At 62.6% G+C, this 115,343-nt stretch carries 109 protein-coding genes (1 of these 109 running past the window's edge); 38 read left to right on the top strand and 71 right to left on the bottom strand.

What is annotated here, in order from left to right:
• The 8 genes from EII26_RS02160 to EII26_RS02125 form a co-directional block, all read right to left on the bottom strand.
• Positions 1–622 carry the beginning of a RelA/SpoT family protein gene (locus tag EII26_RS02160; RefSeq protein WP_233572551.1) on the bottom strand. It extends 1,760 nt beyond the left edge of the window, so the window shows 622 of its 2,382 coding nt (coding positions 1–622); its start codon is at positions 620–622; its stop codon lies beyond the left edge, outside the window.
• Positions 623–730: 108 nt separating this feature from the next.
• Positions 731–2,362 carry a DHH family phosphoesterase gene (locus EII26_RS02155; protein WP_124887495.1) on the bottom strand — a complete coding sequence of 544 codons (1,632 nt, stop codon included), beginning with the start codon at positions 2,360–2,362 and terminating at the stop codon, positions 731–733.
• Positions 2,363–2,551: 189 nt separating this feature from the next.
• Entirely contained in the window at positions 2,552–3,025 is a 474-nt protein-coding gene (gene tadA / locus EII26_RS02150; RefSeq protein WP_233572550.1) for a tRNA adenosine(34) deaminase TadA, read from the bottom strand.
• Complete coding sequence (locus tag EII26_RS02145; RefSeq protein ID WP_124887494.1) at positions 3,025–3,477, bottom strand: YhcH/YjgK/YiaL family protein; 453 nt, start codon at positions 3,475–3,477, stop codon at positions 3,025–3,027. Before EII26_RS02145 ends, tadA begins: the two co-directional genes overlap by 1 nt.
• On the bottom strand, positions 3,474–4,463 hold the full coding sequence (locus tag EII26_RS02140; protein WP_124887493.1) for an ArsA family ATPase: 990 nt from the start codon (positions 4,461–4,463) through the stop codon (positions 3,474–3,476). The genes EII26_RS02145 and EII26_RS02140 overlap by 4 nt, the downstream gene beginning before the upstream one ends.
• 14 nt (positions 4,464–4,477) lie before the next feature.
• Positions 4,478–4,801: a hypothetical protein gene (locus EII26_RS02135; RefSeq protein ID WP_233572549.1), complete on the bottom strand. Its 324-nt coding sequence runs from the start codon at positions 4,799–4,801 to the stop codon at positions 4,478–4,480.
• The gene (locus EII26_RS02130) at positions 4,782–5,609 is read right to left on the bottom strand and encodes an endonuclease III domain-containing protein (RefSeq protein ID WP_124887492.1); all 828 of its coding nucleotides are present in this window, start codon (positions 5,607–5,609) and stop codon (positions 4,782–4,784) included. The genes EII26_RS02135 and EII26_RS02130 overlap by 20 nt, the downstream gene beginning before the upstream one ends.
• Positions 5,606–8,086 carry a Lon protease family protein gene (locus EII26_RS02125; RefSeq protein WP_124887491.1) on the bottom strand — a complete coding sequence of 827 codons (2,481 nt, stop codon included), beginning with the start codon at positions 8,084–8,086 and terminating at the stop codon, positions 5,606–5,608. Before EII26_RS02125 ends, EII26_RS02130 begins: the two co-directional genes overlap by 4 nt.
• Before the next feature lie 423 nt (positions 8,087–8,509).
• Between EII26_RS02125 and EII26_RS02120 the strand changes: the two genes are divergently transcribed.
• Both EII26_RS02120 and EII26_RS02115 read left to right on the top strand, forming a co-directional pair.
• Positions 8,510–9,622 carry a DUF362 domain-containing protein gene (locus tag EII26_RS02120; protein ID WP_124887490.1) on the top strand — a complete coding sequence of 371 codons (1,113 nt, stop codon included), beginning with the start codon at positions 8,510–8,512 and terminating at the stop codon, positions 9,620–9,622.
• Between the two features lie 2 nt (positions 9,623–9,624).
• A complete protein-coding gene (locus EII26_RS02115) occupies positions 9,625–10,056 on the top strand; it encodes a hypothetical protein (RefSeq protein WP_124887489.1) in 432 nt (143 codons plus the stop codon).
• 142 nt (positions 10,057–10,198) lie between these two features.
• Here EII26_RS02115 and EII26_RS02110 read toward each other — a convergent pair whose 3' ends face one another.
• From EII26_RS02110 to EII26_RS02100, 3 genes are all read right to left on the bottom strand, one after another.
• The gene (locus EII26_RS02110; protein ID WP_124887488.1) at positions 10,199–12,064 is read right to left on the bottom strand and encodes a hypothetical protein; all 1,866 of its coding nucleotides are present in this window, start codon (positions 12,062–12,064) and stop codon (positions 10,199–10,201) included.
• 91 nt (positions 12,065–12,155) lie between these two features.
• Positions 12,156–12,350 carry a flagellar biosynthesis protein FliR gene (locus EII26_RS02105; RefSeq protein ID WP_124887487.1) on the bottom strand — a complete coding sequence of 65 codons (195 nt, stop codon included), beginning with the start codon at positions 12,348–12,350 and terminating at the stop codon, positions 12,156–12,158.
• 4 nt (positions 12,351–12,354) lie between these two features.
• Positions 12,355–12,834: a pyridoxamine 5'-phosphate oxidase family protein gene (locus tag EII26_RS02100; protein WP_124887486.1), complete on the bottom strand. Its 480-nt coding sequence runs from the start codon at positions 12,832–12,834 to the stop codon at positions 12,355–12,357.
• A gap of 189 nt (positions 12,835–13,023) precedes the next feature.
• On the opposite strand from EII26_RS02100, the gene EII26_RS02095 reads away from it, so the two are divergent.
• Genes EII26_RS02095 through EII26_RS02085 form a run of 3 tightly spaced genes read left to right on the top strand, consistent with a single transcriptional unit; the run spans position 13,024 to position 15,719 of the window.
• The gene (locus tag EII26_RS02095; protein WP_124887485.1) at positions 13,024–13,422 is read left to right on the top strand and encodes a translation initiation factor; all 399 of its coding nucleotides are present in this window, start codon (positions 13,024–13,026) and stop codon (positions 13,420–13,422) included.
• 24 nt (positions 13,423–13,446) lie between these two features.
• Entirely contained in the window at positions 13,447–14,451 is a 1,005-nt protein-coding gene (locus tag EII26_RS02090; RefSeq protein WP_124887484.1) for an HAD family hydrolase, read from the top strand.
• A complete protein-coding gene (locus tag EII26_RS02085) occupies positions 14,448–15,719 on the top strand; it encodes a replication-associated recombination protein A (RefSeq protein ID WP_124887483.1) in 1,272 nt (423 codons plus the stop codon). The genes EII26_RS02090 and EII26_RS02085 overlap by 4 nt, the downstream gene beginning before the upstream one ends.
• Positions 15,720–15,729: 10 nt before the next feature.
• On the opposite strand, the gene EII26_RS02080 is transcribed toward EII26_RS02085, so the two are convergent.
• From EII26_RS02080 to EII26_RS02010, 15 genes are all read right to left on the bottom strand, one after another.
• A complete protein-coding gene (locus EII26_RS02080) occupies positions 15,730–16,728 on the bottom strand; it encodes an NADH-quinone oxidoreductase subunit H (RefSeq protein ID WP_158612103.1) in 999 nt (332 codons plus the stop codon).
• Positions 16,729–16,753: 25 nt separating this feature from the next.
• Positions 16,754–17,827: an NADH-quinone oxidoreductase subunit D-related protein gene (locus EII26_RS02075; RefSeq protein ID WP_124887481.1), complete on the bottom strand. Its 1,074-nt coding sequence runs from the start codon at positions 17,825–17,827 to the stop codon at positions 16,754–16,756.
• A gap of 3 nt (positions 17,828–17,830) precedes the next feature.
• Positions 17,831–18,289, bottom strand: a complete 459-nt coding sequence (locus tag EII26_RS02070; protein WP_124887480.1) for an NADH-quinone oxidoreductase subunit C — start codon at positions 18,287–18,289, stop codon at positions 17,831–17,833.
• Positions 18,286–18,540, bottom strand: a complete 255-nt coding sequence (locus tag EII26_RS02065) for a hypothetical protein (RefSeq protein WP_124887479.1) — start codon at positions 18,538–18,540, stop codon at positions 18,286–18,288. The genes EII26_RS02070 and EII26_RS02065 overlap by 4 nt, the downstream gene beginning before the upstream one ends.
• A 131-nt stretch (positions 18,541–18,671) precedes the next feature.
• Positions 18,672–20,528: a proton-conducting transporter transmembrane domain-containing protein gene (locus tag EII26_RS02060; RefSeq protein ID WP_124887478.1), complete on the bottom strand. Its 1,857-nt coding sequence runs from the start codon at positions 20,526–20,528 to the stop codon at positions 18,672–18,674.
• A complete protein-coding gene (locus tag EII26_RS02055; RefSeq protein WP_124887477.1) occupies positions 20,525–20,881 on the bottom strand; it encodes an NADH-quinone oxidoreductase subunit K in 357 nt (118 codons plus the stop codon). Before EII26_RS02055 ends, EII26_RS02060 begins: the two co-directional genes overlap by 4 nt.
• Positions 20,853–21,305, bottom strand: coding sequence for a hypothetical protein (locus EII26_RS02050; protein ID WP_124887476.1), 453 nt, complete (start codon positions 21,303–21,305; stop codon positions 20,853–20,855). The genes EII26_RS02055 and EII26_RS02050 overlap by 29 nt, the downstream gene beginning before the upstream one ends.
• Entirely contained in the window at positions 21,302–21,577 is a 276-nt protein-coding gene (locus EII26_RS02045) for a hypothetical protein (RefSeq protein WP_124887475.1), read from the bottom strand. The genes EII26_RS02050 and EII26_RS02045 overlap by 4 nt, the downstream gene beginning before the upstream one ends.
• Positions 21,574–21,831 (bottom strand): Na(+)/H(+) antiporter subunit B, encoded by a 258-nt coding sequence (locus EII26_RS02040; RefSeq protein ID WP_124887474.1) that lies wholly within the window; start codon positions 21,829–21,831, stop codon positions 21,574–21,576. Before EII26_RS02040 ends, EII26_RS02045 begins: the two co-directional genes overlap by 4 nt.
• Complete coding sequence (locus tag EII26_RS02035) at positions 21,828–22,181, bottom strand: monovalent cation/H(+) antiporter subunit G (protein WP_124887473.1); 354 nt, start codon at positions 22,179–22,181, stop codon at positions 21,828–21,830. Before EII26_RS02035 ends, EII26_RS02040 begins: the two co-directional genes overlap by 4 nt.
• A gap of 1 nt (position 22,182) precedes the next feature.
• Positions 22,183–22,449: a monovalent cation/H+ antiporter complex subunit F gene (locus tag EII26_RS02030; RefSeq protein ID WP_124887472.1), complete on the bottom strand. Its 267-nt coding sequence runs from the start codon at positions 22,447–22,449 to the stop codon at positions 22,183–22,185.
• Positions 22,446–22,925 (bottom strand): Na+/H+ antiporter subunit E, encoded by a 480-nt coding sequence (locus tag EII26_RS02025; protein ID WP_124887471.1) that lies wholly within the window; start codon positions 22,923–22,925, stop codon positions 22,446–22,448. Before EII26_RS02025 ends, EII26_RS02030 begins: the two co-directional genes overlap by 4 nt.
• A gap of 37 nt (positions 22,926–22,962) precedes the next feature.
• A complete protein-coding gene (gene rsmA, locus EII26_RS02020) occupies positions 22,963–23,790 on the bottom strand; it encodes a 16S rRNA (adenine(1518)-N(6)/adenine(1519)-N(6))-dimethyltransferase RsmA (protein ID WP_233572548.1) in 828 nt (275 codons plus the stop codon).
• Complete coding sequence (locus EII26_RS02015; RefSeq protein ID WP_124887470.1) at positions 23,787–24,290, bottom strand: YbaK/EbsC family protein; 504 nt, start codon at positions 24,288–24,290, stop codon at positions 23,787–23,789. The genes rsmA and EII26_RS02015 overlap by 4 nt, the downstream gene beginning before the upstream one ends.
• A 300-nt stretch (positions 24,291–24,590) precedes the next feature.
• Positions 24,591–26,594, bottom strand: coding sequence for a molybdopterin-dependent oxidoreductase (locus EII26_RS02010; RefSeq protein WP_124887469.1), 2,004 nt, complete (start codon positions 26,592–26,594; stop codon positions 24,591–24,593).
• Between the two features lie 361 nt (positions 26,595–26,955).
• Between EII26_RS02010 and rpsO the strand changes: the two genes are divergently transcribed.
• The 10 genes from rpsO (at position 26,956) to EII26_RS01960 (ending at position 34,703) form a co-directional block, all read left to right on the top strand.
• The gene (gene rpsO / locus EII26_RS02005) at positions 26,956–27,222 is read left to right on the top strand and encodes a 30S ribosomal protein S15 (protein ID WP_124887468.1); all 267 of its coding nucleotides are present in this window, start codon (positions 26,956–26,958) and stop codon (positions 27,220–27,222) included.
• 29 nt (positions 27,223–27,251) lie between these two features.
• Positions 27,252–27,479: a 50S ribosomal protein L31 gene (gene rpmE, locus EII26_RS02000; protein WP_124887467.1), complete on the top strand. Its 228-nt coding sequence runs from the start codon at positions 27,252–27,254 to the stop codon at positions 27,477–27,479.
• A 64-nt stretch (positions 27,480–27,543) separates the two neighbouring features.
• Positions 27,544–28,236: an FAD-dependent thymidylate synthase gene (thyX, locus tag EII26_RS01995; protein WP_124887466.1), complete on the top strand. Its 693-nt coding sequence runs from the start codon at positions 27,544–27,546 to the stop codon at positions 28,234–28,236.
• Positions 28,223–29,200 carry a DUF1385 domain-containing protein gene (locus tag EII26_RS01990; protein WP_233572547.1) on the top strand — a complete coding sequence of 326 codons (978 nt, stop codon included), beginning with the start codon at positions 28,223–28,225 and terminating at the stop codon, positions 29,198–29,200. Before thyX ends, EII26_RS01990 begins: the two co-directional genes overlap by 14 nt.
• On the top strand, positions 29,197–30,270 hold the full coding sequence (prfA, locus tag EII26_RS01985) for a peptide chain release factor 1 (protein ID WP_124887464.1): 1,074 nt from the start codon (positions 29,197–29,199) through the stop codon (positions 30,268–30,270). The genes EII26_RS01990 and prfA overlap by 4 nt, the downstream gene beginning before the upstream one ends.
• The gene (prmC, locus tag EII26_RS01980; protein ID WP_124887463.1) at positions 30,267–31,136 is read left to right on the top strand and encodes a peptide chain release factor N(5)-glutamine methyltransferase; all 870 of its coding nucleotides are present in this window, start codon (positions 30,267–30,269) and stop codon (positions 31,134–31,136) included. Before prfA ends, prmC begins: the two co-directional genes overlap by 4 nt.
• Positions 31,137–31,244: 108 nt before the next feature.
• A complete protein-coding gene (gene trxB, locus EII26_RS01975; RefSeq protein WP_124887462.1) occupies positions 31,245–32,435 on the top strand; it encodes a thioredoxin-disulfide reductase in 1,191 nt (396 codons plus the stop codon).
• Positions 32,436–32,568: 133 nt separating this feature from the next.
• Complete coding sequence (gene fliS, locus EII26_RS01970; RefSeq protein WP_158612102.1) at positions 32,569–33,099, top strand: flagellar export chaperone FliS; 531 nt, start codon at positions 32,569–32,571, stop codon at positions 33,097–33,099.
• Entirely contained in the window at positions 33,089–33,562 is a 474-nt protein-coding gene (gene flgN, locus EII26_RS01965) for a flagellar export chaperone FlgN (RefSeq protein ID WP_124887460.1), read from the top strand. Before fliS ends, flgN begins: the two co-directional genes overlap by 11 nt.
• Positions 33,552–34,703 carry a M48 family metalloprotease gene (locus tag EII26_RS01960; RefSeq protein WP_124887459.1) on the top strand — a complete coding sequence of 384 codons (1,152 nt, stop codon included), beginning with the start codon at positions 33,552–33,554 and terminating at the stop codon, positions 34,701–34,703. Before flgN ends, EII26_RS01960 begins: the two co-directional genes overlap by 11 nt.
• A gap of 70 nt (positions 34,704–34,773) precedes the next feature.
• Here EII26_RS01960 and ligA read toward each other — a convergent pair whose 3' ends face one another.
• The 4 genes from ligA to EII26_RS01940 all read right to left on the bottom strand — a co-directional run bounded on the left by ligA (position 34,774) and on the right by EII26_RS01940 (position 40,856).
• Positions 34,774–36,807 carry an NAD-dependent DNA ligase LigA gene (ligA, locus tag EII26_RS01955; RefSeq protein WP_124887458.1) on the bottom strand — a complete coding sequence of 678 codons (2,034 nt, stop codon included), beginning with the start codon at positions 36,805–36,807 and terminating at the stop codon, positions 34,774–34,776.
• A gap of 19 nt (positions 36,808–36,826) precedes the next feature.
• Complete coding sequence (gene lysS, locus EII26_RS01950) at positions 36,827–38,329, bottom strand: lysine--tRNA ligase (RefSeq protein ID WP_124887530.1); 1,503 nt, start codon at positions 38,327–38,329, stop codon at positions 36,827–36,829.
• 105 nt (positions 38,330–38,434) lie between these two features.
• Positions 38,435–39,511 (bottom strand): M24 family metallopeptidase, encoded by a 1,077-nt coding sequence (locus tag EII26_RS01945; protein ID WP_233572546.1) that lies wholly within the window; start codon positions 39,509–39,511, stop codon positions 38,435–38,437.
• A gap of 175 nt (positions 39,512–39,686) precedes the next feature.
• Positions 39,687–40,856, bottom strand: a complete 1,170-nt coding sequence (locus EII26_RS01940; protein WP_124887456.1) for an ABC transporter substrate-binding protein — start codon at positions 40,854–40,856, stop codon at positions 39,687–39,689.
• 257 nt (positions 40,857–41,113) lie between these two features.
• Here EII26_RS01940 and EII26_RS01935 point away from each other — a divergent pair, with 257 nt between their 5' ends.
• The 9 genes from EII26_RS01935 to lpdA all read left to right on the top strand — a co-directional run bounded on the left by EII26_RS01935 (position 41,114) and on the right by lpdA (position 50,942).
• Positions 41,114–41,599: a hypothetical protein gene (locus EII26_RS01935; RefSeq protein ID WP_124887455.1), complete on the top strand. Its 486-nt coding sequence runs from the start codon at positions 41,114–41,116 to the stop codon at positions 41,597–41,599.
• Between the two features lie 221 nt (positions 41,600–41,820).
• A complete protein-coding gene (locus EII26_RS01930; protein WP_124887454.1) occupies positions 41,821–42,909 on the top strand; it encodes a pyridoxal-phosphate-dependent aminotransferase family protein in 1,089 nt (362 codons plus the stop codon).
• Between the two features lie 20 nt (positions 42,910–42,929).
• A complete protein-coding gene (locus EII26_RS01925; RefSeq protein WP_124887453.1) occupies positions 42,930–44,306 on the top strand; it encodes a phosphomannomutase/phosphoglucomutase in 1,377 nt (458 codons plus the stop codon).
• Positions 44,294–45,262, top strand: a complete 969-nt coding sequence (gene trmB / locus EII26_RS01920; protein ID WP_124887452.1) for a tRNA (guanosine(46)-N7)-methyltransferase TrmB — start codon at positions 44,294–44,296, stop codon at positions 45,260–45,262. Before EII26_RS01925 ends, trmB begins: the two co-directional genes overlap by 13 nt.
• Entirely contained in the window at positions 45,259–45,786 is a 528-nt protein-coding gene (locus EII26_RS01915) for an RsmD family RNA methyltransferase (RefSeq protein WP_233572545.1), read from the top strand. Before trmB ends, EII26_RS01915 begins: the two co-directional genes overlap by 4 nt.
• Before the next feature lie 3 nt (positions 45,787–45,789).
• Complete coding sequence (coaD, locus tag EII26_RS01910; RefSeq protein WP_124887450.1) at positions 45,790–46,317, top strand: pantetheine-phosphate adenylyltransferase; 528 nt, start codon at positions 45,790–45,792, stop codon at positions 46,315–46,317.
• Positions 46,310–47,029, top strand: a complete 720-nt coding sequence (locus tag EII26_RS01905; RefSeq protein WP_124887449.1) for a DNA-3-methyladenine glycosylase — start codon at positions 46,310–46,312, stop codon at positions 47,027–47,029. The genes coaD and EII26_RS01905 overlap by 8 nt, the downstream gene beginning before the upstream one ends.
• 255 nt (positions 47,030–47,284) lie before the next feature.
• Complete coding sequence (locus EII26_RS01900; protein ID WP_233572544.1) at positions 47,285–49,450, top strand: transglycosylase domain-containing protein; 2,166 nt, start codon at positions 47,285–47,287, stop codon at positions 49,448–49,450.
• A 106-nt stretch (positions 49,451–49,556) separates the two neighbouring features.
• Positions 49,557–50,942 carry a dihydrolipoyl dehydrogenase gene (gene lpdA / locus EII26_RS01895; protein WP_124887447.1) on the top strand — a complete coding sequence of 462 codons (1,386 nt, stop codon included), beginning with the start codon at positions 49,557–49,559 and terminating at the stop codon, positions 50,940–50,942.
• A gap of 46 nt (positions 50,943–50,988) precedes the next feature.
• On the opposite strand, the gene EII26_RS01890 is transcribed toward lpdA, so the two are convergent.
• From EII26_RS01890 to clpB, 14 genes are all read right to left on the bottom strand, one after another.
• On the bottom strand, positions 50,989–52,248 hold the full coding sequence (locus tag EII26_RS01890) for a class II fructose-bisphosphate aldolase (RefSeq protein ID WP_124887529.1): 1,260 nt from the start codon (positions 52,246–52,248) through the stop codon (positions 50,989–50,991).
• Positions 52,249–52,256: 8 nt separating this feature from the next.
• Positions 52,257–52,631 carry a hypothetical protein gene (locus EII26_RS01885; protein WP_124887446.1) on the bottom strand — a complete coding sequence of 125 codons (375 nt, stop codon included), beginning with the start codon at positions 52,629–52,631 and terminating at the stop codon, positions 52,257–52,259.
• Positions 52,619–53,062: a GNAT family N-acetyltransferase gene (locus EII26_RS01880; RefSeq protein ID WP_158612101.1), complete on the bottom strand. Its 444-nt coding sequence runs from the start codon at positions 53,060–53,062 to the stop codon at positions 52,619–52,621. Before EII26_RS01880 ends, EII26_RS01885 begins: the two co-directional genes overlap by 13 nt.
• A gap of 69 nt (positions 53,063–53,131) precedes the next feature.
• Complete coding sequence (locus EII26_RS01875) at positions 53,132–54,421, bottom strand: adenylosuccinate synthase (protein ID WP_233572543.1); 1,290 nt, start codon at positions 54,419–54,421, stop codon at positions 53,132–53,134.
• Positions 54,422–54,506: 85 nt separating this feature from the next.
• Positions 54,507–55,742 (bottom strand): S41 family peptidase, encoded by a 1,236-nt coding sequence (locus EII26_RS01870; RefSeq protein WP_124887443.1) that lies wholly within the window; start codon positions 55,740–55,742, stop codon positions 54,507–54,509.
• A 68-nt stretch (positions 55,743–55,810) separates the two neighbouring features.
• Complete coding sequence (locus tag EII26_RS01865; protein ID WP_124887442.1) at positions 55,811–57,049, bottom strand: murein hydrolase activator EnvC family protein; 1,239 nt, start codon at positions 57,047–57,049, stop codon at positions 55,811–55,813.
• A gap of 93 nt (positions 57,050–57,142) precedes the next feature.
• Positions 57,143–58,273, bottom strand: coding sequence for a murein hydrolase activator EnvC family protein (locus EII26_RS01860; protein ID WP_124887441.1), 1,131 nt, complete (start codon positions 58,271–58,273; stop codon positions 57,143–57,145).
• A gap of 96 nt (positions 58,274–58,369) precedes the next feature.
• Positions 58,370–59,254, bottom strand: a complete 885-nt coding sequence (locus EII26_RS01855; RefSeq protein WP_233572542.1) for a cell division protein FtsX — start codon at positions 59,252–59,254, stop codon at positions 58,370–58,372.
• Positions 59,241–59,936 carry a cell division ATP-binding protein FtsE gene (locus EII26_RS01850; protein WP_124887440.1) on the bottom strand — a complete coding sequence of 232 codons (696 nt, stop codon included), beginning with the start codon at positions 59,934–59,936 and terminating at the stop codon, positions 59,241–59,243. The genes EII26_RS01855 and EII26_RS01850 overlap by 14 nt, the downstream gene beginning before the upstream one ends.
• A 54-nt stretch (positions 59,937–59,990) precedes the next feature.
• Positions 59,991–60,908: a transketolase family protein gene (locus EII26_RS01845; RefSeq protein WP_124887439.1), complete on the bottom strand. Its 918-nt coding sequence runs from the start codon at positions 60,906–60,908 to the stop codon at positions 59,991–59,993.
• Positions 60,905–61,708, bottom strand: coding sequence for a transketolase (locus EII26_RS01840; RefSeq protein ID WP_158612100.1), 804 nt, complete (start codon positions 61,706–61,708; stop codon positions 60,905–60,907). The genes EII26_RS01845 and EII26_RS01840 overlap by 4 nt, the downstream gene beginning before the upstream one ends.
• A 35-nt stretch (positions 61,709–61,743) precedes the next feature.
• The gene (locus EII26_RS01835) at positions 61,744–63,495 is read right to left on the bottom strand and encodes a PEP/pyruvate-binding domain-containing protein (RefSeq protein ID WP_124887437.1); all 1,752 of its coding nucleotides are present in this window, start codon (positions 63,493–63,495) and stop codon (positions 61,744–61,746) included.
• 170 nt (positions 63,496–63,665) lie between these two features.
• A complete protein-coding gene (locus tag EII26_RS01830) occupies positions 63,666–64,580 on the bottom strand; it encodes a hypothetical protein (RefSeq protein ID WP_124887436.1) in 915 nt (304 codons plus the stop codon).
• A 150-nt stretch (positions 64,581–64,730) separates the two neighbouring features.
• Positions 64,731–67,337, bottom strand: a complete 2,607-nt coding sequence (clpB, locus tag EII26_RS01825) for an ATP-dependent chaperone ClpB (RefSeq protein WP_124887435.1) — start codon at positions 67,335–67,337, stop codon at positions 64,731–64,733.
• A gap of 270 nt (positions 67,338–67,607) precedes the next feature.
• On the opposite strand from clpB, the gene EII26_RS01820 reads away from it, so the two are divergent.
• From EII26_RS01820 to EII26_RS01800, 5 genes are all read left to right on the top strand, one after another.
• On the top strand, positions 67,608–68,732 hold the full coding sequence (locus EII26_RS01820) for a DegT/DnrJ/EryC1/StrS family aminotransferase (RefSeq protein ID WP_124887434.1): 1,125 nt from the start codon (positions 67,608–67,610) through the stop codon (positions 68,730–68,732).
• Positions 68,726–69,316 (top strand): sugar transferase, encoded by a 591-nt coding sequence (locus tag EII26_RS01815; RefSeq protein WP_124887433.1) that lies wholly within the window; start codon positions 68,726–68,728, stop codon positions 69,314–69,316. The genes EII26_RS01820 and EII26_RS01815 overlap by 7 nt, the downstream gene beginning before the upstream one ends.
• Before the next feature lie 4 nt (positions 69,317–69,320).
• Positions 69,321–70,022, top strand: a complete 702-nt coding sequence (locus EII26_RS01810; protein ID WP_124887432.1) for an acetyltransferase — start codon at positions 69,321–69,323, stop codon at positions 70,020–70,022.
• Positions 70,007–71,164: a glycosyltransferase gene (locus EII26_RS01805; RefSeq protein ID WP_124887431.1), complete on the top strand. Its 1,158-nt coding sequence runs from the start codon at positions 70,007–70,009 to the stop codon at positions 71,162–71,164. The genes EII26_RS01810 and EII26_RS01805 overlap by 16 nt, the downstream gene beginning before the upstream one ends.
• A 97-nt stretch (positions 71,165–71,261) precedes the next feature.
• Entirely contained in the window at positions 71,262–71,771 is a 510-nt protein-coding gene (locus EII26_RS01800) for a rubrerythrin family protein (RefSeq protein WP_124887430.1), read from the top strand.
• 78 nt (positions 71,772–71,849) lie between these two features.
• Here EII26_RS01800 and EII26_RS01795 read toward each other — a convergent pair whose 3' ends face one another.
• Both EII26_RS01795 and EII26_RS01790 read right to left on the bottom strand, forming a co-directional pair.
• Positions 71,850–72,806: an exopolyphosphatase gene (locus EII26_RS01795; protein WP_124887429.1), complete on the bottom strand. Its 957-nt coding sequence runs from the start codon at positions 72,804–72,806 to the stop codon at positions 71,850–71,852.
• A 237-nt stretch (positions 72,807–73,043) separates the two neighbouring features.
• Complete coding sequence (locus EII26_RS01790; RefSeq protein ID WP_124887428.1) at positions 73,044–74,696, bottom strand: M20/M25/M40 family metallo-hydrolase; 1,653 nt, start codon at positions 74,694–74,696, stop codon at positions 73,044–73,046.
• 326 nt (positions 74,697–75,022) lie between these two features.
• Between EII26_RS01790 and EII26_RS01785 the strand changes: the two genes are divergently transcribed.
• Genes EII26_RS01785 through EII26_RS01770 form a run of 4 tightly spaced genes read left to right on the top strand, consistent with a single transcriptional unit; the run spans position 75,023 to position 82,598 of the window.
• Positions 75,023–76,924, top strand: coding sequence for a tetratricopeptide repeat protein (locus EII26_RS01785; protein ID WP_158612099.1), 1,902 nt, complete (start codon positions 75,023–75,025; stop codon positions 76,922–76,924).
• A 36-nt stretch (positions 76,925–76,960) separates the two neighbouring features.
• Entirely contained in the window at positions 76,961–77,728 is a 768-nt protein-coding gene (locus tag EII26_RS01780; RefSeq protein WP_158612098.1) for a ParA family protein, read from the top strand.
• Positions 77,721–78,143 (top strand): hypothetical protein, encoded by a 423-nt coding sequence (locus EII26_RS01775; RefSeq protein WP_124887425.1) that lies wholly within the window; start codon positions 77,721–77,723, stop codon positions 78,141–78,143. Before EII26_RS01780 ends, EII26_RS01775 begins: the two co-directional genes overlap by 8 nt.
• A gap of 39 nt (positions 78,144–78,182) precedes the next feature.
• Entirely contained in the window at positions 78,183–82,598 is a 4,416-nt protein-coding gene (locus EII26_RS01770) for a hypothetical protein (RefSeq protein ID WP_124887424.1), read from the top strand.
• 45 nt (positions 82,599–82,643) lie between these two features.
• On the opposite strand, the gene EII26_RS01765 is transcribed toward EII26_RS01770, so the two are convergent.
• The 16 genes from EII26_RS01765 to selA form a co-directional block, all read right to left on the bottom strand.
• Positions 82,644–84,404, bottom strand: a complete 1,761-nt coding sequence (locus EII26_RS01765) for an SH3 domain-containing protein (RefSeq protein WP_124887423.1) — start codon at positions 84,402–84,404, stop codon at positions 82,644–82,646.
• A gap of 158 nt (positions 84,405–84,562) precedes the next feature.
• The gene (locus EII26_RS01760) at positions 84,563–85,540 is read right to left on the bottom strand and encodes an L-threonylcarbamoyladenylate synthase (RefSeq protein WP_124887422.1); all 978 of its coding nucleotides are present in this window, start codon (positions 85,538–85,540) and stop codon (positions 84,563–84,565) included.
• Positions 85,537–86,655, bottom strand: a complete 1,119-nt coding sequence (gene tgt, locus EII26_RS01755; protein WP_124887421.1) for a tRNA guanosine(34) transglycosylase Tgt — start codon at positions 86,653–86,655, stop codon at positions 85,537–85,539. Before tgt ends, EII26_RS01760 begins: the two co-directional genes overlap by 4 nt.
• The gene (locus EII26_RS01750) at positions 86,648–87,442 is read right to left on the bottom strand and encodes a TatD family hydrolase (RefSeq protein ID WP_124887420.1); all 795 of its coding nucleotides are present in this window, start codon (positions 87,440–87,442) and stop codon (positions 86,648–86,650) included. The genes tgt and EII26_RS01750 overlap by 8 nt, the downstream gene beginning before the upstream one ends.
• Positions 87,436–88,440, bottom strand: coding sequence for a riboflavin biosynthesis protein RibF (gene ribF / locus EII26_RS01745; RefSeq protein WP_158612097.1), 1,005 nt, complete (start codon positions 88,438–88,440; stop codon positions 87,436–87,438). The genes EII26_RS01750 and ribF overlap by 7 nt, the downstream gene beginning before the upstream one ends.
• Positions 88,410–89,306 (bottom strand): tRNA pseudouridine(55) synthase TruB, encoded by an 897-nt coding sequence (gene truB / locus EII26_RS01740; RefSeq protein ID WP_158612096.1) that lies wholly within the window; start codon positions 89,304–89,306, stop codon positions 88,410–88,412. The genes ribF and truB overlap by 31 nt, the downstream gene beginning before the upstream one ends.
• Positions 89,307–89,319: 13 nt before the next feature.
• Entirely contained in the window at positions 89,320–90,330 is a 1,011-nt protein-coding gene (locus tag EII26_RS01735; protein WP_158612095.1) for a DHH family phosphoesterase, read from the bottom strand.
• Positions 90,323–90,724, bottom strand: a complete 402-nt coding sequence (gene rbfA, locus EII26_RS01730) for a 30S ribosome-binding factor RbfA (RefSeq protein ID WP_124887416.1) — start codon at positions 90,722–90,724, stop codon at positions 90,323–90,325. Before rbfA ends, EII26_RS01735 begins: the two co-directional genes overlap by 8 nt.
• A gap of 186 nt (positions 90,725–90,910) precedes the next feature.
• Positions 90,911–92,821, bottom strand: a complete 1,911-nt coding sequence (gene infB, locus EII26_RS01725; RefSeq protein ID WP_233572556.1) for a translation initiation factor IF-2 — start codon at positions 92,819–92,821, stop codon at positions 90,911–90,913.
• Positions 92,822–92,837: 16 nt separating this feature from the next.
• A complete protein-coding gene (rnpM, locus tag EII26_RS01720; protein ID WP_124887414.1) occupies positions 92,838–93,500 on the bottom strand; it encodes an RNase P modulator RnpM in 663 nt (220 codons plus the stop codon).
• A gap of 1 nt (position 93,501) precedes the next feature.
• Positions 93,502–94,596, bottom strand: a complete 1,095-nt coding sequence (gene nusA, locus EII26_RS01715) for a transcription termination factor NusA (RefSeq protein WP_124887413.1) — start codon at positions 94,594–94,596, stop codon at positions 93,502–93,504.
• Complete coding sequence (rimP, locus tag EII26_RS01710; RefSeq protein ID WP_124887412.1) at positions 94,597–95,157, bottom strand: ribosome maturation factor RimP; 561 nt, start codon at positions 95,155–95,157, stop codon at positions 94,597–94,599.
• Between the two features lie 302 nt (positions 95,158–95,459).
• The gene (locus EII26_RS01705) at positions 95,460–96,530 is read right to left on the bottom strand and encodes a nucleoside hydrolase (RefSeq protein ID WP_124887411.1); all 1,071 of its coding nucleotides are present in this window, start codon (positions 96,528–96,530) and stop codon (positions 95,460–95,462) included.
• 114 nt (positions 96,531–96,644) lie between these two features.
• Positions 96,645–97,385 (bottom strand): NAD(+) diphosphatase, encoded by a 741-nt coding sequence (nudC, locus tag EII26_RS01700; RefSeq protein WP_124887410.1) that lies wholly within the window; start codon positions 97,383–97,385, stop codon positions 96,645–96,647.
• Positions 97,386–99,308 carry a selenocysteine-specific translation elongation factor gene (gene selB, locus EII26_RS01695; protein WP_124887409.1) on the bottom strand — a complete coding sequence of 641 codons (1,923 nt, stop codon included), beginning with the start codon at positions 99,306–99,308 and terminating at the stop codon, positions 97,386–97,388.
• Positions 99,305–100,711: an L-seryl-tRNA(Sec) selenium transferase gene (selA, locus tag EII26_RS01690; protein ID WP_199735022.1), complete on the bottom strand. Its 1,407-nt coding sequence runs from the start codon at positions 100,709–100,711 to the stop codon at positions 99,305–99,307. Before selA ends, selB begins: the two co-directional genes overlap by 4 nt.
• Positions 100,712–100,859: 148 nt before the next feature.
• On the opposite strand from selA, the gene yedF reads away from it, so the two are divergent.
• A complete protein-coding gene (gene yedF, locus EII26_RS01685; RefSeq protein WP_124887407.1) occupies positions 100,860–101,477 on the top strand; it encodes a sulfurtransferase-like selenium metabolism protein YedF in 618 nt (205 codons plus the stop codon).
• Between the two features lie 118 nt (positions 101,478–101,595).
• Here yedF and groL read toward each other — a convergent pair whose 3' ends face one another.
• The 3 genes from groL to EII26_RS01670 form a co-directional block, all read right to left on the bottom strand.
• On the bottom strand, positions 101,596–103,233 hold the full coding sequence (gene groL / locus EII26_RS01680) for a chaperonin GroEL (protein WP_124887406.1): 1,638 nt from the start codon (positions 103,231–103,233) through the stop codon (positions 101,596–101,598).
• 32 nt (positions 103,234–103,265) lie between these two features.
• Positions 103,266–103,559, bottom strand: coding sequence for a co-chaperone GroES (gene groES, locus EII26_RS01675; RefSeq protein ID WP_124887405.1), 294 nt, complete (start codon positions 103,557–103,559; stop codon positions 103,266–103,268).
• Between the two features lie 203 nt (positions 103,560–103,762).
• Positions 103,763–104,104 carry a carboxymuconolactone decarboxylase family protein gene (locus EII26_RS01670; protein ID WP_233572540.1) on the bottom strand — a complete coding sequence of 114 codons (342 nt, stop codon included), beginning with the start codon at positions 104,102–104,104 and terminating at the stop codon, positions 103,763–103,765.
• 368 nt (positions 104,105–104,472) lie between these two features.
• Between EII26_RS01670 and EII26_RS01665 the strand changes: the two genes are divergently transcribed.
• Together EII26_RS01665 and EII26_RS01660 are read left to right on the top strand one after the other, a co-directional pair.
• Positions 104,473–104,922 carry a hypothetical protein gene (locus EII26_RS01665; protein ID WP_124887404.1) on the top strand — a complete coding sequence of 150 codons (450 nt, stop codon included), beginning with the start codon at positions 104,473–104,475 and terminating at the stop codon, positions 104,920–104,922.
• Positions 104,923–105,136: 214 nt separating this feature from the next.
• Positions 105,137–106,501 carry a sodium-dependent transporter gene (locus EII26_RS01660; protein WP_233572539.1) on the top strand — a complete coding sequence of 455 codons (1,365 nt, stop codon included), beginning with the start codon at positions 105,137–105,139 and terminating at the stop codon, positions 106,499–106,501.
• 64 nt (positions 106,502–106,565) lie between these two features.
• On the opposite strand, the gene EII26_RS01655 is transcribed toward EII26_RS01660, so the two are convergent.
• The 5 genes from EII26_RS01655 to EII26_RS01635 all read right to left on the bottom strand — a co-directional run bounded on the left by EII26_RS01655 (position 106,566) and on the right by EII26_RS01635 (position 112,460).
• Entirely contained in the window at positions 106,566–107,318 is a 753-nt protein-coding gene (locus EII26_RS01655) for a TIGR03915 family putative DNA repair protein (protein ID WP_124887403.1), read from the bottom strand.
• Positions 107,315–108,580, bottom strand: coding sequence for a putative DNA modification/repair radical SAM protein (locus EII26_RS01650; protein WP_124887402.1), 1,266 nt, complete (start codon positions 108,578–108,580; stop codon positions 107,315–107,317). Before EII26_RS01650 ends, EII26_RS01655 begins: the two co-directional genes overlap by 4 nt.
• A 110-nt stretch (positions 108,581–108,690) precedes the next feature.
• Complete coding sequence (locus EII26_RS01645) at positions 108,691–109,818, bottom strand: sodium ion-translocating decarboxylase subunit beta (RefSeq protein ID WP_124887401.1); 1,128 nt, start codon at positions 109,816–109,818, stop codon at positions 108,691–108,693.
• A 60-nt stretch (positions 109,819–109,878) separates the two neighbouring features.
• Positions 109,879–111,042, bottom strand: a complete 1,164-nt coding sequence (locus EII26_RS01640) for an iron-containing alcohol dehydrogenase (RefSeq protein WP_124887400.1) — start codon at positions 111,040–111,042, stop codon at positions 109,879–109,881.
• Positions 111,039–112,460 carry an MATE family efflux transporter gene (locus EII26_RS01635; protein WP_233572555.1) on the bottom strand — a complete coding sequence of 474 codons (1,422 nt, stop codon included), beginning with the start codon at positions 112,458–112,460 and terminating at the stop codon, positions 111,039–111,041. Before EII26_RS01635 ends, EII26_RS01640 begins: the two co-directional genes overlap by 4 nt.
• A 183-nt stretch (positions 112,461–112,643) precedes the next feature.
• Here EII26_RS01635 and EII26_RS01630 point away from each other — a divergent pair, with 183 nt between their 5' ends.
• Positions 112,644–113,858, top strand: coding sequence for a M20 metallopeptidase family protein (locus tag EII26_RS01630; RefSeq protein ID WP_124887398.1), 1,215 nt, complete (start codon positions 112,644–112,646; stop codon positions 113,856–113,858).
• A gap of 28 nt (positions 113,859–113,886) precedes the next feature.
• Complete coding sequence (locus tag EII26_RS01625; protein ID WP_124887397.1) at positions 113,887–114,624, top strand: 3'-5' exonuclease; 738 nt, start codon at positions 113,887–113,889, stop codon at positions 114,622–114,624.
• On the opposite strand, the gene EII26_RS01620 is transcribed toward EII26_RS01625, so the two are convergent.
• Positions 114,621–115,178, bottom strand: a complete 558-nt coding sequence (locus tag EII26_RS01620; RefSeq protein WP_124887396.1) for a nitroreductase family protein — start codon at positions 115,176–115,178, stop codon at positions 114,621–114,623. The genes EII26_RS01625 and EII26_RS01620 overlap by 4 nt on opposite strands.
• Between the last annotated feature and the right edge of the window lie 165 nt (positions 115,179–115,343).

The raw sequence follows: 115,343 nt of genomic DNA, 5'->3' as shown, positions 1-115,343 counted from the left end.
CCCGGATGTCCCGGGCCATCACGATGAACATCTTGCGCAGATTCTCCGCCTGATACCCCTCCACGGACATGAAGGGCAGCTTGCCCAGTTTCGTCACCCCGCCGACGAGGGTCAGCACATCCTCCCCAAAAGCGGCTCCCAGCTCCTCGGGGGGGGTGGGGGTGTCCTCCAGAACATCGTGGAGAAGGGCTGCGGTGAGGGTGGCCAAGTCCAACTGCATCTCGGCCAGGATCGAAGCCGTGCTCAGGGTGTGGAGAACATAGGGATCTCCCGCTATCCGTTTCTGGTCGGCATGTGCCCTGGCGGCGAAGACAAAGGCTTTGCCCAGGCGATGCATCTGCGAGGAGGAGAAAAAGGTCAGTGCCTTGGCCCAAAGCTCTCTCCAAGCCGTCCGGACGGACTCCGTCCTGCACTGTTCGGGGAGCTGCTCCAGGAAGGAATCTCGGAGCAGCGCCATCTCCCGATGCTCATCGTTCCCGGAGAGCTCCGGAACGCAGCTCAAAATGGCCTTCATCGCCTCGTTGTCGGAAAACAGCCCCTTCTCCGCAAAGGAGGGAACGGATTCGGCCGTGCCGGACTCCAAGTCCCTCTCCTCCCCCGATCTCAGCCGTTCGTCAGTCACGCGGATCCCCTCCTCCAGGCCCCATGTCCCAAGCTCGATACGGCCCCGAATAGACAGCCGCCATCTCCGAAGTCCCTACAAAAAAAGATTCGAGCGGCTCCAGAACGCTCAGCTCACGACGGCATAGTCGAGGATGAACTGCACCTGCTCCTCGTTTCGCCAATAATCGATGCGCGGGTGATAGATCCAGCCCGTAACGCCCGAGGCCTCCTGGAGGTCCGCTGCCGCGTTGAAAGCCAAAAGACGTACGTTGTCGACCCTCACGGCGCTGTGCCTGCCGTCCTTGCCCAAGGGCTCTATCCGATCGCTCGGACTGCTGGCCCTGTAGAAGCGCGGGCAGGGATTGTCATTTCCGAAAGGGCCGAGCTCCTTCACCGCCCTCCAGTCGTTCAGGGAGATGCTCGCGGGCGAGATGTTGATCGCGGAGACGGGTTCCTCCTGGATTCCGACCTCGGAGAGAAGTTTTTCCAGCTCGCCCTCCACCTCGTTCCAGTTCTGCGTCAGAACGGAAAAGCCGGCCGCATAGCGGTGCCCGCCCCAAGCGTCCAGAAGCTCCGAAATCTCGCTCAGGATGCCCACCGCGTTTCCTCCGACCGGAACGCGCAGGGTCCCGCGGATCTTGTCTCCGACCGGAGCCGCCAGGGCCACCGGCGTACGCCGCTGAGCACAGATCCGGCTTGCGACCCCGCTGAGCACGCCGACCGGCCAGGAGTCGTCGAACATCACGTGGCGATCCTCGCCGTCCGAGAGACGAATCTTCCCGGCGATGCGCTCCGAGATCATCTGCCGCCTCCGGTTCGCCCTTATGAGGTCGTTCACGCACTCATAAACGGCGTCCTCATGCCCCACGCCCAGCAGGGCTCGTACGGCGATGTCGGCACAGGCTATGCGCCCCGGGGCGTTCAGGCAGGGAATGACCCTCATCGAAAGCTGCTCCTCCGAGAGCAGGTGACGGGCTATCCCCAGTTTTTCGAAAAGGGCCCCCAAGCCCCGCCTCGGGTTGGACCTCATGAGGTGCAGTCCCCTCTGAACCAGGGAGCGGTTCAGGGCGTTCAGCGGCATACAGTCGGAGATCGTCGCCAGCGCCACGAGATCCAGGGCGTACTTCAGCCAGGATCGGGAAAGCACCTTCTCCTTCCAGGCCCAACTCCAGAGGACGGCGGTCGCACAGAGCTTTCGTGCGTTTTCTCCGCCGTCGGCGCAGGGGTTCACGATCCCCGGAAACGTAGGCGCCTCCGCCACCGTATGATGGTCGAAGACGAACACCTCTACGCCCCGCCCCGCGAGGTCGGCCAGCATCTCGGAGTCGTTCGTCCCGCAGTCCACGACGACCAGGGTGTTGCACCCCCCTCGAACCACCTGCTCCAGAACACGAAAATGCAGACCGTAGCCATGAACGTCGCGCCGCGGTATGAAGTATCGGACCTCCGAGGCCTTGTGCCTGAAGATCTCCATCGCCAGGACCGTCGCGGAAATCCCGTCCGTGTCGTAGTCCCCGTAGACGAGGACGTTCCCGAACGAGCTTCTGGACCGCCACCGCTCCGCGGCGACGGCACTGGCCGCCCCGAGGTTCAGGGTCTCCATCAGGTCCTCGAAACACGGGTTCATCCATCTGCGGACCCCGTCCGGATCCACGCCGTCGCCCCACTCCCGCATCTCGAGGACCATCGCAGCCAGCTCGGAACACTGAAGCCGACGGGCCAGATCCCGGGTGCTTTCGCCAATTTCGTAAAGCTTCAAGTTCGAATCCGTACAGATCGATAGCAAGGGATATATCCTCTCCGATTCTCTGAAAAGCCCGTTCCGTCGAACGCCGTACGGCCTTTCGGAACCGATGTTTTTTCCTGCTCGTTTTGTCGCAACTTCAACGCCCGATCACTGCCCTCGTCCCATCCCCGGAGGACAGAATTTATGATGTCCGTTCCTTATTCAAGAGACCTGGCGGCCCCTTCGGCGCAGAAAGTAATCGCGCAGCAGAGCGGCACACTCCTCGGCCAGAACTCCGTGCCGCACCCGGCATCGGTGGTTCAGCCTCGAGTCCCTGGGGATGTCGAACAGGGAGCCCGCCGCGCCGGCCCTGGGATCCCGCGCGCCGAACACGATCCTCCTCAGACGCGCGTTGACACAAGCCCCGGCACACATCGGACAGGGTTCCAAGGTGACGTAAAGGTCACAGTCCCCCAGGTTCCAATGCCCCAAGCGCTCCGCCGCCGACCGTATGGCCTGGAGCTCGGCATGCGCGGTCGGGTCGCACGTCTTACGGTTCGACCCCCTGCCCAGGACGACATCGCCGCGGACCACGACCGCCCCCACTGGCACATCCCCCCTGAGACGGGCCTCGCGGGCCTCCTCGAGGGCAAGTCGCATGAACGCCTCCTCGTCCGGGCGGGCGTTGACGCCCATCAGAGCCCGACCTTCAGAATCAGCTTCCTGACGAGCTCCGGCTCTCGAAAGGAGATGCAGGGCTTGTGGGCATCCTCCGGAAAGAACAGGACGAAGTGCCCCGTCGGGACCCGGAAATAGACCCCCTCCCCACTGAAGAATCGAACGTCGCGCTCGGCCGAGTAGGGCTCGATCTCCTTGAGCCCGTTCACAGGAGCGTAGCCGTACCATTCCTCGCCCCGGAGCGTGACGTGAATGTCGATGTAACGCTCGTGCGCCTCGAAGGACCGAGCTCCGTGCGGAACGGTGGTCACCTCGAGCACCTCCAGAAAAAGGTCGCAACCCTCTATCTGCCGACGCCCGAGGGGAAGAGCGCCGAGGTCCGGCTGTGAGGCAAGGTATTCGAGCCCCTTCCTCACGCCGATTCCCAACCCGCCGTAACGGGAGGGGTACTGCACCGTTCCCAGGATCATCCGTCGATCTCCCCCATCAAGTCCGCCATTTTACCAACCTGCGCCATTCCGAGGATATCCGTCCTGAGGAGAGGCAGGCGAACGATACTGCGCAAGCCACCAAACCGTTCCTCGATCTCCTGCAGGTAGCCCTTCTGCATCGCGAGGCGCTCGCGGAAAAAGTCGCCCGCATCCTCGGGGATCACGCGATTGACCACGACGCCCCCGATGTTGATCCCAAAACGAACGAGCATCTCCACGGCGCGCGCCGTCTCCAAAATGGGCATACGTTCCGCGTTGAGCACAAAATAGAACGCCGAGGCATCGGGGTCCGTAAGATAGCTCCGACACCGCTCGAAACGATCGCGGCGACGCACTAGGGTCTCGACGACGGGGTCGTTCTCCGCCCGCCTTCGCATCTCCGCGTCGAACCGCCCCCCCATGCGGAACAATTCCTGCGCCTGCTTCCGCTTGGCGATGAGGCTCTCGATCCAGCCTCCGAGAATCTCCGGCAACGAGAGCAGCCTCAGGGTGTGCCCGGTCGGAGCCGTGTCGAATACGATCGCGTCGTACGTCCTGCCCCGTTCGTCCATCAGTTCGACGAACTTGTCGAAGATCGCGGCCTCCTCGGCGCCGGGGGACGTGTAGGCGATCTCCATCTGCCTCTTGATCTCGTCCACGATCGCCGGGCTGACGATGGAGAGCATCTTCTCCTGAATCGAGGAGACGTACCGCTTGGCCTCGAGTGCGGGGTCCACCTCGAGCCCCCAAAGGTTCTCCGCCACGGGAACGGCGGACGCCCCCAGCTGCACGTCGACGACGTCCGAGGTGGAGTGGGCGGGATCCGTGGAGACGAGGAGCGTACGACATCCGCTTCGAGCCAGATGACAGGCGTAGGCCGCCGCGCAGGTGGTCTTGCCCGTCCCTCCCTTGCCTCCGAAGAAGGTGAAGGGCCTGCGAGCCCTCCTCGTGCCGGGCCCGTCCCGGTTCGTTTCAGATTCCCTCATGGCGGCCTCCGAATCTACGTGAAATCATACTGCGCCGCCTTCTCGGCGACGATCGATTGACGATTCATTATACGCCTTTGCCAGGGGAGCATCTCCTCGGCCAGGTAGGGGATCAGCTCCAGGGAGTAATAGGACATGGGGTTCGGCAGCCCCAGATAGTCCCCGAAGAGCAGGAGCATGACGTTGTCGTTCGTGTCCCAGGCCTCCTTGCGGATGGCGGCCACCCTCTTCTCCATAAACGTTCCGATGACGAACCACCAGGCCCATTCCCCGAGCGTACGACACGCGCTCTTCACCCTGGCCTTCAACCCCTCGCCCTCAGACCTTCCCTTCGCCATTCCCACTTCCTCCCTTCGAGGAGCGGCCCTTTTTACCCCGTGCCGCGCTCGCCTCCGCGGCCATCGCCTCCGCAATCCGGCCGCGTCCCGCGTCGCAGAGCGCGGTCAGCGGACAGGCCCCGCAAAGGGGCTTTCGGGCGGAGCAAACCGCCCTGCCATGCTCAATCATGTTGATATGTCCCCCCAGGTAGCGCGAAGGGGGAACCTCCCGCTCCAGCAGCGCGCAGATATCCTCCGGCGACGTTCTCTCCGGGACGAACCCCACCCGGCGACACACGCGGCTCACATGGGTATCGACGGGGAATGCGGGAAGCCCCATGTCGAACATCAGCACGCAGGCCGCCGTCTTCTCCCCCACGCCCGGCAGGGCCGTCAAGTAACTGCGGGCCCGGTCCCGTCCCTGCCCCGCGAGTTCCGCGATGGAATAGGAACCGAAGTCCCGGCGTACGATCTCGAGGATCTCCAGGATGCGCCGTGCCTTCGTGGGCGCCAGACCGGCGGGGCGCACCGCGTCCTCCAGGGCCTCGACGCCCCCGTCCACGACGGACTCCCAGGTCGGGAAACGCTCTTTCAGGCGACCGAACGCCATATCCCGGTTGCGGTCGTTCGTGTTCTGCGAGAGCACGGTCAGGACGAGCCCGTCCAGGGGTTCGCCATGGCTCAGGGAGGGCGGACTGGCCTCGTTGTGCCAGACCCCCTCCAGGAGATCGAGGACGGAGAGTATCCAGCCCCTCAACGCCCCAGCGGCATCGATCTTCTTCTCTCCGCCGGAAGGGCGTTTCGTCCCGGCCCCCTGCAGGCGGCTCATCGCCGGCGTCTCCCGGGCACCCTCTCCTCCTCCGGACGCCCCCTGCGTCCCCCATTCTCCTCGTCGTCGCCGCTCAGCTTCTTGCGCAGCTTGACGTTGTCGGAGAGCAGCTTCGAAAGCCGCGCCTTGACTCGGCCATGGACGGAGTCGGGAGCATAAGAGCCGTCCCTGCGCTCCCTGCCGGCGCGGACACCGGTGAGCAGCTCGATGCCCTCGTCGATGGTCCCTACCGCCCAGACGGAGAATTTTCCGTCCCTGACGGCCTGAAGAACCTCATGGTCCAGCATCAGGTGGCGAACGTTCGTCTTGGGGATGACGACCCCCTGGCTCCCCGTCAGCCCCGCTGTTTTGCAATAGTTGAAGAACCCTTCGATTTTCTCGTTGACGCCACCGATCGGCTGGATGTTGCCGAACTGGTCCACCGAGCCCGTGACGGCGATCCCCTGATTCAGCGGAAGCCCCGAGAGCGCCGAGAGAAGGCAGTAGAGCTCCGTGGAGGACGCGCTGTCTCCCTCGATCCCACCGTAGTTCTGCTCGAAAGTGATGCGCGCGGACAGGGTCAGGGGCATGTCCTGGGCATACTTTCTCCCCATGTAGCTCGAGAGGATCATCAGCCCCTTGTTGTGGATGGGCCCCGTCATGCGCACCTCCCGCTCGATGTTGACGACCCCCTCCTGCCCCATAAAGACGTTGGCCGTAATTCGGGAGGGATGCCCGAAGCGATAGTCCGTCAGATCGATGACGGAGAGGCCGTTGATCTGCCCCACCACCGCGCCATCCGTATCCACGCGGATGACCCCGTCCTCGAAGGCCCGGCTCAGCTTTTCCTGGTACATGCTCGAGCGGTACCGCTTATGCTCGATGGCCTTACGTACGTGCTCCCGGGTCACCCGCGCCCCCTTGGCGCCGGCGGCCCAGGCATGAGACTCCATCAAAAGCTCCCGAAGCCTGCCGAGCTCCACCGACAGCAGGTTCTGGTCCTCCGCGGCCCGGCTGGCCCACTCGATGACCTCGGAAAGCGCCTCCGCGTCGAAGGGCTTCAGTCCCTCACGCTTCAGGATATCCGCCACGCAAAGGCCCATGCGCTGTTCCGTCCCCCGCGTACGAGGCATGTCCGTGTCGAAGCTCGCCTTGATCTTGAAGAGCTTCTGAAACTCCGGATCGTAATACTGGAGCAGCTCGTAGATGTGGGGCATCCCGATCATCACGACCTTGAGGTTCATCCGAATCGGGCTGGGGCGCAGGGAGGACACGGGGATCGCGCCGTACTGCTCCCCGAGGTTCTCGATGGAGGCCTCCTGGGTACGGAGCAGCCGTTTGACCGCCTCCCACGACATAAAGTTCATGAGCACCTTCTCGGCGTCGAGGACCAGAAACCCCCCGTTGGCCCTGTGGAAGGCGCCCGCCACGATGCGGCGGAAGTCGGTGTAGAGATAACCCTGACGGCTCTCGTACTCGACCTTGCCCGCCAGATTGTAGTAGGTCGGGTTGGTCTCCCACACCACGGGCGCCCCGTCCTTGGGGTCGTTCGAGACGAAGAGATTGCCCATGTACCGGGTAAAGTCGACCTCGGCGGACTCGTCCCGGACCGAGGTGACGAACGCCCCGAAGTTTTCGATCACGTCCTCGGCCATCCGGTCGAACCACCTCGAAAGCGGCTCGTTGTCCGCATACTTCTCTCGAATGTCCGAGAGGCAGGGGGCGATCGCAGCCCGGCATATCTCCGCCTCGAGCTCGCCGATCCGCTCCTTGAGCTCCTTCTCCATGTCGCGGATGCGCCGGAGCCCCAGCAGGGTCCTCTGGGAGACCTCCTCGGACTGCGTTTGATAGCGCTTCTGTTCTTTCTCCTCCAGGGCCTCGAACTCCTCCTGCTGAATCTCCCGGACGACCGGCTTGCCCTCCTCATCCTCGGTCTCGATGAGCGGGATGTTGACAAATCCCTGGGGCGTACGTTTCAGGGAGAAGCGTCGCTCGGCGGCCCACGACTTGAGCTCGTCCATGATCGCCCCTGCCCTCTCCTGGAACTCCTTGACGAACTGCGTCTTGGCGTCCTCGTACTGGCTCTGCTCGAAGGCCTTGCTGATCGTGATCTTGAGATCGTTCAGAAGGCTGTCCAGCGCCGAACAGAGCTCCTTCCCTCGACCGGCGGGCACCGCCATCGCCAGGGGTTCCCCCGGTTCGTCGAAGTTGTAGAGATAGAGCCAGTCGTCCGGCGCCGGAAGTTCGGCGGCCCGTTCCCTCAGGCGCTCGAGCGCGTAGCTCGTACGCCCGCTGCCCGGCTGGCCGGTCACGAAGATGTTGTACCCCCGGCCCGGGACCATCAGGCCGAAGGATATCGATTCCACCGCCCGATCCTGGCCGATGAGCCCGACCCCTTTCCTGCCGGAGGACCATTCGTCGGTCCCCTCGATCTTCCAGCTTTTGGGATCCTTGAGCTTTCTCAGCTTCTCGGGCACCAGCTTCCATTTGTCCGTCACGTCATTCCCGCCTTCTATCTTCTATCCCGTGAGTTGTCCCTGCGATGTCCCAGCGCTCACTTCCACGCTCAATTGTATCAGGACCGCCCCCGTATTTTACGAAAAATCGTCCTCCACGGGGAAACGGGCGGATTCGCTTCGTCGAACCCTCTCCGCCGCATTCTCCCGCAACAAAGCCTTTCCGTTTTTGGATGCCCTATCCTACCACGAGCTCATCCCCGTGCCCTCGTCAGTTTCCTACAAAAGCCCGGCGCTCCGAACTCACCGTCTCAAAGCTCCGGTTCCCGAACGACGCGGGCGGGGCTTCCCGAGACATGCTGTTATAATCATGGAGTACACCGTTTCGCGAACCATTTGGGGATGTCGAGGGGGACGTTCTTCATGAAGCGGACAACGCCGAACAAGAGAGGAGGCCGGTAAGACATGCCCTCTAAGGTGTGGTTTTCATCCTTTCGAACCCGCAGCGCCGAGGACAACAAGATCAATCGCCTGAAACGGCTCATGAAGAGTATGGACATGACCCGTATCCTGAAGGAGGGGGACCTGACGGCCGTCAAGCTGCACTTCGGCGAACGCGGTAACGACAGCTATCTCAACCCCGTATTCGCCCGCCAGGTCGTGGATGCGATTCGCGACGCCGGAGCCAAGCCCTTCATCACGGACACGAACACGCTTTACCTGGGAAGCCGGAAAAACTCGGTGGACCATCTGGAGACGGCCCTGGAGCACGGCTACTCCTACGCCACGGTGCGTGCCCCCCTGATCATCGCGGACGGCCTGCGCAGCCACAGCTTCGTCGAGATTCCCATCGAGGGCTCCTTCTTCTCCCGCGTGAAGATAGCCCGGGACATCGTGGAGGCGGACAGCATGGTGGTCCTGACCCACTTCAAGGGGCACCAGATGGCCGGCTTCGGAGGGGCCGTCAAGAACCTGGCGATGGGCTGTGCGCCATCGAAGGGCAAGGAGGAGCAGCACGCCTACATCCATCCCAACATCTCCGGGCCCGACTGTGTCGGGTGCGGAACTTGCGCGGCCCATTGTCCCGAGAGCGCCATCACGGTACCCGACGGCAAGGCTCAGGTGGATGTCGCCCACTGCATCGGCTGCGGCGAGTGCGCCACCGTCTGTCCAACCTCCTGCATCAGGATGGGAGAGAATGCGGATACCGCGGATTTCCTGAGGAGGATGGCGGAATACGCCCACGGCGCCGCCCAGAGCAAGCGGGGTCGGGTGGCCTACATCAACTTCGTCATGAACTTCACCCCGGAGTGCGACTGCTGCGGTTGGAGCGATTCCTATCTGATTCCGGATGTCGGCATCCTGGCCTCCTTCGACCCCATCGCTCTGGACTGGGCATGTATCGACAAGGTCAACGCCCAGCGCGGCAACGAGTGCAGCATGCTGAACGGCAGAAACCTGCTTCCCGGGGAGGACAAGATCCGCGGCGTCTATGCCGACATGCCGTGGGAGGTCACGCTGGAACACGGCGAAGCCCTCGGCATGGGGTCCCGAGACTACACACTTCTGGAGGTATAGGTTTGTTCAGACAATTCGTTTCCCGCGCGCTCCTCTACCTGTGGCCCCCCCGGCTTCTCGCCGGACTTGGCAGGATCCTCTCGGAGTGGCAGGGAGCCGACGTTCGGGAGAAGGGAATTCTGCTCCTCGTCTTCGCCCCCATGCTGCTCTGCATCCTGGGGCTCCTGTTCAGCGTCACGTCCTTCGTTCTGTTCGTGCTGCCCTCGTTCGTTTTGAGGATTCTGGGTTGGGCCATGCTGACCGCATTGTTCGGCGGAGGCGGAATCTACTTCCACGACAAGTTGAAAAAACACACCTCGGGCCGTGGCGAGCAGGATTTCTACGACGTCACGGAGGAGCCCGAGCCCCGAGCTCCGCAGGGGGAGTCCGCCCCCAACGAGGAGGGGACTCCGGCGTGGTTCGAGAACGTCCGACGAATGCGCTGGAGGGAATAGACGCAGGGCAAGATCTGCGGCGCACCGTTCCCCTGCTCTCTTCGATTTTGGAGCGGCGTTTTGCCGTGTGACGAGAACGCCCCGCAGCCAGACGCTGCGGGGCGTTCCCATGAGCGTCGCGCGCTCTCCCTCCCTGGCCGGCCTACGGAAAGAGGAGGTCGGGCCAGAGAGGAATCCACCCCTTCATCTGCACCAATCCGATGTCCAGATACACGGCGAGCATGGAGCGGCTGGGGTATCCCGAGGAGGAGAGCTCCCTGGGCAGCGGAATCCGAATCCGGACCCGACTCCACGGCGGGGAAACCCTTGGAGGCTGGGCCAAGGAGAAGACCGTCGTCCCCCCCGTAAAGGCGCTGACACGAGTCAAAGCCAGCGAGGGGATCTCCCGGGCCCAGACGTCGAGACGCAGGCCGTTTTCCAGGCAAAAGCGCGCCAGATACAGCAGGTCCTCCGGAGACAGCGAAATCGAGGAATCCACAATCACGTTGGTCAGCGTCCCCCTGTGCAAAGACCATAGGGGGGGCAGGGCGATCCGGACATCCCGTCCTCCTTCCACTCGGGCCGACCGCAGGCTTGGGGTCGGAACGGAACCCGACTTCAGAGGACGGTGAAGCAGAAGTGCATCGAGCGGGGCGCGGGGCATCCAATGCATCGAGGAAGGAATGGCTCTGTCGTTCCATACGGAGTGGGCAACGGCGTGGGTGTTCCTGAAATAGGAGACGAACGGAAAACCCAGGGTCGCATCCACAAGAAAGCTCTCCTTGTCCTTATCGAGGGCCAGGACGGGGTTGAACAGCCCCAAAAATCCCTGTCCCGCATCCCGGGAGGGCAGCATGACCGCCTTGAAGAGTTTCGAAGCGGAGATGTCCAGGCCGTACAGATCTCCATGGGGAGAGTGAAAGAGAGACCAGACATCCTCCAGGCCCACCTCCAGGCGATCGAGGTTGCGTATCTCCCTGCGATCGAAGTCGATTCCGGCGCGAAAAATCTCCCCCTTCTCGGTCAGGACGAAAAGCTCGCCCAACGGAGACCAAAGCACGTCACGGGGCATATCGACCTTCACATAAAAGGACTCCCGGCGCCCGATGGTTTCCAGAAGATAAACCCTGCCGTTGCCCCTATCGGCGACGGCAAGCCAGTTGGCGTAACGGCTTATCCCCACGGGCTCGAAGAGCATCTCCCCTTCTTGGGGTGTCCAGGAAGCCAGGGATTGCAGGGTCTCCCGGTCGTAAAAATCGACAGCCCTCGCCACGGGATCGGCTACGGCGAACTCCCCCTCGGAGAGCCAGCTCGCGTCGACGACATGCGACGGGATGCGGCCTCTCAGATCCAGGGAGATGTTCTCCCCGGGCAAATCGAAAAAAGAAAACACGTCCCCGCTGCTCCCAAAGACGAAAAATGTTCCGTCTCCAAGCGGAAGCGTGACGGCGGGAGAATCGACGGGAACGGAGCGAAACCTCCCCTCCCCCCCGCTCAGATAAATTTTGTCCCCCAACGTATCCGAAAGGCACAGAGCGGAGTCCAACGCCTCGACCTTTCCCAGCCCGACGACGTTGAAGGGGCGAAAAAAACCGCACTCCCACTCCCGCTGAAGATCCGGACGGGAGAACTGCCAGCGGGAGGCCAGAGGCAAGGGACCCAGAATAGCCCTGAGCAACCGTTCTTGAGCCAGAATACAGTTGAGGATCCTTGGCGCCGTGCGGTCCAGAGTTCGAACCTCGAGATAGCTGGCCAAGGCCTTTCGTGCCCCATCGAAATCCCCGGTGCGCTCCACCGTCAGCCCCTTGAGCAAGTAGTAGTCGACCAGGTAGGTGTTCGCCTTAAGGGCGCGGTCCAAATAATCCAGGGTGCTCCAATAGTCCCGGTCCAAAAAGTAGGCGTAGGCCCGGGTAAAATGGCGCTCGGACTCGTCGAGCTGTGCGCGCGGGAGCTCGGCCCCCACGGAGGGAATGACCGTCCCCCGCCCCAAAAACAACACGGCCAATACGATCAGGATTGTGCGTTTCATCTTCGCTCCCTATCCATAACCAGATCCGTCACACCTCGAAGGGTGGAGACTTTCCCTCGGGAACAGCCCCGGAAACCGCCGTCAAAAAAGGTCAGGGGGAAAAAGACCGGTAGCCGTAGACGATGGCGGCCGCAAACAAAAAACCCAACAGAATCCTGAGATACAGGACCCAGAGGTCCCCGCCGGGAAGCTCGCCCCTCTGGATCCTCACCACCAGTCGGGCGACCCAAAGGGCGAGAACGAAGGAGAGAAGCCCCAAAAGAGCATAAACGCTGCTCTGTGGCATGGCCTTACTCGGGGAGGAGCCGCTGTTTGGCCGAGAACGACGTGGCCGCGACCTTGAACATCAAAACCCGACTCAGGGCTTCAGGGGGAATGGAAAAATCCGACCGCCCCGCCTGGTGCTCCATGATTTTCAGCAATGCCCGCAGTTTTTCCTCAGGCTCCTCGATGAAGAAGACCGATCCTTCCCCGATGACGCTCGAGTAGGCGAAGCCGTAACTGCAGGCGGCCTCGGCCTCGACAAGCCGGTGGCCGCAGTCCATCTCGAAGCAGACCTCGGGATTCCCCCTCAGGATATCGATCTTGCGGCCCTCCGGAGCACTGTGGCAATAGAACTCGAGCGCTCCGCCCCGAAGGTCGTAACCAAAATTCATCGGGACGACGTAGGGCCGCGTCCCATCGACCATAGCCAATCGAAAAACCTTGCAGGCCCCGATAATCCGTTCGATAGCCCCGAGATCCGCCACCTCACGGTCCTTCCGCCTCATACGATCTCATGCCTCCAGTCCTCTGGCCGTTTTTCATTTATTTTATCCCAGAATTATAGCAAAGCGGGGACACTTGGACATACCGTTGCCGACGGCACACTCAAGAACCCCTCGTACGCTATACTTTTAGGGAGGACGTTCCGAGATTCTTTTGCTCTCGGGGACACGAATTACAGAGAGGTTCAAAACTTGAGTCCGAAAAAAACGAAAAGCGAAAGCCCGAAACGCATCGACACCACGACGGAGAGCGGCCCCCTCGGCCTGTCCCTGGGGGAGCTCATGGGGCATCCCGTACCGCCTCCGGCCCCGGGGGGGAAACCCGAACCCTCCGCCGTCGCCCCGCCCCCCTCGTTTTCCCGCGTCGTCCTTCAGCGGACACGCGCCGGGCGGGGCGGCAAGTGGGTCACCCGGGTTCTGACGACCCCGGCACCGACGGCAACGCAGCTCGAGACCCTGGCCCGGGATCTGCGCAAAGCTCTGGGGACCGGTGCGCACGTCGAGGAGGGCGTGATCGTGGTTCAGGGGGATATTGCGGAACGCATCGAAACGTGGTTCCGCGAATGCGGCGTCACAAAGATCGTCCGCTGAACCAGCAGGAAAGGAGCCGAGCAAATGACCGAAGCGACGATCGCCCCTCCCTTCTGGCACCCCGCGTTGATGGACGCCTTCATCTTGGATTGGGACGGCGTCCTGGCCGACACCAGACTGGATTTCACCGCCCTGCGGCGAAAATATTTCGGGGGCAGGATCGTGCCTCTGATCGAAACTGCGGATGCCCTCCCGCCCCCTCTTCGCGAGGAGGTCAAGGCAGAGATCCGGCGCATCGAAATGGAGGGGGCGGAGAGGGCCGTCCCCGTCGACGGAGCGCGTGAATTCCTCGCGTGGCTGAGACGGTCCGGAAAGCCCTGGGCCGTCGTCTCCCGCAACTGCAGGGATTCCATTTTGCTGGCCGCCGAGCGGTGCGGGATCGCGTTGCCCCCCGTCCTGCTCAGCCGGGAGGACCCCGCCGTCAAGCCCGAGCCCGAGGCCCTGGCCCTGGCGTCGGAGCGACTGGGCATCGCCTTGGACAACTGCGTCATGGTGGGAGACTTCGTCTACGACATGCTCGGAGCCCGACGCGCGGCGGTCCGTTGCGTCCTGGTCGAGCGCGACCCCGAGGAGTGGGGGCATCTGGCCGATGCGGCCTACCCCCGGCTGCGGGACTTTCTTTCGGCCCTGGAGACTCCCTCCGCTCTCGTCCCGTGGGAATACCGTGCCCTCGCCGAGGAACGCGGCGAAGCCTACCTTCGTGCTCAGGGCCAATGTCTGTGGCACCTGCCGGAGCAGGGAGCCTATCGCCTGGCCGTCCAGCTGGCGCGGCGCGGCGCGGTCAGGCTGACCGTTCCCGAGGGAGCTCGGCTCCGGATGGAGGATTGGAAGAATTCGGAGCTCCCGCCCCGCCACATCGACCGTCCTCTCGCGGACGTGCTGCGGGAGGTGCTCAGCCAGCGCTGGCCCTCCATACAGATCCTCTCCGACCCCCCGCCCGGGCTTCGGTCCGTCGATGTCAGGGGAATTGCGGATGCCGATCTGGACGCTTTTCTACTAGACGTACTGTGCGGGGACAGTGCGTCATGAGGGAGTTCGAAACACCCCTTGCGGAGCGCATGAGGCCCCGAACACTGGACGAATACTGCGGGCAGGAGCATCTTATGGGCCCTGGGGGGCCTCTGCGCACGCTCATCGAGGCCGGACGGATTCCCAGCTGCATCCTCTACGGGCCTCCGGGCGTCGGCAAGACCACCCTGGTCCGCCTCATCGCCGGGCACACCGGGCGCAGCCTCCTGGAGATCAATGCCGTCACGGCCAAGGTCGCAGAGCTGAGGGATCTGGTGGAGGAGGCCAAACGCCTCAAGGCCATGGGGGGAGGCACCTCCGCCCTGGCCTTCGTCGACGAGCTCTACCACTTCAACCGATCTCAGCAGAACGTGCTTCTGCCCTCCGTGGAGAAGGGCGACCTGATCCTGATCGGAACGACGACGGAGAACCCCCGTTACGAGATCAACAAGACCCTGCTCTCGCGGATGATCGTGTTCGACCTTCATCCTTTGAAGGCGGACGACCTCATGCCCTTGCTGCGCCGGGCTCTGACGGATGAAGAACGTGGTCTGGGCGGTCTGGAGCTCGAGGCCTCGGACCCCGTTCTTCGGTCCCTCGCCCTCTCGTCGGGCGGCGACGTCCGCCAGGCCCTGACGCGGCTGGAGACGGCCGCCGCCTTTGCCGCGGCCTCCGGGGGCTCGACCCTGGCCGAAAGCCACGTCGAACGGGTTGCGGGAAGCGCCCACATCCGTTTCGACCGGGAGGGAGACGACCATTACGCCATAGCCTCCGCCATGATCAAGAGCATCCGCGGCTCGGACCCCGACGCGGCACTCTACTGGCTGTCCCGCCTCCTGGCCGGGGGAGAGGACATACGTTTCGTCTGCAGGCGCCTCCTGATCTCCGCCGCGGAGGACATCGGACTGGCGGACCCCGCAGCCCTGCAGGTCGCGTCCGCGGCTGCCTACGCCTCGGACATGACGGGACTTCCCGAGGCCCGCATCATCCTGTCCGAGGCCGTCCTTTACCTGGCCGCCGCCCCGAAGAGCAACAGCGCCTACCTCGCCGTCGACAAGGCCATGAGGGCCATAGAGGGCGGGGACCTCCAGCCCGTTCCCCAGCATCTCAAACCGGACGGCAGCGGTTATCTCTACCCTCACGACGACCCGCGCCACTGGCTCCCCCAGAGGTACATGGAAACCCCGAGGCGCTTCTATCATCCGGGGGATCTGGGCTATGAAGAACGGATCGCCTCTCGGCTGCGTCGCCTCTGGAGGCGCTTCTCCGAGCCGCCGGACGTCTCCTGAGCGGCTCCGCCTAAAGCAGAAGATCCACGGACAGCAACAGGGCCCCGACCAGCGACAGCCCCAGGGCTCCCCCCAGGCAGAACCGCACGGCCCCTCCGGGAGAGAGGCGGGTGAAGAGCACCCTGGATGCGCTTCCAATCGTTGTCCGGACGAGAAAGACCTTGGTCCAGAAGAGCGGGAATTCGAGGGTCGCAACGAAGAAGCCTCCTCGACCGAAAGGGCCCGAAGCCGAGATCGGCAAGAAGAACGAGACGAAGAGGGCGGATACGGCAAAGGCGCGAAGGGAACCTGCAATCTCGAGAAAAGCGAGGTCGATGCCGCTGTACTCGACGGACAGACCCGAGAGGATGTCCTCGGATTCGGATATCTGCATGGGACCCTCTCCCGAGACTGCGGGCAGGATGGCGGCAAGGGCAAACATCAGTGCGGTCAGGCCCAGCACCCCGGCCCCGCCGACCACCGACCATACGGACTTCGCCACGAACACCTCGATTCCCATCGGGACCCCGGGCATTCCCGTGCGCCAGGCCAGCCAGGCCAGCGCGCCGACGACGAGGGAAAAGGGGACGCCCCAGGCCATCATCAGGGCCGTCTCCCGTCCGGCCCCCAGGACGGCCAACGAATTTGCGCTTGCCGTTCCCCCCAGCACCCTGAAGGAACTGCTCGCGACAAGAAGGAAAAAGATCAGGATCACGTCGCCCTCGCCGCCCAGCACGGCAGGAAAACGTCCCGCGGGGATGTAGAGAAAGACCATCAGGACCAGGGCCAGAGAGAGCCAGGGAGCGGCTCGAAACAGGGGCCCGGCGGAGCCCCTCGGCTCGATGGACTCCTTGAAGGAGAGCTTGAGGACGTCATGGACCGGCTGCAGAGGGGACGGAGAGGGCTCTCCCAGAATGCGGGCGGCGAGCCCCCGCACGGCGCCATCCGAGATCAGGGCCCCCAAGGCCGCCAGGGGCAGAAGGACCGCAGCGGCGAACATTTTCAGAAACAGGGCAAAAAATACGCTCATGACGCGCCCCCCCCTTCGGCCCCCGTCAGAATACCGGGGCGACGCTGGCCAGGATCGGAGCGACATCGGCCAGTTCGTTCCCCACGAGCAGATCGGGCAGCGCGGTCAGATTGGACGCCCCGGGCGATCGGCGCTCCCACAGGGAGACGTTGCCCTCTCCATCCAAGCGCACGAATTGATTCTCGTCCCCCTGAGGCGCCCCGACGATGCCCCACCCCGTCGCTCCAAGAGGGGGAGCCAGGGGCTCGGTGGCGAGGGGCCCTTCGGGGAGCCCCTCAAAAATTTTTATAAGTATCCGCAACGACTGAGACAGCTCGCCCACACGAACGGCCAAACGGTCACGCACATCCCCGCGCCCCCCTCCGCCGGACTCCCCAGGAAGGACCGGCTCCACTTCGATATCCGAGTAGGCCTCCCCGGGGGCGCTCTTTCGAAGATCCATGCGAATCCCGCTGCCGCGGGCGACCGGCCCGGTCACTCCGCAGCGCAGGGCCTCCGCCCGCCCCAGTATGCCCACGGCCTCGATGCGCGGGCGGACCGGAACCCCCTTCAGCAGTCGTGAGGACAGGGATTCGAACTCGCCGGGAAGGGACACGGCCATCCTCCGAATCTCACGGTCGGCCTTGGGAGAGATGTCCTTCGAGACCCCCCCGACCTTCAGGAGCCCGCGGCCGAAAGGCGCCTCTAAAAGGGGGTCCGCAGCTTCCAGGACGGAATGTCCCAAGCGTAGCGCCCTGTGAAGGCCTGAAGCGAAGCCGATGGAGCGGCAGAGCCGTGCGATCCACAGGAGGTGCGAGGCCATCCGCTCCAGCTCGAGCATCGCGGTACGGACATACTGCCCCCTCGGGGGGACCTCCCAGCCCCCCGCGCGCTCTACGGCCTGAATATAGCAGAGACTGCGGGCAAAGGCGTCCGTCCCCGGAAGCCCTGCGACGATCTTCAGCCCCCGCTCCGGGGACACGGTACGCCAGGAGTTTTTTTCAGGGAACGGCAGGAGACGGGCCCCCAGGATGCGTTCCCCCTCCAGCTCCAAACGAAGCGGAACCGGAATGGAGCCGGAGCAGGTCGTACCCAACAGAAGGGTATAGGGCCTCGACATCGCTCATTCCTCCTCGAAGGGCGTCCCTCCGCCGGGGTGAAAGGAAACGCCCAGGATCTTTTCCAGCCTGCGTTCGCAGCCCTCCGCACTCGGGAGCAGGTCGACGAGGGACGGGATGGAAAGCTCTTCCCGATGCAGAGGAACCGTGGCCTGGATTCCCACCCGACTTCCCCTACGTCTTTGGAAGAGGGAGAAATGATAGTGCAACAGAACTCCTTCTTCGCCGCTCTCGCCGAAGAGGCCGTGAAAGACGGGCCCGTCGAATTCGAAGAGCGCCCGGACAAAACCGGCAAACGACGTCGGAGCGACGCGGAGGAGGAGATCCTGTCCCTGAACGGAACGGGCGTGCCCGCCCCTCCGTTCCAGGATCGCGACGATCTTCAGGGACTCCCCGAAACGGGCGTTCAGCCGCTCCGCCAGCTCCGGACAGGGCAACGCATTTTTTCTGAACCTGGCGTTCATGTTTTCGCCCTCCGCCCGCACAAGGCCTCCCGAATCCCTCGCCAGACGGCCTCCGGCGACGCATCGACGGAGATCGTCTCGGCCGGAAGCCCCCCAAGCGACCCCGAATCCGAAAGGACGCAGCGGTCCAGAACCAGGACGGCTGCCCTCGGCCTGGACATCTGAGAGTAAATAAGCCCGAGCGGGCCGGACAGATCCTCCCTGACCGCCCCCAGGATCAGCAGGACATCGGCGTGACGGGGGCTCGTCACGTACCGGAGCCCTGGCTGGATTCGAGTCAACTCGGACAGGAGGAACTCGGTCCGGAACCCCCCGTCGCCCTCCCCGTGAAAGGGAAGAATCCACGGGGATCGTATAAAAATCCCTTCCCTGAGCGGCGTGTTCATCGTGCCCCCCAAAGGAGCCAAAGTGCGAGAACGGTCAGGGTCGACAGAAGCCACCCCACGCTGTCCGCCACGCCTCCGTCGTGCAGAAGACCCGGAAGGTCCCAAAACGGGCGCCGTGTTCGGCCGAAGGAGCTCAAATCGAAGGAGGGGGCCCCGAGTTCCTCCCCTCGTTCGGCAAACGGACGGACCCCCTCCCGGCAGCTCCGCCCCCCCGACTCTGCGAGCCCGAAGGCCCGAAGCGCCAAAAGGCTTCCCCCCACAAAAAGGGAAAGAACGCAGCCGGCAAGCACATTCCAATACCCGAAATCGGATACCGGACCATTCCAGCCCAAGGGCACGCCAACGGCCCTTCGGGAGTCGAACACCGAGCGGGCCCCCGACTCGAGGAACCCGGCGGGGAACCAGTCGACCAACAAACCAACGGCCAGGAGCGACGACGCGAGAACTCCCATGCCTGCCTTCATCCCGTCGGGGACCTCGCCAACGGCGCTCGGAGACCTTCGGAAGGGGCCCAAAAAGGCGCCGCTCACCCCCCTCAGGATCCCTCCGGTTCCCCACAGGGAGGCGACGAGGGGCACGGCAGGGAAAAGCGGGCCCAGAAATATTCCGGCTCCACAAAGTTTCCATCTTGCCGTGAAACCGCTGAGGGGAGGGAGCCCAACGAGGAAGGCCCCGGCCATCAGGGTAAAGGAGAGCGTCCACGGCATGTTTTGGGCCAAGCCTCCCATTCTGTCGAGAAATCGGGTTCCCGCGGAATGGCAGAGGGACGCGGTGCACAGCAGAAGGAGCCCCCCGGCCAGAGCGGCAAGAATGCTCAGGAGGAGCCCGGCCTCGAGTGCCGCCCACCGCCCAGGATCCGCCTGCTTCAGCCGAAGCGCCAACCCCAAAGCCGAGACCGCAAAGCCCGATTGAGAGACGAGGATATGGGCCGCAAGACGGCGGAGATCCCTCTCCCTCAGGCTCATGAAGCCACCCGCCAGTCCCGACAGGCCCCCCAGGACAATCAAGCACCAGGACGCTGTCCCCGCAAGCTCTGCGAACGGCACGCCGCAGAGGCGCACCATCGCGCAAAAGGCGGCCTGGAGACGGGCAGCCACGAGGCAGGCGATGCCTCCGGGCACCTCACCCAGGGTGTCGACGGCTCCGACATGCAACGGAAAGAGTCCGCATCGAGAGGCAAGGACCACCAGAAAAACAGCCAGGACGAGGAGTTCCAGAGGGCCGGAGCGCATTCGTTCCGCCAGCAGAAAAATGTTCGATGTTCCGTATCTTCCGCAGAGGGCCCCAGCGGCCATCAGGAAAAAGATCGCCCCTACCCGATCGCTGACCAGGGATCGGAACCCCGCACCGAGGCTCTCCGGCCGGTCCCTCCAAAAGGCCGTCAAACCGGCGGCCGACAGGGAACACAGCTCCATGAACACAAAAAGACTGAAAAGATCTGCGGCCAGGCACATCCCGACGGTCCCCGACACCAGAAGAAGATGGAGGGACGCGTAACGTTTTTTTCCGGAAAAACGCTCCATGTCCCGGACCGAGAACAGCGCTCCGGAAAGGGACAGCAGGACCGTGCAGAGGACAAGCCCGGAGGAAAAGGGATCGATCGCGAGCAGAATCCGTACCGCGCCCCAGTCTCCAGGGAGCAGGCCCGTACCTCCTCCAAGAACGTAAAGGGAGGTGCCCTGCCCAAGGTGCCTCAAAAAAAGCAGCACGGCCGGCGGGACAAGCAGAAAGGGGACCAGACGGTAGAAGCGGTCCCGGGCCGTCTCGCCCAGGCGTCCGACGAAGGGCATCAGGAAGGCTCCCCCCACCGGCACGACAATCAGCAGAAACGGGAGGTGCATGCGCCAGCTCATTGTGTCCTTTCGCCTCCATTGGATCCGGCCGGCCCGTGATGCCTGCCGAGAAGGACGACCAAAGCCAGCATCAGGACGAAGGCCGAGAAGGAGAGCAGTATGGAGAGCAGCGCGAAGAAGCGGAAGGTCGGAAGCCCCCCCTGCGCAAGGGGACCGTCGGCGGCGGGAAGAGCATTGCCGTTCCGACAGCCCCACAGGAGCAGCAGCAGGCTTCCTGCCGAGGCCAGGACGTTGACGGCAACGCACAGCCGGATGCGGTCCCGGCGCATCAGGAGGCAGAGAAGGGACGCGAGGACCAAAAGAGCCGCGACCAGGTACGCGGCGTTATCGGGGCTCACGATCGAATCGGTCATGCCCGCGCTCCCCTCCCGCTCCCCTGCTGTTCCATGCGATGCTGTCGTACATGTGGACGAGAATGCGCGCGAAGCCCCCCAGGAAGGCCAGGGTCGAGGCGACGCTCATTCCCCGGAGGGACCGAGCATTCTCAGCTGAACGGAAGCCAGCCGCATCCCCTCCGAGGACCTCCCGGCAGACCAGAAAAAACATCGAAAGGAGTCCGACGAAAGTCATGAGGCCGAAGACTCCGTCCCGGAACCAGGAATAGAAACGCCCCTCCCCCCAGGACACCAGCAGAAGCACCGGAAGCAGGGCGAGGAGCGCTCCGGCACAGTGCGCCAACCCGCCCCCTTCGGAACCGACCAGGTAGAGGCCGAACACCGCCAAAAAACAGGCCAGAAACTTCGACGTCGTGACGACCACCGGCGACATCGGCCTCATCGCCCCCTGCCTCCGCCCTCGCGAAAGAGGGCACTGATGCCGCAGAATGCCGCGAAAAATGCCGCGGCCGCAATCAGGCTGTCCAATCCGCGGTCGTGCCCGACGAGCTCATAGACCCGTTCCGTCGATAGATTTCTTTTGAAATGCCGTCCCGGATAGCGGTCCGCCGAGAACGCTCCCCGTGAAAAATCCAAGGGGCGGACGACGGAGAAAGCCCCATAAAACAGCGCCGCCAAAAGCACGGCGGCGGCCGCAAAAAGGATTTTTTTCATCGGACGCCTCCTCCCTCTCCGTTGACGCGACAGGCCCGGATTGCGATCACGAGGACGATGGTCGAAAGGCCCGAACCGACCGCAAGCTGTATGAAGGCTACATCGGGAGCCCCCAAAACATAAAACGCCACCGCGAGAAGAAGGTGGAACACGGCGAAGGAGAACACCGCGCTCAAGGCTCCCGGAATCCACAAGGACGCGCATCCCGAAAACAGCAGGGCCGTAAGCAGCGGAACGTAAAGAACGGAGGTCATGACGCCCTCCTCTCCTCGGGAGCGGACGAGGAACCGGCCGACGGTCCCGATCGAAAAACGGCGCGGGCCAGGGCATGAACGCCGACGGTTTTTAGCACCGCCAGAAGAACTCCCGCAACCAGGATGTGCAGGAACAGCGGCAGAAAGTGCTCCTCCCCCTCGTCCGCGAGGAAGCTCACGAGGGCATGGAGCAGCAACGAGGCCGAGACGAAGATCCCTCCTGCGGTCAAACACTTGAATTCCCCCTGAATTCGCGTGTAAACGTCGGGAAAACGATACAGGGCGATCACCCCCAGAAGGCCGAAAAGGAATCCCGTCAGCAGCGGCAACGCGAGAAGAATCGCCGGCATCTCACACCCCCCTTTCCGAGGCTTGGACCAGACAGAGCCCGACAATGAAGGAGACCACGATGTAGACGATCGCGATGTCGACCATGACCAGGGATTCGCAGGCCGCCGCCGCCAGCAGGAGAGCCAGGGAGACCAGGGTGTTGAACGCGTCGAGCACCACCAGCCGATCCTCCCGGCCGGATGCGAAAAGGAGTCGGGGCAAAGCGGCCAGAGACAGCGTCAAAAACAAAACCGCCATCCCCATCAAAAGGCAGGGGACCCCACTCACTCCGCGATCCTCCTGACCCACCGCACAAGGGGCATGCACATCTTCTCCGCCTCGGCGGCCCCGCCTCGGGCATCGAGAAGATGAAGACAAAAGACGCCGTCTCCGCCGACGTCCAGCACCAGGATACCCGGGCGGAGATTCAGGAGCCCCGCCAACAGGGCCCGGGCGAGATCGCGCTTGAGATGGGGATCGAAACTGACGATCCCGGGGTGCATGTCCCCGGTTGTGAACCGACCGCCCACCTCGAGCGCCCCCCTTACAAGTCCTGAGAGGACCGGCCCGAAGAGGCAGCGCAGAACGAGCCACCAGCGTCTCGGATTGAGGCCCCTGCCGGGTCTTAAGTCGATGGGGATCCCCGGTGCCGCAAGCGTTACGATGGAGGCGGCCCCAAGGGCTTCGAAAAGAATCCCCCCTCCGGACTCCCCGGACCAGGCGAGCGTCAGATAGGCCAGAAAGGAAAGAACAAAAACGGTCATGATATCCCCCCTAACCACAAGGGAAGGGCCGATCGCGCTAACCGACGGACGTCCTCAGGGCCTCATGCAGGCGCAACCATTCCTCGCCCCGAAGGTCCTCGGCCCTGTTTCGCGGATCTAGGCCCGTTTTCCTCAGCAGTTCCTCCCAATCTTCGATCTTTCCGAAACCTTTGAGGTTGTTGAACAACGTCTTGCGCCTCTGGGCGAAGGCCCTGTGAAGCATGTCGCTCCACAGGGCGTCCTCCATCAAATGGAAATTCCTGGTCAGTACGATCTCCACCACGGCGGAATCCACACGCGGCCTGGGACGGAAGCAGGAGGGAGGAACCCGGCGTACCCGTTCGACCCCCCCCATCACCTCCAGGGTCACCCCCAGAGGATAGCGCTCCTTCGTATCCGCCTCCGCCGCAAGGCGATCCGCCGCCTCCTTCTGCACCATGTAAAGATGATACCGAAGTCCCCGCCCGGCGAAACGCAGAAGCGTCCATATCAAGGGGGTCGTGATGCTGTAGGGGATGTTCGCCACCACCTTGCGGGGAAAGGGATCGAGCGCTGCGTAATCCACGCGTAGGGCGTCGCTCCAGTGGAGGCAAAGCCGCGGTTCCCGCAATGCCAGCGACTCCAGCGTCTCCCTGAGGCGTTCGTCGAGCTCGACCGCATGGAGGCGGGAACACCCCCGTTCGAGCAGCGCCCGGGTCAACACGCCCTGCCCCGGACCAATCTCCAGGACGACGTCGTCCTCCCCTATCGAAGCACGGCGGACGATATCCTCCAGAACTCCCCGATCGACCAGAAAGTTCTGGCCAAAACGATGCAGGGCCCGAAACCCGTCCGGTGCGACGCCACCCCTCGGCGAACGGCTCACCGCTCCGCGGCTTCCTTTTTCAGGACCGCTCTCGTCCCGCCGACCATGTCGAGCAGGCGATCGGGGGCGATGGGAAAAAAGGCGTGATCCGTACCGGCAGCGGCCCAGACGATGGCATGAACGAACAGATCCTCGTCCAGGAGAGCGGGCAGACGCGAGGGATAGCCGACAGGCGGCACGCCGCCGACCTTGAAGCCAAAGTGCTCGAGGACGTATTCCGGCTGCGCCATCTTGGCCTTTCTGCCACCCAGAGCCCGGGCGACCGCCCGGGCGTCCACCCTGTTGATTCCGCTCATCAGGACCAAGCAGGGATTGCCGTCCACGAGAAAGACAAGGCTTTTGAGGATCTCCTCCGGCGGAGCGCCGACGGTCTTGGCGGCGTCCTGCACGGTAAAAATCGTTCCCTCGGCCCTTTTGATCGCGATATCCGCCGCCCCGGCCTCGTCCAGGGCGGACCGGACCCGTTCAACGGCGCTTTCGGCATCGTAGTTTTCCAGCATCGGCGAACTCTCCCCGCAAAATATCGATATTCCCCGGAATGATGCCCCGGAAACCGCCTTTATTTTACTCCATCGCAGCAACGCCCGGGAAGCCAGGCCCCCTGTTCCCGTGTTGGGGCACGGAAGAACCCCCACGGCCCACGGAGTGCCTGTCTATGGAGACCCCTCGCAACATGACCCCGCCTTTCTTTGCGGCGACCTCCCCGCACTCCGACGGCAGCGTCGGACTGCGGGGAATCGGCCCCAAACCGCCGAACGCATCGTCCGCGACTCCGGCTTTCTCCGGAGGTCCGGTCTCAATCACTCCGCGGCGCGCACATCGACGCAGACGTCGTAGAAGGTGCTCCCGCCCTCCTTGTCGGTGAGGCGCTGGGCGGTGAGAAGATTGACGTTGCCGTCCCTGGTGTGTTCCCTCCACCAGACGCCCTCCGTGACGACACGGCCGGGGGCGGTGCGCTCCGTGACCTTCAGGGTAAAACGGGCCTCGCCGCGGACATTGGAGGCGACGACCTCCTGCCCCTCGGCAAGCTCGAGTCTTGCGGCATCGAGCGGATTCATCATCAGCACCATGGTATTGCCTCTGATGAGATCTTCGCGCTCGTTGAAGGAGCTGTCCAGGATACGCGGATCCGGTGCGTTGACCATCTGGAAGGGGGCATCGTCGCCATGGGGCGGGAAGTAGTCCGGCAGTTCCGGATGGGCGCGGGGATTGCGGATCTCGATCCTGCCTGAAGGGGTGCCGAAGTTCATCTTGTAATTCTCGGGCAGCGGCAGATCCACAGGTTCGCAGCCGGCAAGACGATTCAGGTCCACAGGCAGCGGCCAGCGGGTCTTCGTGCTTTCGATAAGCCGTTCCACAAGGTCTCGCTCACTTTGCCGGAACATGGGATCCTGCAATCCCATGCCGTTTGCCAGGACGGAGAAGACCTGCCAATTGGACCGGCTTTCGCCCACGGGCGGAATGACGGCATCCGCCCTCTGAACGGTGTAGTGACCGTAGGCTCCGTAGATATCGCAGTGCTCCAGGGACGAGGTGGCCGGCAGCACGATGTCGGCATAGCGCGCCGTGTCGGTCAGGAAGCGTTCGTGGACCACGGTGAACAGGTCGTCCCGCATCAGGCCGCGGACGACGGCGTTCTGATCCGGGGCGGTGCAGGCCGGGTTGGAGGAGTAGACATAAAGGCTTTTGACAGCCGGAGAAAGCTCCGGGTCGTTGAGGGCCTTGCCTAGCTCGCACATGTTGATATGGCGAATGCCCCGCTTCTCCAGGCCGGGCCGACGGATGATTCCGTTGTCGAAGGCGCTGCTTCCGGATGCCGAGGTCAGCAGACCGCCGCCCTCATGCGCATAGGCGCCCACTGCCGCCGGCAGGCAGGTGATGAGCCGGGCGGTCATGGAGCCGTTGGTGTACCGGGACATGCCGCTGCCCAGGCGGATGAACGGAGCACGGGCACGACCGTAGGCGCGGGCAAAGGCCTCAAGGGCACCCATGGAGATCTCCGTGATGCGGGAGACCGCCTCCGGCGAATAGCGGGGCAGGACGCCTGCCTTGAGTTCCTCCCAGCCCTGCACGTACCGCCGCAGAAAATCCGTATCCACGAGACCGTCGCGTTCCAGGACGTGCAACATGCCGAGCGCAAGGGCGCCGTCCGTCCCCGGCTTCACGCGAAGGAAACGATCGGCGTATCGGGCGGTTGGGGTCTCGTAGGTATCGATGCACCAAACCTCGGCACCATTTCTGCGGGCAATCTCCAGGTCATGGCGGAAGTGGATGTCCGTGGCCAGCATGCTGATGCTCCAGAGCACGACGAGGTCGCTTTTCTGCGCCTCCTGGGGGGCTGTGGGCAGGGTGGCGCCCATGACGTCCCGGTACCCCCTGCTCTTGGCCGGCGCACAGATGGTTCGATCTAGGCTGCTGGCGCCCAGCAGGTGGAAGAAGGCGTGGCCGGCGCCGTACTGGACGATTCCCATGGTGCCGGCATACGAATAGGGCAGGATGGCCTCGGCGCCGTCCGCGCGGATAATCTCCTTCCAGCGGCCAGTGATTTCACGGACCGCTTCGTCCCAGCCGAAGGGCTCGAAGTCGCCCCTGCCCTTCGGCCCCTTGCGGCGCAGGGGCGTCAACAGACGGCGGGGCGAGTGGACCGTGCGCTCATAGCGGGTCATCTTGGGGCAAAGGGTGCCGCGAGTAAAGGCATGGGCGGGATCGCCCTCGACGCGTACGGCCCTCCCGTTCTCCACCTGGACCAACAGGCCGCAGCAGTCCGGACAGTCGTAAGGACAGACAGATTTCTTGATCTCCATGGGGCCTCCTCCAGCAGTTCAGATTTGAGGATTTACCGTTCTCAGTCTCTGGCGGCATTTCAGCGTATTTCCGCCCCGCTCGAGCCAGGGCCGGAGCATGTCCCTGATCTCCCTCAGCGACGTTTCGATTGCATCCATCCCATTCGGCCTTGGATAAGGATAACTTAAATTAATATAGCGTAAAATCTTCCTTGAGCAAAATGGACGGATCCTGCTTTTCTCCCGACGGCGAGACTCGAAAACGGCCTTGCGCGTAGTCTTCGGCGGTGGTAAGATACCTTGCGGCCCTGAACTCGGATCGGCGTTTCGGATCGACGCGTTCCTGGTTTTGCGGCAACTTTGGAGACAGAGGTGATTGAGAATGATCCAGAAGGAAAAGAAACAGGCCGTCATCACGGACTATCGGACCCACGAGACGGATACGGGCTCCCCGGAGGTTCAGGTTGCGGTCCTGACCGAGCGTGTGCGCGAGCTGACGGAGCATTTGAAGATTCATAAGAAGGATTTCCACTCCCGCAGAGGCCTTCTCAAGATGGTCGGGCGCCGCCGCAAGCTTCTGCGCTACCTCAAGGAGAAGGACTTCAACCGTTACCGTTCGCTGATCGAGCGTCTCGGGTTGCGTCACTGAGTTTCGCCTTTTTTGGAGGTGTGTCGATCATGAAAAAAGAGCTTCATCCCGTCTATCAGGAGTGCAAGGTGAGTTGCGCCTGCGGCAACTCCTTCACGACCAGTTCCACACAGAAGGAGATTCGGGTGGGCGTTTGCTCCCAGTGCCATCCCTTCTACTCGGGCAAGCGGGGCCGGGTTCTCTCGGAGGCCGGACGTCTCGAGAAGTTCCAGAAGAAGTACGCGGGGATCAACTACGGCCAGAAGACCGAGGTATAAAAAGGGGCGGGAAGCCCCTTTTTCCTTATTAAACATCTTTATTCGCCGACGAAGGACAGAAACGATGTTCTGCAAAGTAACCCTTCTGGCCTCGACTCCAAAGCCGGACGAACTTGTGGCCGCCGCCGCCAGGCTTTGTTACAGGGACGTCACGGCTGCGGACCTCCTCACCGGGGAGACGGAGCTCCTCTCGGAGGATCTGCTGGCGCACATCTGGAGGAGCGGCCATCACTCCCCCTTCGAACATGCCGTCTTCACCTTCGCCGTGGACGGTTTGAGCCGTGTGGCGTCGCACCAGCTGGTGAGGCACCGCATCGCCAGCTTCAGCCAGCAGAGCCAGCGCTACGTCCGGATGGACAAGCCTGACGTCGTCATGCCGCCCTCCGTAGCGGCATGCCCTGAGGCGGCCTCGCTCTTCACACGGCAAGTTCGCTCCGCTCACGAGGGCTATAAGGCGCTTCTTTCGATGGGCATTCCGGCGGAGGACGCCCGTTTCATTTTGCCCCATGGCTGGGAAACCCGTCTGGTATTGACCATGAACGCGCGGGAACTGCATCATTTTTTCCGTCTGCGGCTCTGCCGCAGAGCCCAGTGGGAGATACGGGAGATGGCCCGGCTCATGCTGGCGGAATGCCGAAACGCAGCTCCCGCCCTTTTCCGCACGGCCGGTCCCTCGTGCCTGTTCGGTCCTTGCGTCGAGGCGCGGCCCTGCGGAAGGCCTTACAAGGATATGGAGGATCTTCTTGCGAAAGATTGACATAAGACAACTTTTCTGCGTCGCATTCGGACTCTGGACGGAGGAAGCGCGGCGCATGCCCGTCGGAGGGCAGGCCGTCATCGAGGGCGTGCTCATGAAGGGCAGCGAGCTCTGGGGGCTGGCCGTCCGCAAGCCCGACGGCGAGATCTTCCGGGAGAGCTGGCGCAACAGCTCCCGAGTCGGGAATCGACCCTGGAGCCTGCCGATCCTCCGGGGCGTCGTCGTCATGTGCGAGATGATGGCCACGGGATTTCGCGCCCTTTCCCGTTCTGCGGAAATTGCCCTCGAAGAGACCCAGGAGACGCTCGGACTCAGGGACCTCGTGGTCGCGATAGGAACGGCCGTCCTCGCCGTGATGTTGCTCTTTGTGGCTCTGCCCCTCTGGGCAGCCGACTGGACGGCCAGGCTGTTCTCCCTTTCCCCCCTGGGAGCGAATATCCTCGAGGGAATCGTCCGGGCGGCGGTGTTCGTGGGCTATGTCGGCCTGATCGGACTTTGGTCGGACATCCGTCGGGTCTTTCGATACCACGGGGCCGAGCACAAGACCATCAACGCCTTCGAGGGGGGAATGGAGATGGCTCCCGCCAACATCGCGTGGTGCTCGAGGATCCATCCTCGGTGTGGAACCTCCTTTCTCCTGATTGCCGTCATCGTCAGCATCGCCGTTTTCTCCGCCATCGGCAGCGGGGGGTTCCTGTGGCGGGTCGGTACGCGCGTGCTGCTGATCCCCCTGGTGATCGGCGTCTCCTACGAGATCATCCGCCTCACCGCAAATGCGGGGCCGATCGGCCGTCTTCTGATGGCTCCCGTCCTCTCCCTGCAATACCTGACGACAAGGGAACCCGATCTCGACCAGATCGAGGTCGCTCTGACCTCCCTGAACGTCGCGCTGGGACGGGAGACGTCCGATTCCGCGGCGTCGGAAGCCATCCACAAAAGCGAAACGGAGCGTGACCCCGTATGAATATCGAGCCCAAACTCAAGGCCCTGGAGGAGGACTTTCTGGACATCGAGCGCAGGATGTCCGACCCCGCCGTGGCCTCCGACCCCAGGGAGCTTCAAACCCTGGGGAAGCGCCGGGCCCAGCTCGAGCCGGTGGTGGAAAAGTATCGCGAATACCGTGCCGTCCTTGCCGGCATCGAGGAGGCTCGAGAGCTGCTGAAGAGCGGCGATTCGGACATGGAAGCCCTCGCCCGGGACGAGCTGGAGGCCCTGGAGCCCAAGGTCGAGGGCTTTACCGACGAGCTGAAGCTGCTGTTGCTGCCTCAGGACCCGAACGACGAGAAGAGCGTTGCGGTCGAAATTCGGGCGGGTACCGGGGGGGAGGAGGCCGCCCTGTTCGCCGCCGACCTTTACAGAATGTACAGCCGTTTCTGCGAGCGCCAGCACTGGAGGATGGAGGTCATCGACAGCAACGAGACCGGTATCGGAGGATACAAGGAGATAGCCTTTCGGGTGGATGGCGACGGGGCCTACAGCAGGCTCAAATTCGAGAGCGGGGTCCATCGCGTCCAGCGCGTTCCCGTGACCGAGGCGAGCGGACGCATCCACACCTCCGCCGCTACGGTCGCCGTGCTCCCCGAGGCGGACGATGTCGAGATCGAAATCCGTACCGAGGACCTGAAGATCGACACCTACCGGTCCAGCGGAGCGGGCGGACAACACGTCAACATGACGGACTCCGCGGTCCGCATCACCCACATTCCGACGGGACTGGTCGTGACGTGCCAGGACGAACGGTCGCAGATCAAGAACCGCGCGAAGGCCATGACCTACCTCAAAACGAAGCTTTACGACATCGAGCTCCAGAAGCAGGCCTCCGAACAGGCCTCCGAGCGGCGGGGACAGATCGGATCGGGCGACCGCTCCGAGAGGATCCGGACCTACAATTTTCCGCAGAACCGCATCACGGACCACCGCATCAACCTGACCCTCTACAGGCTCGACGCCTATCTGGACGGCGACCTCTACGAGATGATGGACGCGATGACCCTGGCGGATCAGACGGAGAAGCTGCAGCACCTGGAGGAATGACGGAGGCCCTTCCCGCGCTCGGCCTTCGGGCGCTCCGCGCGGAGATCCGATCGCGGCTCTCTCGTTCCGGGATCGCCAACGCGGGGCAGGAGGCCGACTGGCTGCTCCGTCACGTCTTGAACTGCACCGCCGCCTCCCTCCTGGCCCGTCCGAACGACTCACTCCCCCAGGAGGACCGCAAACGGCTCGAGCTTCTGCTCCTGCGCCGTGAGGCCGGAGAGCCGCTCCAATACCTCTTGGGCAACGCTCCGTTTCGGGGCAGGGACCTCGAGGTGGGGCCCGGCGTGCTCATCCCGCGGCCGGAGACGGAGCTGCTCGTCGACCTGGCACTGGACGTGATGCCAAACGGCGAATTCCGTTTTCTGGACTGGGGGACGGGCAGCGGTTGCATCGCCGTCGCACTTTTGGCGGAGCGGCCGCAGTCCTATGGGTTTCTGGCCGAGAAAAACCCCCTCTCCCTGGCCTGTGCCTGGCGGAACCTCTCGCGATACGGTCTTCTGGAGCGAGCCCTTTTGCTGCACTCCCGGACCCCCGCGGACATCCCCGTCCGTGCGGAGTGCGATCTGGTCGTCAGCAACCCTCCCTACATTCCCACGGAGGCCATTGCAGGGCTCATGCGGGAGGTTCGGGATTTCGAGCCCCACATGGCCCTTGACGGAGGACCGGATGGAATGGATTTTTATCGCGCGCTCTTCGAGGCCGCCTCCGGATGGCTGAAACCGGGGGGGCTGTTGCTGTTCGAGATGGGCGACGCCCGACAGGCACAAGCCCTGCGCGAACCCCCTCAAGGGAAATTTCAATTTTTAAGTGAACTTCCGGATTTATCCGCAATTCCTCGTTGCATGGTCTGGAGATATCGAGGATAATAAAGGGGATTTTTGAGGATTTTTTTAGGGGCTATACCTCGTTTCCTCGGCGTCGAGGGGGCGGGAGTGGAATTCTATACGATTTTCGGTCGAAGGAGACGATGCGTTATGGAGAAGAGAGAGCTTGTCATCATCGGGGCCGGCCCTGCGGGGATGACCGCGGCGATCTACGGGCGCCGTTCGGGGCTGGACGTCCTCTTGCTCGAAAAGGCCGCCACGGGCGGTCAGATCAACATTACGGACGAGATCGAGAACTGGCCCGGCGTTCAGCATTCCACAGGCCCCGATCTGGGCAACATGTTCCGCGAGCACGCTCTTAAGTTCAATACGGAGATCCGCATCGCAGACGTCAAGAAGGTGGAGCTGCGCGACGGTAAGAAGATCGTCGTGACCGACAAGGGCGAGGTCGAGGCCGAAGCCGTGATCGTCGCGACGGGCGCTCATTTCCGCCGTCTGGGCTGCGAGGGCGAGGCCGAGCACATCGGGCAGGGCGTCAGCTTCTGTGCCGTCTGCGACGGGGCCTTCTACGAGGATGAGGAGGTCGCGGTCGTCGGAGGCGGAAACACCGCCGTCGAGGAGGGCGTCTATCTCACCAAATTCGCCTCCAAGGTCTACATCATCCACCGCCGAGACGAGTTCCGTGCCGACCGTGCGGCCATCGAACACGCCATGTCCAACCCCAAGATCGTCCCCGTCTGGAACAGCGTCGTCGAGCGCATCGAGGGCGACGGTGTCGTGGAGAACCTGGTCCTCAAAAACGTCAAGACCGGGGAGCTCTCCGACCTCAAGGTTGCGGGCGTCTTCATGTTCGTCGGCCAGACTCCGGACGACGACTGTGTGAGGGGCCTCGTCAAGGCCGAGAAGGGCGGATGGATCCTGGTCAACGAGCACATGGAGACCTCGGTCGAGGGCATTTTCGCCGCCGGCGACGTCTGCAGCAAACACCTGCGCCAGGTCATCACCGCGGCGTCCGATGGGGCCATCGCCGCGATGGGAGCGTCCGCCTACATCAACGAGCAGCTCCACCTGCGCACCACCCTGCTGGAGCCCGAGAGCGTGACGGCCTTCTTCTACTCCAGCATCGACGAAAAGCAGGTCAAGCTCTCCAGCACCGTGGAGGCCGCCGCCAAGGCAAAGGGCGTCAAGGTCCCCCTGATCGACGGCTACCGCAACGCGCGCATGACCGAAAAACTGGAACTGACGGCCAAGATGCCCGCCCTGGTCGAACTCCACAAGGGCGTAGTGGCAAAGGTCACGACCGTTGGCTCCGATGCCGACGTTCAGAAGGCCCTGGCTTAGCCGTCGCCTCATCCTTTAGAACACCGCGGCGTTTCCACCCCCTTGGGGCGGGGCCGCCGCTTTTTTTGACTTGGAATCGGCAAAGGTTTTCCCCCGAACGGCCGAAAATAGAGCATAGGAGGGGATGCTTTCCATGGAAAACAAAAACAACGCACAGTTCGCCTATCAGGCGACTCAGATATCGACGGCCACGAAGGAACAGTTGCTGCTGATCACCTACGACATCGGCATACGTTCCTGCCGCATGGCGGAGACGGCCCTCGAGGGGGAGGATCATCAGCAGGACCTCGACCTGGCCAACCGTGAAATCATCCGGGCGCAGGACGTGATCCGGGAGCTGATGGTCACCTTGAACACCCAGAAGGGCGGGGAGATGGCCCAAGGCCTCATGCGCCTCTACGATTATATGTACCAGCTGCTCGTGGAGGCGAACGTCAAGAAGCTTCCCGACAACATCCGTACGGTACGAACGCTTCTGGAGGAGCTCAAGGCAACCTGGGAGGAGGCTTTGATGAAGCTCCTCAAGGAGTATCAGGAAACCCATCCCGAGGACGAGGATTTTCGGAAGGCCCTTTCGGAGCTCAAGCAGGAACCGGCGCAGCCCCCCACGCCTCCCCCCTCCCCCAAACCCCAGAAATCCGGAGGATTGAACCTTGCGGGATGATCTCCCGGCCAGAATCAAGAACCTGCTCTCGACGGAGCTGGGCATCTACGCCACCCTCAGGACGATGGTCTCGAGAGAACTGGAGGCCATCGTCCTCAATGAGGACATGGAGGAGCTGCTCCAGATTCTTCAGGAAAAACAGGCACTGATCTCCCGCCTTCAGCTCCTGGCGGATTCCTGGGGCGAAGTGCTTGCCGAGGCGGGAGTTGAGGAGGTGCGCGGGATGGACGGCTTCTGGGACCAGCTGTCCTCCTGTCTGCCCGCCCCATACGCGGACGAGTTCGCCGCCATCCTGCAGGAGACCCGATCCATCTCGGAAGACCTCATGAAAGCCGAGGCACACGCCCAGGAAGCACTGGAAAAGCACGTCGATGAACTGCGTACCAAGCTGGCCTCCATGACCCGAGGACGAGACGCCTTCATCGGTTATACGAAGATGGGAGGGAGTACGTTTGAGCCCTGAAAAAAGGAGAACGAGACGGTGCAGTCTGGCCCTGCTTCTCGTCTTCAGCGCCAGCCTTTGCCTGAACGCCGCCGATCCCGGACTAGCCGCGGCCAAAAAGGCCCCGGCACGCCCCCCCGTATCCGCCGATCAAAAAGCCAAGGACACGGAGATGGCTGCCGATTTGGCCAAGGAACGTAAGATTGGGGAAAGGGCCGTGGCGGAGATCGAGAAAAATTGGCCCCTCTCCGCGGACCCGATCGTCCTTGCGCGCCTTCAGATGATCCTGAACCGTCTCGAACCCCATATGGAACGCCGGATTCCCTACGAACTCCGAGTCGTCAAGACCGAGGCGCTCAACGCCTTTTGCCTTCCGGGCGGCTTCATCTTCTTCACGTCAGGACTTCTCGACCTCCTCAGGACCGATTCCGAGATCGCAGCGGTCATGGCCCACGAGATGATCCACGCGGACCGGAAGCATGGTCTGAAGATGGCCGCCGAGGCCAACAAAATATCCCTCGCGGCCCTTGCCGTCATCTTGTTGAGCGGCGGGGCGACGGCCCCGATCGTCCTGGCCCAGGTGGCCCAAGTGACGATCACCAACGCCTACACGATGGAGTTCGAGAAGGAGGCGGACAGCAAAGGGCTCGACGCCCTCATCGCGTCGGGCTATTCCCCCAGCGGGATGATCACGCTGATGGAGCGATTCATGAACGAGGAGCTGAAGCAGCCGATACGGGACTACGGCATCTACATGGACCACCCCGAATCCGAGGAGCGCCTTCGGACTGCCCTCCAAAAGCTGAAGTCTCTGAACATCGAGGTCCAGCGAAAATATCCCCTGGCCGTACTGCGGACGGCCTTTCGGGAGACGGCCGACCGGCTGGAGCTGACCGTCGACGAGAGACCCGTCTGGGGAGGCAAAAGGAAGCTGGAGGTCCGCAAGGCTCTCGAGGAGACCCGCGCCGTCCTGGACAGCGATTTCCAGATGGAGCTGGCCCCCTACGACCTTCGCCTCGAGGGCGATGCCCTCTATATCGGCAACAGATTGCTGGCTCGAAAAAGGGCGGACATGGACGCCCCTTCCGTCCTTCGCGAACGGTTGCTCGCCGCCCTGGACAGGGCCAGGCGTCAGCACCCGATCGCCAAGTACTTCCAGTAGCCCGCGAAAGGAATCGCCCCTCGAAAAGGCGACGAGCCGTTCTCGTTCGACGGCTCGTCGCCTTTTCGATTCACTCCGCCTCCTCGAGCATATCCAGAAACGCCCGCTCGTCGATCACGGGCACTCCCAGTTCCCGGGCCTTTTTAAGCTTCGAACCGCCTTTGGCGCCAGCGACCACACATCCGGTTCTGGCGCTGACGCTTCCCGTCGCCGTCCCCCCCAAGGCCCGAACCCGCGCCTCGGCCTCGGATCGTTTCATGCTGGAAAGCTCCCCGGTGAAAACAAAACTTTTCCCTGAAAATGCCCCCTCGCCCTTTCGAGCCTCGCCTGCGAAGTTCAGTCCCTTCTCCCTCAATCGGCGCAGCAGATCTCGATTGGCCGGCTCCCTGAAAAAGGCCTCGACCGAGGATGCAATGACGGGCCCCACCCCTTCGATTCCCGCCAGTTCCTCCTCGGAGGCCTCGCCCAGGAGATCCATGTGATCGAAGTGGGCCGCCAGCAGCTCAGCAACACGAGCACCGACATAGCGGATGCCCAACGCAGCGATCAGGGAGGAAAGCGGACGACGTTTCGAGGCCTCCAGGCCCGTCATCAGGTTCTGGGCCGACTTTTCTCCCATCCGGTCCATGGAGGCCCACGCCGACTCCGAAAGCTCGTAGATGTCCGCCAGATCCCGGACCTTGCCCGTATCGACCAGCTGCTCCGCCAAACGCTCTCCAAGCCCACGAATATCCATGCCGGACCGGGAGGCGAAGTAGCGCAGCCCCTCCTTCAGCTGGGCCGGACAGGAGGAACGGTTGGGACAGCGCAGGACCGCCTCGTCCGGCAGCCGTACCGCCTCCGCCCCACACGAGGGACAGCGTTCGGGCATCTTGAAGGGGACCTCGGATCCCGTCCGGTACGACGTCTCGACGCGAACCACCTCCGGAATGATCTCCGCCGCCTTGCGCACCCGCACCGTATCGCCGACCCGGACGTCCTTGCGGCGAATCTCGTCCTCGTTGTGCAGTCCCGCCCTCTGCACCGTCGTCCCCGCCAGCCGTACCGGCTCCAGGTTCGCCACGGGGGTCAAGGCTCCCGTCCTGCCGACGGATATCTCGATACCCAGCACGCGGGTCAGAGCCTCCTCGGGAGGATACTTGTAGGCCACCGCCCAGCGCGGCGCATGGGCGGTGGCCCCGAGCAGGTCCCACAGGGCGATGTCGTCCAGCTTCACGACGACCCCATCCGTCACGTAGTCCAGCTCGAAGCGCTTCTCTCCCCACGCTTCGACAAACTCCTCGACCTCGGTCAAGCCGGCACAGCGTTTCCAAGCGGGCTGAACCGGCAATCCCCGCTCCGCGAGCCAGGGAAGGATGTCGCTCTGACGGGTGATCCCACGCTCCGGAGCATCCACCAGGTAGTACAGAAATATGTCCAGACCCCGTTCCGCCGTGACCGAAGAATTCAGCTGCCGCAAGGTTCCGGCGGCCGCGTTGCGGGGATTGGCGAAAAGGGGCTCCTCCCGCTCCTCCCGAAGTCGATTCAGGTCCTCGAAACGGCTCCGGGTCATCAGCACCTCTCCGCGAACCTCGAGGAGACCGGGCAGGGCACCCTTCAGTCGCAGGGGCAGGGAACGCAGGGTACGCAGGTTCTCGGTGACGTCCTCCCCCACCCGTCCGTTGCCCCGCGTGGCGCCGCGGACAAAAAGTCCGTCCTCGTACAGGAGGGAGACCGCCAGACCGTCGATCTTCATCTCGCAGGTGAACGCCCAGTCCCGAATGCCCGCATCCGGGACGGCCCCCTTCATACGGGCCAGAAACGACGCCAATTCCTCCATGTCGAAGACGTTGTCGAGCGAAAGCATGGGCCGACCGTGCTCGACCTTGCCGAACCCCTCCAGGACCGCTCCGCCCACGCGCCTCGTCGGCGAATCCGACCGGGCGAGCTCCGGATGTTTCCTCTCCAGAGCCTCCAGCTCGCGAAGCAGGGCATCGTATTCCGCGTCGGAGATCACCGGGGCGTCCTGCTCGTAATAAAGGCGCGCGTGGTGCCCGATGCGTTCGTACAATTCCTCCAGCCGCGCGGACTCGGTCTTCTCCCGGGACGGATGGGGATCGGTCATGGCGCACACCTCAAGAGCATCATCCCTTCGGCTTCATCGCGGGGAAGAGGATCACGTCACGGATGGAGCGGGAGCCCGTGAGGAACATCACCAGACGGTCGATACCGATCCCCATGCCCCCCGTCGGAGGAAGCCCCGACTCGATGGCGTTTATGAAATCCTCGTCGAAGACATGGGCCTCGTCGTCCCCGGCCTCCTTCTTGCGCACCTGATCCTCGAAACGCTCCCTCTGGTCCAGCGGGTCGTTCAGCTCGCTGAAGGCGTTCGCCAGCTCCTTACCGCACATGAAGAGCTCGAAACGGTGCGTGTAGTCCGGGTTCTCCGGATCGCGCTTGGAGAGCGGGGAGATCTCCGTCGGGTGTCCCATGACGAAGGTCGGATCCGTGATCTTCTCCTCGCAGAACGCCTCGAACATCAGGTTCAACACGGCAAAACGGCTTTCCGACCCCTTGAGCTCTCCCGACAGTCCCTTCTCCGCGGCAATCCTGCGGGCCTCCTCGTCGGTCCTCACCTCGCGGAAGTCCACGCCGGAATGCTCCTTGACCATATCCAGCATCGTCACGCGACGGAAGGGTTTCTCGAGGTCCAGGGAAACGCCCTGCCACTCGATCCGTAAAGGCCCCACGGCGCGCGCCGCGTTGCGGATGAGTTCCTCGGCCAGGTTCATCATGTCCTCATAGTCCGCATAGGCCCAGTAAACCTCCATCATGGTGAACTCGGGGTTGTGCATGGTGTCGATCCCCTCGTTCCGGAAGTTTTTGCCGATCTCGTAGACCCGGCCCATCATCCCGACGACCAGGCGTTTCAGGTAGAGCTCCGGAGCGATGCGCATGAACATGGGAAGCCCCAGAGCATTGTGGAAAGTCTTGAAAGGGCGGGCATTCGCGCCGCCAGCCAGAACCGAGAGCGTGGGGGTCTCGACCTCCAGGGTCCCATGGTCCTCCAACGTCCTGCGAAAGGAAGCGATGATCCGCGCCCGCTTGCGAAAGACCTCCCGAACCTCGGGGTTGGCGATCAGGTCCGTATAGCGCTGCCGGTAGCGCACCTCGGTATCGGTCAGACCATGCCACTTCTCGGGAAGAGGGCGCATGGCCTTGCTCAGCAGCTTGTACTCCTTTACAAGAATCGTCAGCTCTCCGCGTCGCGTCCGGCAAGGATGCCCGACCACGCCGATCCAGTCTCCGGTGTCGACCCATTTCTTCAGAAACTCGTAGGGGGCCTCGCCCAGCTCGTTGACCTGGAAATAAAGCTGCATCCGTCCCTCCTCGTCGGCCAGGTCGGCGAAGGTCGCCTTGCCTTGCCGCCGGAGTGTCATCAGGCGCCCAGCCGTCCGAAGCGTCACGGCATGGTCCACCTGATCCGCCTCGAGGTGCGAGAACCGTTCCACAATAGTTTTCAGGGAATCCCTGCGCTCCCATTTTTCCACCACGTAGGGATCGTATCCCTCCTCATCGCGAAGACGCAGGAGCTTCTCAACCCTCTGCCGAACGATCTCGTTGTCGGCCGCATCCAATTGCCCCATCCCAACCAAGTCGGGCCTCTCCGTGTTGCTGTCCACGTACCTGTTCTCCTTTCCCGGGCTCCCACGTTCCCGGACACGTATTTTAGCCGAAAGCGATCGGGCGCTTCAGCCTGCGATCCGTAAAGACTGATCGTCAGGTAAGGTCAGACACTCCGCGCCGGTCTCGGTGATGATGTAATCATCCTCGATGCGCAGCCCTCCCCACCCTTCGATGTAGATGCCCGGCTCTATCGTCACGACATCCCCAACCTGAAGGACGTCCCGGGAGAGAGCCGACAGACGCGGGGCTTCGTGAATCTCCAGTCCCAGACCGTGCCCCAACCCATGGACGAAGTCCTCCCCGTACCCGGCATCCGTGACGACCTTCCGCGCCACCGCGTCGACGTCCCTGCCCGCAACACCCGGACGAAGGGCGGCGGCGGCCTCTCGATGAGCCTTCAAAAGGATGTCGTTGAGCTCGAGAGCCCTCGGCTGAGCATGCCCGACGGCGAAGTTGCGGGTTATGTCGCACATGTATCCATCCACCATGACTCCGTAATCGAGGGTCACGGTCTCCCCGAGCCCGAACGGCTTTCGGGTGGCCCGGGCGTGGCACATGGCGCCCCGAGCCCCCGAGGCGACGATAAAATCGTCGTGTGCCCATCCCTTCTCTCCACCCAGCTTCTTGATCTCGCAGAGCAACTGGCTCTCGAAGTCGGCCTCCGTCATACCGGGCTCCACCCGTTCGAGCATCAGATCGTAGGCCTTGCGGGCGATGACCGCCGCTCGTCGTATGGCATCGGCCTCCGTCCTGTCCTTGGAGCGGCGCAGGGAGGGAATAAACGCCGAGGCATCCACCCATCGGGTGGAGAGGGGGCGAAAAAACGCCTCAAAGAGCCCATGCGATATCCTTTCCGCCTCGAAAGCCACCGAACGCCATCCCCGCTCGGAAATCGCCTTGGCCACGTAAAGCGGAAGGGGCAGCGCCTGGACGGTCAGGGAAAAGGGAGACTGTTCCACGGCCTGGGTTCGATAGCGTCCGTCCGTAATCAGGCGGGCGTCCTCCTGATCGATGATGAGAGCGGCGCTGCTGCCGCGGAAGCCCGAGATATAGTGGCAACTCTCCGAGTTGAGGCGCTCCAGGACAAACAGGACAAAGGCGTCCGCATCCCTCTCACGCATCAGGCCCCTGAGTTTGCTCAAGCGCTGATTTATGGCATCGAAGGCCATAATATTTCCCTCTCCCTCCCAGAAAATGGTTTCACCACGAAATTCTACAGTATTCTAGCAGAGGGAATGCCAATCCGCTGGCCGCATAAAAAATGGGTCGCAGCGCAACGCTGCGACCCATTCCCTATCTCTACGGACACCCGACCCGCTACTTTGCATCGTCGGGTTTCCATTGCTCCAGAAAGACCAATTTGCCGTCCTTGGCCTCGAAAACCGAGGCAGGCTTGTTCAGTGGATTGTGGGTTGCCTTGTCCACGCTCCAGCTGAAATGCGTCACTTGAAGATTCTGCGTGTTTTCGATCGCATCCTTGATGGCAGGACCCTCGGCAACCCCCGCCGTCTCGATCGCATGGGCAAACATCGTCATCACATCGTAAGCGTAGACGGTATTTGAAATTTCCGTCGCTTCCTGACCAAACTCTTCCTTATACCTTTTCTTCATGGCATCAAACATAGGATCGTCGATATTGACGCTATTCACCCAGAACGTCCCATCCAAAGCCTTGCCTGCGATCTCGGCGATATTAGGGCTGTACCCGTCCCCGCCCATAAAGAAGGGCTTCCAGTCCAGCTCCGCGGCCTGTTTGATGACCAGCCCCATCTCCTTGTAGAGCATCGTCAGCGCTATCGCGTCCGCCCCCCACTCCCGAGCGGAGGTCAGCTGCGCCCGAAAGTCCACGTCTCCTCCCCGGAAGGCCCAGAACTTGTTCTCGACCCCCAGTTCATCGGCCGTCTTCCTGACGAACTCCGTCAGCCCCTCGGAGTAGGCGTCCCCCACGTCGCCGAGAATCGCCAGCTTCTTGGCGCCGCATTTCTTGATGAGATAATCCGCAATGACTCTTCCCTGATAGGGATCCGTGTATGTTATACGGAACATGTAGGGACGGACCTTGCCCGTGTTGGGATCGACCGTAACGGCTGGGTTCGTCGCCGACGTAGCGATGACGGGGACTTGCCCCTTCTCGGCAATGGGCGCGACCGCAAGCTGAATGCCGCTGTAGTTGCTGCCTCCGATGGCGACGACCTTGTCGTCGTGAATCAAGCGGCGTATCGCGTTGACCGCCTCCTCCGGCTTTCCCTTGATGTCGTAGCAGATCAGCTCGAGCGGACGCCCCAGGAGCCCGCCCCTTGCGTTGACATCCTTGACCGCAAGAAGCGCCCCGTCGCGTTCGTGTTGGCCCCACGTGGCCCCCTCTCCGGTCAGCGTCGCCATATAGCCGATCTTAATCGGTTCGGCGGCAAAGCCCACCGCGCCCCCCAGCAGGAAGAGCAGCACAAACATCCCCAGCAGCATGCCAAACCCGTTCCATCGTTTCATCGAAGTCCTTCCCTCCATCGTTCAAGATAGGATCTCGTTCGGACCCCAACCTTCGCCGCTTCGCCTCGAAGGTTTGAGGGTGATTATATTATGTTTCACAAAACATCTCAATAGTAAAATATATTTTTGGATGGATCAACGACGATTTTCCCTCCCTCGAATGGCGCAGAACAGTTTGCGACAAAGTCCGGTATAATCGTGGCATGCCGGAAAGTCCGGTCCTGAAATTCAGCACGTTTTCGAGAGGAGCGGATGAAATGCCCCTTAAGCGTATGCCCGTTCTTGCGGTCACCTCGTTTCTTGGCCTCCTCGTTCTCTGCGCCGCCGCCGCGGGAGCCCCTCTCCCCAACCGTTTGGGGCCCTGGACGGCATCGTCCCGGGATACGGTGCCCTTCCGAACGGCCTCCGAGGATTTGGGCACCTGGCACAATCGCGTTTATGCACGCCACGCTCCGGCCGCCCGAATCGAGGCCGTCCTTATGGAGGGAGCCGGGCCGGGAACGCTCCGTGTCCCCCCCAAAAAGGTCGACGCCGTCGACCTTCCGATCGGATTCGGCTCGCGCTATCGCACAATCGAGATCGCGGGACACCGTGCCATCCTGGAGGACCAGGATCTCCTGGGGCTGGCCTTGGCCATCGAGCTGGGAAAGGACAGGACCCTCACCCTGGAGAGCGCCGGGACGACTCGGGAGGAACTGATCGAATTTGCCGAGAAGATGGTCGGAGCCCTGACGAAACGGTGACCTCCGAAGCCTGCTCCGACTTGGGGACGAGAACCACGCCGCCCATCGGGCCGTCTTCCAGGGCGGCCCTTTTGCATTTTCGTGGCGGACCCGTATAATTGGAGGTTGGACAGGCATTTTTGCCCGCCGTTTTCCGGGCGATTGCAAAAATCCCTTTGGAAGTCGCCTCGCAAAACCGCATATCATTAAGAGAGGGTTCAGCCCCGAAAGGAAACAGACTCATGAAGACCTATCCCATCGCACTGGTGCCCGGCCCCGTCTCGGTGCCACAGAAGATCCGTGAGGCATGGCTCACCGATTTCGGCAGCTCCGATTTGGAGGCCGATTTTTACGAGCTGTACGCCCGGAACCAGGGGCTCGTGCAAAAACTGCTGGAGACCAAGGAAAGCGTTGTGATCACGTCCGGAGAGGCGATGTCCATTCTGTGGGGCGGCGTCAAAAGCGCCCTGAGGCCTGGCGAAAGACTGCTGGCCGTCGCATCCGGCCTCTTCGGCGAGGGGTTCGCGGAGATGGCCCGCGCCATCGGCGCGGAGGCCGAGATTGTTGCGGCCCCCTACGACGATCTTCCCGACCCTCGGAAGGTCAGGGAGGCGGCCCGGCGTTATAGACCGCAACTGATCACGGCCGTGCACTGCGAGACCCCGAGCGGCACCCTCGCTCAAAATCTGAGGGAGCTGGGCGAGATCGCACGCGAGGTGGACGCCCTGTTCCTCGTCGACTTCGTCTCCAGCGGGGGCGGGGTCCCTGTAGAGGTCGACAGGAACCTCATCGATATCGGTCTTCTGGGGAGCCAGAAGGTGCTTTCCCTTCCCCCCTCCCTCTCCGTCTCCACCGTCTCCTCCCGCGCCTGGAACGTCTTCGAACGCGTGGGGTACAGCGGGTACGACGCCTATCTGCCCTGGCGCAAGGTCCCCGAGGTGCATGCCCTGCCCTATACTCACGACTGGCAGGGCATGACGGCGCTCAACATCGCCCTCGAAGCCATCATGGAGGAGGGGCCGGAAAACGCTTATGCCCGCCACGCCCGTGCCGCACATCTCTGCCGTACGATGGGACTCGAGATGGGACTTACGCTCTTCCCCATGCGCGAGGAGATCTGCTCCCCCACCGTCACTGCCTTCAACATCCCGGATGGCTGGACGTGGAACGAGCTCGACTCCGCCTTGAGAAGCAGAGGGCTCGTGGTCGGCGGAAACTACGGTCCGCTGGACGGACGGGTGTTTCGTATCGGACACATGGGCAGCCAGGCGGACGAGACCCTGGTGGCAAAGGGCATGGGAACGCTTGAAGCGGTTTTGAAAGGGCGCTGAACCGAAGGGAGAGGATCGCGGTGAATATCTCGCCGGATATTTTCAGGGAATACGACATTCGCGGGGATGCGGATCGGGACCTGACCGACAATGTGGTGGAGGCGATCGGTCGGTCCTACGGCGCTTGGTTGAGGGAAAAGGGGGTCGATCGCGTCTCCGTCGGAGGGGACGTGCGGCTCTCGACCCCACGCATTCGAGCCGCCGTGACCCGAGGACTCGTCTCGACGGGAACCGATATCGTCGACATCGGGACCGTCACGACTCCCATACTTTACTGGAGCCTGCACCACCTGCATCTGAAGGGCGCCGTCATGATCACGGGCAGCCACAATCCGTCGAACATGAACGGCCTGAAGCTGGGCTACGACAACGCGACGCTCTGGGGCGACGACGTGCAGGCGATACGGCGGATCGCGGAATCGGGCACTTGGCCCCAAGGATCGGGGTCGGTGATCCGTCGGGACATCACGGACGAATATCTGGCGATGCTCGCCTCGAAGTTCAGGCCCTTTTCCCGCCGCTTCAAGGTCGTCTGCGACAGCGGCAACGGGGCCGCCGGCCCCGTCGCAGGGCGCTTTTTCGAGTCCCTGGGCTGCGAATGCACCCCGCTCTACGGGGAGCCGGACGGGCGTTTTCCCAACCATCACCCCGACCCGCAGAAACGCGAAAACCTTCAGGATCTGATCGGGAAGGTCCGCGCGACGGGGGCGGATATCGGCTTTGCCTTCGACGGCGACGCGGACCGTCTGGGCGTGGTGGACGAACATGGAGAGGTCGTGTTCGGCGACCGGCTGATGGCCCTCTACTGGGCCGAGATCCTCAAGGCCCATCCGGGCGCCGAGGCCATCGTCGAACCCAAATGCAGCATGGCCCTGCCCGAGGAGATCGAGCGCCTGGGAGGGCGTGTCCTCTTCTGGAAGTCCGGCCACTCCGTCATCAAGGCAAAAATGCGTGAGATCGGCGCCCCCTTCGCCGGCGAGCTCTCGGGACACATGTTCTTCGCCGACGAATACTACGGGTTCGACGACCCGTTCTACGCGGCCGGACGCCTCCTGAGAATCCTCTCCGCCACGGGAAGAACGCTCTCCGAACTGATGAGCTCCATTCCCCTCTACCCCGCCACGGAGGAGGCCCGGATCGACTGCCCGGACGCCCAGAAGTTCGACGTCGTCCGCCGCATTCAGGAGAAGGCCCTCGAGGCCTACGAGGGGTTGACGCTGGACGGAATCCGCATTCTCTATCCGGGCGGCTGGGGGCTGATCCGAGCCTCCAACACCCAGCCCGTCGTCACGACCCGCTGCGAGGGCAAGGACGAGAAGACCCTGGCGTTTATCATGGAGGACGTCAAAAAGCGGCTGCGCGCGGAAGGCCTTCCGGACTTCACATGGACGTTCTGAACTTCGTCCGGTCCCAGAGCGGTTACGGCAACATTCTGTTGCCGCGCGGATTGCCCTTGCCCCTCGACCTGGAAGGCCTGTCGCAGAGCAGGGGCCGGGTGGAGCTGGAGATCGGCTTCGGCAACGGGGAATACACGGTGCGCCACGCCGAGGCGAACCCGGACGTCCTTCTGTTCGGCATGGAGGTCTCGCCAGCCTGCGTCCTGCGTTGCGCCAAGCGATCCAGGGGATTGAACAATCTGAGGATCATACGCACGGACGCCCGCTACATGATGAAGGAGCTTTTCAGGGATGCCTCCCTGGACAAGGTCTACATGAACTTTCCCTGCCCCTGGCCCAAGAAGCGCCACGCACACCGCCGCGTCACCGCGCGGGAATTCACCGACGACCTCGCGGCGGTTTTGAAGACGGACGGCATCTTCGAGCTGGTCACCGACGACGAGCCCTACGCTCAGGAGGTCCGCAAGCGGCTCGACGCTCATGAGGCGCTCTCGCTCCGTCAATACGAGATGAACCCCGAACGCCCCGTCACGACGAAGTACGAGCGCAAATGGATGGAGCAGGGGAAGGCGATCCACAGGCTGACCTTTGCCAAGACCCGGGATTTTACGGTATCACGACGGACCTGGAGGGATGCGGAGATGCACATCAAAACGGGACACCCCCTGAACGAGGAACGCATCGCGGCGCTCGAGGGCACCTCGGGGCGCAGCGACGACGCCCGTTGGGCCTTCGGCCGTTACTACGCCGATCCCAAGGGGAGCCGGTGCTTCCTCATCGACACCTTTTCCACGGACGACGAGTTCGAGCAGCGCTATTACCTGAAGGTCTCCGAGCGCGACGGGGACACGCTGGTCCGGCTGGACGGGACGGGCAACGCCTTTCTGACCCCCGCGGTCCGATGCGCTGCCGAGGATCTGGCCCGTCGTCTGGGGCCGAACGAGGAGGTTTCTTGAAGGAGGCTCGCCCCACCTCCGGCCGGGTGCTCTCGGCCCTGTTCAATATCCTGGGGTCCATGGAGGGGCTGAGTTTTCTCGACCTCTTCGCGGGAACGGGACGCGTGGGGCTCGAAGCGCTGAACCGGGGAGCCGAGGCCGTGGTGTGGGTGGAGTCCGTCCGTTCGCGCGCTCAGGCCATCGAGCGCGCGGTTGCCCGTGCCCCCTCGGGAGAAACGGCCGTGTTGGGGCTCGAGATACGGCGCGCTGTCGCTTGGCTGAGGAAACGGGAACGGACTTTCGACATCATCTTCGCGGATCCCCCCTACCACGAGGGATGGGGCGAGGCCCTGTTGGGCCTCAGGGGGCTCTCCGCTCTCCTTGCCCCGGAGGGGATTCTGGTCGTGGAGCACTCGGTTCGGGAACCGCTGGCCATCCCGTCGGAGTGGTGTCTGGACACCGGCCGGGACTACGGAGAGACGCGACTGACGTTCCTCGGCTCCGCGAAAAAAGGCCGAACGACAAGCTCCGTCAAGGAGGAATGACCCATGAAACGCACCGTTCGGGCCGTATATCCCGGCTCGTTCGACCCGATCACCAACGGGCACATCTACATCGCCGAGCGGGCCGCCGCAATCTTCGACGAGGTACGGGTCAGTATTCTGGTCAACCCTCAGAAGCATTCCACCTTCAGCGTCGAGGAGCGGCACGCCATGGCCCGGGAAGCACTGAGCTATCTCCCGAACGTCACGGTCGACCATTTCACCGGACTGCTGGTCGACTATTTGAGGCAGGAGCGCTCCCGAGTCATCATCCGCGGGCTGCGCGCGATGTCCGACTTCGAGTACGAGTTCCAGATGGCCCTGATGAACCGCCAGCTCGCCCCGGAGATCGAGACGTTTTTCATCGTGACCGACCCCAAGTATTCGTACCTCTCCAGCAGCGTCATCCGGGATATCTTCCAATTCGGCGGCACGGTGCACGATATGGTCCCTCCGGGGGTCTTCCGCCGCCTGAGGGAGCGTTTCCCTCCCATTTCTCAAGGGAGGGATCCCCGCAGGAACGGTCATGCCTGAGCTTTCTCTCCCCGACCTTTTCCCCCTTCCCCGCTCCCTATACCTCTCGGGCGCGGTTCGGGTCGCGCGTGAGCTGCTGGGCAAAGCCCTGGTACACGACAGCGCGGAGGGGCCGGCATCGGGAATTATCGTGGAGACGGAGGCCTACGCCGGGCCTTCGGATGCCGCCTGCCACGCCTTCGGACTTGTATCGGCGCGCCCGGGGCACCGAACGGAGGCGATGTTCCGTGTCGGGGGACACGCCTATATCTACCTGATCTACGGGATGCACCACTGCTTCAACGTCGTCTCGGGCCCTGAGGACGTCCCCGAGGCCGTCCTGATCCGGGCCCTCGAACCGCTCTTCGGACTCGAGCTCATGGAAAGGCGCCGGGGGACGAAGGACAGGCGCAAACTGTGCAGCGGTCCCGGCAAGCTCTGCCAGGCCCTGGGCATCTCGCGGGATCAGAACGGCCGGGATCTGACGGAGGGGGCTCTGTTCGTCGCGGAGGGGAGGAGGATCCCCGACTCGAGCGTCGCCGCAACGCCTCGCATCAACGTGGACTACTCCGGTGAGGCCGCCGGCTATCCCTACCGATTCGTCGTAGAGGACAGCCCGTTTTTGTCCACCCGGCGCTTTCTGAAAAAATGCCGATCCGATCGATCTTCCGGGGAGGGAGGACATCGCGCCTCTTTCGTCGCAAAGCAAAATCTGCTCTTTATTGAACCCTGAGCTCCGACTGCCGTTGTTTCGGCTTCTCTTTGGTCGCTTGCGTGCCCGCGGTTTCGATTCTCCTCAAAAAAGAGACATCCTCCCAAGGTAAAACGTGCGAAAAAGTGAGATAATGTGTCTCAAGCGAGACATTCCGGCTTTGACCTCAGGAGGTCCTTGATGAAAAACGCACCTCGTTACCAATATGGCGGTACCCCTCGCCCCCCTGTTTTTCCCCGAAAAAAGAAAAAAAAGAGACGCTCGGTCCTGAGCCTCGTGCTGCTGGCCTTTCTTCTTGTGGTGCTGCTGGCGATCGGCGTGGTCAGCGCCGGCGTCGCCTGGTATGTCGTGAAGATCTCGGCGGACCTGCCGACAATGGTCGACGTCGCCAACCCCAAAAGCAGCGTGGCCTCGGTCCTTTACGACCGAAACAATAAGGTGATCGCAAGGCTCTTCATCGAAAACCGTACTCCCCTCCAGCTGCACCAGATCTCCCCCTGGCTCGTCAAGGCCGTCCTCGCAGCCGAGGACTCGGCCTTTTATCAACACAGGGGCATACGAATCGGCTCCATCCTCCGAGCTCTGTGGATCGACCTCGTCGAGGGGGGGAAGATCCAGGGAGCGAGCACCATCACCCAGCAGTTGGCACGCAACCTCTTCCTTTCCCACGAGAAGAGCATCGCGCGCAAGGCCAAGGAAATCATCATCGCCATGCGCATGGAAAAGCTGTACTCGAAGGACAAACTCCTGGAGCTTTATCTCAACACCATCAACTTCGGCCGCGGAGCCTGGGGAGCGGAGACGGCGGCACGCACCTATTTCGGCAAGTCCGCGGCGGACCTCGACATCGCTCAAGCCTCCATTCTGGCGGGGCTCATCGCCAACCCGGGCCGATACAATCCTTTGAGCAACCACAACAATGCGAAAGCCCGTCAGAACTATGTCTTGAGCCGCATGGAAACCTTGGGCTGGATCGATGCGAACCAAAGGCAGCAGGCCTATGACGAAAAGCTCGAATTTCGGAAGCTCGCAAACCGGATAGAGGAGTTCAACCGCGCGCCCTATTTCGTCTCCCACCTCCTGTTCAACGATCTCCTCCCCAAATACGGCAAGGAGACGGTGTACAGCGGAGGGCTCAAGATCTATACGACCCTGGACCTCGACCTCCAGATCAAGGCACAGGAGGCCGTAAAATCCCTCAAGGCGATGGGCGCTCTGGTGTGTATGACGACGGAGACCGGGGAGGTCCTTGCGCTCGTGGGCGGAAAGGACTTCAAGGAGAGCAAGTTCAACCGGGCGACTCAGGCCTATCGGCAACCCGGTTCGAGTTTCAAGCCCATCGTCTATGCGGCGGCGCTGGAGGAGGACATCATGCCCAGCGACCACTTCATGGACGCGCCCATCACGTTCGCAAACCGAGGGGGCAGGGGTCGCAGCTGGTCCCCCAAGAACTCGAGCGGCAAGTACGCCGGCGAGGTCACCCTTCAGAAAGCCTTGGCCAGCTCCTACAACACCGTGGCCGTCCGCGTGGCGGCCTATATGGGGACGGATCCCATCGTGGCCATGGCGCGCAACATGGGGATCGATTCGAAGTACCTGCCGAACGATCTGTCGATAGCCCTTGGGGCGGCCAGCGTAACCCCCCTCGAGATGACGGTGGCTTTCAACTGTTTCAATAACGGCGGCAAGAGGGTGGTCCCCCTGATGATCCGGGAGATACGCGCCCATAACGACGAGCTGCTGGAATCGCGCGAACCGCAGGCCCTCCAGGCGATGAGGCCGGAGACCGCCTATACGCTCCGTTCGATGATGATGGACGTCATCCGTTCCGGGACGGGCACGCGCGCGGCCATTCCCAAGGTGGAGGCATTCGGCAAGACCGGGACGTCAAACGATTTCATCGACGCTTGGTTCGTCGGCGGCACCCCCGGCCTGACGACGGCCGTCTACGTGGGCAAGGACGATCATACCTCCATGGGGAGGGGAAGCGTAGGAGGGGTCGCTGCCGCCCCAGCCTGGAAGGCATTCATGAGCTACGCCGTCGAGAAGCAGAAGACCCCTGCGAAGTTCGAACCGGCGCCGGGATGGGTCGAGGTGGAAAAGCTGTCGGTATGTCGGACGACGGGCTATCGAGCATCCTCGGGCTGCCCGGGGGTTCCGCTTTACATGCCGCTCAACAAGGCCCCGAGCGCACGGTGCCCTCTCCACGGGGGAGACTATGCGGCGGCCGACGAGGATCCCACCGGGCCCAGGCTTTTCCTGATCGAACAGGACGGCGATCTCGTCCCCGAGGAGCCCGCCGTTGCGGCACCGCCCCAGACGGCCCCCGTCAAACCCGAGATCATCCCCGAGGCACCCAACCCGTATCAGCGGGATCCCAGCCCCGCGGACGAGATCGAGGAGCGCTATCAGAAGCTGCTCAAGGAGTACGGCATCGAGTGAGCCGAACGGAGGTCCATTGTTTCGACGATACCGCCCGACGTTTCGAGGCGTTTCGTTTTTGTCTCAAACGGCCCCATCATTCACTTTTTTAGGAGGAATCTTGACCATGAACGCAAAGCGCATCGTCGTCATCGGAGCCGGTCCCGGGGGCTACGTCGCCGCAGTGCACGCCGCCCATCTGGGGGCTGCAGTCACCCTCATCGAGAAGAAGGCCATCGGGGGAACCTGCCTCAACGTGGGGTGCATTCCGACCAAAGTTTTGCTTCACACAGCGGAACTCCTGAACGAACTCAAGTCCGAGGCAAAGCGAATCGGTGTCTTGGTCGACAATGCCAGGCTGGACTGGAGCGCGTTGATGAAGCGGAAGGCCCTGACGGTCTCCCGACTTTCCAAAGGGACCCTGGACCTCGTCAAGGGCAACGGGGTCGAGTACGTGGAGGGACACGCCACCCTCAAGAGCCCCAAGGCGGTGGAGGTCGGCGGCAGGGTCATCGAGGCCGACGCCATACTCATCGCCACGGGATCGGTGCCCGACGTCCCGGACATCCCCGGCTACGATCTCGAGGGCGTCATCACCAGCGACGACGCTTTGTCTCTGGCAGCCCCCCCCCAGTCGATGGTCGTCTCCGGCGGGGGCATCATCGGTATGGAGTTCGCCGCGGCGTATGCCGCCTTCGGCACCCAGGTTACCGTTGTCGTGACCTCACCTGAGATTCTGCGGAACCTGGACGAGGACATCGCTCTCATCCTGCGCAAGAACCTGGAGAAAAAGGGAGTGACCTTCCACACCGGGACCAGCATCACTCGGGTAACGCGCTGCGAAAAAGGGCTGAAACTGGAGCTGACCTCCCCCTCCGGCCCCATGGAACTCGAGGCGGAGAAGCTCCTGGTCGCCAAAGGACGAAAGCCCTACACCGAGGGGCTCGGGCTGGAGGCCCTCGGGATCGAGACGAAGCGTGGCCGCATCGTCACCGATCGTCACATGGAGACCAACGTGAAGGGCATCTACGCCATCGGAGACTGCGTGAACGACTATATGCTGGCCCACGTCGCCTCGCGCGAGGGAGAAGTGGCCGTCGAGAACATGATGGGGCAGGCCGTCGAGATGGACTACACCACCACGCCGGGCGCCATCTACACCTCCCCCGAGATCGCAACGGTGGGGCTCATGGAGAAGGAGGCCGCCAAAAAGGGACTGAAGGTCAAGGTGGGGCGCTTCCCGCTGATGATGAACGGCAAGAGCATGATTACCGGGGACACGAGCGGGGTGATGAAGGTCATCGCCGACGAGGAGACCCGCAAAATCCTGGGGGTTCAGATGGTGGGAGGTCCCGCTACGGACATGATCGCGGAAGGGGCGTTGGCGTTGCACTTCGGTGCTACGCCCGAGGACATTCTGCACACGATCCACGCACACCCCACCGTCTCGGAATCCATGGCCGAGGCCGCGGCAAACGTATTCGGTCTGGGCATCCACACGCCCAAGGCATAAACGTGGAAACGAGGCCCCCTGCCGCAGGGGGCCTCGTTTCCGTCGGTTAGTCGTCGAAATCGCCCTGAGTTTTTTGCCGATTGGGCGCCCTGTCCGCCCCGTATTCGCTGCGGGGATGCAGAGGTCGTCGTTCCGGCGCTCCATTGTGGTCGCTGCGGCGGCCGATGATCTCAAGCACCTTTTCGGCGCTGCCCTCCGAGCGCATCGCCCTGATCAGGCGGGTGGCCCACTCCTCGGTCTCGTCCACAATGCGATCCTGTATCCTCTCGGGCTCGCTCTGAATGGCTTCGCCGAAGGGGAGATTCGCCCTCTTGTAGTCGCCGCTCTTGCGACTCATCTTCTCCTGGTCCGCCCAGGCAACCATCCGCTCCCACAGCCCCTCGGAAATTCCGCGGTCCGCCTCCTTCACATAGGCCCCCGTGGAGGTGTCGGCGTTGCCCGTCTCGGGGTCCATCCTCAGACCGAAAAGAACGTTCTGGAAGAGGGTCGCGACATTCCCCTTGTGGATACCGAACTTGTGGAATTCGCCCACCTTGTCCAGCGGCGTTCCCGAGATGCCGTGCTGGGCGATGGAAACGCCATAAGGGCGGATCGCGTCCGCGATCTCCCGCGTGCGATTCAGGTCGATGCCCTCGTGCTGACCGCTCCCGGCATCGTACGTTCCATGAAGGGAGCCGTTGGAGATGGCCAGCAAATCGGGGTAGATTCCCCAAGCATTGAGTCCCCCGATAAAATAGAGGGCCTCCTCCACGGTCGTCAGTTCGCCCGGCCCCTTGATCTCTCCAACCTCGACCTCCAGTCCGAGATAGGCGGGAATGCTCATTGCGACGTCGCGCGTCGCCATGAGGTTGTCGTAATCGTCCAGGTGCGACGCGTCAACGGCAAAGGAGGTCCATCCGTTGCTCACCAGATGGGGGATATGTCCCACCGCCTTGACCAGATCGCCCCGGTTTTTGATTCCATAGTGATCCACGTGCATGGCGAAGACGACGCCGTCCCCCATCTCCCCGGAGTACTTGACGGCGCAGTGCGGCAGGTTGTCGAAGGTCCCGTAGCAATAGGAGTTCTCCGATTTGGCAAGCTCCAGCACCACGGCGGCACCCAGCTTCTTGGCCGCCCTCAGTACCCCTTTCGCGGTCAGAGGATGCCGGCAGTTCGCCGCCAGGGCGACGCACCCCATCTCCCGGCAGGCGGCAAAGACATCGCGCCCGCTCACCAACCCTGCGCCCTCGTTCCCCCACAGAGCTCCGACGTTCAGAGGTCTGCGTTCCAACATCGCCTGCCAGGCACCGCCGTTGACGTTCATCCCCCACATCACTCCCTCTCTCGTTCTCCAGCACTGGACGAGCGGCCGGATCGCACGCACAGGATTTCTCTCTCAACATGCGACCGCTCATCCCTCGAGCCGGGTCGGCTCTTGCGAGAGCCGACCCCGTCCGTAAGCTCCCGGGAATAGACGCGCTTGATTCGATTCATCCGAGCCTGTTCCCGGCGACGAATCCACGCGGACTCCAGAGCCCGCACCAGATCGTCCCGCCTTCTTGCCCACGCCTCCGACGCGCCGCTCTCGGCAAAGGCGCCGGGAGCGACGTCGATCTCCACGGGGCGGCGATGCAACGTGAAGCTTTCGCCGTCGAAGGATACTGCCGACCCGTCGGGAAACGGAATATAGACCCTCATCCTGTCCATAGGCCAGGAAATCCCGGGACAAGGGGCAAACCCATCCGCACCGCGTTTTCCCCATCCGAGTAATAGCGAACGCACGTCGTCTCCCTTCGAAAGGAGAGCCTCTCGTACAACGACCGTGCGGGAAAGTTCGATTCCCGCACCCGAAGGATCAGACGCGTCCGCCCGATGGACCGGGCGCACTCCGCGACGGCCAGGACCAATTGAGTCCCTATCCCCCGTCGACGGTATTCCGGACGCACGACGAGCCCCATAAGGAGCGCAAAACGGTCCTCATGCCCCATTGCCGCGTACCCCAAAAGCCGGGAGCCGGCGGAGAGGGCAAAGGCCCCCAGATAAGAGGGACCGCCGGAAGCGGTCCCCGGGACGGAGGGATCCGCCAAATCCCCGACAATGGCGGATTCCGGCCAGGGGTGGGGGGACAATCCGTTCACGTCGAGAAGCGCGGGGATATCCCTCCTCTCACAGAAACGAATCTGCGGCAGGAACATCGCTCGAGCGGCTCAAAGGCCCCTGTCGATGGTCTGAGCGCGATCCGGTCCAACGCCGATGAGCTTCACGGGGACGTCCAGTTGGGCCTCGATAAAGCGCACAAAGTTCTGTGCCGCGTCGGGAAGGGATTCGAACGACGTACAGCCCGAGATATCCTCCTTCCATCCCGGAAGGGTTTCGTACACGGGGACGACCTCCTCCAACACCCGGCTGGAGGTGGGAAAGCGGTCGAGCCTCCTGCCATCGTATTCGTACCCGGAGCAGATCCGTATCCGATCCATCCCGGAGAGAACGTCCAGCTTCGTCAGGGCGAGCACGTCCACCCCGTTCAGCTCCATGGAGTACTTGAGCCCCATCATATCCAACCATCCGCAACGTCGGGAGCGGCCTGTGGTGGCCCCGAACTCCCCCCCCCTCCGGCGAAGGAGCTCTCCGATCTCGCCGCGTTCCTCGGTGGGCATGGGCCCCTCCCCCACCCTTGTCGTATATGCCTTGACGACGGCGATCACGCGGGTCAGGTCGCAGGGGGCAAGCCCCGTCCCGGTAAAGGCTCCGGCAGCGATGGTCGAGGAGCTCGTCACATAAGGGTAAGTCCCATGGTCGACATCCAGCAAAACCGCCTGAGCCCCTTCGAGCAGGATATGCCGCCCTGCATCCACGGCCGCCCTGAGGAGGCGAACGACATCGTCGACGTAAGGAGCCAAGGCCTTTCCCCACTCCCGGGCCGGCTCGTAAACCTCGTCGAACGGGATGGGCTTCTCGTTATAGAGGCGTGTGAGAAGCTGATTCTTCTCCTCCATGAGCGGAACCAGCTTTTCCCTCAGGAGATCCGGATCCAGCAGGTCTTCGACGCGCAGTCCGTTCCGCGCGTACTTATCGACGTAACAGGGACCGATTCCACGCCCTGTCGTCCCGATTTGACGCCCCTTGCCCCGTGCCGCCTCCTGAGCCCTGTCCAAGATCTTATGATAGGGCATCACAACGTGGGCGTGGGGACTGACGACAAGGCGGGCCCGATCCTGCCCCCTCTCGTGAAGCCCCGCGTTCTCCGCCAAAAACTGTTCGGGGTCTAGGACCAGCCCGTTCCCGATGATACAGAGTTTCCCAGGATAGAGCATCCCTGAGGGAAGGAGGTGAAAAACGACCTTCTGGCCGTTCACGATCACCGTATGCCCCGCGTTCGCTCCTCCCTGATAACGGACGAAGACATCCACGTCCGCCCCCATCATGTCGACGACCTTGCCCTTGCCCTCATCGCCCCATTGGGCGCCTATGAGCAAATCGACCTTACTTTTTTTCACCGCGATGAGCCTCCCTCGACCGCCCTGCAACGCGTCCATGCGGTCGCCACGAAACGGCTTTGCCGGAATTCAGAACCCGGCCGGTTCATTTTTTTGCGCCCCCTCCGGAGTCCTTAGCCAGCAATTTCTTGACCTCCGCTACGGCCCTCTGAAGCTGAGCGTCCTTGCTCTTGTCCTTGTCGGGCTCGCCCTTCACCTCGATGGTCGGCGAGAGCCCCACGTGATCGATGACCCGGCCCGAGGGCGTATGGTACCTGGCGATGGTGACGTAGAGGCCCGAACCGTCGGTCAGGGGAAAGAGCGTCTGCACCGATCCCTTGCCAAAACTTTTCTCACCGACCAGGGACGCGCGCCCTCTGTCCAGGAGCGCACCGGCCACGATTTCGGAGGCACTGGCGCTGCCCCCATTGATCAGGACCGTCATCGGCATGGCGGTCAGAAAAAGCGCGGGGTTTGCGGAATACTTCTCGTTGGCCTTCTCCGCCCGCCCTCGGGTCTCGACGACGGGGCCGCCCTTGAGAAACATCCCGCTGATCCGGACGGAGACGTCCAGCAGGCCACCGCCATTGTTGCGCAGATCGAGGACCAGACCCCTGGCCCCCTTCTTCATCAAGTCCTTCAGGGCGTCACGAGCCTCCTCGTCCGTCTTCTGCTTGAACTGCGTCAGACGGAGGTAGCCGATGTCGTCCGAAAGCATCTCGTACCGGACCGATTTGAGCTTGATGATCTCCCGGGTCAGCTCGAATTTCAAAAGCTCCTCCTCACCGTCCCGGCGCACCCAGAGGGTCACCTTCGTGTCCGGCTTGCCGCGCAGGCGCTGAACCACTCTCTGGGAGTCCCACCCCAGCACGACCTCCTCGTCCACCTTGACGATCTGGTCCTTGGGCTTGAGCCCCACACGCTCTGCGGGAGAGTCCTCCATCGGGCTGATGACCAAAATTCTGCCGTCCCGTTCCCCGATGTACATGCCCAGACCGCCGTAGCGGCCCTCCATCTCGATCTCCTCGTCCTTGAGCTGATCGGGAGCCACGAAACGGGTGTAGGGATCCTTCCAGGCTTCCACCATGCCCTTCATCGCGCCGTGCAGCAACTCGTCCTCGGGGACGGGCTTCGAAGCGGCATCCACCTGATAGGTCTCGATAATGGCCCTCGCCTGGCGCAGGAGCCAAAGCGAGCGGGCATTGAAAGGGGACAGGCGCTCTAGTTCGTTCAGGTCCGCAGCCCCCGCGCTCTCCATATAAAAATTCCCCATCCCCGCGGCCGTCAAGAGGATGCACAGCCACGCAATGCACCACAATCCCTTTTTGCTCTTCCTTACCATCGCGCCAAACACCATCCTCAGAAATGCAGCGTGCGGACTGCCGTTTTTCCGAACGACTCCGTCGTTTCCTAAATCCTTCTCAAGTACCGCAGGGGATCCTTCGCCGAACCTCCATAGCGCACTTCGAAATGCAGACTGTATTCGTTGGAAGTCCCCGTGTTGCCCACCGTTCCCAGAAGGGTTCCTGAACGCACCGCATCCCCCTCGTTCACCGCAGTCGTGCCCAGATGGGCGTAGACGGTGGAGAGATTGCTGCCGTGGTTCACGATCACGATACGTCCCAGACCCCGAAGCCAGCCACAGAACAACACCTCGCCCGGTCCAGCCGCCTTCACAGGTGCCCCTGCGGCGGCCCGGATGTCGATGCCGGAATTGAAGACCTTCGTCCTGAATACAGGATGATTTCTCGATCCGAAGGGCATGATCACGGGGCCACGAAGGGGCCAGTCCAGCTGCGACCCCTGAGCCAGATAAGAATAATCCTGCTGAGGCGGCTTTTTCTGCCCTTCGGCAGGGGAAGGATCGGGGCGCTTTTTTATCCCCCGGCTCTGCAGAAGGAAGAGGATCTTCTGCCCGATTTCCCGCTGTACGGCCTCCATCTCCCGCGCAGCCGCCTCGGCCTTTTGTCTTTGTCCCTGGGCCTCCCGCAGCAGGGCGTTCGTCCGGGCAATCGTGGAGTGATAGTGATCGCGCTGTTTTGTGAGTTCCTCCGTTTGACGCGCCATCTGGACCCTGTTCTTCTCCAAGGTGGCCTTTGCCCGCTCCAGATCCTTCATCTTTCCCGAAAGTTCTTCGACGATCATCTGATCCTGTTTGGACAACCGATCCAGCATGTAGGCCATTGCGATGGCCTCATGCGTGTTCTCCGCCGAGAGCAGAAGATTCAATTCTTCACGGGACCCGTATTTGTAGATATCGAGTATGCGGTCATCAAGTTCCTCGATCAGCGATTTCATCGAGTCGCTCGTCCTGGCGATGTCCCGGTTGAGCTCGGCCATCGAGCCCTGAAGGCGCTTGGACTGAAGTTCCAGGAGCTCGATTCTCGTGCTCGCAAGCTGTGCCTCCTGGCGCAGCTTGGTCAGCTTTCCGAGGAGGCTGCGCGCTTCCTTCGCCTTCTTTCGGGCGCTTGCATTGTACTGCTCTATCTGACGGCTCAGGGTTTTTCTCGCCCGCTCCTGAATCGCGATCTGGGCGTCCAGATTTCTCATCTCGAACAATTCCGCCTCGGTCGGGGGCGCCGCAGACGTGTCGCCCTGAAAGAACAAAAGAAGCGCCGCCACAAAAAAAATCCGCAAAACCGTCATCATTCGCGTCAAGGAATCGACCTCTTCATCGCTTTTTTCGGGGCCGTGCTTCACTGAAACGAGGAGTTTGGCATCACTCAAGGCAAACAACCGCCTCTATCTCTTGAGGTAGTCCAGCGGATTCTTGACCTCACTGCCCACACGCACCTCGAAATGCAGGTGGTAGCCCGTCGTCGTCCCGGTCTTTCCGACCCTGCCGATCGTCCTCCCCGCCTGAACGACCTGCCCCTCACGCACGGCCGTCGAGGAGAGGTGCGCATAGACGGTGGAGTAATTCCGCCCATGATCCAGGATGACAACCTGGCCGTAGCCCCGCAGCCATCCATCGAACAGAACCTCTCCCGAGGCTGCGGCCGCAACGGCGGTTCCCGGAGGAGCCGAGATGTCGATTCCGGAGTGAAAGGACTTCGTCTTGAAAATCGGGTGGACGCGACGGCCAAAGGCGCTGGTGATCGGACCTCTGACGGGCCAGTCGAACATGGAGCCCCGTCCCCGCCCGGCGAGGTAGTCGCCTCCGCCCCTCCGCCCCTTCACCTGCGGCGCCTGAGCCTCCCGCTCCTTCTTACGGCGCATCAGCGTCAGGATGGTGTGCCCCACAGCCTTCTGAGCCGCCTCCATCTCGCGAGCCGCCTTCTCGGCCAAGGCCTTCTGCTTGCGAATATTGCCGATAAAATTGTTCGTCTGCTGAATCGAGCCCCTGTAACGTATCCGTTGGGCCTTGAGGGCCTCGCCCTGCTTCACAAGGCGCGCCCGATGATCATCCATCGTCCTCCGGGAAAGCTCCATCTCCCTCATGCGATCCTGCAGCTGCATCAGGAGAAGCTCGTCGTGACGGGAGAGCATTCTCAAAAGGTGAAGGGACTCGAGCGCCTCGAAGGTGCTGGCGGAACCGAAAAGCAGGTTCAACTCCTCCGTCTCCCCATACTTGTACATGTCCACGACTCTGTTCTGCAGCCGGTCGACGAGCTCGTTCAGCTTTATCCGCTCGCGGGCCATCTCGGCGTTCAAAAAGGCGATGTCCTCCTGAACCTTGCGCCTTTGGAGTTCGAGCAGGGAGAGTTCCTGCCCCGCAACCGCCTCGTTCTGCTGCAGCCGATCGATCTGTCCCAGAAGCGTGTCGACCTTGGTGGTCAGCTCCCGAATACGGGTCCGGTAATCGCTGATCCGCCCCTCCAGCCTCTTGCGTCTTTGCTCCTCCTCGGCAATCCGGGCGTCGATATCCGACACGGCAGCCCTGGCGGGGAGCGCAAAAAGGAGAGTTCCCGCCGAAAGCAAAAGGCCCAAAAACAGACAAAACCTGGAGCGCAAAGCGACGCCCCCGTATCACTGGGGCGTCGTCGCGGCATGCATGAAGCGTGCCACGACGATGCAGCTGCACACCCAGCCCAACGTGGCCCCAAAACTCACCAGGAGCACGCAGAAACGGCCGAGCAACTGAGGATCGTTTGCCAGGGAGAGAAAAGGAAGGTTCTCCTGCAGAATTCGAATGCCCGGCAGATAGGTCAAAACGAGCCCGGCCACCGCTGCAACCGCGCCCAGGAGAAGCAGAAGGGTCCCTTGCAGCACGAAGGGCGTGGCGATGTAGCTCCGCGTCGCCCCTACGAGATACATGATGCCAATTTCCTCCCGGCGCGAGTAGAGGGAGATGTGAATCGTGTTGTAGACCACCAACGAGGTAACGACAATCGACAGGGCAAACATCATCATGGCCACACGCGAGGCCACACGCGAAAGCGCCGAAACCCTCTGGACGACGGTCCCCGCATAAATCACGTCGTCGACTTCCGGCATCGCCATGAGGTTCCGAACCAGGGGATCGACATCCCTTGCGCTGCGGACACGAACCTTGAAGTTCCAGGGAATGGGGTTCGCACCGATCTGCGAGAGAGCCCGCGTCTGACTTCCCATTTTGGCCTGAAGCTTGGCCAGGGACTCGTCCGGGGAGAATGCCTGGAGGTCCGCCACCGATTTCATGAGCCGGATGCGTTCCGCAACCCGCTCCACCTCGCTGCCCTTCTTGAGGAAAACCTGGACCACCAGCTCGCCCTCCAGCTTGGTCAGGAAGGTCTCTATGTTCAGGGCAAAGAGCGTCGTCAGCCCCAAAATCCAGAGCATCACCGAGGCCGTGACGAGGGTGAGCAACCCCAAAACCCAATGACGGACGATAAGACGTCCCATGTCCCTCAGAATATATTTAAAAGTCGTCATCCAAATGGTACCTCCCGGCCTTCTCGTCCCGAATCAGCCGACCGGCCTCGAGCTCGACGACCCTCTGGCGGCACGAGTCGACGATGTAATGATTGTGCGTGGACATCACGACCGTCACCCCCGCCGCATTGATCGCAAAGAGAATTTTCATCACGTCGGCAGCGGTCCGGAAATCCAGGTTTCCCGTCGGTTCATCCGCGATGAAAAGCGACGGCGAATTCGCCAGGGCACGAGCAATGGCGACCCGCTGCTGCTCGCCGCCCGAAAGCTGGGTGGTCTTCATGTGTCGCCGGCGCCAAAGCCCCACCTGCTCGATGACCTTGTTCGCCCGGTACTCCACCATCTTGCTCGGGACGGCCATGGCCTCCATGACGAAGGCCACATTCTCGTAGACGGTGAGGTGGGGAATCAGTTTGAAATCCTGGGCCACCAGCCCGACGTCTCTTCTGTAATAGGGAATGTCCGCCGTCCTCATCTTGCGAAGATTGACGTCGTCGACGAACACGTTGCCCCGGGAGGGCAGAAGCTCACGCGTAATCAGGCGCAAAAGCGTCGACTTCCCGGACCCCGTGGCTCCGACGATATAGACGAACTCTCCCTTTTCGATGGTGAGGTTCACATCCCTCAGAGCGATGATGTCGGGGGCGAAAATCTTGGTGATCCCCGAAAAACTGATCTTCATTCGGACAAGTCCCCTCTTCAGTTCGAAGTTGGTCTCCGGCGCGCGGGACCGACGCTACCGCCGTCGACGAGTCCAAGCCAAAACAGCGGCACTGACAATTTGCGCCGCTGTCAGACCATAGTAACCTTTCAGGTCCTGGGGGGCACCGCTCTGACCGAATCCGGACCGAACCGCAACCGGCTGTACCGGAACAGGGTATTCTCTAGCGGCCAATCCCGCCACCGTCTCGAAAAGCCCGCCGGGCAAAAAATGTTCCTCGGCAGTGACGCAACATCCCGTGCGCTGCAGGGAGGACAGCAATGGGCGAGCCGGAAACGGAGCGAGACTGTAGCAGTCGATGACCTCGGCCTGAATCTCCTGCTGAGCCAAAACGTCGGCGGCCCTCAAGGCTTCGCCGACCATGATACCATACGCACACAGGGTGATGTCCGTCCCCTGCCGCAGAACGCGCATCCCCCCCAGACGCAGGCGCGGCTCCTCGGCGGAACATGGTTCGCCCCCCTCCGCACCCAACCTCACGTAGGAAGGGCCTCCCTGCCTGACGGCTTCGCGAAGAAGCGTCACGGCCGAGCGGCCGTCCGCCGGGACGAGCAGCTTCATGTTGGGCAGAGAACGCATCAGGGCGACATCCTCGAACATCTGCCGCGCACCCCCGGCGTACCCGGCCCCGAATCCCGAATCCCGCCCCACCAGACAGACAGGAAGGGAGGGAAGGGCAATTGCGGAACGGATCTGCTCGTAGGCCCGGCCGATCAGGAGCGAGGAACAGGCCGACACCACAACCCTCTTCCCACCGCAGGCCATTCCCGCGGCCATCAAAACCAGGCTCTGTTCCGCAGCTCCGGGGCCATCGGCATCTTCCTCCCCGGCGCCGGAGCCCAGCAGGGCAAGCCCGGCAAACTCTTCCTCTCCCTTAAAGGCCTCCCGCAAAACTGCGTTGCAGTCCATCCCACTCGCCTCGGCATCCTTCACGACGACACGGCCTCCAGGCTCCGAAGCAGAAGTTCCGTGGTCTGGTGGTCCAGGATGCTCGTGTCGTTCAGAACTCCCTCACGCAGAGGGGGCAGCCCCTTTCCTCGGACCGTACATGCCAGGACCACCCGCAGCCGATCCTTCGAAAGAGACGCCCAGGCCTCCGTCAAGGAATCGTAATCGTGCCCGTCCGCACACCGGACGTCACAGCCCAGCGAGGAGAGACGCGATGCGAGCTCCGGGGACCCGAATGCGTCCCCGACTTTTTCGGGGACGCGCGCATGCTCCACGATCAACGTCAAATTGGCCGGGGGCGACGCCAGGGCCCTGTCCAACGACTCCCATGTGGAGCCGGCCCTCAGCTCCTCCGCCCCAAGCAGGCAGCAAACGTTCGCGCCGGGCCTGCAGTCCTTCAGGGCCAGGGCGAGCCCCAAGGCGATGCCCACGCCCATCCCCGGGGCCCCGCAGGACACATCGACCCCGGGCGTCCGACGCGGTTCCGGCGTGCCCTGCAACAGGCTGCCCAAACGCCCGTAGCCCCACAGTTCATCCCGTTCGAAGAACCCTCTTTCCGCCAGCACCGCATAAAGCGCCGGGGCGGCCGAAGCCCGGCTCAGGACGAAGCGATCGCGCTCCGGCTCGAGCGGCGCTTCGCTGCAGACCTTCAATATCCCTCCATAGAGCCAAACCAAGATGTCCACTGCCGAGAAAGGGGGGAGCAGGCTGCCGGCGCGCGCCATCTTGAGCATGCCGACGATGTCGCGGCGTACCGCAAGGGCACGTCGCCGCAGGGCATCCACCGAAGGCGTCCCCCTCGTCCCCGGTTCACCCGGCATCAGACGGTCCCGTTCTGCCGCCAGGCATAGTCCCTGGGCCCCCCTCTGCACACCAGCCCGTTCTCGCTCTCCCCGTCCAGAAACACGAAGAAGTTGTCCCGATAGATGCGGACGGACGGATGCTCGCCGGTCTCGTACTCGGCCTCCTCAAGCCAATCCCAGGCACAGAAATTGCCGTTCTCCCCGGAGAATACGGGCAGGTACAGAATGTTGTCGGAGTCCATGTCGAGGAAGAAGTGGGAACCGTAGGACAGCTCGGGACTGAAGTTGAATTGGGGCGCACTCAGCTCCACCAGACAGCTGCAGTTGTAGATATCCGCGTACTGGATCGGAACGCCGATCGCGGGATTGCGGCTGCCCCACCGTCCGGGCCCCGCCAGGATGTAGCGCGTTCCCCTGAGCGAATCGTTGAGCCGCCCGACCGCCCGGGCCACCCCGCCGGGATCCCAGTGGTCCATATATTTGACGGGGTCGACGTAGACCAGACAGGGGATGTTGCGCAGGCGTCCGTTGCTCACCATACGGTCCCCGCGAAAGACGACCTTGTCCTGCGGCACCTCGGGCACCACGACACGGCTCATCTCCTGAAAGTGGGTCAGAGGACGCATCTGGACCAGGCGAAAGTCACGGCTTGAAGTATCGTAGGTGAACTCCATATCCACGGGGAGTCCCAGGCCCTCCTCCATGGTCCGGATCAGATCCCGAACGAGGTCGAACAGATAGGTCTGCGTTCGGTGGAAGTTCGGAAACGTCACCAGGGGGCGCAGGCCGGACATCATGGAATGGACGCTGAAAGGGAGGAGCGTGTTGCTGTCCTCGTCGTACAGCTCGATGTACTGGTCGAGATCCCTGTGATTGTTGGTGAACGAGGTCATCCAATCCCGCATGAAGCCGGTTTTGAAAGTTCCCTCCTCCCGATCGATGTAGTCGAAAAACTCCTGACTGGACCCGGCGATACGCTCCGGAGAGTTGCCCGAGGGGCGGAGGGCGGGATTGGTCAGGTAGAAGCTGCGGGCTGCTCCGCGATCGACCGCTCGGGTGCCGATCCCGAAACAGATGCACATCAGCCCGTCCTCCTTCTGGATTCGGGGCGAGGGACGCCGAAAGATGCGGGAGAAGATCGTGCCCGCAAGCTTTGGGTAGTAGAGGTTGTGGCGATCCTTGCCGACCATCGACTGGACGATCACGGCCATGGATTCGTCACGATGCGTCTTTCCGTGCTTGGCGCGGTATTTTCTGGCCGAGGGGTTGAACGTGGAGATCCATACCGCACGGATGCACTCCTCCAGCTTGGCCATGCGCCAGTCCATATCCCGAACGTTGGCGGAGAAGAAGGAATCGTATTTTCCCGCGAAGGCCAAGTCGACGGAATCCTCCATCAGCGAGCTGGAACGAACCACCAGAGGAGGATTGCCCAGAACCTCGAAATCGCGAAGCATCCGTACAAGGTCTCGCTTCAACGCATCGGAGAAGACGCCCCTGGAAAAACGTTCTCGCGTGACGTCCCAGTCCTCCTCGCCGTAGAGATCGCTCAGCCCGTTGGCGTTCAAGAAGTCCTCGAAGATCTCGGTGGAAATGACATGGCTGAGGGCCGGCAGCTCGACCTTCTTCGCCAACTCGGACTCGAAGAGCACCGTATGGGCGAAGGCAAGCCCTTTGGCCTTGCCCCCGCACTTGCCCAGGCCCAGAAGCCATCCCCTTTGTCTGTAATAGTTCTCCGCGTCGTACGCCAGAAACCTTCCCGCGGTCACCGAACCTCCCCCTCCCGTCTCGGCAGGAGCGCACCGCTCCGCCTAAGAGCCCATACGAAAATTCTACCCTTAAGAGCCCCGATGGGAAAGCCCCCGGACATCCTGAACGGACGCCGGGGGCCCCGCGACGCTCCGCCGGCGGACGCCCTTCCCAACCCCAAGGGTCGATTCTAAACTACGGAGACCGTATTTCCCGGGCTCGGCATGTAGCGGGCCCGCTGAAGCTGAGCCTGGGCGACCTCGAAATCCCCCCACACCGCAAGCAGCAACTCCCTCATGGAAAGCTTGCGGCGCTCCCGCAGCTCGCCCCAAAGCGCCGCGGACAGGTAGACCCACAGCTGGAAGGCCGCCCGTTCCCGGGACCCGAACCGCGACAGGATAAGGTACCCGGAACGGGGATTGAACAGGAGCAGCGGCACCGTGTCTTGAGAGACCATGTGCTGGAGGTCCTCCCGGGAGAACGACAGGGACTCGAGCTCCGAAAGGTCCTTTTCGCACGGGAGGTCCAAAATGGAAAACCATATCCTGGCCGGAGTTTCCTGCGCGGAAAAATTCTGCGGCCCCGCCTTGAGCCAGGCCCGGAGCCGAACCACGGCGTCGAACTCCCCCCGGGCGAGCGCGAAGCGCAGGGCCCAATAGCACTTGCGGAGGCTTTCGTCTTCCTCCATGAACCGAACAAAGGCCCCCTCGCTCCGAAACGGGACTCCGTCGGAAAAAGCCGCATGCTCCCTCATCAGCCCCCTGAGGATGAGGACCGCCGAGAGATGATCGCCGGGAGGCTCTGCCTGGCTGAGCAGCGCGGACCTCAGACGTTCGACGATCTCCGGGGAAAGGACCGCCAGGGTCGCTTCTTTCGAGGTGAGGACCAGCTCCCTATCCTCATAGAGGAACAATTCCTCCGGTTCTCCGCCTGGCCGGCCCCATATCCAGCGCTCGAGCCCCCCTTTCGGCGAACAACCCAGAAGGTACCGATTGTATGGCAACAAAAGCAACACAAAGGGACCTCCGGGCTCGGGGATCCCCTCAGGGAGGGGCGCCTGCGGCAACTGGGCCGTCGTTCCGTTGGACATCAACTCAAAGATCAAACCGCTCCCTCCTTCAAGCAAGTCGCATGGACCCCAAAACCTCCAGACATGCTTCGCCGCATCTTTAGCTTACCACAAGGCCATCCGGAACGCATCCCAAGGGTCCATGGGGACACCCTTCGCAAAGGGCCTCCCCATGACCCCGCAACGCTATTCGAAGCGGAACGCCAGTTCTCCGTCCTTCATCCCGATCCCTACGGACGATCCATCCCTCACGCCGCCGGCGATCAATGCCCGGGCGAGCTTCGTCTCCACACTGCGCATCAGATAGCGCTTGAGCGGACGCGCGCCGTAGACGGGATCGTAGCCGGCCTCTGCGATGAAATCCACGGCATCCTCATCGACGTCCAGCGTGATCTGCCGCTCGGCCAGACGCGCGGAAAGGTCCTGAAGCAGAAGGCGGACGATCCGCCGCACTTCGTCCCGGCTCAGGGGCCTGAAGATCACGATGTCGTCGACCCGGTTCAGGAACTCGGGGCGGAAGGAGCCGCGAAGCGCGCTCATAACCGCATCCCGCGTTTGCTCGGGGATAGCCCCGTCCGGGGTGATCCCCTCGAGAAGACTTGCCGCCCCGATGTTGCTCGTCATGATGACGACGGTGTTCTTGAAGTCCACCACGTGGCCCTGACTGTCCGTGACGCGTCCGTCGTCCAGGATCTGGAGCAGGACGTTGAAGACGTCCGGGTGCGCCTTCTCGATCTCGTCGAAAAGGATGACGGAGTAGGGACGGCGCCGTACGGCCTCCGTAAGCTGCCCCCCCTCGTCGTAGCCGACGTAGCCGGGGGGCGCGCCGACAAGGCGCGAGACCGCGTGCTTCTCCATGTACTCGGACATATCGATCCGCACAAGATTGTTCTCGCTGTCAAAAAGCGCCTCGGCGAGGGTTTTTGCCAGCTCGGTCTTCCCCACTCCGGTAGGGCCCAGGAAAATGAAGGAGCCGATGGGACGCCTGGGGTCCCGGATGCCGCTCCGGGCACGGAGCACCGCATCGGCGACGAGCGCCACGGCCTCGTCCTGCCCGATCACGCGGCGATGCAGCACCTCGTCGAGCTTGAGCAGCTTCTCCTTCTCGCCCTCCACCAGGCGAGTGACGGGGATGCCCGTCCAGCGGCTGACGATGTCGGCAATCTCCTCCTCGGTGACCTCCTCGCGCAGAAGGCGTCCGGACACGCTTTCCCCCTCTGCGGCCTCCTCCTTCGCCCTCAGCTCGTCCTCCAGCTTCCGGAGCTCTCCGTAACGAAGCTCCGCGACCCTGTTGAGATCGTACTCGTGCTCGGCCTTCCCGATTTCGGCCTTGACCGTGTCGATTCGGCTGCGCAATTCCCTGATCCCAGAGATGGCCCCCTTCTCCGCCTCGTACTGGGCCCGCAGGGCATCCGCCTCGGTACGCGCCTCCTGGAGCTCCTTTTGAAGCGCCTTCAGGCGTTCGGCCGACGCCGCGTCCACCTCGCGCCTCAGGGCCGCCTCCTCGACCTCCAGCTGCATCACGCGCCGGGAGGCCGCATCCAGCTCCGACGGCAGGGAGTCTATCTCCGTCCGGATCATCGCGCAAGCCTCGTCCACCAGGTCGATGGCCTTGTCCGGCAGAAAGCGGTTCGTGATGTAGCGGTTGGAAAGTGTCGCCGCCGCAACAAGCGCATTGTCCCGAATCCGTACCCCGTGATGCACCTGGAGCTTCTCCCGGATGCCCCGGAGGATCGATATCGTGTCCTCCACATCCGGCTGCTCCACATCCACCGGCTGGAAACGGCGGGCGAGCGCGGCATCCTTCTCGATGTACTTGCGGTACTCGTCTACGGTTGTCGCGCCGATGCAGTGCAGTTCCCCGCGCGCCAGCATGGGCTTGAGCATGTTTCCGGCATCGACCGCCCCCTCGGCAGCCCCGGCGCCGACGATCGTGTGGAGCTCGTCGATAAAGAGGATGATGCGTCCATCGCTCTGTTTGACCTCGTTCAACACCGCCTTGAGGCGCTCCTCGAACTCGCCGCGGAACTTCGCCCCCGCGACGAGAGCCCCCATGTCCAGCGCGAAGACCGTCCGATCCTTGAGTCCCTCCGGGACGTCGCCCCGGACGATGCGCTGGGCCAGCCCCTCGACGATCGCCGTCTTGCCGACCCCGGGGTCCCCGATCAGGACGGGGTTGTTCTTCGTCTTGCGGCTGAGGATCCGGACGACGCGCCTCACCTCGTCGTCCCGTCCGATCACCGGGTCCAGCTTGCCCTCTCGGGCCATCGCCACCAGGTCGCGCCCGTACTTCTCCAGCGCCTCGTAGGAGGCCTCGGGATCGGCGCTCTGCACCCTCTGAGAGCCGCGCACCTCCGTGAGGCCCTTCAGGAAACGGTCCGAGGTGATCCCCAGACGGTTCATGATCTTTCCCAGATTGGTCGCCGAGCCCTCCTCGAGCATCTCCAGAAACAGGTGCTCGACCGAGACGTACTCGTCCCTCAGTTTTTTGGCCCGCTCCTCGGCCCTGGTCAGGAGCTTGTTGAGACGTGCGGTGACGTACACCCTCCCCGCCTCGACCCCGCCGCCCGTCACCCTGGGGAAACGGGCGACCTCGTCCGTCACGAGCTTGTCCAGCGTCTGCGGGTCGACGTCCATCCGCCGGAGCATCCGAGGAATCAGGCCCTCTCCGTCCCGAAGCAACGCCAACAGCAGGTGCTCGACATTCACCTCCTGGTTGTTGAAGCCGATTGCGATACCCTGAGCCTCGGCCAGAGCCTCCTGGCTTTTCCGCGTCAATTTATTGAAATCCATCTGACTTCACCCCTGAAAATAATTTGACCTTTAATGACCAAATTATAGAGTCGCGCTCCTGTACCCGCAATACGCCGTTTGTCGTATTAAGCAATGCGCCAACGGGCATCAGCTTTGATTTTCTCGCGAGATGCGATAAACTCATCCGTGATGAAATCGGACGATCCCCCCGTCTCGGCCCCTGAAGGACCGCCGGGGCGAGTTTTTTGTTGAAAGGAAGAGGTGATCCCTCTGGCGCCGCAGGAACGTATCTACCTTTCACCGCCGCACATGAGCGGGGACGAGCTGAAAAGGGTCGGCGAGGCGTTCGCGTCGAACTGGATCGCACCGCTGGGGCCCCACGTCGAGGCCTTCGAGCGGGAGACGGCCGAGCTGGTGGGCGTCCGCTCCGCTCTGGCCCTGTCCTCCGGGACGGCGGCCCTGCACCTGTCCGCGGAACTTCTGAACATTCGGCCAGGCGACCTCGTCCTTTGCTCATCCTTCACCTTCGCGGCCTCCATCGCCCCGTTCTTTCACAAGGGCGCGGAGTGCGCCTTCATCGACTCCGAGCCCGAATCGTGGAATATGAGCCCCAGGGCGCTCGAGAGGGCCCTGCTGGATGCCGCAGAAAGGGGGCGGAAGCCCAAGGCGGTCGTCCTGGTCGATCTTTACGGGCAAAGCTGCCACATGGACCCGTTGCTGGAGCTCTGTGCCCGTCACGGCGTCCCCGTCGTCGAGGATGCGGCGGAGTCCCTGGGATCGCTCTACGGGGAACGCCGCTGCGGATCGTTCGGATCCTTCGGCATCCTCTCGTACAACGGCAACAAGATCGTCACGACCTCGGGCGGCGGGATGCTCCTCTCCAACGATGCTGAGGCCATCGAGCGCGCCCGTTTTCTCGCCACCCAAGCCCGCGAATCCGCCCCCTGGTATCAACACACGACCCTGGGGTGGAACTATCGTCTGAGCAACGTTCTGGCGGGCATCGGCCGCGGCCAGACGGCGCACCTGCACGATCGGGTCTCGGCCCGACGGCGCATCTTCGACCGCTACATCGAGGCCCTTGGGAAGGTCGAGGGCGTGCGCTTCATGCCCGAGCCCTCCTGGAGCCATTCCAACCGCTGGCTCACGACGCTGACCCTGGAGGAGCCGCTCCGCGTCTCCCCCCTGGCGGTGTTGGAGCATCTCGCGTCTCACAACATCGAGGGGCGTCCCCTCTGGAAGCCCATGCACCTCCAGCCCGTGTTCGAGGGAGCGCGGTACTGGCCGCACGAGGAGGGCCGGGACGTCTGCGCGGAGCTCTTCGCCCGGGGCCTTTGTCTGCCCTCGGGCTCCGGGCTGACCGAGGCGCAGCAGGACCGTGTGATCGCGGCGGTCCTCGAAGCGCTCGACGGAGCGGTTTTGGCCCGATGCTGAAACGCCTCGTGGACCTGACGGGCTCCTTCCTGGGCCTGCTTCTTCTCTCCCCGGTGTTTCTTCTGCTGACGCTGGCCATCCGGCGCCGCATGGGGCCGCCGGCGATCTTCTCGCAGCTCCGCGCCGGACTTGGGGGACGGCCCTTCCGGCTCTACAAGTTCCGCTCCATGACGGACGCGCGGGACGGGGACGGCTCGCTCCTGCCCGACGCCGACCGGCTGACGCCCCTGGGCGTTTTTCTGAGGCGCAGCAGCCTGGACGAGCTTCCCCAGCTCTGGAACGTCCTGTGCGGCGCCATGAGCCTGGTGGGGCCGCGCCCGCTGCTTCTGGATTACGTGCCGCTCTACGACGAACGCCAGAGGAAACGCCTCTCCGTCAAGCCGGGCATTACCGGCTGGGCGCAGATCAACGGACGGAACGCACTGACCTGGGAGGAGAAGTTCGAGCTCGACGTATGGTACGTGGAGCACCGCACGTTTTGGCTGGATGCAAAGATCTTGGCGATTACGGCATGGAAGGTCCTGAGGCGCGAGGGCATCTCCTCCCCCGGGGAGGCGACCATGCCACGGTTTCGGGGGAGTTGAAACGATGCACGATCTCGTCATCTACGGGGCCGGAGGGCTGGGAAGAGAGATTGCCGAGGTTGTCCGGCGAATCAACGAACAGCATTACGTTTGGAACCTCCTGGGTTTTGTGGACGATGTCCCCCACTCGGGCACCATCTGGCGAAACCTGGAGGTCCTGGGGGACATCCGCTTCATTCGTCAATTCGGAAAGCCGCTGGACGTCGTTCTGGGAATCGGTGCGCCTTCGCCCAAAAAAAGAATTTACCAGAAGCTCAAGCAATGCGCCCACGTTCACTTTCCCAACGTCATCGACCGAACGGCTCAGATCACAGCCCCCGCCCGGATGGGAGAAGGCCTCGTGATCTTCCCCATGTGTTTCGTCTCCCTCAACGTCGCTCTGGGGCACTGCGTCTACCTGAATACCGGAGCCTACGTCGCGCACGATTCCTCCATCGGCAGCTTCGGTTCGGTCATGCCCCACGCCAGCATTTCGGGCAACGTCGTCATTGGAGAGGAGACGTTGATCGGTGCGGGAGCCTCCATCCTGCAGGGAAGGACCGTGGGATCCCGATCGACCGTGGGGATGGGGGGAATCGTCATCGACGACGTGCCGGACGACTGCGTTGCGGTCGGCAACCCCGCAAAACCGATCCGAAGCCCCTCGAAACCGAACGTCAGCGTCAATGCAGAATCGGGAGGAGGACTTCCATGCCAAGACTTCTGATCGTCACCACCGTAGCCGCCACGCTCCGGGCCTTTCTGCTTCCCTATGCCCGGCATTTCAGGTCGCTGGGGTGGAGGGTGGACGCCCTGTCGCGGGGCGCCGCATCCTGTCCGGATTGTCTGGAGGCCTTCGACGCCTGCCACGAGGCCCCATTTTCACGAAAGCCCTGGGCGCTCAGGGGCATCCGCCCCATGAACGACGCGATCCGCAACCTCGTGGCTCGCGAGAAGTACGACATCGTACACGTTCACACGCCGGTCGCCTCCTTCGTGACGCGCATGGCACTGAGGGGGCTGCCCGCAGAAGTCCGGCCGAGGATCGTCTACACCGCACACGGTTTCCACTTCCACAGAGGCGGTTCCCCCCTGAAAAACCGCCTCTATCTGGAGTTGGAGCGCAGGGCCGCGCGCTGGACCGACCACATGATCGTCATCAACGAGGAGGACCGGCATGCCGTCCTCGACCGTTCCATCATCGCCCCGGAGAGGCTGACCCACTTGCCCGGAATCGGCCTGGACCTGAAGCGCTGGTCCCCGGACTCCGTTTCGGTGGCGGGGATACGCGAGCTCTACGAGGAGCTCGCCCTCGCGCCGGGGGACGAGCTCTTTTTGATGGTGGCGGAGTTCAACCCGGGCAAGAGGCATCGGGACGCCCTGGACGCCCTGGCCAAGACCGGAAGGCGGGACTTCCACCTGGCCTTCGCCGGAAGGGGGCCGCTTGAGGAGGCGATGAGGGGCCGCGCCCAAAAACTCGGTATCGCCCCGCAGGTCCATTTTCTGGGACAGCGGTCCGACATCCCCTTGCTGATGCTGGCCTCGAGGGCGACCATCCTTCCCTCCGAGCGGGAGGGACTGAACCGGAGCGCGATGGAGTCCATCGCCCTGGGCATCCCCGTCCTGGGCGCGGATGCTCGGGGAATCCGGGATCTCGTCACGGACCCCTCTCGCGGCGCTCTCTACCCTGTCGGCAACTCCGCCGCCCTGGCAGCGGCCATGCTCGTGGCGGTCGCCGCCCCCTTCGGGGAAAAGCCGCTGCCCGATCCCCGATGGAGCATCGAAGGGCTTCTCAAGGAGCACGAGATCCTCTACGACACGCTGTTGGGAAGGCCTCGCACCCCTCACACCCCACGACCCGGGGGGTGACTTTTCCGCACGATTCCCGTATTCTATAGGGGCTTCATCCTTCCCCGCCCCGAACAGGAGCGGACGCGGGGAAGAAATTCCTTAAGGGGGTTCCACCATGTATGAGAAGACCATGAAGGATCTGAACGAGGGGTTCGCCGGCGAGTCCATGGCGAACAGGAAGTATCTTGCCTTCGCGGACCAGGCGGACAAGGAGGGCTACCCCGGCATCGCCAAGATGTTCCGGGCCATCGCATCGGCGGAGACGCTGCACGCGACCGCCCATCTCCGGACCATGGGCGGGATCAAGGATACGGCCGCCAACCTGAAGGACGCTCTGGATGGGGAGGTCTACGAGTTCTCCACCATGTACCCCGGCTTCATCAAGGATGCCGAGGCCGAGGGACACGAGGCCGCGAAGAGGAGCTTCCACTTCGCCAACGAGGCGGAGAAGGTCCACGGAGGCTTGTACAAAAAGGCCTTGGAGAACCTGGCCTCCCTGAAGGATAAGGACAGTGACTGGTTCCTCTGCCCCATCTGCGGGTTCGTTCAGGAGGGCTCGGCCCCGGACGCCTGCCCGATCTGTAAGGCAAAGGGATCGACGTTCGTGAAGAATCCCTGCCGTTAGGGACGAAAACGCGAGCCGGAACATACGCGGCGGGCCCCTCCTTCTTCGGGATGGGCCCGCCTTCGTTCCTTCGAAACGCTACAACGACTCCAGACCGGAGATGCTCACCATCTGCCAGTTCTGGGCGTTGATCTCCTCGAGCATCTCGCCCAAAACCCGGTCCGCCTCCGAGTAGGGAACCTGACAGGTCCCCACCCGGCGATGGCCGCCACCGCCGTACTTCAGCATCAATTTGCCCACGTCTACGGTGGCCGTTCGGTTCAGGACGCTGTAGCCCACCGAAAACACGCAGTTCTTCTTGTCCTTGCCGTCGAAGACGCGAACCGAGACGTTCTGCTCCGGGTAGAGCGCGTAGATGATGTGACGGTTTCCCACATAGACATCGTCGATGTCGCGAAGGTCCGTCACGACGACACTGCCCTCGGCCCGGGAATGCTCAGTCATCAGCCGGGAAAAGGACTCCCGATGGGCGTCATAGAGGCGAATCCGTTCCTGAAGATCCTCGAGCTCCATGATCTCCTCCACCGTCATGTCCCGAAGATGATCGATCAGACAGTCCATGAGCTGATAGTTGGAGATCCGAAAATCACGGTAACGCCCGAAACCGGTCCGGGGATCCATGATGAAGGAGAGAAGCACCATGCCCTTTGGGTCCAGAACCTCTTCCTTTGAAAAATTGGCGGAATCGCACTTGTCGGCCTGCACCACCATCTCGTCGAAACGGGCGAGGCGCCCCCGGCTTCCATCGTAGTATTCGTAGATGACCCTCGCGCAGCTCGGGGCGGGCCAGGACGCGCCGACATACTTGTGTTGATGCATCAACCCGCGCGCATCCTCGCTGGTATGATGATCGAACCACATGCCGCACCCCGGAGCATAGGGGATGTTCACAAGGATGTCGTTGCTCGTGACCTCGATCAGACCGTCCTGCATATCCTTGGGATGGACGAATTTTTTCTCGTCGAAAAGGTTCAGTTCCTTGAGAAGCACCGCACACATCAATCCGTCGAAATCGGATCGGGTCAGAAGCCGCATCCCCATTCACCTCCGCAAAAGTGGCAGAAGCCTCTGCCTTCCGTTACATCAACCACGTGCGTAGATACGCCGCAAGTCAAAAGTCCCCGGCGCGGACGTCCTGCGAGGAAAAATCCGGACGGAACAAAACGCCGCGGCCCACAAAAGAGCGGGGAACGGAGGCGAACAAGGCTCCCTTCACCCGCTATCCGGCATTTTAACTCAAAAAAGACCGAAACGAAAGACGTCATGCCGTTTTCAAGGACGTTTCAGGCCCTCTCCATCCTCGGTGAAGGACTCGCGCACGGCGACGGACAAGAACTCCTTGACCACCTCGGGCAGGACGTTCATGGAGTAGTCCAGCTCGACCCGCTCGGTAATTTTATGGTCGTCGGCCCCCATCGGCCCCAGAAGGACGGAGGGAATGTCCAGGCGCCTCAGGTCCTCAAGGGAGATGTCATAGCCGCGGCCCCACAGAGGCATATTGGCGGCCACAGGGGCGATATCCTCCGCCCTTCCTCGAAAGCCCATATAGCTCAGATCCGATATCCCCTGAAAGATCTCGGTCTCCGAAAAGCTCCAGCCCCGCTTCCCCAGCGAAAGCCGAACGGCCTCGGCCGCCCGACGGACGGCACGTTCGCAGACGGTCCGTCCCTCGTTCAAGCGGGAGGGATAGTACGGCGGCAGAAACCCTACGACGACCAAGGGGCCCTTTTCTCCCGTCCTATCCAGCAATCGCGACAGAAATTCGACGTTGCGGTCCCGCTCGTCCGATGCGGAAAGCCCGGAGAGCAGTTCGTCCGTCAAGCGATCCCGAGACGTTCCCGCGGCCTCCGCCGCCCTGCGGACGAGTTCCTCCACGTCCAGCACCCGGATCGGCCAGTCCCGGTTCCCCACATGTTCGAAGGCGGAACGAAGCGCCCGTTCGGCATCGGCCCTCATGCTCTCCAGAATCGACGCAGGGGTTCGGCTTACGGTCAGGCAGTTGTAGTAGACGACGGTGCGCTCCGGCAGGGTGACGGCGTAGCGCTCCCGAAGGTCCCTCATGCGCAGACAGCAATCGGGGGGGAATTTCTGCCCCCCAAAGCGTTCCGCCCTCCCTCCATGGCCCTCGACGGCAAGGTTGAGGTAGGATGCGATCAACGTCGAATTCAGGCCCTCGGTGTAGTCCGCAACGTGAGTTTCCCGCCCCACACAGAGGAAAAGAGGCATGATCTTTCCGATCGTACCGTAGTAGATTCCCGGGCCCCCACGCTCCAGGACGGGCTCCGTATTGACACAGACGACGAAGTCGAGCCCCTCCCCTTCCTGGAGCTCCAGCAGGGTGGGGATGGACAGGCGCATGCCCGCCGAGTCCCCTTCCTCGTCGGGGACGAGAAGGAGCAGGACGTTGAAGTCCAAGATGTCCCTTTCGGACGCATAATCCTCGATCAGACATAAATTGAGGGCAATCCCCGTCTTCATGTCCGATACGCCCCGCCCAAAAAGGTAGTTTCCCGATTCGAGATCACGCCTCGCATCGTCGGCCAGGCGAAGCCCGGCAACACGATCGGTGTAGGTCTCCGGATCGAAGGCCCATGGACGCAGCGGCCCGCAGATGTCGGTGTCCACCACGTCGAAGTGCCCGGTGAGGATCACCGTCCTGCGGGTCTCGCGAGAGGCCCTGAGGAGCGCACAGACCGCCATCCTCTCCAGGGGATCCCCCTCCAAGCGCACCAGGCGCAGGTCGGACGGCCTGTCCCGAAAATAGGGGATGCGGGCAAGCCAATCGTGGATGAATCGGGCACAGCGATTCTCGCCGCCGTCCTCCGATCCGGTCACGCTGGGAATGGCGACGAGGCTCAGCATCAGTTCGTAAACACGCTCTCCCATCGGAGAAAAACAGGGACGCGAGTACTTGAAGGACGGCACGCTCTCCACTTCCTCACTGGAAGGCCGCAGCCTTCCGGGGATGTTCCCGCTCTCGGGCAGGAAGAACCCACATACTGTATCACAGCCTGTTTTTTCAGGACAGGCAACGTTGGATTTTCCTTTGAAGATGACGTAAAATCAAAGACATGGGGCTCGCATTTCGAAAATCTTCGGGCTGAGGAAGGCTTTGAACCGTTTTTGCCATTCTGGGGCCGTTCTCGGGCCCCTGCCTGAAAGCCCGATGGAGGGGACAACGGCTTCCCGGTCCGGTCGCCCGTTTCAGCGAGAACAATATGCATTCTTGTCTTTACAAAGGAGGATTTTTCATGGGCTCTCGAAAACTTCGCACCAAGGCTCTGCACGCGTTTGGGACTCTGCTGCTTCTCGTTCTCTCCTCCCCCCTCGCCGTTTTGGCCTCGGAACTCCAGGTCATGCCGAAGGAGGACGTTTACGTCGGACGAGAGATCGTGCTTTCCCTGGGGGGGACGGCCGTCTCCCAGAAGATGCTCTTCGAGTGGGCCGTCAGCGGTGACGTCAAACCGATATTCCTGAGGAAAGAGGGCGCCGAATGCGCATTTACGCCGACGAACCCCCTTCCGATCGAGGTCAGGGTCCTGGCCCGGAATCAAGAGGGACAGGTCGTCGCGTCCTCCGACATCGCGCTTCAGCCCCAGTATTTCGAGGTCGGCATCGTCAAGCTGGACTCCGCCCCCCTCCTGCTCTGGGATGTCCTCACGAAGGAGGAACGTCCGACGGAGGATCTCCCGAGCGGCCGTCCCATTCGATTTCGGGCCGAGCTCACGCCGCCTTACGACGGAGAGATCCATTTCTCCTGGGGCGCCGACGCCTCGACGGCCATCCTGAGCAACGACGGCTCGCCGGAGGTCGCCATCGCGCGCAGCGAGGTCGGGGACGCCGAGGTCACGGTGCGGGTCTCCAATGCGGCGGGCATAACCCTCGGCACATCCTCCAAAACCGTCCCCATCACACTGCCCGCCTCCCGTCTGGAGGACTCCGCACGTCAGAAAAAAGCGTGGGAGGCCTGGTTGGAGGCGGAGTCCCTGTGGGAGCAGCGCGACTACGCCAAGGCCATGGACACGGCCAAACGCGCCGCGGCAGCCGTCCCGGAGGATCCCGACATCTCCGGAGGCATCAAGGCCATGAGCGTCAATTATGGCCGGGTGCTGCGCTCGTTGGAGCTTCAGGAGAGGGGAAGCGGCGAAAAGAACAGGAACGCGCTTGCCGAAGCCCTGAAGACCTATCGGCGGGCCAAGATCGCGTGGCCCATGCCGGATATCGACACGGAGATCGAGGCCCTCGAGAAGGCCGTCAACGCCATCCGCCTGCAGCGTCAGGAGGCGGAGTGGCTGAGGGATACGGCATCCGCCTACGACCAGGAAGGACAGTTCCAGGAGGCTCTGGAATACTACAACCGAGCCATGAAGTTGGTTCCCTCCGAGGCCGTCGAGGAGCGCGTGGCCCGCATCACCCAACGCCTGGCCCTCGTCGCCGAGGCGGACAAGCTGGTCATTCAGGGAGACAAGCAGGAAAAAAGCGGCAGGATCGTAGAGGCCATCGCAAGCTACAGATCGAGTTTGGAGCTCAACCCGGACGAAGCTCTCGGCCAACACGTCAAGAGGCTGGAGGATATCCTCAACCAGCGCAAGAGACAAGCGGCGCTCCTCTTCCGGGAGGGAGTGGAGCAGTACAGGAAAAAAAACGAGGCCGAGGCGCTCCTGAGATTTCGTGAGAGCATGCTCATGTGGCCCTCCCCGGACGCGGAGAAGCGCATCGCCTACATCGAAAAGACGGTCGCACTGCCTCAAAACTCGGTCGTTCGCACCCCCGAGGATTTCGGAATCGGCACGAAGGCCGATGCTGCACGTCTTCTGCGCGCAGGGGACACCCTTTACGGAGAGAAACGCTACAGGGAGGCCCTGGCCCAATATCGCAAAAGTTTCGCCATCTCGCAGGATCAGGCCCTGGGCGGGTGGATACGCAAGATAGAGCGCTCCCTAAAGGAACACGAGGCCGTCCAGGCATCGAACAAGCTCATCAAGGAGGCCAACTCGCTCTACAAGCAGGGGCATGTCCCACAGGCCTGGGCCAAATACAAGGAGAGCCTGACCGTCCATCCCAATGCGGAGGTCGAAAAATTCATCAAGCAGATCGAGAAATCGCTTCCCGCCGCCAGCCGCGATCTCTCCTCCGCCGACCAGGGAAAGTAGACTGGCCGTTTTCTGCTCCGTTGGGGAGGGATTCCTTTGCTGACCGTAGGTTTTTGCAATCTGAAGGGCGGGGTCGGGAAGACTACCGCCTGCCAGAATATTGCCGTCGCCCTGGCGAGGGCGGGCAAAAGGGTCGCCGTTCTGGACATGGATCCGCAGAGCAACCTCAGCGCCAGTTTCGGCATCTCCGTCGCTCCGGGAACGCCGCACATCTTCGACCTGCTCTCCCGAGACGCCCGGTGGGACGAGGTGGTGGTCTGCCGGGAGGGAGTGGACGTCGTCCCCAGCACTCTGGACCTGGTGATGGTGGAATTGCGTCCTGAGGGTGCCATAGGCCAGGACTCCCTTCTTCGCGAGGCCCTGGACCTCGTCGCCCCGGAGCGGTACGACTTCATCCTGCTGGACAGCCCTCCTCAGCTCGGGGTCTTTACGCGAAACGTCCTCACCGCCTCCGACCGCCTGCTCGTCCCCATGGACGGAGGTTTTTACAGCTTGGCCGGACTTCGGCTTCTGAACGAAGCCATTCCCCTCTTCCGGGAGCGCCTGAACCCTCGTCTGTCATTGCTGGGGGTATTGATGACCCGCCACAATCCCAATCTCTTCATATCCCGGGAGGTGGCCGGAGAGGTCCTAAATTTCTTCGGCAATCTGTTTTTTTCCTCGTACGTCCGCCAGAACGTCAGCCTGATAGAGGCCTCGAGTTTGGGGATGTCCGTCTTCGCCTACGATCCGGCGAGCAACGGAGCACGCGACTACGAGCGGGTTGCAACAGAATTTCTCGAGAGGTGCGAGCATCATGGCTAGAAAAGCGAGACCCAGCCTGAAAGACTATCTGCGCACGGGGGTCGTCCGAATGGAGGAGGGGCCGATATCCCAAGCCGACTCCGCGGCGACTCCGGAGGACAACACGAGCGGCCTCGGCACCGCCGAAACGCCGCCCCTCTCGACGGCGCTGCTCTCCATCCTCTCCGAAGAGGACCGCCGGACCTGGCGTCCCATACTCGAGGCCGGCACCGAAATCCGGCACCTCGAACTCGACTTCGTTTCCCTCAGAGAGGAGTTTCGCACCGCAGACCGGAACCGCTTCACCTATTATCTTCTGGAGGGGCCCGGGGAGCTTCTGCGCCCGATCCGCACCAGCGTCCAAATTCGGGAACCGGTGCAATTCGTCCTGAAATGGGACGAGATGGGGACCCTGACGCTCTACGGGCTTCTATGAGCTCTTCACTTTCCGGACACGAAAGGAACGCTACGCCCAATGAAGAAAACAAGATTGCTCCTCCCCCTCCTCCTTTTTCTGGTCGTCTGCACGACCGCGGCATGGCCCCAATCCGGGGAGAGCCCTTCCTCCGTGAAACTCCTTCTCACCGCCGAGCCGGTCTCGCCCGTTCCGGGCGGGACCGTAGTCGTCCGGGCCCGGTTCCCCGAATCCGGAGATCACCGCCATTCCCTCCGCTGGAGCTGGTCCGGGGAGGGGGAACGTTTCCTGACGCGGGACGGCAACGCCATTCAGTACGAGGCAAGACCCCGTCCGCTGACGGTTACGGCCGTCCTGCTGAATCCGGAAGGGCTCGAGGCGGCGCGCAGCTCGGTCACGGTTTCCCCTGCCTCCTACGACCTCTCCATCCGTGCCCGCTCCCCCCAAAAGAGTCCCGTCCTCGTCTGGGATTCTCAAACCCGATCCCCCATCGAGAAGCGCGGAACGACCATGGAGGACACGGTCGAGATGAGGGCCCTGCTCTCCCCCGAGCCCCAAACGGCCCTGCAATACGAATGGATCCCGGACGAGGGCACGATGATCGTCTCCCAGGATGCCCGGGCCTGCCTGGTCCGCAGGGAAACCCCCGGGATCGGGAACGTGGCTCTCTCCCTTCTCATGGAGGGCACGGAGCTTGGAAGGGCCGAGGCGAGCTTCGACATCCGCTTCTCCATCGAGGATCTGCGCAGAAGCCGTAGTCTGGAAGAGGGCTGGAAGCTATGGCAGGAGGCCCTCGACCTCCGGAAAAAAGGGCGGACGGACGCAGCCCTGCTTCATGCGGAACGCGGAGCCGACAAACTTCTGGATGGAGGGGCCGACCCCGGCTTTCTTCAAGGAGAACTGGCCGGATTTCGCGCCGCTCAGGCCAAGAGCCTCGAATCCCTGGAGCTGTCCTCCGTGGCCGCCTCCCTCTGGAGGGACGGCAAACTGAACGAGGCCCTCGAACAATACCTGCAGGCCTACAGCCTCTTTGAGCATCCCTCGGTGTCGGAGGACATATCCCGGCTGAAGGGCCGTCTGGAGGAACGGGACACCCGGATTCAGAAGGCGTCCCATCTGGTTCAGGAGGCTCGGGGCCTCGCAAAGAGCGGGGAACTGAATGCCGCATTGCGCCTGTACGAACAGGGGCTTCGTCTGAACTTCACCCCCGAACTGAACGCCGAAAAAATCGACCTCGAGGGCAAGATAGGCGCCCGGGAGGAGAGGCTTCTGCTTGCCCGTTCCCGAAGGGCCACGGCCCTCGCGCTCGAGGCCCAGGGCGAACTGGAAGGGGCGCTGAAGAAAATGGCGGAGTCCCTGGAGATCTGGCCCTTGGACGAGACGATTCAGGATCAGAAACGCATTCTGTCGGACCTGAACGCCCGGCAAAGAGCCCGGTCGACCGCGGAGGCGCTTCTCGAGGAGGCGTCCGAGCTGGAACGCAAAGGCACCGATGGTCGGCTCGACGTCCCCCTGCTTTCCCAGGCCCTGGAAAAGTACCTCGAGGCGTCGAAGCTGTATGCGGAGGAGGGGACCGAACGAGCGGTCCGACGCGTCAAAACCCTTTTGGACAGAGCCGAAGAGCGAAAAAAGCAGGCCGATCGCCTTGCCCGCGAAGGGGACGCCCTCGAGAGGGAGGGACATCTCGAGGAGGCCCAGGCCCGCTACCGGCGCTCCCTTTCCGCATGGGAGGACAAGAGGGTGTCGGAGCGTGCCGAAGCCCTGGATCGGCGTCTCGAGGACTTGAAGGTGCGCGAGTCGGCGGCGCTCGAACTCCTCGAAACGGCCCAAACGCTGGAAAGACAGGGGCGTCTGGCGGAGGCGCTTACGGCCGTACGGCAGGGGGCCGATATCGCCTCCCTGGACATTCTTCCGGTGGTCCTGCGCCGCATCGAACACGCCCTGCAGGAACGGGAGGGACGGATCGAACGGGCCGCGGAACTCTCCGCAAAGGCCGGGCAGCACCTCGACGCCGGCAGGGAGGAACAGGCCCTGATGCTCTATCTCGAAAGCCATGCCGTATGGCCGACCGACCCCGTCTCAACGGACATCCGCCTTCTCAGAGGACGTATCGACGAGCAAACCGCCCGGCGGAAACAGGCTTCATCCCTCTACAAAGAGGGGATCCTCCTCGAGCGGGAAGAAAGGCTCGAGGAGGCGATGGAGAAGCTGAGGGCCTCCCTCTCCCTCGTCGTCTCTCCAGACGTACAGGCCCACCTCGGCCGACTCGACGTGCGCCGCTCCGAGCGGCAACGCCGCACAGCCCTTCTCGCCGAACCTCTGAAGCTTCGAACGACTCCTCAGATCCCCCTCGTTGGGGAACGGACAACGTTCAGGGTCGGGGAAGGCCCCTGGACAACGGCAAAGGATCTGGCCTTCGAGTGGCGGATCCTGGGCAACGTCAAAGAGCAGCAGGCCGTCGACGGCGGAAGGGCTTTTCGTTTTTACCCGGCGGACGACTCTCCCGTCACGGCCACTCTGGTGGTCCGGCAACCGGGAGCACGGGGGCCCCTGGCCTCCAGCACAATCTCGACGACGGCCGAACCATGGAACCTCCGCATCGTGCAGGCGTCCGCGAACGCCACCGTTCAGTCTTGGGACGACGCGAGAAAGGTCCTGGTGGAGGCCCAGGGCCTGAGCACCGCCGACGAGGTGGAATTCTATGCGGAGGTCCGCCCCCTCCCCGCCGAGCCCCTCCGTTACCTTTGGGAATCGGACGCCGACACCGTGCTGGTCAAGGCTCGAGACAACGTTGCCGTGTTTCGCCGCCTCCGGACAGGAACGGGAAAGGTCGCGGTGACCGTCAAGGACCGCCGCGACATACCGCTCGGCAGGGTGGAAGCACCGCTGTTGGCCGTTGCGGACAAAAAGGACGAGGAGCAGAGCCGCCGGCGCGCTCAGGCCTGGAGCCTGTGGCTTCAGGCCCGCGCCCTCTGGGAGGAGGGGAAGTTCGCCAAGGCCATACGGACGGGAGAAAGGGCCTCGACCCTCGATCCTCTCAGTTCGGAGATCGAGGCCGGACTGCCCGAGATGAGGACACAACTCGACAGGCGAACAAAGGCTGCCCGTCTCTTGGCCGAAGGCTCCATGGAGCTCCGGACGGACGCATTGAGCGCCGCCAGGGCGAACCTTGAGCGCGCATCCCAACTGTGGGAGGATGCGGCAACGGAGAGGATGGGCCACGCCCTTGAGCTTCGGGAAAGGGAGGTTCAGAACCGCCGTCACGAAGCCCTGCGCCTGAGGACCGCCGCCGAAATTTCCATGGCGGCGGGAGACAAGGTCGGAGCCCTCGCTCAGTTGCGCAACAGTTTTCTCTTCGAGCCCAACGAGGCCGTCAGCCTCGATATCGCAAAGCTCTCGAAGTCCCTGTTCGAGGAGGACGAGAAAAGAAACGCAGCCCTCTCCCTGAGGAGGAGGGCCAATGCGAGCATCGACAAAAAACGCATCGCCGAGGGAATCGATCTCTATGAGCAGAGTCTGAGTCATCTGAATGACCCCTATCTGGCCACCTACATCGATCTCCTCAAGGACCGTCTCGAGGGGGACAGGGAGTTCAGGGAAAAGGCCCAGGCCCTTCGCAAGAAGGGCGATGCCCTAATGAACGCAAAAAAACCGAAAGAGGCTCTGAAAAGTTACAAGGAGAGCCTTCTGCTCTGGCATGACGAGGAACTGGAGGCCCTCGTCATGAAGCGGGAAAAGGAACAGCGCGAGGAAATGGCCCGGAAGCTGCGGGCCGAAGCCGAGGCCTTGGTCAAACGCAGAAGGCCGGCCGATGCACTGGAAAAATACAAGGAAAGCCTCGCTCTTGCCCCCAATAAAACGGCCGAGGATTTCGTGAGGAAAGCCGAGCTCGAGGCGTCCGAACAGGCGATCCGGAGGGGGGATGCCGCCCTCAGGGGCAAAAAACCCCTCGAGGCCCTTGAACACTACCAAAAGGCACTCGCTCTGACCCCTAAAAACAAGTCTCTGCTCGAGAAACTCGAACGCCTGAACCGGATTCTCCAGCCCGCCAGGCCCGCGTCCGAGGACGTGCCTCAAGAGGGCTCCTCCAGGATGGAGGAGGAGCTTTACAGCCCCGATGCAGAGTCATCGAACGACAGGAAAGCCGAGGGCTCCGCTCAGGCCGATGCCCTTATTCGAGAGGCCAACGAGCTCTTCAAGAAAAAGGAGTACGTTCGGGCCCTGGCGCAATACGAGGCCAGTTACGAGCTCCGCAGGAACGACAAGTTGAAGGAGTTCATAGAGCGACTGAGAACCACCCTTCGGGCCAAACAACTGGTCCAGGAGGGAAACGACCTTTACAGAGCCCAGAATTATTCCGAGGCCCTTGAAAAGTACCAGGAAAGCCTGAAACTCCAAAAGAACCCCGACGTCGAGCGTTTTATTCCCCAGGTACGCTCCCTGATCCAACAGACAAAAGCAGGTGCCCGCCAATAAGGCGGTCACCTGCTTTTGGGGGGGTGAGAGAATGCCGACGCGGCGCTACAAACTGCCCACCGTAATCGCCGTAATCTTGCCGTCCTTGCCGATGCGGACCGCCACACCGCGCTTGGGCTCCTCCAGGTAGCGCAACTGACCGGAGGCAAGCGCCGAGGGATACCCCATCGTCTTGAAAAGCACGTCCTGGGTCATCCCCACCGTCACCCCGTTCCGCAGGGGGTATCGGGAAGAGGAGACCTGCAGCCGACTGACGGCGTCGTCCTTGAGGGACAGCGTCAGCCCCTGCCATTCCAAGGATGCGGCCTTGTTCTGCGCCGGACGCCCCAACTTCGCCGCCGCCTCGTTTCTGCTTCCCCCGAAGGAGTGCAACAGGGCATCCGTGTACCCTTTGGGAAGATTCTTCCCTAGCGGCAGGAAATACTGTCCGTAAATCCATCCCTCCTTGCCTCCGGAACGAACGCGGTACCAGACACCGGAGAGAGTCCCCGAGACGCCGGTCCAGCTCTCCAGAAGTTCGGCCTGTGCGTTCAGTCCGAGACGCGTCAGGGATTTCGAGGCCGTCGAATGCTCCTCCCTCAGGTTGACGTTCGAACCGGTGACGATCCCTCGATCCGGGAGCTCACCCAAAGAAGGAAGGGACGGCAATTCGCCGCTCACGTCCGAGGTGCCGTTTTTTGTGAGGGGCTGGGCAACGACGTCGATGGATCTCGGAGTCGGAGGCACCTCGACCTGAGAAACAGGCGGCAGTACGGGGAGCTTGTCCTCGGGCAGCTTGCGCAGCCCCAACAGGAACCATGTCCCCCCCCCGACCACCGCAAACAGGAGAAGCAAGCCCAAAATCCTGCGCCCCAAAGGACGAGTGCGCCGCTTTCTCCGACGCGTATACCGCGAAAACTCCTGATAAGAGGTATCGGGATCAATGCTCAAGGGACGCGTCGGAATGAGCGTCTCCTCTCTCAAGGGCTTGACGAATACCTTATGGGGAAGGGGAATCTCCATCTCCTCCTCCTGGAAAAGCCCCTCCTGCCCGACTTGTTCGGGCTCCGAATCGTCATCTTCGCCGAGATCCGGAGAGCTTGGAGAGCTCTCCCCAGCGGGGGAAACGAACGCGGCTTTAGGACTCCAGGGCGCAGATTCAGCCTCCGCCCCCCTCTCGCTTGCGTCGGGCTGGACCGGGACCTCGGTCTTCAAGGCCTCCTCGGGCTCCGGCACAGTCGGGATATGCAGGGAAGAGCCGCAGGTCGGGCAAAAGCGGTGATCGATCGCAACGCTGGCTCCGCAGGTAGGACAGGTCTTGGAGGTTCTGCGACGTACCTTCGGGGGCTCCTCCGGGGAGGTCGAAAGAGGAATGCGCTTTTCCCTCTCCTGATGGGAAAGCGAAATACGGGCGGCACGCTCATGACGTCTCGGCGGAAAATCGATCGGGAGCTCCTCGTCGTCGTCCGCACAATCCTGGTCGTCGTAATCGTAATCCTCGTAGTCCAGGAGATCGGAACGGCGCGGAAGGAAGAAGCCGAGCATCGCGGCAATAAGATAGACGCTCCCGTAGATCCAGACATCGACAGGAGCAAAGAGACAAAGCAGAGCGGCGAGGCCCAAAAAGGCGATCCCGACCTTGCTGCAGTTGAAAGCGACAATCCCCCCGATCAAGGCCAAAAATGCGGAGAGGATCGGCAGGCCCCCGGACACCCAGGGCGAGGAGCCCCCTCCAGCCACCAGAAAGCCGAAGAGCACAAACACCCCATGAACCAGGGACGTAAGGGACGCGCCCAAGGACAACGCCAAAATGATCCAACGCATCATTCATTCCTCCAGGACGAGAAAAAGCAATTTATCCGCCCACGGCGCCCTTTTGCAGACAAGACGCGACGACGCGGGCTCGATCCGATGAGGACCCTTGAAAAACTTTACACGAAAAAGCGGAAAGCACAACCCCAAAGCGGCGGGGACCACCCTAAAAATCAGGAGCCGGCCTGAGCCGCACGACGGATGCGGTCCCTCAGCCCCAAACCGACCCCCCCGGAGGGGGGCCACTGGACGACGATTCCCTGAAGCCCCGCGGCTTCCAATGCTCTGAATCCCGAAAAAAGACCTCGCGCATAATTCTCCACCGAGTCGAAACGAAGGGAACGACCGAAAACGCCGGGGGGCGGCACAAGCCCCATGAATCCGCATTTTTCCGAAGCGGCTCCATCGGGCAGGGGCGCGCCCTCCCTCCAGATCCACACCGGAACGAAGGGCGCGTAGTGCCGATAGCGCGTCCCCGGAGAGCGGCGCCGGCTCACGTTATCCGGCTGGGCAAGAGCCACCCCCAGAAAACCCTCCAGGACCTCTCTGGACATCCCCCCCGGACGGAGCAGGAGGGGCGGATCGGCCGTCATGTCCACCACGGTGGACTCGATCCCTACGGAGACCGGCCCCGCATCGAGGATCATGTCGATCCGCCCCTCCAGATCCTCCCACACGCCGTCGGCATCCGTGGGGCTCGGACGACCGCTGACGTTGGCGCTCGGTGCCGCCAGAGGAAACCCCGCCGTCTCGATCAGAGCGGCGGCCACGGGATGGTCCGGCATCCTCAGGGCCGCCGTATCGAGCCCCCCCCGCGTCACCCCGGGCACGACGGATCGGGCCGGCAGAACCAGGGTCAGGGGCCCAGGCCAGAGGGCGTCCATGAGACGGCGGGAACGCGCATCCGGAAAGGCCAGCTCCTCGGCCATCTCACGACGGGACAAATGAAGTATCAGCGGGTTGTCGGAGGGACGCCCCTTCGCACGGTAGACGCCCCGCACCGCTTCGGGATTCAGGGCATCCGCCCCGAGGCCATACACGGTCTCCGTCGGGAAAGCGACCAGCCCGCCACGCCTCAGAATGGCAACGGCCTTCTCAAGGACCACCGGATCGGGATTCCAGGGATCGATCGCCACCCTTAGGGTTTTCATCCTCTTTCCCCATCCTGAAAGCCCTCGCGAAAACGCTCCCGAAACTCCGGAAAGCTCCCCGCAAGAATGGCCTCCCTCGCTCTCTCGGCGAGCCGCACGGTGTAGCGAAGGTTGTGCCAGGTGCACAGGCGCGCCGCCAGGATCTCCCCGCAACGGTACAGATGCCGAAGGTAGGCCCTGGAAAAGTCGCGGCACAGATAACAGTCGCACTCCGGATCCACGGGGCCGAAATCGCGCTCATACCGCTGCGCCTTGATGTTCACCCTCCCGAAGGAGGTGAAGAGGGTCCCGTTGCGGCCGTTGCGGGTAGGCAGCACGCAGTCGAACATATCCACGCCGCGGGCGACGCCCTCCACGATGTTCGGCGGATAGCCGACGCCCATCAGGTACCGCGGCTTCTCCCGGGGCATGACCCCATCCAGCAGATCCAAAACGCGGTACATGACGTCGTGAGACTCCCCCACCGAGAGCCCGCCGATGCCGTAGCCGGGGAAGTCCATGCCCACGATCTCCCGGGCGCTGCGCAGTCTCAGATCATCGTAGACCGAGCCCTGCACGATTCCGAAAAGAGCCTGATCCGGACGGGAATGGGCGGCCTTCGACCGTTCGGCCCACAGCGTGGTCCGCTCCAGGGCCGTCTCGGCCTGAGCGTGCGTCGCAGGGAAGGGACCGCACTGGTCGAAACACATGGCGATGTCGCTGCCCAGAAGCTCCTGCACCCTCATCGCCCACTCGGGGGACATCACGTGCTCGGAGCCGTCCAAGTGGGACCGGCACCGAACATCCTGGTCCGTCACCTTGTTGAGCTGCGCGAGCGAGAACACCTGGAACCCTCCGCTGTCCGTGAGGATAGGACGATTCCAGCCCATAAACCGGTGCAACCCTCCCGCCTCGGCGACCAACTCGGCGCCGGGCCTCAAATACAGATGATACGTGTTGCCCAGGATGATCTGGGCACCAATCTCCTCGAGCTCGGGCGGCGTCATCGCCTTGACCGTGGCCTGAGTCCCCACGGGCATGAACACCGGGGTCCTGACGGGACCGTGAGGGGTACGGAGAACCCCGGCACGCGCTCCGGTCCTTGGACAGACCGCCTCCACCTTGAACTCAAACACAGGAAGCCCCCCATCCGAAGAAAGCGTCGGCATTTCTCTCGATCCGCGCAGCCAGAGCCGCGGGCTCCACTCCCCTGACTGCGGCCACGGTCTCGTACACAAGACGGACGTAGGACGGCTCGTTGGGCCTGCCCCTGAAGGGCTTGGGAGCCATCCAGGGGCAGTCCGTCTCGAACAGAAGACGATCCTCAGGGATGCGTGCGGCGACCTCCCTGAGACGGTCGTTGCGATCCCAGGTCACGGCTCCTCCGAGCGCACACCAAGCCCCGAGCTCCAGCACCGCATCGAGGTATTCGAGGCCTCCGCTGTAGCAGTGAAAGAGCAGTTTCAGGCCGGAACGTCTTTCGGCCTCCAAGCCATTCAGCATGCTCAGAACATCATCCATCGCATCCCGTACGTGGAGCACCAGCGGCTTTTTGCTCCGGACGGCCCAATCCAGATGCATCGCGAACACGTCCCGTTGAACGCCGCGGGGGGAGTGATCGTAGTAATAGTCCAGGCCGGTCTCCCCAATCGCGACGACGCGCTCGTCCGAGACCAGTTCCAGCATAGGATCGGGCAGGCCGCCCGAAAAACGTGCGGCCTCGTGAGGGTGCACGCCCACCGCAGCGAAGACGCCGTTTTCCTGAAAGCGATGGGCCATAGCGACCGCCTCCCGACTGTTCTCCAGATTGCAGCCGACGACCAGCATGCGTCCGACCCCGGATTCGGCCGCACGTCTCACGAGCGCGTCGGCATCTGCCCTCAGTTCGTCGGAGTTCAAGTGACAATGAGAATCGATCAGCATTCGCCCATCCTCCAGTTCCGCGGGCAGTCTTCCCCCCGGCCCCCCATCTCCGTAAAATGCCGTAAAAAGGAGGCGAACAGCGTCGGCTCCGACTCCATCCGTCCATCATAAATCGCACGGCATCGTTCCACATCCGAGGCGATCTGCGCCGTCAAGCGCCCGGCATCCGGGAAGCGCCGTTCGGGCCTGAGGCGCTCCAGAAAGAAAACGGGCAGCTCCTCTCCGTAGAGGTCTCCCTCGAAATCCAGGACGAACACCTCGGAGCGCAGTTCGCGAACGTCGTCAAAGGTGGGGTTTCGGCCTATCGACAACGCTCCGCAGCGCCATCGCCCCCGGACGACGAGAGCGACCGCATAGACGCCCGAGGCCGGCAAGGTCCTCTCCCCCCCGATATTCAGGTTCGCCGTAGGAAATCCCATCCTTCTTCCGCGGCCATGACCGTGCAGGACATCCGTCCAGAGAAACCAGGGATGCCCCAGGTCCTTTGCGGCCCCCAAGACGTCCCCCGCCTCCACCCGAGCCCGGATCGAGGAGCTGGACAATTTGGCCCCATCGCGCTCCAGCAATTCCTCGACCCCGAAGGCAAGGCCGTCTTCCCTGCAGAACGCTTCAAGAAGGGAGACCGTTCCCTCCCCTCCATGGCCGAAACGGAAATCCTTGCCCACGACGATGCCCTCCACATCCGCCATCCTCCTGAGTTCCCTCCAGAACGCCCTCGGCGCGAGGTTTCGCAGGCGGTCGTCGAACGAGATGAGCAACAGATAAGGGATGTTCAGGACGCGCCGGATGAGCTCCCGCTCGCGCGGGGTGAAAAGGGTGGAACGCATCGCCCCCATGAAAACTCCGGGATGCGGACAAAAGGTGAGCACCCCCCAATCCGTTCCAAGGGAACGGGCCATCGATCGAGCCCGCTCGAGCAGGCGGACATGGCCCCTGTGAAAGCCGTCGAAGGCCCCGATCGCCAGAATCATGGGCCGGTCGCCCCTTCGGCAATCCAATCCGTGCGATCCTCGAGAGGAATGTTGGCCCTGGGCTTCAGCAGGACGCCCCTCTCCCCCAATTGCCTGTCGACGAATCCGATCATTCCCTTTCCTTCCACGCAGAGGCCGCTCCGCAGCCCCACGGCCCCGGGAACATAGCGACCGGCCTCCCGCAAGGGGACCGAAAGGCCGTTTCGGATCCTGGCTTCGGCTGCATCCGTCAGAAGGATGCGCTGAAAGGCGGTTCCAACCGCCCTTGGAGAGTGGAGTCGCGCGGAGACGAAGGCGGAGGGGTCGGACACGGCATCCTCGACCCGAAAGCCGCCGATCGCCAAACGGCGCAGCGAGGCGACATGCGCCCCGCATCCCAGCCTGGTTCCAATATCCCGCACGAGGCTGCGGATGTAGGTGCCCTTGCCGCACACGACCTCGATCGCCATATGGCCGTTCTCCAGGGCGGAACAGCGGCGGACGGACTCCATGATCACGGGCCTCTCGTCCAGGGGAGCGCCGAGGCCGGACCGGGCCAGCCGATGCGAGGGAGCCCCGTTCCGTTTGAGAGCGGAGATCTCGGGAGGCCTCTGCATTCTCACCCCCCAGAAGGAGGGCAGGATCCGATCGATCGCGGCCTCGTCCACGCCCTCGGCATCCCCGCAAAAAACGACCTGACCGGAATAGTCGCACGTGTCGGTCTCCGACCCCAGGCGCAGCACCGCCCGATAACGCTTGGGGAGCTGCATCACGTAGTCCGAGAGACGCGTCGCCGAGCCCAGGAGAAGGATCAGCAGTCCCGAGGCCGTGGAGTCCAGGGTGCCGGCATGGCCGACGCGCGTATCCCTCCCGAAAGCCCGCCGAGCCCGCGCCACGCAATCCGTACTCCTCATGCCCTCCGGCTTGTCAACGAGAAGCAATCCATTCGGCATGACGTTTTTCCAGTTCCGAACGCACTTGGGCGAGAACATCCTCCAAGGCCCCTTCCACGGTTGCGCCCGCCGCCCTCGGGTGTCCTCCTCCCCCCAGCCCCCGGGCCACGGTCGCGGCCTCGACCATCTCCTCCTCGGACCGAAAGCTGATCTTGACCTGGCCCGGAACAAATTGGGAGAGGAGCATGGCAAAACGCACGCCGCGGACCGTCATCAGCTGGTGGACCAGCCCCTCCGTATCCGCCGGTACGGCTTCGGCCAGAGAAAAATCGTCCTGCTTAAGCCAGGTAACGGCAAACTCCCCGTCCCCTCCCCAAACCTCGATACGGGAGAGGGCACGGGCCCAAAGCGCCATGGAGGCCAAGGAACGGCTCTGATAGATACGGCTGCCGACGCGGGAGGGATCGACCCCCAAGCTCAGAAGCTCGGCCGCAAGCCGATGCGTCCTTGGGGTGGTGTTGCTGAACATGAAACTGCCGGTGTCCGTAACGAGACCGGTGTAAAGACATTCAGCGATCTTGGGAGTCAGGGCCCAGTCTCCCGCCCTCATGAGGCGGTACAGGAGCTCCGCCGTCGACGAGCAGGAGGGGTCCACGCAATTCAGGGTTCCGTATCGGGTGTTGTCCTCGTGATGATCCAGGTTCAGGACGACCGTCTCCCGCGACCGGGACCTCAGTCCTCGAACCCCGCGATCCTCGTTCGAGGAGTCGAGGAAGACATAGAGCTCCTCGGGGTCGTCGAAGGCGAACTCCTCGAAAAAAAGATACTCCTCCGTATGAGGCAAAAAGAGGAAGGGGGCCGGAAGAGCTTTATCCGGGCCCACCCAGCGCACCCTTCGCCCCTGGAGCCGGCCGGCCTCGAAGAGTGCCGCCGCCGACCCCACCGCATCCCCGTCCGCCTTCTGATGAATAAATATCGTCCAGGAAGGGCTCGAGCTCAGAAGTCCGGAAGCCTCGAGAAGAAGCCCTTCGGGGAACTCACTCATCCGTCGGCTCCCGCTCGGGGTCATCCTCGGATTCCTTTCCGGGAACGGAATCGAGCCCCAAACGGTTCAGGATTCCGTCGATCCGCTCTCCGTAGTCCAGGCTTCGGTCCTGGACGAACTCCAGGGCCGGAACATGTCTCAGGGTCAGCACCTGTCCCAGCAGGGTCCGAAGCGCCCCTCTGACCCCCTGCAGCTCCTCCAGAAGGGGCTCGCGTTTTTCCGGAGAAAGCGCGGTGAAGAACACCCGCGCGTGCTCCAGGTCCCGGGAACATTCCACCCCCGTGATGATGGCGTCCTTGACGGCCTCGTTCTTTATGCGCTGTTCCAGCAGGAGGGCTATCTCCCGCTGAAGCTGCTTGTTGATCCTCGCCATGCGGAAGCTACTCAAAGCCATTCACCTCTTCCGAAAAATCCCAGGCCGATCCATACCGGTCCCGGCACTTCCCAAGAAAGGCCGGACCGAACTTTGCGCCTCGAGGGGGAGGAGGCGCATTCGACGAACCCGGGACGAAAAATGAGCTGCGGCGCACATGGATGAAGCGGCACGCAGCCCACACGTCACCCCAAGCGGGCGTCAGCCCTACAGGCTGCGTTTCTCCTCGATAATCTCGTAGACCTCCAGGAGGTCGCCGGCCTCGAAGTCCTGGAACCCCTCGAGAGCGATGCCGCAATCGAACCCCGCCTTGACCTCGCGGGCCTCGTCCTTGAAGTGCCTGAGGGTCGAAATGCCGCCGTCCCAGATCACGATTCCCGCACGCACCACGCGCACACGCGCGTTGCGGCGAACCACCCCCTGCATGACGTGGGAACCGGCAATCTTCCCCGCCTTCGGGATCTTGAAGATCTCCCGGATCTCCACCTCTCCCAGACGCTCCTCACGCAGGGTGGGCTTGAGAAGTCCGCTCATCGCGGCCTTTACGTCGTCGATGACGTCATAGATGATGTTGTAGGTCCGAATTTCCACCCCATCGGCCTCGGCAGCGCGTTTGGCGTTGGAGTCCGGCCGGACGTTGAAGCCGATGACCACGGCATTGGAGGTCGAGGCCAGCATGACATCGGACTCCGCGATCCGTCCCACGCCCCGATGGACGATGGAGACCCCGACCTCGTTGGTGGCCAATTTTTCGAGGGACGAGGCCAGGGCCTCGAGGGAACCCTGCACGTCGCACTTCACCACGAGATTGAGCTGCGGGATCTGGCCGGACTGCATCTGGGCGTAGAGGTCCTCCAGGGAGGCCCGCTTCGCGGGGGCTCCGGCGTCGCGCTCCTGGGCACGGCGGTCCGCCAGGGCGCTCCTGGCCTCGCGCTCGCTCTGCACGACGGTGAAGGTCTCTCCGGGCTGCGGAACCTCATCCAACCCCAGAATTTCGGCCGGGATGCTCGGGCCGGCCTTCTTGAGCGGCTTACCGGCCCAGTCGAAAAGGGCCCGCACCTTTCCCCAGGCCGAGCCGAACAACACGATATCCCCGCGCTGCAGCGTTCCGCGCTGGACGATGACGGTCGCCACGGCTCCCTTGCCCTTGTCCAACTGGGCCTCCACGACGACCCCCGAGGGCGACGCCCCGGGCTCGCCCTTGAGCTCCTGCATCTCGGCCACCAGGAGCACCATCTCCAGAAGCTGGGGAATGCCGTCGCCGGTCTTGGCGGAGACGTCCACCATGATCACGTCGCCGCCCCATTCCTCGGGCACCAGCCCGACGTCCGAGAGCTGCTGACGGACCCGATCCGGCTTGGCCGTGGGTTTGTCGACCTTGTTCACCGCCACGACGATCGGCACCTTTGCCGCCTTGATGTGGTCGATCGCCTCGCGGGTCTGGGGCATGACCCCGTCGTCGGCTGCGACGACCAGGATGACGATGTCGGTGACGCTCGCCCCCCGCGCGCGCATGGCCGTGAAAGCCTCATGGCCCGGCGTATCCAGAAACACGATCGGCTTCTTGTCGTGCGTGACGATGTACGCGCCGATGTGCTGGGTGATCCCCCCCGCCTCCTGGGCCGTCACGTTGGCGTGCCGGATGTGGTCCAGCAGCGTCGTCTTTCCGTGGTCCACGTGTCCCATCACCGTGACGATAGGGGGGCGCTCCGTCAGCACCGCCTGTTTGGGGGCCGCCGGCTTCGCGGCGTCCCGCTTCGGCTTTTCCTCCGGAAGCTTGGGGGCAGCTTTCCTCTCCTCCAGGGTCAGAAGAAAATCCACCCCGAAGGCCGATGCCAGCACCTCTCGGACCTTGGCGTCGGCGGCGGCCGTAGCCGGGACCATCAATCCCGCTCCCATCAAAGCCTTGACGGCCTCCGCGCTTGAGACCCCAATTTTCTCGGCTATGGCCTTGATCGTGGCCCCCTCGCCGATCTCGACCGTCCTTTTTTCGGCCGCCTCCGGAGCCGTCTCGGGCGCCGGGGCGGACAGGGCGTCCTCCACCAGCTGGGCCGTTTCGCTGTCGATGGAACTCATATGCGTCTTTACCTCGATCCCCAAATCCTGCAACACCCTCATCAGATCCTTGTTGCTCTTACCCAATATCTTCGCCAATTCGTAAACCCGTATTTTGTTGTTCAAGGGCGCGTCCCCCTTCCCCAAGCAAGACCTTTATCCTGTCCGCCAGGCCACTTTTGCCCGGCAGGGCGATCACCTGCACCTGCCCCGCCCCAAGGGCCCGGGACAGCCGTTCGACGCTCAAAGCCGTATGGATGTGAGTATGAGCCCGTCCACGGTCCGATTCGGAGGCCATCCGCTCCGCAAACTCCAGCACCGAGGCGGAGCAGTCCTCCGCAGTCAGGACGAGCAAAGTTCCCTTGCCGCTCTGCGATTGTACACTATCCATGCCGATGAGGACCATCCCGGAACGCCGCGAGAGCCCGAGCAGAGAGCAGAACTCCTGCATGCGCTCCTCCGTGTCGCCGCAGCGCCCCCGCAGCTCGATGCAGCGTGCGAGCTCCTCGTAGCAGGAATCGGGAATCTCCGTCCTGAGAGCCCGTACGAGCGCACCGCTCCTCCTGGCCTTCTCCAGACACTCCCTCCGGACACAGAGGTACGCCCCGCGGCCGGGCAGCTTGCCGCGGGTATCCACCACGACCTTCCCCTCCGGAGATCGGACGATGCGGACGAGGGCCCTTCTGGGGGATTCCTCTCGGCACCCGACACAGGTACGAGGCCTCTGCCGAGAGAGCTCCACGTTATTCGGCCTCCACGATATCGTGGAAGATATCCTGCAGCGTCGGCATGCGCTCGACCTCGAGGGCGTTGATGTCGATCTTCCACCCCGTCAGGCGCGCCGCCAGCCGAACGTTCTGCCCCGCCTTGCCGATCGCCAGAGAGAGCTGGTCGGGATAGACATAGACCTGTACCGCATGCTCCTGGTCAAGGACGGGCTCGACCTTGGCCACCTTCGCCGGGGAGAGGGAGTTGCGGATATACACCAGGGGGTCGTTGCTCCAGATGATGACATCGATCTTCTCTCCCATCAGCTCCTTGCTGATGGCCTTGATCCGGGCCCCCGCATTGCCCACGCAGGCCCCCACGGGATCGACGTTGGCATCCAAAGTCACCAGCGCGACCTTGGCGCGTGCGCCGCCCTCGCGGACGATGTTGCGGATCTCGATGACCCCGTCCTGAACCTCCGGAATCTCGAGCTCCATCAATTTTCTGAGAAGGCCCGGGTGCGTCCGGGAGACCACGATTCTCGGCCCCCGCGTCATCTGGCGGACGTCCAGAACATAGAACTTCATGAACTCCCCCGGGACGTACTTCTCCCCGGGTATGCGCTCCTTGCGCGGCAAGATGGCCTCGGTGCGCTCGTTGAGGCGAACCAGAACCTGATCGTTCTCCGACTTGAAGATCACGCCGGTCATCATCTCTCCGACCTTGTCGGAGAACTCGTCATAGATCACCTGACGCTCGGCGTCCTTCAGGCGCTGGATGATCACCTGACGGGCCGTCTGCGCCGCAATCCTACCAAAATCGCCGGGATTCTTCTCCAGGCGCAGGACGTCGCCGACCGCGGCATCCCCGTACCCCAGCCTTTTCGCATCCTCGAGCGTAATCTCCGTATCGGGCGATTCAAGCGCCTCCACGACGGTACGCAGCTCGTTGACCACGACATTCCCGGTCTCGAAGTCGATGAGGACCTCCACATCCTGATTCCCTCCCTGATACTTTTTATAGGCGGAAATCAGGGCCGCTTCCAGGCTCAATACGATCAAATCCTGCGACAGGTTACGGTCCTTGGCTATTTGACTCAGCGCTCGTATGAAATCGCGCCCCAGCTGCATTCAAAGCTCCTCCTCATGATGTTTCCCGTTATCCTTGCCCGCCCGGCTCCGCTTCCCGGCCCCGTCCTTGACGCCCTTTTTCCTTTTGACGGGGGCCTTGGGTTCGAAGCCCCGAAAGACCAGCGCACCACTCTTGATGTTCGCGAACGGTATGGCTATTTCCCGCTCCTCCTCGGAGACGAACAGGACCACCGAGGTTTCCCCCACCTCCAGAATCCTCCCCGTCAGGGCCTTGCGCCCCTCCACGGGCTCCGTCAGACGGATGCGGGCTTCCCGTCCCCGAAACCGCCCATAGTGCTCGGGGGTGAAGAGAGGACGCTCCACTCCGGGGGAACTGACCTCGAGGTAATAACGTCCTCCGAGCTCCGGCACGTCGTTCTCGTCCAAGAAGCGATTCACCGCTTTCGATACCGTCTCGCAGTCCGATACGGTGATCCCCCCCAGAGAATCGATCAGGACACGGACCCTCTGCTGCGAAGATTCCGTACCGATGCCGACATGAACGCATTCGTACCCCAGGCGCTCGACGATCTCCTGAATGGGCCCTGCCGGAAATTCCATCCGTCCTCCCGTTTCCTCACCGCCCAACGGCCTCACACTCCTCCAGGCAACAAAAGCAAGGCCCGTCCCCTTGCACGTTTTACGCGTCCCTGCAAATATGCAACCTCGGACAACTCCATGATTCAGAGCCGCATGAACGACAAAAAGCACGGGACTTGAACCTCACAGAACGCTCTCGCAGGATGCAACGAAAAAGGAGCGGGCAAAAACCCACTCCTCAGGACCAACGCATATCGAAGTACGTTCAGTATACACAAGTTTTGCCCCAAAAGCAAGAAAAACGAGGCCGATCTCGGGAGTTTCTACGCTTTGGGCCTCTGAATCAGCTCGTACATCATCTGCCAGAATTTCGTTTCATCGATCGTGAAGATGATCCTGGCCTTCCGGGTCCCTGCCGGCCCCTGCTTGGCATATCCGAGACTACGGCCGTAGTCCACGGTGTACTCGCTATTCACGTCGATCCATTCCGTCTTCTCCTCCTTCACGATCGTCGGGTCGATGAGAATCGCCGACACGATCAGGTCCCAGACGAAGGAGCGGTACTTGGGATCCTTCGCGAAGCGGGAGTCGAAGCGCTCCTTGAACATTCGGACCAGATCCGGGTAGCCCCGGGGCAGACCGATCAGTTTCTCGTACTGTTTTTTCGTGAAGAGGACCTTCTCGCAGACGTCGAGCCCTACGACGATCTGCTCCTTGAAGGGAGCGCGGACCGCCATCTTCGCCGCCTCGGGATCGAACCACCAGTTGAACTCCGCCGAGGGGGTCGTGTTGCCCTGAACCTCGAAGGCTCCGCCCATATAGATCACGCGCTTGATCATGGGAACGATTTCGGGGGCCTTGCGGATGGCGAACGCCACGTTGGTGCAGGGGCCGATCGCCGCGATGGTGACCTCCCCGGGGAATTTCTTCACCTGTTCGATGATGAAGTCCGCGCCGTGCTGTTCGAGGATGCGGGTCGGGGACTCCTTGCCGTAGGCCTTCTTGTAGAACGCGCTCCAGGAGGCCGGACGCTCGTGTCCGAAGGCTCCGACGTATTTGGAGGGGCCGATGCCGAACATCTGTCGTTCGAGCGGCAGAGTCTCCAGGCGGCCCGCTCGGAGGGGCTCGACGAATCCCTGAGCGACGGGAATGTCCGCTCGGCCGATGATCTCGAGCTGGCGGACCCCGTAGGCCGTCCCCTCCTCCGCCCACGTATTCCCCGCTACCGTCACGACCCCAAGAAGGTCGATCTTGGGAGAATTGGCCAGCATGACCATCGCGATCCCGTCATCGAAGAGCTCGACCATGTCCGTGTCCAAGATCACCTTTTCCCGCCCCATCGACGCGACGGGCAACGCCAACAAAAACGACAGCACCAGCAAAATCCTACGCATCCTCAAAACCTCCTCCACAAAAATTTGCGGCTCCCCCACGCGAAAGACGGGGGGAGGGCGAAAAGCCCTTCGTCAAGTCTAACACGACAGCAACACGATTTGCCTTGGCCCCGCTCAATGCGCATGGCGCCGCACGAAGTCGTCGATCAGGCGGCGCGAGATGCTGAGGGGCTGAGGGATATCGGGCAGCTCCTCTGGCCCGTACCAGCCGGCGTCGTCCAGTTCCAGGCCATCGACAACGATGTCTCCCGAGCTCCAGCGCGCCGTGAACCCCAGCATCAGGGAGGAGGGAAAGGGCCAGGATTGGCTGCCGAAGTAACGGATATCTCCGACCGCGATACCGACCTCCTCGCGGACCTCGCGGGCCACCGTCTGTTCGAGGGTCTCGCCCGGCTCGACGAAGCCCGCAAGAACGCTGTACCGTTTGGAGGGCATACGCCGATTGTGTGCCAGAAGAAGTTTTCCATCGCGCTCCACGGCGACGATGATCGCCGGGTGCAGCGGGGCGTAAAAGACTCTGCCGCAGCCCGGACAGCTCAGTCCCCGGTCCTCCTCCCGGGCCGTCAGGGCCGTGGCACAACACGAGCAAAAGCGCATCGAACGCCGCCAATTCATGTACTGATAGGCCGCCCCCGCCAAGGCGAAGGCCTCCTCCCCGCAGCGAAGCCAAACCGAGCGAAGATCCAGCCAATCCGACCCCTGTGCCTCGAAGTTCTCCCCCACCTCGCACCAAGGGGCCAGGTCCTGCCAGGAGGACGGAAAATCGAGGGAGCAACGCAAAACGTCGGCCGGACGCTCCGGCCAGTCGAGGGAGGTGCCTCGAACCAGCAACCGATCACCCTTGAAGAGCAGCATTCAACGCCCCGCCCCCTTCACGACTCGGACATCCCCGACTCGCCGCGTGTATCCCTTGGAGTCGAAGAACTCGAGCACGGGCAGGATGAACTTCCGCGAGCTGTTCGTCGCATCCCGGACCGCCGCCAGAGTGACGTTGCCTCCGATCTCCCGCAGAATGTCGAGCATCACGTTCTCCATCTCCGCAGTCAGGACATACCCTCCCTCCAGCAGCACGAGGCTCTTGGTGTTTTTCAGGCTCTGGATCAGCTGCGTGAAGGCCCCTGGCTCCATCCCGAGCGCGGAGCGGACCTCCTCGAGAGTGGCGAGCTGCCAGCCCCTTTCCCGGCAAAAGGCCTCCAATGCCTCGCTGTTCCGTCGAAAATCGCCCTCGTTCCGAGCGACGAAGTCCGGCGTCCGGACCTTGTTGTCCTCCACCAGAATACGGCCCCGCTCCGTTAGGAGGGCCGCAAACGAGCGCAACACTCGGGCATCCGGCAAGGAAAGCCGGCGCATCAGCTCGTCCGTCGGCATGCCTCTCTCGGACGGAAACGCCTCCTGATACCCCCTCAGCGCCGAGAGCGCCTCCGTCTCCAGGGACTCCAGGCGCGAGGGGGAGACGTAAAACGTCCTCTCTCCCTTCAACTCGACGATCCCACCGCTCTTGGCGAGCCGGGACGCGATCAGCGCAAGGTCGGACGGGGCCTCCTGCACGGCAATCGCCGCGCGAAGCGAATCCATCATCCCCGCATCCTCGACCACACGGCGCAGCCGATCCTCGGACGTCGTGGCCGTTCCGAGCGCCTGGATGCGGGATACGGCTTCGGCGCGGGCCAAGGCACCCCGAGGCTTATGAGAATAGGGAAAGACGACCCGCCCGCCCCCGATCGTAACCAACGGGCTGTAGAAGCGGATGATGAAGCGCTGATCCGCCGTGCAGACCACCGGCTCCTCCAGAACGAGCTGGGCCGGCTCCTCCCCTCCTGGAGCGATCGTACGCGCACGGAGCAGCGCCACCCGAGCCAGGACGTCGGAGGTCCCGATGCAGAGCCGAACCCTCTGCCAGTGCTTCAGCGGTTCCGTCGCCGAGGAAAGGACCCGCAACACCGCGTCGAAGCAGCAGGTCGGAGAATAGACTCCCTTCCGGCAGACGACGTCGCCCCGGGCCAGCTCGTCCACCGAGATGCCCGAGAGATTGGCCGCGACCCTCTGACCCGCGAAGGCCTCCTCCACGGGCCGTCCGTGAACCTGAAGGCTTCGGATGCGCCCCTCTCGGCCGGAAGGAAAAACCTCGATCTCATCGCCGAGACGGGCAATTCCACGATAAGCGGTACCGGTTACCACCGTGCCGAATCCCGAGATCGGGAACGCCCGATCCACGGGGAGGAAAAGGGCCCCCTTACGGGGCCTGGGCCGAACCCGATCGACCAGTGCCCCAAGCTCATGCTTCAGCGCTTCGATATTCTCCCCGGTCACAGCGGATACAGGTACGATGGGCTTACCCTCCAAAAAAGACCCTCGCACAAACTCCTGGACATCCTCCTTCACCAAATCGACCATGCCGGGCTCGACCCTGTCGGCCTTCGTGATCGCGACAAGACCGTCCCGAACCCCCAGGAGCCCCAGAATGGCCAGGTGCTCGCGGGTCTGCGGCATGACGCTCTCGTCGGCCGACACGACCAGGAGGACGGCGTCGATTCCCGAGGCCCCGGCGACCATCTGGCGGATGAAACGTTCGTGTCCCGGGACATCCACGACGCTGACGACGCGCCCGTCCCCAAGACGGAGCGGCGCGAACCCCAGCTCGATGGTGATCCCCCTCTTTTTTTCCTCCAGAAGCCGATCGCAGTCTACCCCCGTCAGAGCGGAGATCAGGGTCGTCTTGCCGTGATCGATGTGACCGGCCGTGCCGAGCACCAGCGAGATCTCCCGTCCCTCGCTCATGCCCTCCCCTCCTCTCCGACCTCGATCCGGGCGAAAGCCGCCGCGATCGTATCCTCGTCCTTGCGGGAAAGCGTTCGAACATGCAGGAGCAGGGCGTCTTCACGCGCCCCGCAGAGCACCGGAACCTCGAGCCCCCTGAGCAACATCTGAAGATGGCCCGCCCCTCCGGCGGGATGCGCACTGACGGCAACCCCCCAGCCCGAGAGCGGAATCGCCGGGTAGGAACCGCCCCCCACGGTGTCCTCCACGGTGACGGCCTCCACGCGGGCCGCCGTAACGCGCCTCAGCTTCGCCGCCAGACGACGAGCCCGTGCGCGCATCGCCTCCGGTGCGAGACGCAGCATCGCCAAGGTCGGAATACGGTCCAGATCTCCCTTTGCGTAAAGTCGTATCGTGGCCTCGAAGGCCGCAAGCGTCATCTTGTCCACGCGCAACGCCCTCAGGACCGGATGACCTCTCAGCCTGTCCACGATGGCTTTCCTCCCCGCGATCACGCCGATCTGAGGCCCTCCCAGCATCTTGTCCCCGGAGAAGGTCACGAGGTCCGCCCCCTCCTCCAGGCAGGTGCGGATGTCGCACTCGCCCCGAAGCCCCAGAAGGCCGCCGTCGACCAAAAGTCCGCTCCCGGCATCCTCCATGAAGATCAGGCCGCGCTCGTGCGCCAGGGCCGCCAGCTCCGAACGCCCGGGGGCGGCAGTGAACCCCTCCATCCTGAAATTGGAGGGATGCACCTTCAGGAGCATCGAGGTCCGATCGGATATCGCGGCGGAGTAGTCCTTCAGATGCGTTCTGTTCGTCGTCCCGACCTCCACCAGGGTCGCCCCGGAGAATTCCATGATATCGGGAACCCGGAACGAGCCTCCGATCTCCACGAGCTCTCCGCGGGAGACCACCACCTCGGTCCCATGGGCCAGGGCGAAAAGACAGAGCAGAACCGCCCCGGCGTTGTTGTTCACGACCAGACACGCCTCCGCGCCGGTCAGAGCGCACAGCAGGCCCTCGATATGGGCGTTGCGGTGACCTCTGGCGCCTCGCGCCAGATCGTACTCCAAATTGCTGTATCCCTCGGCCGTGCGCACAACGGCCGAGACGGCCTCCTCCGCAAGCAGAGAACGCCCAAGGTTCGTGTGGATGACCACTCCCGTCGCATTGACCACAGGACGCAGGCGCGGCCGGCTCTCCGCAAGCAAAAGCGCCTGAAAACACTCCTGGAGAGCCTCGGACGAAATATCGGGCTCCTCGCCCGCAAGCATGCGCCTGCGGATAAGGGTCAACTCCCCATTCAGGACGCGCTTGACCGTCTCCCGGCCCAGCTCCTCGATCCACGGCAGCGTCCATTCCTGCGCCAGCAGGATGTCCATGCCGGGAATCGCGCGCATTTTCTTTTTGATATCCTCAATCATGATCAGGCCCGCTCCTCATCGTCTCTCTTCTGCACCCTCGCGTGCACTGGATAGTTTTCGCAAACCATTCTATAATAAGAAAGCAGTGGTCTCAAGAGTTACGGACTTCAGCCTGCAACACAGTCAATTCGTGGAGGGACTCGCAAGAATGATCACAATCAACGCTATGGGAAAGGCCTGCCCGGAACCCGTCACCATGACAAAGGCCGCTGTGGATAAAGGTGCGGAGGAGCTCGAGGTTCTCGTCGACAATCCCATATCGGCGACAAACGTCAAACGCTTTCTGGAGAGCAAGAATTTTCGCGTTCAGCTTCAGGATGACGAGGGCCGGCTGAAGCTCACGGCCGAACAGAAAACGCCTCCCCCTCCGCAGGTCCCGGTCCCGGCCGTCGCGCCCGTTCCCTCCCCCGAGCCCCGTCCTATGGAGGGCGAGGGGTCGGCCGTGCTGATCACATGCAAGACATTGGGGCAAAGCGATCAGGAACTGGGGGAGATCCTCATGAAGGGCTTTTTGGGCACGCTCTCCCAAATGGACACGCCTCCCGCCGTCCTGGCCTTGATGAACGAGGGCGTCAAGCTGGCACTTTTCGATTCCTCCACCTGCGACCACCTGAAAAACCTGGAAAAAAAGGGGACGACTGTCCTGGTGTGCGGAACCTGCACCAACCACTTCGGCATCACCAACAGTGTGGGGGTCGGAACGATTTCGAACATGTTCGAGATCGTCGAGAGCCTGAACAGGGCGGGCAGGATCCTGAGCCTTTAGGACAACGCAGAAACGGGAGTCCGGCACCGGACGAGAGAAGCGAGAAGCCGGATAAAAAAATCGAAAAAATATGCCCCGCGCCTTTATGGCGCGGGGCTGCATTTCTCGGTGAGGGATTCTAGTACATGTCCCCCATCCCGCCCATGCCGCCGGGCATACCGCCGGGCATGGGATCCTTCTTCTCGGGCTTGTCGGCAACGATGCCCTCGGTGGTCAGGACCATCGCGGCAATGGAGCCGGCGTTCTGCAGCGCGGACCGCGTGACCTTCACGGGGTCGATGATACCGACGGAGATCATATCGGTGTACTCGCCCGTTGCGGCGTCGAGGCCCTGTCCGGGCTTGAGGGTACGTACCTTCTCAACCACCACGTCGCCCTGGTATCCGGCATTCTCGGCGATCAGGAACAGGGGGGCCTTGAGGGCGCTCAGAACGATCTGGGCTCCGGTCTTGACGTCGCCGTTCAGCTTGGCCACGAACGGCTCGAGGGCAACGGCGCAATTCAGAGCGGCCACGCCGCCTCCGGCCACAATTCCCTCCTCCACAGCCGCGCGGGTGGCGTTGAGCGCGTCCTCGATGCGGTGCTTCAGCTCCTTCTGCTCGGTCTCCGTCGCAGAGCCGACCTGGATGACCGCCACGCCGCCCACTAGTTTGGCAAGGCGCTCCTGGAGCTTCTCCTTGTCGTAATCGGAGGTGGAATCCTCGATCTCCTTCTTGATCTGGGCGGCACGCTTGCGGATCTCATCGGAGTTGCCGGCGCCCTGCGTGATGGTGGTGTCCTCCTTGGTGATGCGGACCTTCTTGGCCTTGCCCAGCATGGAGAGCTCGGTGTTCTCGAACTTCAGGCCGACCTCCTCGCTGATGACCTGGCCGCCGGTGACGATGGCGATGTCGGCCAGCATGGCCTTGCGGCGGTCGCCGAAACCGGGCGCCTTCACCGCGGCCACCTGCATGACGCCGCGAAGCTTGTTCACGACCAGTGTGGCCAGAGCCTCGCCCTCGACATCCTCCGCAATGATCAGCAGGGGCTTGCCCGTCTGCACGACCTTCTCGAGGACGGGAAGCAGATCCTTGATGTTGCTGATCTTACCGTCGTGAATCAGGATGTAGGCGTCGTCGAAGCTCGTCTCCATGCGCTCGCTGTCCGTAACCATGTAGGGACTGATGTAGCCCTTGTCGAACTGAAGCCCCTCGACCATCTCGAGCGTGGTGCCCACGGTCTGGCTGTCCTCGATGGTGATGACGCCGTCCTCGCCCACCTTGCTCATGGCCTCGGAGATCAGCGCGCCCACGGCGCTGTCGTTGGCGGAGATGGAGGCGACCTGCGCGATTTTCTCCTTCTCCTTGACGGGGATGGACTTCTTCTTCAGCTCCTCGACCACGAAGTCGATGGCCTTCTCGATCCCCTGGCGCATCTGCATGCCGTTCGCGCCCGCAGCGACGTTTTTCATCCCCTCGCGGATGATGGCCCGGGAGAAGATGGTGGCGGTGGTGGTGCCGTCTCCGGCGATATCGTTGGTCTTGGACGCCACTTCCTTCAGAAGCTGCGCGCCGGCGTTCTCGAACGGATCCTCGAGCTCGATCTCCTTGGCAATGGTCACTCCGTCGTTGGTGATCGTGGGAGAGCCGAACTTCTTCTCCAGGACGACGTTGCGCCCCTTGGGCCCAAGGGTCACGCCGACCGTATCCGCAATCTTGTCGATGCCGCGAAGCATTGCGCGGCGGGCATCCTCGCCGAAAGAAAGAATCTTGGCCATAATTTATAGTCCCTCCTTAGAAAACTTTCGTTCTACTTCTTCTCGACAATCGCCAGGACGTCGCGCTCGCTGAAGATGACGTACTCGTCGCCGTCGATCTTCACCTCGGTGCCCGCGTACTTGCTGAAGATGATGCGGTCGCCGACCTTGACCTCGATGGGAAGCTTCTGGCCGTTGTCCAGTACCTTGCCCGACCCGACAGCCATGACCTCGCCCTCCGTCGGCTTCTCCTTGGCCGTATCGGGCAGGACAATGCCCCCCTTGGTCTTCTCCTCGCGGGTGAGCACTTTAACGACGATCCTGTCCCCAAGCGGTTTGAGATTCATCAACGATCCCCTCCTGATTTTATGTCAGCACTCGAACGCTTAGAGTGCTAATTGTCTACGAAAGAAATATTAGCCTCTCCCCCCTTAAACTGCAATAGGGCAAATTACGTAGTCAAGAGGTCGAGGCTTTGTTGAAACGACGGCGGCGACCGCATCTGACGATGAGGCCGCCGCCGTATCATGCCGAAGCACGGAGGAAAAGGTCACTTCGCCTTCAGCTGGTCGTAGACATCCAGAACGATGGCACCGTAGGCCGAGGCGGGACCGCCGCCCATGAGGAGGGCAACTTCGATGGCCTCCGCCACTTCCTCGCGGGTGACCCCCGCATCGATCGCCTTTTGGGCGTGAGCCATGATGCAGGGCATGCACCGTGCAGCCAAGGCAAGCATCAGAGCGATCAGCTCCTTGGTCTTGAGCGTAAGCGCACGTTCCTTGACCATGGCCTTTCCAACCGAACGAAATGCCGTAACCGCTTCGGGAGCGGCCTCAGCCAGCTTCGCGGCGCGGCGTTCGACCTCCCGGAACTCGGCCTTAACATCCATCATGTTCAAAAAAACCTCCTTAAAAATAGTGGGAAGAATGCGCCAGACGATATCTCACCCTCCGGGGCCTGTCAATCCGCACGAACGCCTGAATCCATCATCTCCTCGCCCTGGACTCTCACGCGATCGTTCAGGAGATTGCAAAGACGTTACGAGGCCTCTCAGTTTTTTCAAGGCACGGAAAAACACGCAGGGCCTGAACGGCGAGTCCCGCCCCTTGCGGGCTTTTCCCGAAGAAATACTTAAATACTTCTCGTGAACACTCGCGAGCGGTTCGCTCCACGCGGTGTGCTAAGATAGCTTTGCGCCGGGCCCCTCCATTTTCTCTCCCGGCGTTGTTTTCAATTTGCCTCGTGAAGCAGGTGAAAATTATGAAACGCTCTTTAGTTCGTCTCGTTGCAATCGCACTCTTCTCCTTGACCGTCTTTTCCTCTCCCCTTCCCGCATCCGCCATCGATATCGGTGACATTCTGAAAAAAGGAGCGATCATCGTGGGCGGCGGTGCCGTGGTGACCGCCATTGCAGGCCCCATCAACGACTTCATCAACACGGTGACTCTGAACAAGGGGGCCAAATTCCAGGGGCATACGAAGGTGGTCCCCATCGTCTCCTTCGGAAGCGGCACACACATCGGCGCGGCTCAGGTCGGGGGGCAGGTCAAGTCGGCAGTCGAGAAGACCCAGGCCGTCGCCCAGCTGGAGGCGGACTTCAAGGGCATACGCGCCAAGGTCCTGATTCCCATCGACTCCATAAACCCTGTGAAGCAATTCCGCCGTGTTCAGGGCGTGGGCGTCACCGCCATCATAGACGTGAAACTCTAAAAAGACCTTCCTTTGGCCCATTCATACAACGCTCGATTCGGAAGACCTCGCACGGGTGCGAGGCCTTCTTTTTTATAAAAATCAAATTTAACTGAAAAACAAAATATTTTTCACAAACACTCTCTTGACGAGTTTGCCCAAGAGGTTTATCCTATATCGATACTTTTTTAGGGCTTATTCCAATCATACGGCAGATGGAAAGGATGGGAGATCAGTGAACAGTGAGAACAACGGACTGGGCTTGGAAACTCAGCGCGAAAGTTGGGGAAGCCGCATCGGTTTCATTCTTGCGGCTGCGGGGTCGGCCATAGGCCTGGGCAACGTCTGGCGTTTTCCCTATTTGGTGGGCGTGAACGGAGGGGCCGCCTTCGTGGTGGTTTACCTGCTTCTGATCGCCGCCGTCGGATCGACGGTCATGCTTGCGGAGTTCGCCCTGGGACGAGCGGCCCAGAAAACTCCCGTCGGCGCCTTCTGGGTTCTGTCGAAGACGCACACCTGGACCCTCGTGGGGTGGATCGCAACCCTCGCGGGAGGCTTCATCATCCTCTCCTACTACGCCGTGATCGGGGGATGGACCCTCAAGTACGTCTTCAGCAGCCTCTCGGATCTCATGCCCTTGGCGGCCGAGGGCAAATCCGGGGACGTCTTCTCCTCTTTCATCGGCGACCAGAAGCAAGTGGTGCTGTATCAAGTGTTTTTCATGCTCCTCACGGTCGGCATCGTCTACGGCGGAGTCGGCAAGGGGATAGAGCGGGCCTGCAAGGTCATGATGCCCCTTTTGTTCGTCATCCTCATCATCCTTATCGTCCGTTCCGTAACCCTGCCCGGAGCCGAAAAGGGACTGGAGTTCTACCTGAAGCCGGATTTCTCGAAAATCACCGGAAAAACCGTACTGGACGCCCTCGGACAGGGATTTTTCTCCCTCTCCCTGGGCATGGGAATCATGATCACCTACGGCAGCTACATCGGCAAGCAGGAACGCCTTCCCTCCAGCGTGGGCTGGGTCATCTTCACGGACACCCTCATCGCCCTTCTGGCCGGACTGGCCATCTTTCCGGCCGTCTTCGCCATGGGCGTGGAGCCCTCCGCCGGCGTGGGCCTGACGTTCATCAGCCTGCCGGGCGTGTTTGCCAAGATGCCCTTCGGCAACATCTTCTCCGCCCTCTTCTTCCTTCTGCTCTTTTTTGCCGCCATCACCTCGGCCATGTCGCTGCTCGAGGTCGCCGTCGCCCACGGAATGGATGACTTCAAGTGGTCGCGCAGGAGGTCCATCGTCATCATGGGAACCCTCGTCACCCTGCTGGGCGTCCCCTCCGCGCTCTCCCTGAGCGGGCCCCCCAAGATCGTGGGCAAGGACTTCCTCGACGCCATGGACTTCATCTCCAATAACGTCATGATGCCGCTCAGCTCCATTTTGACCTGTCTTTTTGTCGGGTGGTTCTGGCTCGACCAGGGGCGCAAGGAAGTCACCAACGACGGAACCGTGCCCTTCGCCCTCATGGAGGCGTGGGTGTGGTTCGTGCGCTTCGTAGCTCCCATCGCCATTGCGGTCATCTTCTACATGGGACTGAAATGGTAAGAGGACTTTCCTGAAGCGAGGAGCCTGGTTTGCGCCAGGCTCCTTTCTGTCTCTTCGAAAATCTTCAGCTCCCTGCCTCCTCTCCCGGTCGTTCGATCAGGTACTTCCAGGTTCGCTTGGGCAGAAAACGCATCTGGCGTTTCAGGGACCGTCGTTCCTTTACCGCCGCACTCCGAAAGAACTCTCTCCAGAGCTCCCGGTACCCCTCCTCCTCCGGGGCAAACCGCAGCATTCCGTCCGGAAGTTCCATATCCGTCAGAACCCATCGCCCCCTCTCCTGAACGGCGGCCCGGCCGCGGCGGACGTCGTGGAGCACCCAGCGGTCCGGCAGACGACGCAGAAAATGCTCCGCCAGCAGGGGCAGGACATCGCACTCCGGCGCGAAGGCCGCATAGTAGGCTTTGCCCACGTCCTGAAAGCGGACGAGCCCCATCCAACGATGCCACTCCCGGGACGTACGCCTCGCGGAGCGGTGCACCGCCCCCACACAGGGGGACGCCAAATCGCAGGACGCGGCATCTCCTTCCCTCCAGAGCCGATGAAGGTAGCACCAGACCGCAAGATCGATCCCCTCCTCCTCCGACATCAGCGCCAGAGAGGCATCAGCCAGCCCCCGCCCCTCCAAACGCTGTTCCAGTACCGCGGATGTCGCTTCCGCCACCTCCGCGTCGCTCGCGACCTCCGTACACTCCAGCAGAATTCTTCCCGTCTTCCTACAGGAAAAACGAACGATGTCCTCCGGAGCGCGACCCTCCAGAGCCGTCCTGTGGACAAGGGTCATCATACCGCTCCAGGTCCCGTCGTAGACATAGATCACGGGGAAGCTCCTCCAGAGTCCGGAAAGGGCAGCCAAAGTTGCGCCGAGGGGCGAGCCTCCTCCAGAAGCGCCCTCAGCCTCTCCAGGGAGGAAACGCGTCCGGCCCGCCAAGCCGACTCCTTGAAGGCCAAAAAATGCTGCGCCCGCTTCATCACGACGCCAAGCCGTTTGAGGTTGTCCCCATCGAGGCGGCGCATGCGCCGTGCCGTCAGAATGCGCTTGGCGGACTTCACCCCCACGCCGGGAACCCGCAGGAGCACCTCATAGTCCGCCCGGTTTGGATCCACGGGGAAGAGCTCCATATGCCGAAGCGCCCAAGCCGTCTTGGGATCCAGCCCCTTCTCCAGATTCGGCTGGGCTTCGTCGACAATTTCGTCCGCCCGGAATCCGTAAAAACGCAAAAGCCAATCGGCCTGATAAAGACGGTGTTCGCGCAACAGAGGTGGAGCTGCGGAGAGAGCGGGCAAATTGGGATTTTCGTTGACCGGCACATAGGCGGAGTAGTACACGCGCTTCAGCCCCATGCCGCCGTAAAGCCCCTCGGACAACCGGAGCAGGGCAAGGTCCGACTCGGGGCTGGCCCCAACGATCACCTGAGTGCTCTGCCCCGCCGGGACAAAGGGAGGCGCCCGTCGAGCCAAGCGACGCTCCGAGGCCCGTTCTCCGATTCGGGCACTGATGAAGCGCATGGGGGCAAAGACGGCATCGACGCTTTTTTGAGGGGCCAACAAAGCCAAGCTCCGTTTGGACGGGAGCTCGACGTTCACGCTCACGCGGTCCGCCATGCGCCCCAAAGCTTCGATCAGCTCGGGGGAGGACCCGGGGATCACTTTTGCGTGGATATAGCCATGAAAGCCAAACTCACGGCGCAGGAGGTAGACCGTCCGGACAAGCTCCACCATCGTATCGTCCGGGCTGCGACGTACCGCGGAGCTGAGAAACAATCCTTCGATATAGTTGCGTTTATAGAACGCCATCGTCATCTCCGCGAGTTCCCGGGGAGAGAATGCGGCGCGGGGCACGTCGTTGCTGCGTCGGTTGACGCAATAGGCACAGTCGTAGATGCAATCATTGGTCAGGAGCAGCTTCAGCAAGGACACACAGCGACCGTCGTCGGTCCAGCTGTGACAGACGCCCGAGGCATGTGCACTCCCCACGCCTCCCCTCGTCCGGGAACGACTGGAGCCGCTGGAGGCACAGGAGACATCGTATTTCGCTCCCTCAGTCAGTATGGACAAGCGCCTCCTGAGATCCTCTTTCATCGCATCACCCCCTACAAACTTCGTAGCTACTCAATACGTAGCTATTATAACAAAAAATGAAGAGGACGCACACGAGTGCGTCCCCCTCGAAACAGGACAAGCGGCTTCGCCTACAAGGCGGACAGAATGGCCATCAGTAGCCCGCCGGCCAGCACCGATCCGATCTGGCCGGAGACATTGGCCCCAACGGCCTGCATCAGAATGAAGTTGTTCTTGTCCGCCGCCGTGGCCATCTTCTGGATGACCCGAGAGGACATGGGAAAGGCCGAGATCCCCGCCGCCCCGATCATGGGATTGATCTTCCGGCGGAGAAAGAGGTTCAAGACCTTGGCCGTCACGACCCCCACGGCGGTGTCCAGGACGAAGGCCACCAACCCGAGCCCCATGATCCCCAAGGTCATCGGCCGCAGGAAATCCTCGCCCGTCATCTTGGTGGAGATGGCGAGCCCCAAAAGGATGGTCACGATGTTCGCCAGCTCGTTCTGAGCCCCCTTCGCCAAACGGTCCACCACGCCGCTCTCGCGCAGGAGGTTGCCGAACATCAGGAATCCGATGAGAGCGGCCGAGGCCGGCACCAGAAATCCGGAGATGAGGGTAACCAGAATGGGGAAAAGTACCTTTTTCCGCTTGGAAACCGGCTTTTCATGGTACGGCATGGCGATGCGGCGCTCGGCCTCCGTGGTCAGCAGACGGATTACCGGCGGCTGAATGATGGGAACCAGGGCCATATAGGAGTACGCCGCGACGGAGATCGACCCCAAAAGCTGCGGGGCGAAGCGGTTGGCGACGTAGATGGAGGTCGGCCCGTCCGCAGCCCCGATGATGCCGATGGACGCCGCCTCCTTGAGGTCGAAAAACCCCGTGGCGTAGGCCAGCCCCATGGTCAGGAAAATTCCGGCCTGGGCCATCAGACCGAAGATCATCGTGACCGGGGTCTGAAAAAGGGGCGTGAAGTCGATCATCGCTCCGACGGCGATGAAGATCAGAAGCGGAAAGAGCTCCGTCTGAATCCCCATCTCGAAAAGCCGGCTGATCGCCCCGACCTCGACGCCGCCGCCCGTAAGATGGGTCAAGGCCGACGAGAGCGGGATGTTGACCAGCAGAGTCCCGAAGCCCATAGGGAGCAGCAGCGACGGCTCGTACTCCTTGACCGTGGCCAGATAGATCAACAAGAGCCCCACACCGACCATCACGACCTGCTGCCAGGTCAGGGCGGAGAGTCCGTGAAAAAGTTCCATCGCAGTTTCGAGAGCCTCCTAAATTTTGATTTTGCGATTCGTCCTCGGCCCCATAACCAATCAATAGGCCAGCTTGTAAATCTCCAGGACATCCTTGGCGTCAAGGTTTTTCAGGACCCCGAATCCTCCTCCGGCGGAGGCGTTGGCGGCCAGACGTTCGATGTCCGATTCCTCGATTTTCAGCTCCCGAAGCGTGGTGGGCGCCCCGACGGACCGGAAGAAATCCTCCAGGAGCTCGATCCCCTCGAGGGCCCGCTCCTCCTCCGAGCCGTCGAAGACGTCGAACACGGCCTCCGCCAAACGCGCGAAGGGGGTGGGATGCCTTTCGCAGAGGTAACGCCCCCAAGCCGGCATCATCACCGACAGGGAGGCCCCGTGAGGCGTGTCGAAAAGCAGGCTGAGCGAGTGCCCCAGCCTGTGCGACGAGAAGTCGCCGCGGGCTGCCCGTCCGCAGGACAGGAAACCGTTGTGCGCCAGCGATCCCGCCCAGGCGTACTCCGCACGGGCCTCGTAATCCTCCGGCTCCTCGAGCAGCTCGGGGATCAGACGGATCATGCTGCGAATGAGGGCATAGCCCTGTTCGTCCACCATCTCCACCCCTGCGTCCCCGTCCAAAACGCGTTCCAGGACGTGAGCCATGATGTCGATGCCGCCGTAAACGGTCTGGGTCTCCGGCAGCGTGAACTGAAGGGAGGGATCGATCACCGCGACCCGGGGATAGAGCAATGGGCTGTTCATGGAGGTCTTCGCCTCCCGCTCGGGATTCGAGACCACCGCGATTCCGTTGACCTCGCTGGAGGTCGCCGAGGCGGTCAAAACGCCGAAGATCGGAAGGGCCTTTTCCACCTTCCGCCCCTCGAAGAAATCCCAGGCATCCCCTTCGTAACAGGCCCCGGCCGCAATGGCCTTGGCGGAATCGAACACGCTGCCGCCCCCCACGGGCACGATCGCCTCGATCCTCGAGGCCCGGATACGCGCCACGGCCTCCCTGACCTTGTCGATCCTCGGATTGGGCCTCACTCCCCCCAGCTCGGGAAAGACGATCCCCTTCTGGGTCAGCGCCTCGGCCACCTGGGCATAGGCGCCGTTCTTGAAGATCGCCTTGCCCCCATAGAGCAGCAGGACGCTCCGAATCTCCGCCGCCTCCAGCTCGTCGGCAATCCGAGCAATCGTCCCCCGGCCGAAATGCACCTTCGTCGGATTCCACCACGTAAAATCTTTCATCCTTTCGAGACCTCCTTCAGGACGGACTCGTCCGAACCCGCCTCTTTAATCCCGGCCGCCGTCCCTTCACAGCGATCGAGCCCCAGCTTTTTATAGTAGTGCAAGAGCAGGAAAAGCGCCAGCGCCCCACCTCCGATGTCGAGCGCCGGAAAACAGGCCCAGACTCCGTTCACCCCCCAGATCCTCGGAAGGATGAGGATTGCGGGGATCAACAGCAGAAACTGACGCGTCAGGGACAGAAGAAAAGCGTGTCCGGCCCGGCCCAGCCCTTGAAAAAAACTGTTCGCGATCAGCGCGATGCCCGCGAGGATCACCCCCGAATAGGCGATATACATCCCCTCCATGGCCAAGGGCAGCAATTGAGGGTCGTCGGTAAACAACAGGATCATCTCCTCGGCGAAGAGATACACCAGAACGGCGCTTCCGGCAAAATAACCGGCGCTGAGGAGCAAGGACCACTTCAGGGCCTCCAACACGCGTGCCGGCAAGCGAGCGCCCCAATTGTAGCCGAAGAGGGCCTGAACCGCATCAGCAATGCCGATCACGGGCAGAAAAAGCAGGGAATCCCAGCCGAGAAACACCCCGAGGGCCGAAAGGGCGATCGGACCGCCGTAGGCGTTCATCCCCCTGTTGAAGAGGACGAAGAAGAGCGAGAAGGAGAGCTCGGTGAGACAGGACGAGAGCCCCAGAGCCAGGACGCGCCTGAGGACATCGAAACGGAGAAAGACGTTGGATAGACGTAGATGAAGATACCCCATGCGCCTACCGTAAAACGAGAGGACCCATATCATGCTGAGCACCTGCGACAGCGTGGTTCCCCAGGCGGCTCCGGCAACGCCCCATCCCCATCCCCAGATGAAGAGCGCATCCAACAGGATATTGGCAAGCGCCCCGACGACCTGTGTGCCCATGGCGAAGGCGGGACGTCCCTCGGCCCGAACGCAGAAGTTCGCCACAAAGGCCACCATGCCGAAGGGGACCCCCATCAGGATGATGTTCATGTACTCCCGAGCCTGGGGCAACAGCTCCCTCCCCGCTCCGCTCAGGCGGAGCAGAAAGTCGACGTTCACGAGCCCGAAAAACGTCACTCCTCCTCCAAGAAGCGCCGACGCGAAGACGACATTGCCCAAGACGAGCTCCGCCCTGGGCGCGTTCTTCTCTCCCAGCGCCGCGGAGATCAAGGTCACGGAACCTACGCCAAGCAGTAGCCCCAACGCGATGACAAAGACCATGAATGGGAAAGAGACGCTGATGGCGGCCAGGCCGATGGGCCCCACGATCCGTCCGACAAACATGCGGTCCACGAAGTTGTAGAGCGAGTTGGCCAGCAGTCCCGCAATGGAGGGCAGAGCAAAGTTCACAATCAGTCTAAGTATGGGCTCGCGCCCCATCCGCTCCGGCTGGAGCATCTGCAGCACCTCCAAAAAGGCGTTCCCCCAAGGCGGAACGCCCTTGAAAATTCGTCAGCCTATAATATCACAATAAAAAATGAATGTTTTTCCTTTCGAACGGGCATTTCCGGGCAATCGGTGCTAAACTGCTGATATCCATCCGGAAAAAATCTCGTCCCCAAGGGACACGGCAGAATTGGAGGGGCCTTCATGACCGTACGCAACGCCATAATCGAAAAAATCGAAGCGCTGTCCCGCAAATCCGAGAAGGACATCGTAGCGCTCCGGCGCCATTTCCACGCGCACCCGGAGACATCCTGGAACGAGACGGAGACCAGTCTCCGCATCGAGGAGGAACTGAGAAAGCTGGGCTGCGAGAACATCCGCCGCGGGTTCGGAGGAACGGACAGCGGGGTCGTGGCGGAGATCGCCGGCGGCCGGCCGGGCCGTTGCGTGGCGCTGCGCGCGGACATCGACGCCCTGCCTCTGAACGAGGAGAACGACGTGGAGTACCGCTCCCGGCGAGATGGGGCCATGCACGCCTGCGGGCACGACGCCCATACCGCCGGGCTGCTCGGCGCGGCACGAATCCTCACCGAGATCAAGGGGGAGCTCAAAGGACGGGTACGGCTCTTGTTCCAGCCCGCCGAGGAGCACGGCATCAAACCCGGTGCCAAGGCGATGGTGGACGATGGGGCCCTGTCCGGAGTGGATGCCGTCTTCGGCCTCCATGTCTTCACCAATCTTCCCTCGGGCACCTTGATGTACCGTTCCGGCCCCATCATGGCCGCCGCGGACGGCTGGGAACTCACGATCTCCGGTAAGGGCGGGCACGGCTCGGCCCCGGAAAACGCCATCGACCCCACGATCGCGGCATTCCAGATCGGCAACGCGCTCCAGACCGTCATATCCCGCGAGGTCTCGCCCAAGGACACCGCCGTTCTCAGCATCGGCAGCGTAACGACCTCCTCGACCGTCTTCAACATCATCCCCGAGCGGGTCGAGATGAAGGGAACGGTACGCACCTTCCGGCCCGAGGTGCAGGACTGCGTTCAGAGCGCCATCGAGCGCGTGATCGCAGCCGTCGGCCAGGCCTGCCGCTGCGGTACGGAGCTGCGCTATACGCGCTTTATCCCCGCGACGATCAATGACCCGGAGACAACGGAAGTCCTGAGGGCGGTGGCCGAAGAACTCCTCGGTGCGGAGCATGTGACCGAGGCCCCTTTGATGATGGGTTCGGAGGATTTCAGCTACTTCGGTCAGGTGGTCCCGGCGACCTTCGCCCATCTGGGCGTCGGAGACCCGGACCGGGAGTTCACCCGAATGCCGCACCACTCCCCCAAGTTCGACCTCGACGAGACGCAGCTCCGCAAGGCCGCCGCACTGCACGCAGCCTTCGCCTGGCGCTGGCTCGACCGAAATTGAACGAAACCGCATCCCGAAGGAGCCTCCCTTGAACCTGGCCGTATTCGACCTGGAGACCAACGGATACGCCGGCTCCTCCGTGCTCTCCGCCTCGTCGATCGTCCTCGACGGGGCGGGGCGTATCTTGGATTTCTTCAACCGGTTCTACCTGCCCACGGAACCCTTCAACGCCCGGCTTTTCCGTATCCACGGCCTCACGCCCGAACGCATCCTGGCGCTGAGAGAGCGTATTCCCTCCCCCCCGCACTTCATCGAAGACTGGCCTGACCTCATGGATTTCTGGGCTCGCTACGAGGTCGGTGGAATCGTCATCCACAACGCCCGATTCGACCTGGCCTTCCTGCCGGAAATGGCCCAGGACTCCATGCGTTGTTGGTGCTCCATGCAGGGGCTCACCGATCTGTGCGCGCTGCCCCAGCGGACGGGAGCCCGGGGAGGCGGCTACAAATGGCCGCGCCTCCAGGAGGCCGTGGACATCGTGTGCAACGGTCCGAGCGCACTGGCCCCCACGGAGGCCGCACGCCGCGCCGAGGAGGCGGTCGGGGCGTGTTCTGCTCACGTCTCCCTGGCGGACTGCTTCGAACTTTACAGGGTCACGGTGCGCATTCAGGCCCATCATCCGGGATGGATGCGCTTCGAGCCCCTCCGCCTTCCCTTTCGCATACCGGGGGGAAAACCGTACAGAATCGACGCGCAACCCCGACACGACGGGTTCACCGTCGGGCTGCTGAAGCTGGAGCAGCGCCTCCGCCTCGTTTTGGCCTAAAACCAGGTCACCGTGCCCTCCCTGCAGGAGCGCGGCCTGACGGCGTCGGGTCCTGCGGCATACCCCAGGGTCATCGCGTAAAGTGGGTCGAACCCCTCGGGCGCCCGACACCGGTCCGTGGCAAACAGATAGCGGATCAGCCCGATCCAGCAGCTTCCAAGCCCCAGGGAGGCCGCTGCAAGCAGCATGTTCTGGATCGCGGCGCTGCAGTCGGCCAATGCAGAGAGGTGCGTCCCCGTACGGCGCAGCACCCGTTCTCCATACACCATGACGACCACGGGGGCGCCGAAGAAGATTCTGTAGTTCGGATTGGCCCCCATTGCCACGATTCGCTCGATGCCCGATTCCCGCATCGCAGCTCGGGCTCGTTCATCCAGGTCCTCGATCTCCCGTCGGTCGGTCAGGACGCCAAAGTGCCACGGCTCGGCGTCGCCCCCGGTCGGGGCGTGAAGTGCCGCACGGAGCACCATCTCGATATCCTCTCGGCTAACGGGCCTGTCCGCATAGCGGCGAACGCTGCGGCGCTCCAGGATGGTCTTCAGAACTTCGTTCATACCGGTCCTCCTATTCAACAGGCACTGAGCCTGTAAAAGTTAAAGATCCTCAATTGGCAATCAAGATGCGCGAAGCCCCCCGGCCAGAATGGCTGGGGGGCTTCGTGTTGTATTCATACTGTTTTCTGGCGGCGACCTACTCTTCCGTATGTACCCCATACAGTA

Origin of the sequence: Fretibacterium sp. OH1220_COT-178 (genome assembly GCF_003860125.1) — a bacterium.
GTDB lineage: Bacteria > Synergistota > Synergistia > Synergistales > Aminobacteriaceae > CAJPSE01.
This window is presented reverse-complemented; position numbering and strand designations above follow the sequence as displayed.

Excerpts from the sequence above, each read along its gene's own strand:
- EII26_RS02050 (WP_124887476.1), bottom strand. The coding sequence starts at position 21,305 with ATGAGGCCGATGTCGCCGGTGGTCGTCACGACGTCGAAGTTTCTGGCC.
- EII26_RS01810 (WP_124887432.1), top strand. The coding sequence starts at position 69,321 with ATGCACGATCTCGTCATCTACGGGGCCGGAGGGCTGGGAAGAGAGATT.
- EII26_RS01805 (WP_124887431.1), top strand. The coding sequence starts at position 70,007 with ATGCCAAGACTTCTGATCGTCACCACCGTAGCCGCCACGCTCCGGGCC.
- EII26_RS02040 (WP_124887474.1), bottom strand. The coding sequence starts at position 21,831 with ATGACCTCCGTTCTTTACGTTCCGCTGCTTACGGCCCTGCTGTTTTCG.
- EII26_RS01850 (WP_124887440.1), bottom strand. The coding sequence starts at position 59,936 with ATGAAGATCAGTTTTTCGGGGATCACCAAGATTTTCGCCCCCGACATC.
- EII26_RS02100 (WP_124887486.1), bottom strand. The coding sequence starts at position 12,834 with ATGAGGCGGAAGGACCGTGAGGTGGCGGATCTCGGGGCTATCGAACGG.
- EII26_RS02070 (WP_124887480.1), bottom strand. The coding sequence starts at position 18,289 with ATGAACGCCAGGTTCAGAAAAAATGCGTTGCCCTGTCCGGAGCTGGCG.
- EII26_RS02135 (WP_233572549.1), bottom strand. The coding sequence starts at position 4,801 with ATGGCGAAGGGAAGGTCTGAGGGCGAGGGGTTGAAGGCCAGGGTGAAG.
- rpsO (WP_124887468.1), top strand. The coding sequence starts at position 26,956 with ATGATCCAGAAGGAAAAGAAACAGGCCGTCATCACGGACTATCGGACC.
- lysS (WP_124887530.1), bottom strand. The coding sequence starts at position 38,329 with ATGGGGCAATTGGATGCGGCCGACAACGAGATCGTTCGGCAGAGGGTT.
- EII26_RS01620 (WP_124887396.1), bottom strand. The coding sequence starts at position 115,178 with ATGAACGAAGTTCTGAAGACCATCCTGGAGCGCCGCAGCGTTCGCCGC.
- EII26_RS02085 (WP_124887483.1), top strand. The coding sequence starts at position 14,448 with ATGAGGGAGTTCGAAACACCCCTTGCGGAGCGCATGAGGCCCCGAACA.
- rimP (WP_124887412.1), bottom strand. The coding sequence starts at position 95,157 with ATGGAATTTCCGGCAGGGCCCATTCAGGAGATCGTCGAGCGCCTGGGG.
- EII26_RS01795 (WP_124887429.1), bottom strand. The coding sequence starts at position 72,806 with ATGCGGCTTCTGACCCGATCCGATTTCGACGGATTGATGTGTGCGGTG.
- rpmE (WP_124887467.1), top strand. The coding sequence starts at position 27,252 with ATGAAAAAAGAGCTTCATCCCGTCTATCAGGAGTGCAAGGTGAGTTGC.
- EII26_RS01855 (WP_233572542.1), bottom strand. The coding sequence starts at position 59,254 with ATGACGACTTTTAAATATATTCTGAGGGACATGGGACGTCTTATCGTC.
- nusA (WP_124887413.1), bottom strand. The coding sequence starts at position 94,596 with ATGCAGCTGGGGCGCGATTTCATACGAGCGCTGAGTCAAATAGCCAAG.
- EII26_RS02045 (WP_124887475.1), bottom strand. The coding sequence starts at position 21,577 with ATGAAAAAAATCCTTTTTGCGGCCGCCGCCGTGCTTTTGGCGGCGCTG.
- EII26_RS02140 (WP_124887493.1), bottom strand. The coding sequence starts at position 4,463 with ATGAGGGAATCTGAAACGAACCGGGACGGGCCCGGCACGAGGAGGGCT.
- EII26_RS01645 (WP_124887401.1), bottom strand. The coding sequence starts at position 109,818 with ATGGAACTTTTTCACGGACTCTCCGCCCTGACCTGGCAGCAGGTCGTG.
- selB (WP_124887409.1), bottom strand. The coding sequence starts at position 99,308 with ATGAGCGAGGGACGGGAGATCTCGCTGGTGCTCGGCACGGCCGGTCAC.
- EII26_RS01775 (WP_124887425.1), top strand. The coding sequence starts at position 77,721 with ATGGCTAGAAAAGCGAGACCCAGCCTGAAAGACTATCTGCGCACGGGG.
- EII26_RS01650 (WP_124887402.1), bottom strand. The coding sequence starts at position 108,580 with ATGAAAGAGGATCTCAGGAGGCGCTTGTCCATACTGACTGAGGGAGCG.
- EII26_RS02110 (WP_124887488.1), bottom strand. The coding sequence starts at position 12,064 with ATGAAACGCACAATCCTGATCGTATTGGCCGTGTTGTTTTTGGGGCGG.
- EII26_RS01765 (WP_124887423.1), bottom strand. The coding sequence starts at position 84,404 with ATGATGCGTTGGATCATTTTGGCGTTGTCCTTGGGCGCGTCCCTTACG.
- EII26_RS01865 (WP_124887442.1), bottom strand. The coding sequence starts at position 57,049 with ATGATGACGGTTTTGCGGATTTTTTTTGTGGCGGCGCTTCTTTTGTTC.
- clpB (WP_124887435.1), bottom strand. The coding sequence starts at position 67,337 with ATGGATTTCAATAAATTGACGCGGAAAAGCCAGGAGGCTCTGGCCGAG.
- EII26_RS01785 (WP_158612099.1), top strand. The coding sequence starts at position 75,023 with ATGGGCTCTCGAAAACTTCGCACCAAGGCTCTGCACGCGTTTGGGACT.
- truB (WP_158612096.1), bottom strand. The coding sequence starts at position 89,306 with ATGAGGAGTACGGATTGCGTGGCGCGGGCTCGGCGGGCTTTCGGGAGG.
- EII26_RS01930 (WP_124887454.1), top strand. The coding sequence starts at position 41,821 with ATGAAGACCTATCCCATCGCACTGGTGCCCGGCCCCGTCTCGGTGCCA.
- EII26_RS01770 (WP_124887424.1), top strand. The coding sequence starts at position 78,183 with ATGAAGAAAACAAGATTGCTCCTCCCCCTCCTCCTTTTTCTGGTCGTC.
- EII26_RS02080 (WP_158612103.1), bottom strand. The coding sequence starts at position 16,728 with ATGAGCGTATTTTTTGCCCTGTTTCTGAAAATGTTCGCCGCTGCGGTC.
- EII26_RS02075 (WP_124887481.1), bottom strand. The coding sequence starts at position 17,827 with ATGTCGAGGCCCTATACCCTTCTGTTGGGTACGACCTGCTCCGGCTCC.
- trmB (WP_124887452.1), top strand. The coding sequence starts at position 44,294 with ATGGACGTTCTGAACTTCGTCCGGTCCCAGAGCGGTTACGGCAACATT.
- groES (WP_124887405.1), bottom strand. The coding sequence starts at position 103,559 with ATGAATCTCAAACCGCTTGGGGACAGGATCGTCGTTAAAGTGCTCACC.
- EII26_RS02055 (WP_124887477.1), bottom strand. The coding sequence starts at position 20,881 with ATGACCGATTCGATCGTGAGCCCCGATAACGCCGCGTACCTGGTCGCG.
- EII26_RS02060 (WP_124887478.1), bottom strand. The coding sequence starts at position 20,528 with ATGAGCTGGCGCATGCACCTCCCGTTTCTGCTGATTGTCGTGCCGGTG.
- EII26_RS01670 (WP_233572540.1), bottom strand. The coding sequence starts at position 104,104 with ATGATGGATGTTAAGGCCGAGTTCCGGGAGGTCGAACGCCGCGCCGCG.
- fliS (WP_158612102.1), top strand. The coding sequence starts at position 32,569 with ATGGAAAACAAAAACAACGCACAGTTCGCCTATCAGGCGACTCAGATA.
- EII26_RS01870 (WP_124887443.1), bottom strand. The coding sequence starts at position 55,742 with ATGGTAAGGAAGAGCAAAAAGGGATTGTGGTGCATTGCGTGGCTGTGC.
- nudC (WP_124887410.1), bottom strand. The coding sequence starts at position 97,385 with ATGCTGCTCTTCAAGGGTGATCGGTTGCTGGTTCGAGGCACCTCCCTC.
- EII26_RS02015 (WP_124887470.1), bottom strand. The coding sequence starts at position 24,290 with ATGCTGGAAAACTACGATGCCGAAAGCGCCGTTGAACGGGTCCGGTCC.
- EII26_RS02010 (WP_124887469.1), bottom strand. The coding sequence starts at position 26,594 with ATGGAGATCAAGAAATCTGTCTGTCCTTACGACTGTCCGGACTGCTGC.
- infB (WP_233572556.1), bottom strand. The coding sequence starts at position 92,821 with ATGAGGGTGTTGCAGGATTTGGGGATCGAGGTAAAGACGCATATGAGT.
- groL (WP_124887406.1), bottom strand. The coding sequence starts at position 103,233 with ATGGCCAAGATTCTTTCTTTCGGCGAGGATGCCCGCCGCGCAATGCTT.
- tadA (WP_233572550.1), bottom strand. The coding sequence starts at position 3,025 with ATGGGCGTCAACGCCCGCCCGGACGAGGAGGCGTTCATGCGACTTGCC.
- EII26_RS02145 (WP_124887494.1), bottom strand. The coding sequence starts at position 3,477 with ATGATCCTGGGAACGGTGCAGTACCCCTCCCGTTACGGCGGGTTGGGA.
- EII26_RS01640 (WP_124887400.1), bottom strand. The coding sequence starts at position 111,042 with ATGAAAGATTTTACGTGGTGGAATCCGACGAAGGTGCATTTCGGCCGG.
- rbfA (WP_124887416.1), bottom strand. The coding sequence starts at position 90,724 with ATGGCTTTGAGTAGCTTCCGCATGGCGAGGATCAACAAGCAGCTTCAG.
- EII26_RS01735 (WP_158612095.1), bottom strand. The coding sequence starts at position 90,330 with ATGAGTGAGTTCCCCGAAGGGCTTCTTCTCGAGGCTTCCGGACTTCTG.
- EII26_RS01705 (WP_124887411.1), bottom strand. The coding sequence starts at position 96,530 with ATGCGTAGGATTTTGCTGGTGCTGTCGTTTTTGTTGGCGTTGCCCGTC.
- EII26_RS01940 (WP_124887456.1), bottom strand. The coding sequence starts at position 40,856 with ATGAAACGATGGAACGGGTTTGGCATGCTGCTGGGGATGTTTGTGCTG.
- coaD (WP_124887450.1), top strand. The coding sequence starts at position 45,790 with ATGAAACGCACCGTTCGGGCCGTATATCCCGGCTCGTTCGACCCGATC.
- EII26_RS02105 (WP_124887487.1), bottom strand. The coding sequence starts at position 12,350 with ATGCCACAGAGCAGCGTTTATGCTCTTTTGGGGCTTCTCTCCTTCGTT.
- EII26_RS01885 (WP_124887446.1), bottom strand. The coding sequence starts at position 52,631 with ATGGACAGGATGAGGGTCTATATTCCGTTTCCCGACGGGTCGGCAGTA.
- yedF (WP_124887407.1), top strand. The coding sequence starts at position 100,860 with ATGATCACAATCAACGCTATGGGAAAGGCCTGCCCGGAACCCGTCACC.
- ligA (WP_124887458.1), bottom strand. The coding sequence starts at position 36,807 with ATGACCGATCCCCATCCGTCCCGGGAGAAGACCGAGTCCGCGCGGCTG.
- EII26_RS01890 (WP_124887529.1), bottom strand. The coding sequence starts at position 52,248 with ATGAACGTCAACGGCGGTGCCTGGCAGGCGATGTTGGAACGCAGACCT.
- prfA (WP_124887464.1), top strand. The coding sequence starts at position 29,197 with ATGAATATCGAGCCCAAACTCAAGGCCCTGGAGGAGGACTTTCTGGAC.
- EII26_RS01750 (WP_124887420.1), bottom strand. The coding sequence starts at position 87,442 with ATGCTGATCGATTCTCATTGTCACTTGAACTCCGACGAACTGAGGGCA.
- EII26_RS02025 (WP_124887471.1), bottom strand. The coding sequence starts at position 22,925 with ATGACCGTTTTTGTTCTTTCCTTTCTGGCCTATCTGACGCTCGCCTGG.
- thyX (WP_124887466.1), top strand. The coding sequence starts at position 27,544 with ATGTTCTGCAAAGTAACCCTTCTGGCCTCGACTCCAAAGCCGGACGAA.
- EII26_RS02035 (WP_124887473.1), bottom strand. The coding sequence starts at position 22,181 with ATGCCGGCGATTCTTCTCGCGTTGCCGCTGCTGACGGGATTCCTTTTC.
- selA (WP_199735022.1), bottom strand. The coding sequence starts at position 100,711 with ATGATTGAGGATATCAAAAAGAAAATGCGCGCGATTCCCGGCATGGAC.
- EII26_RS01800 (WP_124887430.1), top strand. The coding sequence starts at position 71,262 with ATGTATGAGAAGACCATGAAGGATCTGAACGAGGGGTTCGCCGGCGAG.
- trxB (WP_124887462.1), top strand. The coding sequence starts at position 31,245 with ATGGAGAAGAGAGAGCTTGTCATCATCGGGGCCGGCCCTGCGGGGATG.
- EII26_RS01905 (WP_124887449.1), top strand. The coding sequence starts at position 46,310 with ATGCCTGAGCTTTCTCTCCCCGACCTTTTCCCCCTTCCCCGCTCCCTA.
- EII26_RS01935 (WP_124887455.1), top strand. The coding sequence starts at position 41,114 with ATGCCCCTTAAGCGTATGCCCGTTCTTGCGGTCACCTCGTTTCTTGGC.
- prmC (WP_124887463.1), top strand. The coding sequence starts at position 30,267 with ATGACGGAGGCCCTTCCCGCGCTCGGCCTTCGGGCGCTCCGCGCGGAG.
- EII26_RS01760 (WP_124887422.1), bottom strand. The coding sequence starts at position 85,540 with ATGAAAACCCTAAGGGTGGCGATCGATCCCTGGAATCCCGATCCGGTG.
- EII26_RS02090 (WP_124887484.1), top strand. The coding sequence starts at position 13,447 with ATGACCGAAGCGACGATCGCCCCTCCCTTCTGGCACCCCGCGTTGATG.
- EII26_RS02120 (WP_124887490.1), top strand. The coding sequence starts at position 8,510 with ATGCCCTCTAAGGTGTGGTTTTCATCCTTTCGAACCCGCAGCGCCGAG.
- EII26_RS01820 (WP_124887434.1), top strand. The coding sequence starts at position 67,608 with ATGAGCGGGGACGAGCTGAAAAGGGTCGGCGAGGCGTTCGCGTCGAAC.
- EII26_RS01630 (WP_124887398.1), top strand. The coding sequence starts at position 112,644 with ATGACCGTACGCAACGCCATAATCGAAAAAATCGAAGCGCTGTCCCGC.
- lpdA (WP_124887447.1), top strand. The coding sequence starts at position 49,557 with ATGAACGCAAAGCGCATCGTCGTCATCGGAGCCGGTCCCGGGGGCTAC.
- EII26_RS01665 (WP_124887404.1), top strand. The coding sequence starts at position 104,473 with ATGAAACGCTCTTTAGTTCGTCTCGTTGCAATCGCACTCTTCTCCTTG.
- EII26_RS02130 (WP_124887492.1), bottom strand. The coding sequence starts at position 5,609 with ATGAGCCGCCTGCAGGGGGCCGGGACGAAACGCCCTTCCGGCGGAGAG.
- EII26_RS01815 (WP_124887433.1), top strand. The coding sequence starts at position 68,726 with ATGCTGAAACGCCTCGTGGACCTGACGGGCTCCTTCCTGGGCCTGCTT.